Raw genomic sequence first — 115,343 nt, forward strand, 5'->3', positions numbered from 1 at the left:
AGTTTGGTAATGCTTACCGTGTTACAACTTTCTATACTCATTTTGCTTTGATTTATAACCTAAATTATTAGGGAACGTTTATACTCTATCTGTAACGTGTTACGCTTGTGTTACACTTATTGTTACAGATAACTATTTGATTTTCAAACAAGTTACGGTTGTTACGGTTAAATTCAACTCATAATACAATATGAAATAAGTAACATTCTTTTTTATACTTACTTTTTAAAATCTGTCAGTACATTACTTTTAACCGTAACAACCGTAATATTCTAATAATGGCGTGGGTTTGAACCGTAACGGCAACCGTAACGCATTTGTAACAACCGTAACTAATTAGTGTTTTTTAATCCAATACTTTGTCCTTTTGCAATACTCAAAACCAAATTCCCTTTTTTCGGAATTAAATTTACCTATCCACGCATCAATAAAACGTTTTGCGTTCGTATGTGTAAACATTTTTTTAAATCTAAAAGGATTCTCTTTGTCATCGTAGATTCTTAAAAAGTCCGTTACATTGAAACTGTCAATCGGAATTAAATATTTAATAATCCGTTCAAATTCAGTAAAAATCACATCGTTATTAAAATACGCTTTGAAATTATCGCCCGCCTTATTGTACTCGGTTTTTATGATTCCCTTTTGTAAATACAACTCAACACATCGAAAAACAAAAGAGTAAAAACGATTCCATTCGTCGGCGTTCCAATCTTGAAAAAAGGCGCACTTAAATTCATCTTTCGGGGTGTTACTTGTATTATAGTAGTTCGTAAACTTGTATTCAATAAACCGCCCATTTGTCGAGGCGTTCCTCTCATCATAAGGAACAACCCAATTTGAAGTAATAGCGAATTTTGGCGCATCTCTAAACTTTATAGATTCAGCTTTTGACCCTTTTCTTTGACAAGATATATCGCCTAAAATATTTGTGTATAAATCATCATATTTAAAACCTGCTGGCACGTCGTCAATAATATAAACATTATGCTTTTTTTCAAGGTCTGCAAAAACAAAAGTATAACCGCTATCAAATTCTTTGCCCCCCTTAATAATTGACTCCTGTACTTCCTGTACTGCTTTTGAAATTAAAGTTTTCCCCCGCCGTCCGTTTCGGGTTTCGTCGTCTGCATCCATATCCGTAAGGACAATACAAGGGTTTTTTGTACTATCCTTATAGTTGTGGCACAAATAACCAAACATAGTCTTAAAACTCTCGACAATGTTCTTAGTGTCTTGGGTATTGGCTTCTTTTCGTCCTATCGAGGCTCTAATTAAAAACTGCTCAAACATCCCAACCTCATCGGTATAATCAAACTCTCGGCTTTGTATTTCGTGAGGTGCAAAAAATCCGTTTACATCGGCGTACTCTTTTCGTTTAAATATTCCTTTGTCATCCATATCGTAATAGTAGAAACCATTTTTAAAAGGCAGTCCGAAAGTATTTTTATCGTCTGAATAGTATTTTAACTCTACTGAGGGAATTAATAAAAAACTGTTTTTTATTGTACTAAAATTTTCCCGTGCTATTGTGTCGGCTACTGCATCAAATGAACTTCCCAACTCATTTATATTACTTTTCAAAAAAGAAACCGTGTCAGTATTATGATTGAAAAAATCAACAACGTTATTAGTATCTCTTAATAAAAATATTTTGTCGTCAGGTGTCGAAATTCTTATGAATTTTTCTTGAATAAAAAAATCGGCGTACATCGTTGGCGAAGTATAAACTTTGTCATTTTCGTCAATTGTATAAAAGTTTGCTATTTCATTTTCAATCGCTGGCTTTATACATTCCTTAATAGAGAACTCGACCCAATCAAAAACAAAAAAATTACAATCAGTTTCGGCAAGAACAAAAACGCTGTCGTGTAGTCGCACGTAATCAACTAAATCATTTTCGCTTACAAATCTGTGGATGTATTCCTTTTCGTACCTTGAGAAGTCTAAAAACGCACCTCCTTTGGTGTTGAACCTCTCAAGGGTACAAACTTTGTCCGCATCTTTGCCGTAAACCTTTGATAACTCTTTTAAAATTTCGTTTCGATCTGTTCCATTATTAGTAACATTTGAATTAAGCAAATAAGCAAAAGTTTTTTTGTCGAGAATATCATAAACGATTTGTCTATATTCTGCTTTTAATTCAATATCAATAAACGTGGGGAACGCTCTTTTAATGTCGTACTCTTTTACTTTAAAAGGCAATTCCCCACGCAATACAGACGGTATATTTGTTAAGGGGTTGTATTCTCTATGCACAACGGTTTGAACTCCAAATCCCTCGTCTAAATCGCTTGTGTATTCCCCGCTAAACTTCAATGCCATAAACAAAACATATCTTTTGTATACTTTTAAACTAAACGGGCTGAATGTTTCGCCTTTTGCTTTTGCTTCATCTACTTTTTTATAATACTCGCTTAACTTGTTGAGGTTGTTTTTAAAGTATTTAGCATCGAGTTTTATACCCGTATTAATGTAACACGAAACAAATTTTACATAGTCGTTATTCCTTAACGGCTCACTTCTTAAAAAAGAAACAACCGACAAAAAAACTTCATCCCTTTTGGTGTGATAATGCTCTCTTTTACACGCATCATAAAAAGTGAATGATTCTTTACGGCATTTGCTTTCCGTTTGGATTCTCTTTGTAAATTCCTCTATCCAGTCGCTCATTACGTCGACGTTTTGTTTGTCTTGTAATAATTTATAACTCATCGAATAAAGATAATTGGTTTGATTTCGGGAATAACTCGGGGTTTGTGGTGTATGCTCCTGCAAGGCTTCCCGTTGCTCGGCATTTTCTGTCGTGTAAAAAAGAGATTCTATTCTCTTTTAAGAATGTAGCGACGTAACGGCAAATATACGCCCTGTCAATATTCGTATCGAGTTCGACTTCTTTCATAGTTTTAGGCTCATCAAAAAACGCTTTAAAAACTATTGGCACTTGGTTTTTTACGCTTTGATATTCACTATATTTGTTGTGATTTACGGAGCGGTGGTTAGTGTTGGTACTTTCCATCGCTTATTTTTTTTTAAGATATTGTTCCGCTTTCAAAGAAGATTCTGCAACTGTCATTTTTTTACCTTGCATCAACCAATTATCAATTTCTGATTTTAGAAACCGTAATTTTTTCCCTCCTTTATGTACGGGAATAATACCAAGGTTAACCCATCCATAAACGGTATGCTTACTCGGTTTGTCTGGGTGGTAAATACAAAGTTCATTTAAATCAAACCAACAATCAGTTTTAGTTGGTTGTTCGTTACTCTTTTCAAGTAATAGCCTTTTTATTTCGCTTACTTCATTGGTAAGAATTGCAAAGGCTTTCGGTAATGTTTCAAGGGTTAAACCTTGTGTTAAATTTTCCATTTTTACAACAGTTTTAAATTATTTTCTGATGTAAAATTATGGTGTTTTATTAGCTTAACTCATTGATATTCAGTTGTATTAACTTGTATAAAAGTAAATACAAGTTTGTACAAGTGGTTTAATTTGTTTTGATTAATGTTTCAAGGTATTGTTTCATACTCGTAAACTCAACACTATCAGTAACCTCATTGAATTTATGCCCATTCATTGCGGTATAAGATGCAATTTCCCAGTCAAATTCCTTTTCGCAACATTTATGAAATTTATTCGCAATCCTTTCTTTTGGTAATAGGTTTAAATCCTGAAAAGCCAACAATAATAATTTTAGCCGTTTGCCTTTAATGTTTTTATATTGAACTTTTACCCTTTCCACTATCTCAACGCTATTTGCGTGTGTAATTACATCGCTTAATGTTATAGGTGTTTCCTGTTCCGTTATCGGTGTTTCCTGTTCTGATATTGGTGTTTCTTGTTCCGTTATCGTTTCTATATCTCGAATAGGCAAGACTTGTTCAGCTTCAATGAATTTTAAAATTTCGGATAAAAGAGTTTTAAAATAAATTTCAAGCTGGATTTCATTTTTGTCTGAAATAAGTAGTGTGTATGATTTTGTGTCTAAGTGCAATTTGAACCAATGGAAATAATCACCTTTTCTTTCAGTCCAGATTTTTGTCTTACCTTTTTTTATATTATCAAGGTATTCATTTAATTCGAAAACTAAAAAATCAAGGTTATTCCTTTTGAAAATATCTAAATCAAAGATTTTATTTTCTTTGATAAATTCTAATTTATAATAATCTAATTGGTTTTTTACCCATTCGGTATCGTAACTATTTACTACTATAATAGGCCAGAAATTTTCCTTAATAAAAAAGCTTTCACTTTCTGAAAAAGAATATTCTTCTGAAATTTTTAACCAATTTTTTCCAATTTCAAATAATTTTTCCCTCATATCTATTTTAATTTTTGCAGAATGTTGTGCCATAGATTTTAATACATACATATCAAAATCAATATTATTTATTAGTTGAATTATTTTTGATGCGTATAGAGAAAAAAATAAATTCCCATTTCTTAAATAATCCAAATTATTTCCTTTTTAAAAATCAAGTTTAATTCTATTTGATGCCGTCCTCTTTGTTTCGTCAATAATCTTAGCGTAAATCTGTGTAGTATTTAAGTCTTTATGTCCTAACATTTTCGAAACGGTATAAATATCCGTTCCCATTGATAACTGCAAAGTGGCGAACGTGTGGCGGAAGCAGTGAAACGTTATTTTCTTGCTAATTCCAGCATCCAAAACCCACTGAGTTAAATATCTGTTATCCCTTTGGTTTGTTTTTTCTATTAGGCTAAAAACCTTTTCAAAGGATTGTTTCCTTTCTCCCAACAAACCAAAAGCCTGTTCAGTTATTGGCAACGTTTCTGAACCTCCTGTTTTCTTCTGTTTAAATCTAATTAAATAACCACTATTCTCTACGTGTTGCACTTCTTCCCATATCAGTTTTTGAATATCAGAACGCCTTAAGCCTGTGAGGGCTGAAAACAAAGCCTGTATTTTAATCTCAGGGCTTTTACAGTTCGTTTTAACCAGTTTATTAAGTTCTTCAAGTGTTAAGTAGTTTCTATGAGTTTCAGCTTGTTTAACAGCATTGGTTTTATCTGCTATATTTTCAGATAGGTAACCATCTTTGTATGCTTGTTTTAATGCTGAACGAAATTTGTCATAGTACGTCTTAATCGAATTTTCAGACAATTGCATCTTATCACTCTTTTTGCTTTTGGTAGTTTCTAAAAAAAATTTAAATCCATCGCATAACTCAGGGTCAATATCTGAAAACTTCAAAGTGTTTCCTTTGTGTAATTTTAGAAAATCACAACTTCCTAACCAAATAAAACGATTAGATGAATTTTTCTTTTCAGCTAGTTTTTTGAAATATGTGATAAAATCCCCATCCTGTTTTTTATTCTTTCTAATCTGTTCCTGTTCCAGCGTACTGTATATTTCAGGCTTATTAAACTCACTTTCTTTCTTTTGCCTTATCTGTTCCGCTATATTTAAAGTATTAGTATTATGCACCTTGTCAAGCGGATTCCTTGTATTGTCAAAGACATACAAACCTAAAAATTCCCTACGTGTTTTCTCTCCACTTTCAGAATTTATAACTGCTGGATAAAAGTCGAGGTACAAGCTATGTCTTTTGCCTGAAATTGGTTTTTTGCGAAGCGTTACTTTTACTGCCATTGCCAAATATTTTTTGAGGTACAAATGAGGTACAGATGAGGTACAAATATAAACAAAACAAACAAATAACAACCATTAACAAACAAAACATAAAACAACAAAAAACCCTTGAAAAGCAATAACTTACAAGGGTTTATTATGTGTTTAACAACAGTTTATTTTGCTGTATTATTTTTCTCTGATATAAATATCGATAGGCACTCCTGAAAAGTCCCAATTTTCTCTAATTTTATTTTCAAGGTAACGCTTGTAAGGTTCCTTAACATATTGTGGCATATTAGCAAAAAACACAAATTGTGGCGTTTGCGTTGGTAATTGCATACAATATTTAATTTTCACGTACTTCCCTTTAGTTGCTGGCGGTGGGTATGCTTCAATCACTTTCAACATAAATTCGTTGAATTTTGAAGTAGCGATACGTTGTTGTCTATTTTCATAAACTTTAACCGTAGCTTCCAGTGCTTTCAATAAACGTTGTTTTGTCAAAGCAGAAACAAACAAGATAGGCACATCAGTAAATGGCATTAATTCTTCACGAATTTTATCTTCGTAATCTCTGGTAGACATCGTTTCTTTCTCAACTAAATCCCATTTGTTTACTAAAATAACAACTCCTTTTCTGTTCTTTTCGGCTAACCAAAAAATACTTTGATCCTGACCTTCAAATCCACGAGTGGCATCAATAATCAAGATACAAATATCAGAATGCTCGATTGCACGAACTGAACGCATAACAGAGTAAAACTCTAAATCTTCCTTCACTTTAGCTTTACGACGAATTCCGGCAGTATCCACCAAATTGAATTCGAATCCAAAACGGTCAAATTTAGTATCAATAGAATCTCTGGTTGTACCAGCAATATCAGTAACGATATAACGATCTTTACCAATCAATGCGTTTATAAAACTTGATTTACCTGCATTAGGACGTCCTACAACAGCAAAACGAGGTAATACTACTTCTTCTTGTGTTGGTTCAGGCTTTATAGGGAATGATTCAATTAAAGCATCCAATAAATCTCCTGTTCCACTTCCTGAAATACTAGCAAAAGTATAATACTCACCTAAACCAAGGTTGTAAAATTCTATAGCATCTTTTTCACGCATAGCGTTGTCAACCTTATTTACTGCAAGTAAAACGGGTTTCGTCACCTTACGTAATAGTCTTGCAACAGCATCGTCCATAGGAGTAATACCCTCTTCAACATCTACTACAAATATAATTACATCAGCCTCATCAATAGCTAACTCTACTTGTTTACGAATTTCGCCTTCAAAAACGTCATCCGATCCACGTACGTATCCTCCCGTATCAATTACTGAAAATTCTTTTCCATTCCACTCGCTCTTACCATAGTTTCTATCACGGGTAACTCCCGAAACTGAATCTACAATGGCTTCTCTTCTTTGTATCAGCCTATTAAAAAGGGTTGATTTCCCCACATTAGGTCTTCCTACTATCGCAACAATATTGTTCATAATATAAATTCAAATATTTTGCAAAGGTAGTGTAAAAAGAGCGAATATCAATTATTTTACTATATTAGCTCAAACCTTAGTTATAAAATTCCAAATTTTATTATATGAACCCCGAAAATGAGATAACACTTCGACTGCGTTTTTACAAAGATATTTCGGAAAACATAGAACATACCAGACAAAAATTTGATTGCTATTCCAATGAAAAAAAGGGTGATTTCATCATAAAAAAAGCGGATAATCACATCTGGATAAACATCGCCACTCCCAAGAAAAGATATTGGACACCTCATTTGCATCTAGAATTAGTGCCAAAAGGGGATTCTGAAACTCATATTAGAGGACTGTATGGACCTGACCCAACTCTTTGGACTTTTTTTATGTTTCTCCATTTCATCATTGCAGGAATGTTTTTAATTTTTAGTGGTATCGCTTATTCTCATTATGTATTAAAAAATTCTACAACATTAGATTTAACAATAATGACACTGATGGTTGCCTTTTGGTTTTCGTTATATTATCTGGCTAAATTCATTAGAAAAAAAGGACACCAGCAGATGAATGAACTGGAAGCCTGTTTTAATACAATTCTAAAAGAATATATTAACTGAAAGCAAAAAAAAGTCCCAATGCAATCTTCTATAGAATGTATTGGGACTTTTAAATTTACATTGTAACTTCAAAATGAAAATTACAATATTGAAAAACTATTGATTGTATCCAAATCGTTTTAGCATATTTGCGTTGCTTCTCCAGTTTTTATTGACCTTAACGTACAACTCAATATGGATTTGTTTTCCAAAGAATTTTTCTAAATCAGCACGAGATTCCATACCTACCTTTTTCAAGGCAGCACCTTTATGGCCAATAATAATTCCTTTTTGGGTATCACGTTCCACCATAATCAACGAACGAATTCTAATGATATCGTCAGTTTCAACAAATTCTTCAGTTACGATTTCTACCGCATAAGGAATTTCTTTACTGTAATTCAATAAAATTTTCTCACGAATCGTTTCGTTAACGAAGAAACGTTCGGGCTTATCTGTTAATTGATCTTTTGGATAATAGGCTGGTGATTCTGGCAATAATTGAATTATTCTACCAAAAACTTCAGGTACATTAAAATTCTTTAGTGCTGAAATTGGAAAAATTTCGGCATTTGGAACTTTCTCAGTCCAGAAAGCCACTTGCTCTTCTAGTTGCTCTTGATTTGAATTATCAATCTTATTCAACAATAAAAGAACTGGAATTTTAGCGTGAATAATTTTATTAAAAAAGGCTTCATCTTTTAAATCCTGCTCCCCTATCTCCACCATGTAAATCAAAATATCAGCATCTTCAAAAGCTGACTTTACAAAGTTCATCATCGAAGCCTGCATTTCGTATGCTGGTTTGATGATTCCTGGGGTATCAGAAAGGATAAGCTGAAAATCTTCTCCATTTACAATACCTAATATTCTATGACGAGTTGTTTGCGCTTTAGACGTAATGATAGACAACCTTTCCCCTACAAATGCGTTCATTAACGTTGATTTCCCAACGTTTGGATTCCCTATAATGTTTACAAAACCTGCTTTATGTGACATTTAATATATTATTTATTTTGCAAAGGTAGTTATATCAAGTCAATAGACGAAATAAAACATTTTTTTTATAAATTATGTTGGATATAACAAATATCGTTGTACCTTTGCCTCCGAAACAACGCGGGATAGAGCAGTAGGCAGCTCGTCGGGCTCATAACCCGAAGGTCACAGGTTCGAGTCCTGTTCCCGCTACTAAGTAGCCTTATTGAGATTACAAAACGCACATCGCGGGATAGAGCAGTAGGCAGCTCGTCGGGCTCATAACCCGAAGGTCACAGGTTCGAGTCCTGTTCCCGCTACTAGAAAAGCTTCATAGAAATATGAGGCTTTTTTTTATGCAGTATACTTAAAATATTTCAAACCTCTTCCCTTTCATAACAATTCAATACACTCTTTATCAGCATATCATCTTAACTGATAATAAGTCAAATAGTAAAGCAAGTTTAGGGATCTACCTATTTCTTTGCCTTTAATTGCATAGACTTTAAAATTCGACACCCATACACCCTTTAAAAAAAACGAAAAAACCTGTGAAGAATAAACTCCACAGGTTTTTTGGACTAACTAAATCATTAAAAACAACTATCTTAAAAACAGTAAATAAACTGCTGTAATTACATTATAAACATCCATTTAATCTTCAGACACAAAAGGACGGGAGTTATCAAGTGATACATTCAATAAGACCATTGCTCCTTTTTCATTTACCATTGTCATATTTAAGGTGTCCAAAATCGCCAGTTTTTTTGAAGTCAAACCACTAAACTTATTATAAGAAATATTCATTTCTTTAAGATTAACTAGATTTTCTAAATCAAAAGGAATTTGACCATCCATATTGTTTTCAAACAAACTAAAATTCTCTAACATTTTTAAATTTGAAACTTCATTACTCAACTTCCCGCTTAACTTATTACTATTTAACAGTAACACTTTTAATGTTTTAACTTTATAAAGAGAACTTGGTATTTGACCTTCTATCTCATTATTAAAAACTGCCAATGTTACTAATTGCTGTAAATTCCCAATTTGCTCAGGAAGTGCACCAGTAATGCTGTTCATATAAAGAGCAAGATTCTGCAAATTTTTCATTTCACAAATTGACGCAGGTATTACACCAGTAATTTTATTAAATGAAAGATCCAAAACTTTTAAATCTTTTAAGTTTTCTAATGACATTGGAATAGTACCCGTAATACTATTTTTATGAAAATTAATTTCTTGCAGATCTACAAGATTAGAAATTTCAGAAGGTATTTCTCCCACTAAATTATTATCGGATAAATCCAAAGAAATAACTTTATCTCCATTTAATTTCACTCCATACCAAGTTGAAATTGGCGTAGATAAATCCCACTTCTTAGTCCAGTTTTCACCATTAGTAGACTTATACAATTTTAAAAGAGTTGCCTTGTCTGAAATTGAAACATCAGCCATCATAGAAAATGAAGCAAAAACAGTTAACAGTAGGGTAAGTAGATTTTTCATAACTTATGGGGTATTACTTATTTTGAATATTTAAAAGTAGCTACTAAATAGCCTATGAGCAAAAATAATCGACGAACTACACTTTTTGTTACTTTAAAAAGGTATTATTCTTACAAAATATTAACTAGCATATTTAAAAAAAAGAATTATATTTGAATTTCAAACCTAAATCATAACCTTATGGAAATTAACTTCTTAGCACTTTTAGTAGCTGCAGTATCAACATTATTAGTAGGATTTGTATGGTATCACCCAAAAGTTTTTGGAACGCTCTGGATGAAAGAATCTGGAATGACTGAAGACAAAATGAAAGGCGGCAATATGTTCTTAATTTTTGGAATGGCGGTAATTTACGCCTTCCTTATGGGAATAATTCTTCAATCTCTAGCCATACATCAATGGGGAGCCTTTAGTATGGTTGGTGGAGATGCAGCATCTGCAAAACCATCTTATGAAGCTTTTATGGCCGATTATGGAACTGCATTCCGAACATTCAAACACGGAGCGCTTCATGGCTTCCTAACAGGTTTATTTCTTGCACTACCAATTATAGGTACAAATGCCCTTTTTGAAAAAAGAAGCTGGAAATACACATTAGTAAGCGGAGGTTTTTGGATTGTTTGCTTTACTATAATGGGCGGTATTATTTGTGCTTGGACTTAAAAAATCATACCCATATAAAATCTCGTCTTCTAATATTTAAGGAGACGAGTTTTTTTTACAACAATTTTTCTATTGCAGTAGCCAATTCAATATCTTTATCCGTGAGTCCATTTGCATCGTGAGTCGACAAACGAATATCTACTTTATTATAAACATTAAAAAGTTCTGGATGATGGTTTTGTTTTTCGGCTAAGAGTCCCACTTGAACTATAAACCCAAGTGCTTGACTGAAATTCTTGAAAGTAAACTTCTTTTCAATTCCGCTATTATTATAGCTCCAGTCCTTTAAACTTAGCAAAACCGGCTTTGCCGTTATTTCGTTATATACATTCATAATGGTTACTTTTTAATAAAATTAGTTAAAATTACCTCAATTACTTTCTCTTTTAACTTTATATATTAATTTCGTAAAATATAATAAAACGATACCTTGGATTCTAATTTTTCATTTCAAATATATTCTTCCGTACACAACCTCCCTTCTAATTGGGACACTTTAGCTATAAACAATATATTTCTATCTAAGGATTATTTAAACTTATTAGAGATTTCTGCTCCAAAAAATATGACTTGCCATTTCATTGGGTTATTCATTGATTCAGAACTAGTAGGTATCGCATTATCTCAATTTATAAATTTAAGTGATGTAAGTTCATTTGGAGAAAGGGACAATTGCATAAAAACAAAAATCAGGAATATTGCTTTTAAAAATTTAAGTTCTAATGTATTAGTGATTGGAAACAATATGCTGACTGGTCAAAACGGGTATAGTTTTAGCAAAAAACTTCCTTATCAAGAAGGTCTCCTATTATTAAACAAGGTAGCTATTGAATTAGGAAACGAATTCAATAAAAAAAAATCAAAGGTTCATCTAACTATTTTTAAAGACATTTCAGAAACGGAAATTCAACATTATAACATTCCCGAATTCAAATCTTACTTTCAGTTCACCACACAGCCTAATATGATTTTCCATATTAGAGATTCCTGGAACACCTTTGACAATTACATTGAAAGTATTAGTAAAAAATATAGAGATCAATATAAAAGAGCCAGAAAAAAGGCGGACGGGATTTCAAAAAGGAAATTGTCACTCGAAGAAATCAAACTCTACAATACAAGAATACACGAATTATATATGGATGTTGCTAAAAATGCTCCGTTCAACACTTTCTATTTACCAGAAAATCATTTTACTTTTTTTAAAAAATCGTTGAAAGACAAATTCCTTTTTTACGGGTATTTTATAGATGACCATTTAATAGGCTTTAATACATTGATAAAAAACGGCGATGACATTGATACCTATTTTCTAGGCTATGATGAAAAGTGCCAAAGGGAGAAAATGCTCTACTTGAATATGTTGTATGATATGATAGGTTATTCTATAAATAAAGGGTTCAGCCAAATTATTTTCGCAAGAACCGCCTTGGAAATCAAAAGCTCTGTAGGGGCCAAGGCTGTTACTATGTACGGACTAATGAAACACAGCAATCCTTTTATCAATTTCTTCATATCGAAAGCTTTTAACTATTTCGAACCTAAATTAGAATGGCAGGAGCGAAATCCGTTTAAATAATTTGAAAAATCAAGGAATCGCTATTTTAGTTTTTTTTGATAATATTTCAATATTCAGTTCGGTTTCAGCACCGCAAAATTCTCCGTCTATTTGAAAACTAACGGGAATATTAGTTTTAATCGTGGCTTTATCAGTTGAAATAATAAGAACCTCTTTTGGATCTAAAGGCATATTACCCGAAACGATTTTTCCAAAAACCATTAAGTCCAAATTTTTTAAAATAATCAATTCAAACTTACCGTCATCCAGCACACCGTGAGGATTGATGACAACTCCTGTGCCATATTTTTGGGCATTTGCAATAACAATCATATGAGCCTCGCATTCAATAACCGCATTATTAGCAGAAATTATAGCTTCAAATAATTCTTCTTTACCAATTAAAGTATTAAAAACCTGTAAAGCGTAGCCCCATCTTCCATGTATAGCACTATTTTCATAGTTTTTAATAAGTTCCGCGTTTAATCCTATATCACTAAGATGCAAACTTCTTTTACCGTTAATGACTACCATATCCACTTCCATAAAATTATTATGAAAAGCAATAATGAGGTTTTCATCTAAAGTTTTAATTAAATTCAATTCGACTGCCAGGCCGTTTGCAGAACCCGCCGGTAGGATTCCAAGAATTACATCCTCCTCTTCCATTGCTTCACTTGCCATTTTAATAGTTCCATCTCCACCTGCAACAATAATTCGTTCCGGTTTAAAGGCAGCGTACAATTCCTGTATTTTTAAAATATCATTGGTTCCCGAAGTTTCATAAAGAATAAAATTTAGATTTTCTTTGGCAGCAAAAAGTGCTGTGGCCTCGATAAATTCCGATTTATCAATACCGCCAGACACAGGATTAGAAATCATTATAACATTCTTTTTCAACACAATACTTCTTTAATTCCTTAAATTTAATTAAATTTAAACACACTTCAAAAGTATTCGATCAAATGAAGCCAATTTTAAAGTTATATCGCGGATATGCTAATGAGCAGGAATTGATTGTGATGGGGCATGTCTTTAAACCAACTAATAGGAAAGATTATGATTTCCTCTCGAAGAATTTCAAGAATGCGAGCTCTATCATTAGTATGTTTCGAATAAAAACGCAGTTAAATGCCGATGTCTATTTGACTCACAACAACATTAAAATACACACCAAGACATTAATAGACGGTTATTTTAAATTTTGCATTCCGTTAAATCAGGACCAATATGGCTGGGTTGATTATGAGGTGAGCATTATACACGATAACAAAGAAATCGTAAGCAAGGAGAGTTATGTGCGTCCTCAAAAAGGGGAATTAGGAATCATTTCAGATATTGATGATACTTTTCTAGTTTCGTACACGGTAAATCCCTTAAAAAAATTATACAATCTTTTATTTTTGAATGTTAATTCCAGAAAAATATATAAAGATGTTGTTCCTCATTATCAAGCTTTAAGTACAGCTGGAAGAAGCAACAAAGGGGAGCAAAATGCCTTTTTTTATGTTTCCAGTAGCGAATGGAATTTATACCGATTTATCGTGAGATTCACTGAAATCCACGAACTCCCAAAAGCCGTTTTATTGTTAAAAGACATTAAAACAAGTTTGACTAATTTTATTTGGACAGGACGAGGGGGACACAATCATAAATTTGAAAAAATAAAACACATATTAGAATTCTACCCAAATCTAAAATATGTTTTGATAGGTGATGATTCTCAAAAAGATCCTTTTTTATATGAATCGATAAGTAAAATTTTTCCTTTAACAGTAAAAGCAATTTACATCCGGCAGGCAGGAAAGCATAAAAAAGAAAAAGTCACCCTAGCACTGGAAAATCTAGAGAGTTTGAATATTGCCGTTTGTTATTTTAAAAATAGTTCAGAGGCCCTCGCTCATTCTAAGGAAATAGGATTGATTCTTTAAAAACACAATATTGAATCCTTAAACTCATAGCCCAGATAGAAATGAAAACCCTTTACATAAAAAAAATCCTTTTTTACCACTAGGGCAGAGCGACCAAAGGAAGCTCCTGCAATAGTGTGGCAAAAAAAGATTTTTTGTGGAAAGGTTGAAATGTATAGCTGGAATGGCTACAAATTATCAATTTCTTCTTGAACATTTTCCCAGTCGGACAAAAATTTATCTAACTCGGCTTTCTTTTTATTGTAAGCGGTGAAAAATTTAGCGTCCTCGATATGTTTATCATAATTAGAAGTTAACATTTTATCATCGTTTTGAATGTCTTTTTCTAATTGCTTTATTTGGCTTTCTATTTTGCTTAGACGGTTTTGCAATGATTTCCCCTTCTTTTGATCTTCATAAGAGGCTTTGTTACTGTCTTTTGGAGCCGCAGCTTTCAATGCATCTTTCTTCTCGACTTCACGCATATTCTCTAAATTACGCTGCTCTAAGAAGTAGTTTACATCTCCCAAGTATTCTTTTATTTTTTGATCACGGAATTCATAAACGATATTTGACATTCCCTGAAGGAAATCCCTATCGTGAGAAACTAAAAGCAAGGTTCCCTCATATTTTTGCAAAGCGGCTTTCAGTACATTTTTGGATTTTATATCCAAGTGATTCGTAGGCTCATCCATTACCAAAACATTGATAGGCTGTAAAAGTAATTTACATAGCGCCAGACGGTTTCTTTCACCCCCTGAAAGGACTTTTACCTTTTTCTCGACATCATCACCACGAAACAGGAATGAACCCAGCATATCACGTACTTTTGCACGATTAGTGTCTGTTGCTGCGTCTTCCATAGTTTGAAGCAAGGTTATCTCTCCATCTAAGTATTCAGCTTGGTTTTGAGCAAAATAACCCACTTGTACATTATGTCCTAATTTTATTTCTCCTTCATATTCAAACTCATTTACTATGGCTTTGATAAAAGTTGATTTCCCTTGTCCATTTTGACCCACAAAAGCAATCTTGCTTCCGCGTTCCACTAATAATGAAATGTCTTTCAATATGGTTTTATCGCCATAACTTTTAGTTACTTTTTCAGCTTCTATTACCACTCTACCCGGAACTTTAGAAAGTGGGAAAGAGATATTCATTACTGAATTATCATCCTCGTCTACTTCTATACGTTCTATTTTGTCCAGTTTTTTAATCATCGACTGCGCCATAGAAGCTTTGGAAGCTTTGGCACGAAATTTCTCGATTAGCTTTTCAGTTTCTTCGATTTTCTTGGCTTGATTTTTTTGTGTAGCCAATTGCTTTTCACGAATTTCATGACGCAATTCTAAATATTGAGAATACGGTTTATTAAAATCGTAAGCTTTACCCAAGGAAATTTCGATAGTTCTATTCGTCACATTGTCCAAGAACATTTTATCGTGCGAAACAATTACCACTACACCAGGGTAATTACGCAAGAAACTCTCTAACCATATGATACTCTCAATATCCAAGTGATTCGTAGGCTCATCCAGTAGCAAAACATCATTAGCCTGTAATAACAATTTAGCTAATTCAATACGCATTCTCCAACCTCCAGAGAAAGTTTCTGTTTGGTTATTGAACACATCTCTTTTAAAACCTAGACCCAAAAGAATCTTTTCAGTATCACCTACATAATTATAACCTCCCAATAAATCAAATCGATGGGTATAATCAGATAAGTCTTCAATTATTTTTGAATACTCTTCACTTTCATAATCAGTACGAGTGACCAATTGATGATTGATTTCTTCTAATTTTTTTTCTACAATCTTAATTTCAGTAAATGCTTCGTAAGCCTCTTCAAGAACAGTTCGTCCTTGCTCAAAATCAATGTCTTGACGCAAAAAACCCATTCTAACGTCTTTTTCCTGAGAAATCACACCTGTATCAGGAAGGAAATCTCCAGCTAACATTTTGAGCATCGTAGATTTTCCTGCACCGTTTTTTCCAACAAGACCTACACGGTCTCCAGCACCTAGACGAAATGTTACTTCTTCAAATAAATAAGTACCACCAAACGAAACAGATAAATTGTGTATATTAAGCATGTATTGTTATTTTATTCCTTTTTGAATTTGTAAATTCGCATTTATAAATAAGGAAAAATTAAATTTTTTGCAAATGTTAAAAAAAGGATCCAAATTATATAGCATTTTAACAGGAACTTGTCCTAAATGTCAGAATGAGAGTATGTATTTGGATAAAAATCCGCTGCATTTGAGTAAAGTTTTGAAAATGCACGAAAATTGCAGTCATTGTGGTTTAAAATATCAAATTGAACCATCCTTCTTTTATGGGGCAATGTATGTTAGTTATGGATTAAATGTCGCAATAGGAATTGCAGTATTTATAATATCATATGTGCTCCTTAATTATGATATAAAAGTTTCCTTTATTTCGATAGTCGCTTCGCTTATTGTATTATTCCCATTTGTATTAAGATGGTCAAGAAACATATACATCAATATGTTTATTTCATACGATCCAACATCAAAGAAATAAAAACTTAGCGCTCATTTTTAGGGAGAAACCTTCTAATATCAATTTCCTTGTCTAAAGGCACTCCGCTTTCTACAAAATCATACAATGCTTTTGCCATTGATGGCCCCAGCATTACTCCTCTTGTTCCAAGTCCGTTTAAAATATGAACCGATTTACGGATAATATGTGTCCCAACCAAAGGTCTTCTGTCTTTTACGGTAGGACGAACACCGGCAAAATGTTCTACTATTTCAAAGTCACAGCTTATAATCTCTTTTATCCTATCAACTAGTTCCGTTTTTCCTTCTTCTGTGGGTAAATCGGTTTTGTCTTTCCAATTGTAAGTAGCACCAACTTTAAACAAATCATTTCCTAGAGGAAGGATAAAAACACTCGTATTAACAATTATATCCAAATTTAATTCGGGAGCTTTAATGATAAACAACTCGCCTTTGGTCCCATCTAATGGTAAATGATTAAAAAACGGATTAGAGTGTAATCCAAAACCCTCGGCAAAAATAATATGCCTTGCCTCAATGTCTTTGTAACGAATACCATTTGACGAAAATTGCAAAGCATCATAATCAAATGACTCTTCTCTATAAAGTGTATTTTGAGTAAGATATTCTTTGTACTTAGATAGCAATATTGCAGTATCCACATATCCGGTTTTAAGCACTTCACCGTATCCATAAGGAGATTCTATACCAGGATATTTATTATATAATAATTTAGTAGAGAGAAAAGGAGCTAAATTAATTTTATCTGAAGCTGTGAACCAGTTGTTTTGTTCTTCAACAGAAAAAAATTTCCTCAGAATGGGTTTCTTAAAATCAAATTTGGTTTCTAGTTTTTTTTCTAAAACTGCATAAAAATCATTCATTAAAAGCAACTGCTCTTGGGCCTTCCATACTTCGCTAAATCTTTTTAAAATAACAGGATTATATAAACCTCCCGCAATTTTAGACGAATTTTGAGAATTATTATCCAAAACCAAAATAGACTTATTATCATTCAAAGCCATTTCAGAAAATGAAATACCTGCAAGACCAGAACCTATAATTAAATAATCAATCATTCGTATAAAATAACTTTAAAATAATGTACAAAGTAAGTAAATTAAAACCAAACTGAAAACAAAAAACTCTTACTATGACAGTAAGAGTTTTTGTTATTTATGTAATAATGAAATTAATAGTTCCACATATCTGATTCGAAATTTCGAATTTTTTCTTTCACCCTTTCAGATTCAAGCAATTGATTTTGTGAATTATCTTTCATGTAATCTTTAATCTCTCTGTCTCCGTAAACATTTTCTTCTTTATATATAATACTGTTGAAACGTCTTGAATTCAATATATGATCAAAAGAAACAGGCATTGCAGAATTTTTATCATTGAAAGCCTTAGCTTCATGTAAAGCTTCTCTTGCATCAGGGAAAAACACCCAGAACAATTCTATATAATCTTTTTCATCACTATTCATAGTGTAAACATCAGGAGTTACCGGACAAATACCCAATAAACGATATTTCAATTCACTTTGACGTTTGTCAAAATACCAATACCCTTTAATTTTATACTGTGTAACGTCCTGTGCGGTAAGTTCAGACCTCATGATATATTGTTCAGAAACTTTCATACCAGCATTAACCTGCTCTCTTCCAGCATCTGTTGTATCCACACGTGACAATGAAGATTCAATATCCTTTAAAGATTTCTTTGTATTAAAATAACTATCAGTATATACTTCAGTAATTTTACCATTTTTCATGGCTGTAGTCAATACATTATATAAAGATTTCCTGTTAGAACCTAGATTCTCATCAATAGGAAAATATAAAGGAAAATTAATTTTTTCGCTTAAGTCAATTTTTTCCCAAGTCGTTTTACCCATCAATACATCCCTATCATGAACATAACCATAAGCTAATGGCTTATCATTATCTGAAATGAGTTGAGCAGCAGTCTTAAGTCCAATTTGGCTAGGCGTTTTCGCATTTAGCAAATTAGATTGCGCATAAGAAGCGGTTCCAAAAATAGAAACGGTTACTATTAAAAATTTTCTTAGATTCATCATGGTATCAATATAGATATTTAAGTAGTTATAAATAACCTACTTCTTATTGTATTTCAAAAATTACTGGTGCAGTTCTAGGTAATAAATAACTACCAGCACCTACAAGTTTCGTTTTAATATCAGAAATGGTAACTTGATCACCTCTTCCTGCTTTAGCAATAATTGCTTTACATCTTGCATCTAATCTGTCCCCTTGAACAACCACTGTAGGTTGACCAGTTACTTTCAAATTAAACCCAACTACATCCAAACCAACTTCAAAATCAAAATCTTCTAATTTAGCACCAATAGTAGCAACTTCAAGATTTGATTTAGGTCCTTTTACAACACCTGTTTCTCCTCTAATTGTACCTGTAGGTCCAGGAATCCCTTTAATTCTGAAAGTTTTCTTATCCGTAACTTTATCACCATTTGGTAAAGTTCCAGTAACTACAATTGTAGCTTCTGTTCCCGCACCAGGAGACATATTAAATCTTCCTTTTCCTCCAGCTGGGCTCAAACCAGGACCAGATGCTGAAACTTTATCAGCAGCAATACCTGCAAAAGAGATTGAAATTGGATTCACAACCCCTCTATAAACCACATTCATTTTATCAGCTGAAATTGTAGCGGAATTAGGTTTAGGAACTACTACGTATTTTCCTTGAAATTTTAAAGGAACGTTTTTTCCATCTTCCATAAATGAAAACTGTCCATTAATACTTTGATCTCCAATACCTCCTGCGATCATAGAAATCATCGCTTGACCATTTACAATTTTTCCAGGACCAGCAAATGAAGTAGGCTTAGTATTTGCATCATACCTACCTAATACCACTTTACCTGTTACCGTTTCACCTTGAAAATAAGCATTCTTATCGAGAACAACAATTGCTTGATAGTTACTGTAAGATGCTGCAGCCACAGCGGCTTTACCTAAAGCTGAACCGTATACGTCAGACTCCGATTTTTTAATATCATTTTGCCAAGCTGAAAGTTTAGCAACTGATGCAACAGCGGGAAAACTTTTAAAATGATATGCCAAATACTTATCAGCTAATCCTTCTTTATTTTTAACATCTGTTATATCAAATTTTTTATCAATCTCAGATAAAATAGAAGCGTACTTTTTATCAGATCCAAGAGCTGATTTCATATCACCTTTATACTTTTCTATTTTTGCAATAATTTCATTACCTCTTGGAGAATAACCTTCTCCAACAAACCAACTATCGATATTATCACCTTTATCCATTTCTTCATAAGGTAATTTCCCTGTTTCAGAATCTACTTCAAAACCATTTAAAACTTCTGTTTTTAAAGTTGAAATAAACTCATAAAAATCCTTTGTAGACGACTCTACTTTATGAGCAGTTACAGCCGCTAAAGCAAATTCACCTTTAGCTTCACTAGCTTTTGCATCTAAAGCCATCAACAAACCAGCATTACTTAATTGAGAAGATGTATTTGAACTTTCAAACTTTTCATTCATTAATCCGAAAGCAGATAAAACTTCTTTCGACATATTCATTGCTAACATTGCGATAAAAACCAAGTACATCAGGTTTATCATCTTCTGCCTAGGGGTTAGTTTTCCTCCTGCCATATTTTCTACTAATTAGTTTATTAATATTTATTTAAATTAAAGTATAAACTAATTATCCTTTATTATGCATTGCAGAAAGCATTCCGCCATAAACGTTGTTTAATGAAGACAAATTCGTAGTCAAAGACTGCATTTGATCTTTTAATTTGATATTGTTCTCTACAACTTCTTCATTAATTTGAGCGTTTCTTGAAGCACTTTGCAACTGTATTTTATACAAACTATTTAAAGATTCCATTTGAGCAGCAGCCAATGTTAATTCTTCGCTGTACTTTTTAGTAGAAGCCATCGAGTCTACAGTAGGTGCAATTCCTTTAGCAGCTGATTCAAAGTTTTTAATGCTATTTCCTAAACTCGACATTAATTCACCGTCAATTTTAGCATCTTTCAACATAGCATCTAATTTTTGAGACAACAATCCTTGAGCATCAGCTGGAGATTCCACTTTTGCTTTTTTATTTCCAACCGCTGAACCATTAGCCAATTCTGGATAAACTAATGTCCAGTCTAGATCATTATCAACCGGCTCAAAAGCAGAAAGAGCAAAAATTAAAGCTTCAGTCAGTAAACCTATAGATAACATCAGAGTACCCGTCAAAGGTCCTATTTCAAAGTGTGTAATTTTGAATAAAGCTCCTATAATTACTACTGCAGCACCCATTCCATATGCGAAATTCATTGCTTTTTTACTTAATATTGCCATATTTTATTTTTTTTTAAGGTTTAATAGATTTGGATTGTTTTTTATTTTATTTTCTTCTTTTCCCAGTAATTTTACCGGTTGTCTGTATTCCCATATAATCCTGAACGGTTCTAAAACCGATGAAACTTCTAGCAGAATCTGCGTATTCAAAATCTCTCGTACCTACTTGTAGGAAATAGGCAACGTCTTTCCAAGAACCTCCACGAACCACCTTACGTTTATTAGAATTATCCATTACATTTGGATTCATAGACGATACATATTCATATGCATTTGGGTCATATGATGAATCAGTCCATTCAGCAACATTCCCTGCCATATTATACAGGTTATAGCCATTAGGATCGTATGATTTTGCTTCTACTGTATACAATGCCTGATCAGCAGCATAGTCACCTCTACTTGGCTTGAAATTAGCAAGGAAACAGCCTCTGTCATTTTTAGTATAAGGTCCACCCCAAGGATATGTAGCCGACTCCAGACCACCTCTAGCTGAATATTCCCATTCTGCTTCTGTAGGTAATCTAAATGAATTCACATCATCAGTATGATTCTTTTTAGATCTTATATAACTGTTTTTATACAAAGTTCTCCACGCACAAAAAGCTTTTGCTTGAGTCCAAGTAACTCCTACAACCGGATAATCCCCGTATGCCTGATGCCAGAAATAATCATTATGCATAGGTTCGTTATAAGAATAAGCAAAATCTTTAATCCAAGTTGTTGTGTCAGGATATACTTTTACTTGTTCAATCTTAATGAAATCTTTTCTTTTACTTGTTTTAGATTTTGCAGCAGCCTGAATATCCATCCATGAGTAACGAAACTTCAATTGATTCACATCTATAGTTCTCAAACCATTATATGACTCGGCTATAGGGATGTACATAGAGTCCATTACCTCAACATAATATTCATCTGGATACAACTTAGGATCTTTTATTAATTTCACTTTTTTATTCAGCTTTCTCCCTGCATATGGATCATCATCAGTACCAAAACTGTAATAATTATTATACATATACTTATCATACGCAGTCATTTTTTCAGGATCAGAATCATTAAAAGCGAAATCACCAATACTTCCAGCGTTTTTACCTTTGCCGCTTGTTGATCCTGCCTTAATTCCTGACATATCCGCATAAATAGCTAATTTCACTCTCATAGTAGAGTCTTTTACCCATTCTACAAATTTACGATATTCACTATTTGTAATTTCGGTCTCGTCCATATAAAATGAACGTACAGTAACCGTTTTAGTTGGCGCATCTTGAACTTCAGCTAAATCAGCGTCTGATTTACCCATAATAAAAGAACCACCTGGCACTAAAGTCATACCATAAGGCTTTTCAGGATGCCATTTCGCTCCCTTTACACCTACTAATTCGCCTTTGTCTCCTGATTTACCACAGCTAGTTAGTAGTGCTAAAATTGCCATAAATGCAATGAACTTCTTCATATAAATTCGGGTTATAAATTCATTAATTTTTAAGGATGTAAACCTATTTATTATTTTTTAAAAAAACAATTATTTTACACTAAACAAAATTCTTTTTTATAAGAAAAAATTGAATAGGTAATTTCACTTTAAACGATGTTTTTTCGTTGTGCTTTCCACCATCTCTCTGGCAACTCTTGATTACATGCTGCCAAATACTCTTCGTAGGAACAAGGTAATAACGTATTTCTTTTTAATTTATTATTACCATTCGAAATAAAAGGTATCTCAATCCACCATCTATCGGTTTTGTCACTTTTATAAAAAACAAGCACTTCTTCCTCAAGAGGTACTATATATTTTAAATAATTTTCCCTGCTCCCAAATGGATATTCGAAAGAACGATAATGATAACCTTCAATAAAATACCATATTATCTGTGCAATTAAAACGGATTCTTGCAAAGAATTATTGTGATTAAACACCCCAAAAGAGGAAACCTTATCACTAATTCCTGCATATCTTGACAAAGAACAAATCTCTTTCCCGTTAAAACCGTTTGGCGCAAAACTGGCAATATTCCCCGAATCAGCTGATTTCACTGAGTTCAGATCAACACTTACCAAATCTGCATCTCTAAATACCGGTTCTGCCAAAGAAATATTATTCGAAATTTCTCCTAATCTATATCCATCGAAAAATAATTTTTCCACTAAATCTATCTCCTCTTGCGAATTATAATAGGTTTGATACCCAATATTGCAATAATTAAAAAGATTATTTGGCTCATCAATAATTATTTTAGTCAAATAAGATGTAGCCGGAACCCCTTCATTTTCTTTTCCGAAATCAAATTTACTATCAATCGAAACCAAATTCACCATTTGCTCTAAATCATCGTAAGCCCTATACATTGCATAAGTCAAATCTTGAGAACCTCCTATCACTATAGGAATGATTTTTTTCTTTATTAGACCTGAAGCCACTTTTCGCAAAGCAAAATATGTATCATTAATCGAATCCCCAGCGAGAATATCTCCTAAATCAGCAATAGATGCATCCCAATTACCAGGAAACATACTGTATAATTCTTTACGAATTGCTGTCAAATCTACCTCAGCTTCTCTTTTATTATTCCCTCGATTATCTAAAACACCTATAACAGCTATTTTAATTTGATTCAAATCCGGGAATTGTTCTTTGGTATGAAAAACAATTTTACTTCCCAATTCCTGTGAAGAAAAAGCATTTATCAATTCAAGGATTTCATTATCTATAGGTTTTAGAAAATCAAATTCCATTATTCTATTTTTATTTCCTTTCTCTATTCTTTCCAAAGGAGAGAACAGGATCTGGAATATGATTATTTACTCTTTCTTTTTTGCAGGTGCTTTCTTCACGGCAGCTTTTTTAACCGCGGGCTTCTTTAGCGCTGCTTTTTTAGCTGGAGTTTTTTTAGCTGGTGTCTTTTTAGCAATCATTTCCTGAACTTCTTCTAGAGTCAACTTTGTAGCATCAACTTCTTTCCCTAATTCAATCTTGATTTTCCCTTTTGTAATAACCGAACGTCCCCAACGAGCCTTCTCCACCAGAATCCCTTCTTCTTCCCAGTTGTGAAGTACTTTATCAATGTTTTTCTGCAATTTATCCTCAATCAACGCTTCTATATCTTCTTGAGATAGATTATCGAAATTGTATTTCTTGCTCACATTGATAAAAAGTCCATTCCATTTAATAAAAGGACCAAATCGACCAACACCTTTTTGAACACCTTCTTCTTTATAAACAGCTATTGGCGCATCGGCTATGGCTTTTTCATCAATCAGTTCTTTTGCTCTTTCCGCATCAACTTCAAGAGGATTTTCGCCTTTTGGCAAAGAAATAAAAACACTTCCGTGACGTACATAAGGACCAAAACGACCATTACTTACCTCAACTTCTTCTCCTTTATATTCTCCTAAATTTTTAGGCAACAAAAACAAATCCAATGCTTCTTCCAAAGTAATGTTTCCAATGTTTTGCTCCTTCATCAAGCTAGCGAACTTCTTCTCTTCATCATCTGCTTCACCAATTTGAGCCATTGGGCCAAACTTCCCTAAACGAACACTCACTTGCTTTCCAGTTTTTGGGTCTTTACCCAAAATTCTTTCTCCGCTTTCTCTTTCTGCATTCGCCTCTACTTCTTTCACATTTGGGTGAAATTTATCGTAGAACTCCTGCATCATTTGAGTCCAGTTAACATTTCCCTCGGCTATTTCGTCAAAGTCATGTTCCACTTTTGCAGTGAAATTATAATCCAGTATTGCTTCAAAATTCTTAACTAAAAAGTCAGTTACAATTGTCCCAATATCTGTTGGCACTAACTTTCCTTTATCAGAACCTGTGTTTTCTTTTAATAACTTCTCCCCTACTTTACCGGATTGTAGTGTTAATTGAGTGTAATTTCTTTCTTGACCGTCAAGATTTCCTTTTTCAACATAATTTCTGTTGATAATAGTAGAAATTGTAGGTGCGTAAGTAGATGGACGACCTATTCCTAATTCTTCCAGCTTCTTTACTAAAGAGGCCTCAGTATATCTTGCAGCTGCTCGCGAATATCTTTCGGTTGCATTAATATAGTTGTTTTGTAACTTTTCGTTAACCTTCATACTCGGCAACATACCTTCTTGCTCTTCTTCATCGTCATCATGACCCTCAAGATACACCTTCAAGAATCCTTCAAAAAGCAATACTTCACCTGACGCAGTAAATATTTCGCCGTGATTATTAGCTTCAACTTTTACATTAGTACGTTCTAATTGCGCATCACTCATTTGAGAAGCCAATGTTCTTTTCCAAATCAAATCATACAAACGAGCCTGATCTCTATCAATATTTACTGTATGTCTTGACATATCAGTTGGACGGATAGCTTCGTGAGCTTCTTGTGCCCCTTTGCTCTTATTAGTAAATGTTCTTGGCTTAGAAAACTCCTTTCCATACGATTTGATGATTTCAGCTTCAGCGGCATTCATCGCGTCATTAGATAGATTCACACTATCAGTTCTCATATACGTTATCAATCCAGCCTCATACAAACGTTGAGCTAATTGCATAGTAATTCCAACCGGTAAATACAATTTACGAGCTGCTTCCTGTTGTAAGGTCGAAGTGGTAAAGGGTGCAGTTGGTGATTTTTTAGTCGGTTTAGTTTCTAAATCCGCTACCTTATATATAGAACCTATATTTTTATTTAAAAAATCTTCGGCTTCTTTTTTTGTATTGAAATTTTTAGGAAGTTTTGCTTTGAATGATTTTCCTGCTTCATTAGTAAACTCAGCAACAACAGAATAAGTTGCAATTGCATTAAAGTTTTGAATTTCACGCTCACGCTCCACAATCAAACGAACTGAAACTGATTGCACACGACCCGCAGACAAACCTCCTTTAATCTTTCTCCATAAAACAGGAGATAATTCGTAACCAACTAATCGGTCTAATACACGACGTGCTTGTTGTGCATTAACTAAATTATAATCAATTTCACGTGGATTCTCAATAGCTTTTAGAATTGCTGTTTTCGTAATCTCGTGAAATACAATACGTTTTGTTTTTGACTTGTCTAAATTCAATTCTTCGGCTAAATGCCAAGAAATAGCTTCTCCCTCTCGATCCTCATCACTTGCCAACCAAACCATTTCAGCTTTCTTTGCCAAGCCTTTCAACTTAGCTACTAACGCTTTTTTATCAGCAGAAACTTCGTATTTTGGTTTAAAACCATTTTCAACATCAACTCCTATTTCCTTAGAAGGCAAGTCGGCAATATGCCCATAACTCGACTCTACTTGAAAATCAGTTCCTAGAAATTTCTCGATTGTTTTTGCCTTTGCAGGTGACTCAACTATTACTAAATTCTTTGCCATTGCTCTATTTTTCTAGGACAAAAGTATATTTTTTTTTTAGATATTGAGATTTTGAACTGATTTAAAAAAATTAATTCAACAATAAAGCAGGCTCACTCCTATATAAAAGATACAGTTTTCAAATCCACACAGCCTATAAAATAAAAAACAAAAAGCTAAAAATAATCCAAAAACATTGTTAATTCTTCGTCTGACATCTTGTCACATTCATTCAAATAATTGTACCTTTGCGACCTTATTAAATTACACTTTTGAAAGTGACTTATGGAAAAGATTATTGAAGAAAGCAAACAAGGCGAAAGTCTTGTTCTAGAGAATAAACCCGAAAACACAAAAAAGCTATTCATAGAAAGCTATGGATGTGCAATGAATTTTTCAGACAGTGAAATAGTAGCTTCTATTTTGTCTGATAATGGATTCAATACCACCCAGATTCTAGAGGAAGCCGACTTGGTTTTAGTAAATACTTGTTCCATAAGGGATAAAGCAGAACAAACCATTCGAAAAAGATTAGAAAAATACAATGCGGTAAAACGCATTAACCCAAAAATGAAGGTGGGCGTTTTAGGCTGTATGGCTGAGCGTTTGAAAAGCCAATTTTTAGAGGAAGAAAAAATTGTAGACCTAGTAGTAGGCCCTGATGCCTATAAAGATTTACCTAGTTTACTTCAAGAAGTTGAAGAAGGACGTGATGCAATAAATGTGATTTTGTCGAAAGATGAAACTTATGGCGACATCTCCCCTGTTCGATTAATGAGTAACGGAATAACTGCTCTTGTTTCAATCACTCGTGGCTGTGATAATATGTGTACTTTTTGCGTAGTTCCCTTTACAAGAGGACGCGAACGCAGTAGAGAACCACAAAGTATCATGAAAGAGATACAAGATTTGTGGGACAAAGGTTTTAAAGAAATCACTCTTTTAGGCCAGAATGTAGATAGCTATTTATGGTATGGAGGTGGCTTGAAAAAAGATTTTGTATCAGCTTCAGAAATGCAAAAAGCAACTGCAGTGGATTTTGACCAGTTATTAGAAATGGTAGCTGTAGGTTTTCCAAAAATGCGAATTCGTTTTTCAACTTCGAATCCGCAAGACATGCACGAAAGTGTATTACACGTGATTGCTAAATATCCAAACATTTGCAAGCACATTCACTTGCCTGTTCAATCTGGAAGCAATAGAATTCTAAAAGAAATGAATCGTTTGCATACCCGTGAGGAATACATGACGTTGATAGATAAAATCAAAACTATTATTCCAAATGGTTCTATTTCACAAGATATGATTACAGGATTCCCTACTGAAACCGAAGAAGACCACAAGGACACTTTGAGTTTAATGGAATATGTGAAATATAATTTTGGTTATATGTACTCTTATTCTGAACGCCCAGGAACATTAGCTGGCCGTAAAATGGAAGATGATGTTACCGAAGAAACAAAAGCCCGAAGATTACAGGAAATTGTTGATTTACAACAAAAACACGCTTGGTTACGTTCAGAAGAATATATTGGACAAACCGTAGAAGTATTAGTTGAGAAACTTTCGAAAAAATCAAAAGAAGAGTTTTCAGGTAGAAATTCACAAAGCATAACCGTAGTTTTCCCAAAGGAGCATTATAAAATTGGTGACTTTGTTAATGTAAAAATAACAAATTGCACCAGCGGAACTTTAAAAGGAGAAGCTGTTGGTTTAAGCGAAATGAATTAACATACTATATAATGACAAAGAAAAATATAATAGTTGCTTTGATTACTTTTATTGTAGGTTTTGGCTCAACGTTTTACATTATTAGAACATTCTTCCCTAAAAAAGAAGTAGTGAAAACGGTTACCATAAACGATACGATTTCTACAACCAAGGAAGAGAATGTTGACAAATAAAAAAGTCTAAAGTTTAGGTTTTTAGATTTTCGAAAGAAAGCTAAACTTAAACAAAGAAAACTTTAAACAATACATAAATGGAGTCCGTACAAGCCATAAAACAGCGATTTGAGATTATCGGAAATGATCCGAAATTGAATCGCGCCATAGAAAAAGCAATTCAGGTTGCCCCTACTGACATTTCAGTGTTAGTTGTAGGGGAAAGCGGTGTAGGGAAAGAAAGTGTCCCAAAAATCATACATTCGCTTTCACATAGAAAACACGGTAAATACATTGCCGTAAACTGTGGCGCAATTCCAGAAGGGACAATTGACAGTGAATTATTCGGACACGAAAAAGGGGCGTTTACAGGTGCGACAAGCACTCGTGAAGGTTATTTTGAAGTGGCTGATGGCGGGACAATATTTCTTGATGAAGTAGGCGAATTACCTCTTACCACCCAAGTTAGATTACTTCGTGTGCTAGAAAACGGTGAATTCATCAAAGTAGGTTCCTCACAGGTTCAAAAAACTGATGTCCGAATTGTAGCCGCTACAAACGTCAATTTATTCGACGCTATCGAAAAAGGAAAGTTTCGAGAAGATCTATACTACAGATTGAGTACAGTGGACATTCTACTTCCTCCTTTACGCGACCGAAAGGATGATATTCATTTATTGTTCAGGAAATTCTCGTCTGATTTTGCACATAAATATAAAATGCCTCCACTTAAACTGGATGACAATGCCGTTCAGGTTTTACAAAAATTTCGTTGGAGCGGAAATATTCGCCAGTTGCGAAATGTAGCCGAACAAATTTCGGTTTTGGAAACCAATCGAGACATAACTGGAATGACGCTGCAATCTTACCTTCCGCATGAAGGAAGTAACCTGCCATCGGTAATCAAGAATAAAAAAGCGGAAAGTGATTTTAGTACGGAAAGAGATATTTTATACAAAGTCCTTTTTGACATGAAAAGTGATTTGAACGATTTGAAGAAACTGACATTGGAATTGATGAAAAACGGCGCATCTAAAGCCAAGGACATCAATCCTAATTTAATTCAGAAAATATATGGCTCAAATGAAACTGACAGTGAAATCGATTTTGAAGAAGAGCCTCGAACTGCGGTAATGACTACTCAAAACAATTCGGAAAGTTACGACGAGCAGGAAGACAATTATCTTTTTGCCGAAACAATCGAAGAGGAAGAGATATTAAAACTAGAGCAGAAAGAGATTGAAATGATTAAAAAATCATTAGAAAAAAACAAAGGAAAAAGAAAAGCTGCCGCAGATGAATTAGGAATATCTGAAAGAACTTTATATCGAAAAATAAAGCAGTTTGATTTGTAAATCAAATAAAAAACAAAACCCAAATTCCAAAATTCATATATTTGAAAAATGGAATTTCAATAATTAGAATTTCTAATCCCAATTATGAAAAAAGCGTATTCCCTTTTATTATTGATTAGTTTATCAATCTTTGCAAGTTGTTCCGTATATAATTTTACGGGAACTGGAAAAATTGACGCCAAAACATTTCAGGTTAATTTTTTCAACAACAATGCAGAACTGATAGAACCCGGAATTGACAGAACCTTTACACTAACATTACAAGATTTAATACAGAATCAAACTAATTTAAATCTAGTAAAAAGCGGCGGGGATCTTACCTATGAAGGTGAAATCACATCCTATAGAATAAGCCCTATGACTGCTACTGCAGATCAACGAGCAGCACAAAACCGATTGAGCATTAGAGTTAATGTTCGTTTTAGTAACAGAAAGAAAGAGACTGATAATTTTGAAAAAACATTCGATTTCTTTTATGACTATCCTGCTGAACAACAATTAACAGGAGCTACACTAAATAACGCGGTTAAAGTGATTTTTGAAAGAATAACACAAGACATATTTAACGAGTCCCTTGCAAAATGGTAACAAAGTAGTACTCAGTTGGAAATTATACAAACTGAAAATACTGATTACTGAACTCTGATTACTGAACACTGAACACTATATAATAAATGAACGTAACCGATTATACTCACTTAATAAACAAACCAAACACTATCAGTGAAAATCAAACTGTAGCATTGGAGAAAGTACTGGATGAGTTTCCTTTTTTTCAAAGTGCCAGAGCTCTTCGATTAAAAGGGCTTTATAATCAAAATAGTTTCAGGTATAATTTTGCTTTAAAAGTTACAGCTGCACACACAACAGACAGAACAGTTTTATTTAACTTCATCACTTCGGATTCATTTATTGCTATCCAAAAAGATTTATACGATAGAAAATCGCTTGAACTTCTAGACATTGATGTAATCGACAGTGAAATAGTTGTTACCGAAGTAAAGCCGCAAATAAAGCCAAACACAATAGAGCAATCTATACTAACTTCAATTAAAGAAGCATCAACTCCTGAAAGTCTTGAAAACACAAAAGTAGTTGAGAAAAAATTAGCCATAGGAACTCCATTAGACTTCTCAGTAAATGAAAAACATTCATTTCAGGAATGGTTACAACTTTCTCGTTTACAACCTATAGAAAGGGAAGTTGAAACTAAAAAAATCCCTGAACCACTGATAATCGATGAAGACAAAAAGAAAAAAGCGGAGCTAATCGATAGATTCATCGAGACAAGTCCGAAAATTTCTCCTGTAAAAGGAGTCTCGCCAGTTGTACATATTGACATCAATAAAGACGACAATACTAATTTAATGACCGAAACCCTGGCTAGAGTTTACTTAGAACAAAAAAAATATCAAAAAGCGATTCAAGCTTATGAAATATTAATTTTGAAATATCCAGAAAAAAGTAGTTTCTTTGTGGACCGTATATCGGATATTAAGATTTTACAACAAAATAATAATTAATCAATGAGCACATTTTCAATTTTTTTAGTTTTAATTACAGTAGTTTGCTTTCTATTAATCGTAGTTATAATGGTTCAAAACCCTAAAGGTGGTGGATTATCTTCTACATTAGGAGGACCTCAAATGTTAGGTGGTGTACAAAAAACAACGGACTTTTTAGATAAAAGTACTTGGACATTAGCCACTATATTAATCGGACTTATATTACTTTCAAGCTTAAGCTTTACTGGAGCATTAAGTGATACTGATTCAAAAATAATTGACAATACTGAAGCAGCGGCTCCAAGTACGGTAGCTCCAGTTGCTCCTGCACAAGATGCACCAGCAGCTACTAATCCAGCAAAATAATTTTTTTTCAAAATATTCTAAATGCCAGCCTGTCAAAGCTGGCATTTTTTATAGGAAATAATGTCAGTTTTATAAGGATGGCACAATTTCTGAATTCGAATATACATTCTAAATAAAAAACAATAAAAATATATAATCATGGCTTTAAACATTAAACCGCTTTCAGACCGCGTTCTAATTGAACCAATCGCTGCAGAAACTAAAACAGCTTCAGGAATTTTCATTCCAGACACAGCTAAAGAAAAGCCGCAAAAAGGAACTGTCGTTGCAGTAGGAAATGGTACAAAGGAACACGAAATGACTGTGAAAATTGGTGATAGCGTACTTTACGGAAAATATGCTGGAACTGAGTTAAAACTAGAAGGAAAAGATTATTTGATTATGCGTGAGGAAGATATCCTTGCCATTATCTAAAATCCCCTCCCGACCTCCCCGAAGGGAAGGAGACTAAACGAAAAAGAACTATACACAAACAATATCCATCCCGGCTCCCTCCCCTTTGGGGAGGGCGGGGTGGGGAAAATAAATAAGATAAAATGGCAAAAGATATAAAATTTGATATTGAAGCACGTGACGGATTAAAACGTGGTGTTGATGCATTAGCAAATGCAGTAAAAGTAACCCTAGGACCAAAAGGTCGTAACGTAATCATTGGGAAATCATTTGGTGGACCAACGGTAACAAAAGATGGTGTTTCTGTTGCAAAAGAAATTGAATTAAAAGACCCGTTAGAAAACATGGGAGCTCAAATGGTTAAAGAAGTTGCTTCTAAAACGAATGACTTAGCCGGAGACGGAACAACTACTGCAACAGTACTTGCTCAAGCCATCGTAAAAGAAGGATTGAAAAACGTTGCTGCAGGAGCAAATCCAATGGATTTAAAAAGAGGAATCGACAAGGCTGTTGAAGCTATTGTTGCTGACTTAGCAAAACAAGCAAAAGTTGTAGGGAGTGATTCAGACAAAATCAAACAAATTGCTTCAATTTCAGCTAACAACGACGAAGTTATTGGTGAATTAATCGCTAATGCTTTCGCAAAAGTTGGAAAAGAAGGAGTAATCACTGTAGAAGAAGCTAAAGGGACAGATACTTATGTAGATGTTGTGGAAGGAATGCAATTTGACAGAGGATATTTATCTCCTTATTTTGTTACTAATCCAGAGAAAATGGAAGTAGAACTTGAAAGTCCTTACATCCTTTTATACGACAAAAAAGTTTCATCATTAAAAGAATTATTACCAGTTCTTGAGCCAGTTGCTCAATCTGGAAAACCTTTATTGATTATTGCTGAAGATGTAGATGGTGAAGCATTATCAACATTAGTTGTAAACAAACTTCGTGGAGCTTTAAAAATCGCTGCTGTAAAAGCACCTGGTTTTGGAGACAGAAGAAAGGCTATGCTAGAAGATATTGCTATCTTAACTGGTGGAACCGTAATTTCTGAAGAAAGAGGATATACTCTAGAAAATACGACTATTGAAATGTTAGGTACTGCTAAAAGAGTAACTATCGATAAAGACAATACAACTGTAGTAAGCGGTGCTGGTGAGGCTGATATGATTAAAAATCGTGTAAACCAAATCAAAGGTCAAATGGAAGCTTCAACTTCTGATTATGACAAAGAAAAATTACAAGAGCGTTTAGCTAAATTAGCTGGTGGTGTTGCTGTACTTTATGTAGGAGCTGCATCTGAAGTTGAAATGAAAGAGAAAAAAGACAGAGTTGACGATGCTTTACACGCAACTCGTGCTGCTGTTGAAGAAGGAATTGTTGCTGGTGGTGGTGTTGCTTTATTAAGAGCAAAAAATGCATTAAGCACTATCAAAGCGGATAACGCTGACGAAGCTACTGGAATTCAAATTGTTTCCCGTGCAGTTGAATCTCCATTAAGAACAATTGTTGAAAACGCAGGTCTTGAAGGATCTGTAGTAGTTGCTAAAGTAGCCGAAGGTTCTGGTGATTATGGATACAACGCAAAAACAGATGAATATGTCGATATGTTAAAAGCGGGAATCATTGACCCTAAAAAAGTAACACGTGTAGCACTAGAAAATGCAGCTTCAGTAGCTGGTATGATCTTAACTACTGAATGTGCTTTAATTGACATCAAAGAAGAAAATGCAGGTGGAAACCCAATGGGTGGCGGTATGCCAGGTATGATGTAATATCAATCCATCATATACATAAAAAAATCCGTTCACCAAAAGTGAACGGATTTTTTTATGTATTATTATAACAAAGATTAGATAAACACCTTTTTAACACTAATCTTATTTGCAGTTTAAATTACTTGGGTTCAAATAATAAATGCGAATTCCTATACTATTATTCCTCCGAAGCAGGAAGTTTTTTGGCGAATTTAAGAAGCACCGGAGAAAGCGTTATGACTACAAGTCCGATAACAATTAACTCAATATGTTCCTTTAGGTTTATTTGATAATTATCAAGCAAGAAGCCATATAAATAATGACCTGCAAATATTAAAGAGAATGACCATAGAAAAGAACTTACCACATTATAGAACATAAATTTCTTTTTTTCCATAGTAACAATTCCAGCAACAATAGGAGCAAAAGTTCTAAATATTGGAAGGAATCTCGCGAAAATAATCGCTCTACCACCGTGTCTTTCAAAGAAATCTTTAGATTGAATCAGGTATTTTTTCTTGAACCAAAATGAATCTTCTTTATTATATAAATAATAACCACTTTTAGAACCAAACCAATAACCTACCATATTTCCTAATATACCAGCCAAAGCAACTCCTGTAGATAATAAAACTACATTAATAAAATCGCTCTCAATAAAAAGCACATTTTCTATTAATTCTCGGTTATAAATACCCGCAAGAAACAACAAACTATCACCTGGTAAAAAGAACCCGGCAAACAATCCTGTTTCAGCAAATACAATAAACAACACTATATAAATCCCTAATTTTATACCATTAATATCAAAATGAATATAAAAAAGGGGGTCTATTAAATTTTTCCAATCAAAACTGCTCATTCAAAGGGGGATTTATGCTAAATTAATTCGGGCGTGAAAGTAATGATAAATAACTTTAACCCACAATTTATTGCAAAGTTTTAAAGTTTTATTAACTGTTAAAACTTTTTTTTAAAGCATTCCCCACATTTAACATTAGTATAAAATCCCTCGATAGAACTATTCTTTAAAAACATCATACTAACCACGACCTCATATCTTAAAGAACCAAATCCCTCCGAATGTTTTAGAATTCAAACTCTTGCCCCATTAAAGCAACAGTACAATCAAAGCCATACTGTTCATTTATCTTTATTCTAAGTTCATCTGCCGGTATGTTTTCACCATGGACTAAAAACACTTTTTCGGGTTTGTTTTCAAGAGCGGAAAGCCAATTAAGTAAATCTTTTTGGTCTCCGTGTGCTGAGAGTCCTTGAATTTCAAGAATCTGTGCCAATACAGGATAATACTTACCGTGAATTTTAACTTCTTTAGCTCCTTCTAATAATTTTCTTCCTCGAGTACCTTCTGCCTGAAAACCAACGATAATAACTGTAGTTTCGGCTAGTTCAATATAACGCTCTAAATAACTCAGTACTCTCCCGCCAGTAACCATTCCACTAGCTGCGATTACCACTTTTGGTTGCTTATTATAAATTGCTTCGATTGTATCTTTATAATCAGTAATCATGGTAAACATTTTACTCATTGCGATACATTCATCTAGTGATAACTTATGCCATTTTATATTATTAAAAAATATTTCAAACGCATGAACACCCATAGGAGAATCGATAATATATGGGATATCGGGTATTTTACCTTCTTCTTTCAATTGCCATAATAAATACATAATACTTTGAGCTCGCTCTACGGCAAAACTTGGAATTATAACTGTTCCTCCCTTTTCGACTGTATTATTTATATATAGTTCCAGTTCTGACTTAGCATCAGTGTCAGGATGAAGACGGTCTCCATAGGTACTTTCGAGAAATATAATATCTCCTTTTTTTGGTTTGACAGGCGGAAACATCAAAACATCATTATCACGGCCAATATCTCCCGAAAAAACTAAGGTTTTATTTTCGAGCATCAATTCTATACTACATGCACCAATAATATGTCCAGCACCAATAAAATTAGCCGAAATTTCGGCATCTAAAGGAACAGGTTCATTACTATTTATTACTCTAAATAAAGGAAAAACTTTCTCAGCTTGTTCAACTGTATAAAGGGGCTCAGCAACTTTATGCTTAGAATAATGCTCTTTATTTGCTCTTTCAGCTTCTTCTTCCTGAATCTTAGCACTGTCCAATAAAATAAGTTTTGCAATATCTTTTGTAGGGCTATTGCAATAAATTTTTCCTTTAAATCCTTGATTGACAAATCTGGGTAACCAACCACAATGGTCTAAATGCCCATGAGTCAATAAAACAAAATCAATAGTAGAAGACAATACAGGCAAAGGTTCCCAATTAAGCTCCCTCAACGGCTTTATACCCTGAAAAAGTCCGCAATCAATCAAAATTCTAATACCATTACTTTCGATTAATGTTTTTGAACCTGTAACGGTTCCAGCTCCACCAATAAATGTAATTTTCATGTTATTATTTATTAAATTAATAAATCGACTTCACCTTATTTAAACTATCCAAAACACTTACACAATTCTGAAACTTCTTTCATCACATTTTTTATTCTTTTAGAACTCAGTCCAATTTTCTCCAAACTTTCAGAGTTATTTATCAGTTCTTTCGCCAAAATAATGTCTAAAATTAATAATTTCCCTTTTTCGGCAATAGTCATAGTCGTCAAACAAGTAACTGGGTAAAGACATTCAATATCACTCTTGGTTTTCAAATTATTACCCTTAGGATAATCCCAGCTTAACAGGTTTATTCCAGAACATTTCGCAAAATCTATAGCATCCGAAGTGAATCTATTATTAGTAACTATCCAACAATCAGAAACTGTGTCCTCATTAGAAAAAATTTGGTGTTTATTCTCTTTTACATCATTAAATCTTGATAGAACATACATTGGAATTTTTACATTTGAAGAAGCGTCTCTTTTAGAATGAAACTTACATTCGATCATACAAATAACATTGGATTTTTTCACGAACACATCTATTTCATGAGTCACACATTTCCCTTGTAAAATTAAATTGAGTTTAGTTTGATAATCTTCTGCTGCAAAAAGTTTTGCAATATATTTTTCGAAAAAAAATCCCTCAGGACCTAACTGCTGAAGTCCAGTTCTAAGATTGTACCTGGCCGCATGAGAATTGGCCTCTTTTTTTAAAAGACTAAAAGCCTTCTTATAAATATGTTTTGTTGAAATACCATCATAGACTTCCTTACCTATTTGGCGCAAAATATCATTTACCACAGCGATAGTAGCCCCAGATTTAATTAGAGATTTCTTTAGCTTTTCGGGCTCAAAATCAACAATGTCACCCGAATATTTAACTACTTTCATATCCTTATCTTTCTGATTATCAACTAATCCATTAAAGATAAAGAAAAAAAAACTATTTCTTTTTCATTTGGTAATAAAAAGCAGGAATAAACAACAATACAAAAATAGGCTGTATTAGAAAACGCCTGATATAAAAAAGCATCATATTATTCTCATTTCCGTAAAAATATATGATCAAAAAGAAAGAAATTATCAAAAAAACAAAAAACAAAGTGTACAAAATTGACACAAATTTAATCATGTTGATTTCATTAAAAACCGAATAAATAATCCCCAAAGAAAGCAAACTATTAAGTCCGTAACGAAAAGCCAAACCTATTACCAAATAAAATGAATTGTATTGCGGCAGAGGCAAATTATTAAAATCCTTTTTAAAATACTCCAAGAAAGGATCATAGAACAAGCTGTTTTCGTAAGTCCTTACTAAAACTAGCATCAAAATAAAAAACAGTATCGAAACAACTCTCAACTTATGTGCGAACAGTATTTTTAGCATACAAAGAAAATTTATTTACCCATATAACCCACAATATAAAAACAACACCATATATAAAAAGCGGAAAAAGAACACCATGTAGTATAGCCTCATGTTGCGGAAAAAAATATAAGGATACACATAGGGCTGCTATTCGTATTACATTTAAAACATAAATAATCAGAATTCCTCCAAAAATAAAAAGAAGGGTCTGTTTCAACTTTCCGGAAAAAGAAACCACAAAGGAGATAAACAATATAATTATACTTATAGCATTACAGCCCTCTATCATACGGGCAACATATTTTTTATGATAAATCAACTTAATATAAGCGTCAGAAACATTTTCTTCAATAGCGACATCCTGACCAAACAATTCCAAAACTTGCTTAGTATTATTAGCAACTAATATAGTTACTGAATCGACTTTTCCCTCATCTACACTATTTAAATACCCTTGGTAAATTAATGTAAGAACAATGTAAGTCAAAAAAAACTTCGCCAGGAAAAATAAAAAGGGTTTATATCGAATAAAATATTGTTTCAAAATCTATTTTTTACCAAATTTATACTTTTTTTTAACAGCCATTAAATACTTTTGTAAAATAAAAAAAACAATTATGACATTCCAGGAAATAAAACCAAAAGTTACAGATATCACATTAGATACAAACCTTTCAAGAGACGAAAAACTATTAGCAGTGTGCAAGCTATTGAATGAATCGATTGACTATTATAACTGGGTAGGATTTTATTTTGCAAATCACGAAACCAGAACCTTACACCTTGGTCCTTACATAGGAGCCGAAACAGATCATACCATAATTCCTTTTGGAAAAGGGATTTGTGGTCAAGTTGCAGTATCTAATGACAACTTTGTTGTTCCAGACGTAGCAGCCCAAGACAATTACATTGCTTGCAGCTTTACAGTAAAATCAGAAATCGTAGTGCCTTTATTTGTAAACGGAGAAAACATTGGGCAAATAGACATTGATAGTCATGTTATTAATCCATTCACGGATGCTGATGAGCGCTTTTTAGAATTTGTAAATGAAGAGATTGCAAAGCTGTACTAATAGTATTACATTTGTTTTATTATTAAAACTCTATGAAATTTAATCTACACTTAGCTTTATTCTTTTTAATTCCTTTTTTATCAATCTCCCAAACACCTGTTAGTAAAATTACTTATATGGATTCTTTATGGAAAGAAACCACCGAAGAAAACTATAAATATTACAGGATAGTAAAAGAATATTATTCTGACAAGAAAATATATAACGTGATTGATCATTACAAATCAGGAGCTATATATATGGTAGGGAAATCCAATAATAAAGACTATCTTAATAAAGATGGCCAGTTTATATATTATTACGAAAATGGAAATAAAAAAACAATTTCTAATTTCGATAAAGGGAAACAAACAGGGAAACAATATAATTGGTATGAAAACGGAAAGCCAAAATCTGAGATTGAATACATAGAAATTAAAAACGAAACGACACCAGAGTTAAACATCAATCAATATTGGGATGCAAATAACAATCAGAAAGTCATTGATGGAAATGGAGATTATGAAGATTTAAGCGAGACATTATTTGAAAGCGGAAAAACAAAAAATGGATTACATGAAGGAGTCTGGAAAGGATATGGCATCAAACCTAAATACACTTATACAGAAAACTATGAAAACGGCAAATTAATATCAGGGACAAGTATTGATTCTTCTAACATTGAACATAGCTATAAAAAAGTGAACCAGTACCCTGTACCCAAAAGAGGTATGAATAATTTTTATAGTTACATAGGTAAATCAATGAGTATACCAATAGCAGCTCGAAATACTGTTTCTGGAAAAATATATCTGACATTTGTAATTGAGACAGATGGTAGTGTAGTAGATATTAAAATAATAAAAGGGATTGGTTACGGAATAGATGAAGAAGCGATTAGAGTAATAAAGGATTACAAATATTGGAATCCAGGAATATTAAGAGGCATACCTATAAGAGTACTATACTCCATTCCAATCACGATAGTATTGTAACTAAATAATTATACAAAAATTATTTAAGTTATTCCAAAATAAATAATATCTTTGCACCCGTCTAACAATAGATGCTAGACATACATAAAAATCATTAAACAAATATTGGAATGTATTTAACTAAAGAGATTAAAGAAGAAATCTTCGCACAACACGGAGAAAAAACAAACACTGGGAAATCTGAAGCGCAAATCGCTTTATTCACTTTCAGAATTAGCCACTTAACTGAGCACTTGAAAAAAAATCGCCATGATTATAACACAGAGCGTTCATTAGTACTACTAGTAGGTAAAAGAAGATCTTTGTTGGATTACTTGAAAAAGAAAGAAATCAACAGATATCGTGAGATTATCAAAGTATTGAGTATCAGAAAATAATCAATATAAAAAAGAGGTGCGTAAGTGCCTCTTTTTGTTTTTAAATAGATTGCATAAAAAAGTTTGGTTTTTCATTGGGTTTTAGGCATTAACTACGCAAACAACAACTACAACACAACTAAAACCCATGTTTAACTAATATAATTAAATTTATGATTCCACAATTATTTGTAGAAAGTATCGATTTAGGTGATGGCAGAAACATCACAATCGAGACAGGTCGTTTAGCGAAACAAGCTGATGGATCTGTAGTAATTAGAATAGGAAAAACTGTTATTTTAGGAACAGTAGTATCTTCAAGAAAAGCAAGTCCAGGTATCGACTTTTTACCACTAACGGTAGATTATCGTGAAAAATTTGCTGCAGCAGGACGTTTTCCTGGTGGTTTCTTCAAAAGAGAAGCAAGACCAAGTGACAACGAAGTGTTAACAATGCGTTTAGTAGACCGTGTTTTACGTCCACTTTTCCCAGATGATTACCATGCTGAAGTTCAAGTTATGATTCAATTAATGTCTCATGACGATGACGTAATGCCAGACGCATTAGCAGGTTTAGCAGCATCAGCAGCTTTAGCTTTGTCTGACATTCCTTTCGAAACTTTAATCTCTGAGGCTAGAGTAGGAAGAATCGATGGTAAATTCATCATCAACCCAAGTCGTGCACAATTAGAATTATCAGATATTGATATGATGATTGGAGCTTCTATGGATTCTATCGCAATGGTAGAAGGTGAAATGAAAGAGATCTCGGAAGCTGAAATGCTTGAAGCAATTAAATTTGCTCACGAACATATCAAAAATCAAATCTCTGCTCAATTGCGTTTACAAGCTGCTTTTGGTAAAAAAGAAGTTCGTACATACGAAGGAGAAAGAGAAGACGAAGCTATTTACGCTAAAGTAAAAGCAGCATCTTACGATAAAATTTACGCTATTGCTAGCAAAGGTTCTTCTAAACAAGAACGTACAGCTGCATTTGACGAAGTTAAAGAAGAAGTTAAAGCGTTATTCACTGAAGAAGAATTGGCAGAAAATGGAGATTTAGTTTCTAAATATTTCAAAAAAACCAACAAAGAAGCTGTTCGTAACGTAACCCTAGATTTAGGAACACGTCTTGACGGAAGAAAAACAACTGAAATTAGAGATATCTGGTGTGAAGTAGATTACTTACCATCTGTACACGGTTCAGCATTGTTTACACGTGGAGAAACTCAAGCATTGGCAACAGCAACTTTAGGGACATCTAGAGAAGCTAACCAAATTGATTCACCATCTCAACAAGGTGAAGAAAAATTCTACTTACACTATAATTTCCCTCCTTTCTCAACTGGTGAAGCTCGTCCTCTAAGAGGAACTTCAAGAAGAGAAGTAGGTCACGGAAACTTGGCTCAAAGAGCATTAAAAAATATGATTCCTGCTGATTGTCCTTATACAATTCGTGTTGTATCTGAAGTATTAGAATCTAACGGTTCATCTTCTATGGCAACAGTTTGTGCTGGAACATTATCTTTAATGGATGCAGGTATCCAGTTGATTCGTCCAGTTTCAGGAATTGCAATGGGATTAATTACTGATGGAGATCGTTTTGCAGTATTGTCTGATATTCTTGGTGACGAAGATCACTTAGGAGATATGGACTTTAAAGTAACTGGAACTTCTGAAGGAATTACAGCTTGCCAAATGGACATCAAAATTGATGGATTGAAATACGAAATTATGGAAGCTGCACTAGCACAAGCTCGTGACGGTCGTTTACATATTCTTGGAAAATTAATCGAAACTTTAGCATCTCCAAAAGAAGACGTTAAAGCTTACGCTCCAAAAATTATTACAAGAAGAATCCCTAATGCTTTCATTGGAGCATTGATCGGACCTGGAGGAAAAGTGATTCAAGAATTACAAAAAACTACAGGAACAACAATTGTTATCAATGAAGATCCAGCTACTGAAGAAGGGGTTATTGAAATTTTAGGAACTGATCCTGCTGGAATTGAAGCAGTATTGGCTAAAATTAAATCAATCACTTTCAAGCCTCAAATGAATGAGTCTTACGAAGTAAAAGTAATCAAAATGCTAGATTTTGGTGCAGTTGTAGAATACACATCAGCTCCAGGAAACGAAGTTTTATTACACGTATCTGAGTTGGCTTGGGAACGCACAGAAAATGTTTCTGATGTAGTCAACATGGGTGATGTTTTTGAAGTGAAATACTTAGGTATGGATCCAAAAACCAGAAAAGAAAAAGTGTCAAGAAAAGCACTTATGGCAAGACCTCCACGTGAGGAAAGAAAAGAGTAATCAGATCTTAGTTTACTAAAGGTTTATTTATAGATAACCCCAATTCATTTATTTGAATTGGGGTTTTTCGATTCTAGATACTTTTATAAAGCAAGGATAGTAAACTCTCCACTCTTCATTAATTTCAATATATAAATTTTTCAATTACTGTTTATCTCAAAAATCAAAACGATAACCTAATGCAAACTGATTGTATTTAAAAAAATTCCTGGCTGTAAAGTCTGCAAATAGTCTTCCTTTGCCAAATTTCAAGTTAGTCCCAATAATTATGTTATGCGCTGCTTTTACATCATCATTAATTTTGATAAGACCAGCTCCAATACCTGCATAAGGCGTCATAAATTCAGAAAATTTAAGAGCATTAAATGGGTAAATAAAATTCCCTGAAAGACCAAAAGAACTTGGGTTCGCAATGCCATAATAAAACTCCGGCATCAACTCTATTTTAGTATTTCGTAGTCCGTAATTAATTCTTGCACCTATATTAAATGTTGTTTGCCCTCCTACATTGGCTCCTAAATACCCACTTGCCCCTCGATAAGTCATTCCGTTAGAAGATGTTCTTTCCTTTTTTAGAAATCTTCCTGGCACAAGCACATTCTCTCTCACCTCCACATAATCATCCTCCCTAGTTACGACATTTGTTTTTTGGTCGCCACTTACAATTGGATTCACAACAACAACTCTATCTCTTTCTACAGGAGTTGAGCTTAACATATCAATCTTTTTTGAATTTAACTCTGATTGCATTTTTAAAGCGTCAAGCTTCGCAATCAACTCTTTATTTGGATCTAAATCTTCATTAATACCTTTAGCTTTTTTATCCAATGAAGAAGACCCATTATTCTGTAAAATTAATTTTTCAAGAAAATCGATTCTTTTATTGAGTTGCTCGACTTCTATAGCCTGACTCTCTCCTTTTTTTGACGGATAGGTTTCTTCCAGAATTTTATCAATCAGCAGTTCCAGCTCAGCAGGAGTCATTTTTACTAATTCCTTGCTCTGAACAAAGCCTTCTTTTTTCTCTATAACCACTACTTCTTTAGTTACAACTTTTTCCTGACTAGATACAGCAGTGGTTCCGTCAGATTTTTTCCTTACTGTCTCAACCTCATTTAAAGCTTTTTTAGTTTCACTTTTTTGTTCCAATACTTGAACTGCTTTCTCTACATCATTTTCACGATTTGCCTTCTCTAATTCGACCTGTAAAGAATCAAGTTGTAATTGATATTTTTCTTTCAAACTTGTTAATTTCTGATTGTTATTCGCTTTTTGCATATCTAATTTCTTCTGATATTCTTCTTGTGAGATTTTATCTTGGGTAACTAAAGCATCATCTAATTGAGATTGATATACTGCAGAAGGGCTTTTAGATTTTGCCCCAAAAGTCAACTTCATTCCAGCATTATACATCATATGAGTTTGCAATTGATCAGTCCCTGCTAAATCTTCAACATCCTGGCTCGATGTAACCATTCCTCTCGCGCCACCCGTTATCAAAAAGTTTTTACTCAATGGAATGTTTAACCCTAAACCAGCCGAAGCAAATTCCTCTCCATCAACTGAAACATCATTCACACCTAAATAATTGCTTGACGGATTTAAGTAACCTCCACCCAACACTAGATAAGGGGACACTCCGTTACCATCATTTAAACGAGCTCTAAATTCAACGCCGTACATCGCCATTTTGTCAAAATTTGTTGACAGTTGATCGTTTTCAGTCGCTTGAAGATAGAACAATCTTATCCCAGTGTAAGCATCAAAATCAAAACCCACATATCCTCCCAGCAACCAGGTATTCCTAAAAGAAGAATCATTATCAAATTCAATGTAATTCATACTTGGTTCCACTACCCAGCGCAATCCTTTAAAACCACCTTTAAACTTTTGTAGATAAGCCCTATCAAGTTCCGATAACGTTCCTGGACGTCTTCCTCCTAAATAAAACTGTAATGACCCCTGTACTGACCAATTAGAAAGTAAACTACTCTGAAAGTCAGCATTAGTAACACCAAAAGTCGTTTTATCGCCATCAGTTAATAAATTCTTACCTGCATCAAAATTATACTGGGTGTTTTTCCCTTCAATTGAAAACACAATCCTATCAGTTAGTTTGGTTTTTATCCCTAAACCAAAACTGGCATATATTTGATCGAAATCTTTACCACCATCAATTTCAATATTTTGAACTCCTGTTCCTAAAGTGACATAAGGATTGAGATTCCCCACACCTATATTTGCTTTAAATTCACCTCCCCATCGAGTTAAAGTTATATCTTGTGGATTAAACATACTGCTGGAAAATCCATTAATACCAAAGTTATCAAAATTCGTTTTCAAATCTATCGACTGTAGATAGATAGCACGTAATTCCACATATTCACCAAAACTAAAACCCAACTTACCTCCCAATAAAATACCGTCCTCTAAACCAGATTGATTGTCCCACCAAGTATATTCAGCAAATGGGGAAAGTGTAAAACTAATGTCCTTTACTTGCGCAAAACCAAAATTGACAGAAAGCAAAAACAGGGTTATGTATCTAATGTTTTTCATGATATTTTATTTTAAAGTTCCTAATATTGATAAAACTATAGCATTACTTATATTATTAATTTTCAAACTAACTAATCCGGCAATATTTCTACAACAGCTTCATACAGTCACTTACTATTTCTCAAAATGCCTGTTATTCACAATTACATTTTAAAACCAATAGAAAATAGCTCATACTACTTTTAGACACAACTAATCGCATAAAGTCACAAAACCACCAATTGTGACTTTTATTAATTGTCTGTGTCTTACTTAAAAAGGATTGCATTATGAAAACCAAAATATTCTTTATAGTAATTTATTTTTTATTTTCTTCCGCTGCTCAGTCTCAAGAGACTGCCGAGAGTGTTATAATAATTTCAGAAGAAAATCTTATTTCATTGATTAAAAAAATTAAAGAAAAAAGAGATACCGTTATATTTGAGAATGAGAAAAACATCAATCGGTTTTCTAATTCTGATTTAAAAGGAACCAACTTCGAGTTTCCTGAATCCAGTTCTAAACAACAATCTCAGTTAAATGCTATTTATGCCAAACTACAAACATTAGAATATGATATTAAATTACTGAACGCTTCATTGAATAGCAACCAAAAAAAAACATCGGGAAAAGGGTCTTTAACTGTGGTGACAACTCCCAGAAATGCCACAACAACATATTCGACAATAGCTGAAGGAAAAAACAAAACAAACACCTTACATTCTGAAGAAGTAGCTGAGCTAGAGAAGAAAATAATTACTTTAAAAAAAGAAGCTTATGAACAGTTACTTACAAGAGAAAAGCAAGAGAATCTTAATCGTTCAAAAAACGACTACGATGAAATAATACGGCTTTTGAATTCAAAAAACACATCCAAAGACACTTTGATAATCGAAAAAAGAGAAATATCAGACTACCCAGAACTAATGAAAAAATTCGACAGCTTTCATAGTGAGGTGCATTTTGATAATAACTCAAAAGCAATAAAAGAAAGTCAAACAAAACAATTAGATGAAATTGTCAGTATTCTAAAATCTACCGATAAAATTGATGTGTATTTAAAAGGATTCGCCAGTAACAAAGGCAACCCAATTTACAATCAAAATTTATCGACACAAAGAACTGAAAATGTAAAAAAATATTTGGTTAAAAACGGGATTCATCCCAGTAGAATCCTAACGCAATACCATGGCATTGATTATGCTGCAAACAAAGAAGAATATGCACGTAGAGTTGAATTGTCCTTTATTATCCGAAAATAACTTCGCCTAACTAAACAAATCTCAATTTAAAATTTAAAAATAGACTTTCATAAATTGGAATTTATTGAAATTCATATGTATTATACACTGCTATAATTTTTGACTTCGCTCTTAGAATCCTCATTTTTACGGCACTTTCAGACAATCCCAGTAGCTCTTGCAATGTTTTTAAAGACAAATCATCTTGGTATTTCAATTTAAGAATCATACTTTCCTCTGGTTTAATTTTTGTCAATGCCAATTCTAATCGATCGATCTGCAATTGACTTAAGTTACAATCATTTAACTCAGCGGCTAAGTTATATTCTTCTTTTAATGGTTTAGAGTTCGAGGTTATTTTCCGCTCCTTATTTCTATTAAGATAATTAATTCCATAATTTGAAGTTACCGAATACAACCAGGTGGAAAATTGCGATTCCCCATTAAAACTGTGGAGTTTTACAAAAACATGTAAAAAAACATCGTGTGTTAAATCCTTTGCTTCATCCCTGGAACGTACAAAACTAAAGCATTTACTGAATACCAAAGGTTCGTACTTGTCATATAAAACTCCAAATAAAACTATATCATTAGATTTACATATCTGCGACACCAATTCTTCGTCTGTTACTTTGTAGTTTTTTTCCATAATATATTTAATATTTAAACTATTAAACACCATAACTTGCTAGTAATCCCATTAAATATACAAAAAATAATCACCGATAAACCACAATTTACTGTATTTCAAGCGTTTGTGAATATTTTTTTTATTTTTGTTATCTCTTTTGTAACTTTTTCGACACTCCATACGTATAACTATTTGTACACTTATAAAATTAGGGAGACAAAAACATGAGACAACTTAAAATTACCAAGCAGGTTACCAATCGTGAAACTGCTTCATTAGACAAATACTTACAAGAAATAGGTAAAGTTGACCTTATTACCGCTGACGAAGAAGTAGAATTAGCTCAAAAGATTAAAGCTGGGGATCAAAAAGCCCTAGAAAAATTAACGAAAGCTAATTTACGTTTTGTTGTTTCGGTAGCAAAACAATACCAAAATCAAGGACTTACACTTCCTGATTTAATTAACGAAGGAAACTTAGGTCTTATTAAAGCGGCTCAACGTTTTGATGAAACACGTGGTTTCAAATTCATTTCATACGCTGTATGGTGGATTCGTCAATCGATACTACAAGCATTGGCTGAACAATCTCGTATCGTTCGTTTGCCATTAAATAAAATTGGTTCTATCAATAAAATCAACAAAATGTACGCCTTATTAGAGCAATCTAACGAGCGTCCACCATCTGCTGAGGAAATTGCAAAAGAACTAGACATGACAGTAAATGACGTAAAAGAGTCTATGAAAAACTCTGGTCGTCACTTATCTATGGATGCCCCTCTTGTTGAAGGAGAAGATTCTAACCTTTACGATGTATTGCGTTCTGGTGAATCTCCAAATCCTGACAGAGAATTAATCCACGAATCATTGCGTACTGAAATCGAGCGTTCACTAGAAACATTGACTCCTAGAGAGGCTGATGTGGTTCGTTTGTACTTTGGTCTTGGTGATCAACACCCAATGACTCTTGAGGAAATAGGAGAAACTTTCGACCTGACTCGTGAGCGTGTACGTCAAATCAAGGAAAAAGCAATCCGAAGATTGAAACACACTTCAAGAAGTAAAATACTAAAAACCTACTTAGGTTAATTTACAATATCCCCCAATTAAAATTTTTAAATCAATTTAATTATTTAAATATTAAAACTTTTAATTCAAAATGAACAACAGTTTGATTGACTGTTCGTTTTTTGATTGATGATTGAAACTCCGGCTGATTACCGGAGTTTTATTTTTTTCAATAAAACTCTCGGTCTGTTCGAGCAAAGCTCTCGGGTTTCCGGAGTTTTATTTTTATAATCTGAATTCATTTTAGATACTTCTCACTTTTCACTTTTCACTTTTCACTTTTCACTTTTCACTTTTCACTTTTCACTTTTCACTTTTCACTTTTCACTCTTCACTCTTCACTTTTCACTTTTCACTTTTCACTTTTCACTTCTCATTTTAAACTTTAAACTTTAAACTTTCTCATTATAATGGCGTAACCCTTCGTAAAAACTCCGGGTCGGGCTTTCCATTTCAATCTTTTACTTTTAAAAGAAAAAGTAAAAGGATTTCCATTGCAATCCCTTACGCTAAAAAAACAATTGAGAAACACTAGTTGATTTCCTCTAAAATAAACAACTACAAAAACAAACCTGCAAAAACTTTGAGGACTTTACGAAAAACTTTGTGAACTTTACGGTTAAAAAACTAATTTTGCAGACACAACAACTTAAGAACCTGAAATAAATTCAGGTTAAACAACTACACAATGAAGAATACACTTATTGCACCATCAGTATTAGCAGCAGATTTTGGAAATCTACAACGAGACATCGAAATGATTAACGCAAGTGAAGCCGACTGGTTTCACATTGACATTATGGATGGTGTTTTTGTACCCAATATCTCTTACGGAATGCCTGTTTTAGAAGCGATCAACAAACACGCTAAAAAAACAATCGACGTTCACTTGATGATTGTAGATCCAGATCGTTATATTAAAACCTTTGCTGAATTAGGAGCAAATATACTTAGTGTGCATTACGAAGCTTGTACACACCTTCACAGAACCCTTCAGGCCATCAAAGCCGAAGGAATGAAAGCTGGAGTCGCCATAAATCCTCATACTAATATTGACTTACTGGAAGACGTTATCAATGATATTGATTTAGTTTGTATCATGAGCGTAAATCCTGGATTTGGTGGTCAGTCATTTATTGAGAATACTTATGCTAAAGTCAAAAAATTAAAAGAATTAATTATTAGAAAAGGAGCTGCAACTTTGATCGAAGTTGACGGTGGAGTTACTAATAAAAATGCAAAACAACTTGCGGAAGCAGGAGCTGATGTTCTTGTAGCGGGGAGTTATGTCTTTAAAGCCGAAAACCCAATCACTACAATTGCAGATTTAAAAAAGCTGACAACAATATAAAGATAAAACGTCCCATTCTCTTCAGAATGGGACGCTTTTTTTTAGCACTAATTGTATTGCTCCAGTAAGTATTTTAATAAATCGGTGGTTGTTACAATCCCCACTAATGTTTCCCCATCACAAACAGGCAGGGCGTGAAATTCATTTTTTGATAATATCTCAGCCGTTTCCCTTATAGTTGTTTCCGGACTTATTGTAATGAGATTTTTAGCCATTACCTGATCAATTGTAAACATATCATAAACAGTGGTATCCACATCTTCAGCATCATCATCAACTGCGTCCACAAACGATATTCTCAATAGATCTGTATAACTCAACATTCCCTTTATAGTTTTTCCGCTTACAACTGGAATGTGTCGGATTTTATGTTTTTTAAAAAGCACTTCTGCTTTTGTAAGATCATCAGTACTGTTTAATTTAACTATTTTTTTTGTCATTATTGCTGACACTGGTACTCTATTTTTCATGATAATCAGGTTTTAAATTATACTTAAATGTACAACCCTAAAACCATAATAAATATGATATATATCAGCACAAAAAGAATATAAGCGAATTGAAACAACTCACTAATTATATGCATTCATCGTATTGATTTAAAAAATATTTAATTAAATCAGTAGTGGTAATAATACCTACCAACACATCCTCCACACATATAGGCAAAGAATGAAATTCGCTTTTAGTTAATATTTCAGCGGCTTCTTTTATGGTAGTTTCAGGGGTAATAGTGATTACGTTTTTAACCATAACTTGTTCTATCGAGAATGCATTAAACACAGTAGCCTCGACCTTTTCTTCTTCATCTTCGACTGCTTCAACAAAAGAAACCCTCAACAAATCAGTATAACTTAGAATACCAATTATTTTAAATTCGTTCACAACAGGTATATGTCCAATTTTATGTTTCTTGAACAAGGCTTCCGCCTTTACTAAATTATCAGAAAGATTCAATTTGATTATATTCTCAGTCATAATAGACGATACTGGCACACTTTGTTTCATGACGCTTATAGTTATAAATCCTATCTAAATTTACAACTAAAAAAGCATTTTCAAACAATTATTACGTATTCTCTCGTTCGTAATAATTTATCATGATCTTAACATTGTTATATAGCTCCGGAAATTCTTTTTTAAAATTTTGAGGAGTTTCAAAGAAATGCTCCAAAACAACGGCCAAAAATTCTGCCTGATTGGTGTAGGCATAAATCCTAAAATATTTGGATGTTACGAGTTGATTCAGAACATTCGGCTGCACTAAATATTCTTGCATATTGACATAGGCATCCGAAAAAACTATACTGCTTTGATCCCTGCTCTTCAGCCCATGAAAGTGTAAAGCATGTCCAAATTCATGCAAGCCTAGATTTAGATTGTCATTTTCAAAATAAAATCCTTCCTGAAAATCTTTCCAGGAAAAAACCAAAGCTTTCACTCTAGGATTAAACTCTCCTTTATGAAATTCTTGATTCACGGTAGAAAAATAGAGTTCAGGATAAATAATAATTTTATCAAAAACATTAATCAGATAGTGTCTCATTCCAAAAGTAAGCATTACAAACGTCGCAGAAACCAATACTTTGGCTTGATCCGTAACGACAAAACCTCCTTTACCGATGAATTGATATTTAACAATAAATGCAGCCGCACGATGCTCAAAATATTCTTTTCTTTTATCGGACAACTTTTGATAAAAGGGGAATTCCCGTTCGAGAATGTTTTTTTGCGCAGGGGTTAATTTTCGTGTAAAAGGATACCAATGAATGTAAAGTGGTTTATTAAAAACAAGAACATACAGAGGCTCCACAAATACACCAAAAAAATACAACAATACAAGAATCCCCAAAAAAGCAATTATTAAAATTTGAAATACATCCATTTATTATTTGATCATAACGTGATTGATTACACCTAAACAACAAAACTCTAGTCTGAAAACAAAAAAACCACAAAACGCAAATTTCAATTAGCTGTTTTGTGATTGTTAATAACTATTTGTGACCGCGGCAGGGTTCGAACCTGCAACCCTCAGAGCCGAAATCTGATATTCTATCCAGTTGAACTACGCAGTCAATTTGATATTCGATAACGAATGTAATAAAATTCATTAATCGAATATCAATATTATTTTAAACTAATAATTTTTTTACAATTGTAGAAATGGTTTTCCCTTCAGCAGTTCCTCCTAATTGTGCTGATGCCAACCCCATAACCTTACCCATTGAGGCAATTCCTGACGCTCCTGTTTCAGCAATGATTTTAGCAATCACAGCTTCTACTTCAGCTTCACTCAATTGCGCAGGTAAAAACTGTTCAATTACAGCGATTTGTGCTAATTCTGGCTCAGCCAAATCCAAACGATTTTGTTCAGTAAAGATTTTTGCACTATCCTTACGCATTTTCACTAATTTTTGAAGTAATTTAATTTCCTCATCAGCAGTGATTTCTTCTTTTGATCCTGTAGCCGTTTGTGCTAAAAGCATTTCTGATTTGATAGCTCTTAATGCTTCTAATGCAACAGTGTCTTTGGCTCTCATGGCAATCTTAATTTGATCCATGATTTGTATTGATAAACTCATACTTTCTATATTAATTTGTTTTCCGATTAATGATTTCAATCGAATATTATATTCTAATTTTAACGAAGATTCTAATTGCCCCAGATGATAGTGAAAAGCATTTTGAGAGAAAATAACTTTTTTCTTGAACTTAAAAAGCGACCAAAGGAAGCTCTTTTAAGGACTTAGAAAAAAATATTTTACGACAAAATCTTGTAACGACAGCTGGAATAAGGCACAAAAGAAAAATCATCCCAAAATTAGTTCTGCGAAGATAAAAAAAATAACCCGAAAATTAAATTGAATTTTCGGGCTAGTTCTTTTTAGATTTTTGTTAATTAATCTACATTGTCATGCAAATAGGAATTATTAGAACGCAACTGTAAGTCGTTGTTGCTATCTATTCCAACAGAAATTCTAGAATTTGTATTATTAGATTGTGCGTTAGAAATATCTATACCTAATCTTTTATAAGCTGGTTCTTTTTCATACTCGTCAATTTTAGAAACATTATTATGAAACTTATAATTGAACTCTTTCAGTTTTTTTCTTCTTTCGTCAGCTCTTAAACGTATTGTTTCTTCAATAGTCATCTCCATTGGAGAAATTGAATTGAAATTTACAGGAGCTTCCTCAGTTCTTTCGACCTGTTTCATTGTGATATTTAATTCCGCTGGAATCACATCTTCAACAACTTTAGCAACTGGTTTTTGAATTCCAAAATCACTTTCGTCTTCCATATACTCCTCAAGAGAATGTTTAATAATACCTCTATCAGTTAATTCAGTTACAGGAACAAATTGAACTGGTTGATGCACTTTTATCTCACGAGTTTCATTAGTTAATTCAAACAAAACTTCGTTTTCATTAACAACTGCAACAGGTTCTGGTTTATGAACAGGCAAATCAAAAGAAAAAGCAGTTTGTTCTTGCTTTTCAACCATCCTTGGCTGTGCTACTTGTTCTTGTCTCACTTGATTAACTTGTGGAGTCGAAAAAGTAAAATCGATATCTTTAATAGGAGATACGATTTCAAAAGTAACATCTAAATTTTTAATAAATTCAGACATAACCACTAGATCATCATTACTGTTTATTGGCGCAACTGGAGCAACAGGAGCAACAACGGCAATAGGTTGTGGTTTAACTTCATCCTCAATTAATTCAAAAACGATTCTGTCATCAGATTTAGCTGTAGGTGTTTCACTATTTAAATCGAATGCTGTAACCGTATTATTTGAAAGATTATGAACACTTCTTTGTTCGTCTTCAAGTGTATGTATTATTTTTTTAGGTTCTGTATTTACGATCCCATTTTGTTGTTCAATATCAAATCCAGTAGCTATAATCGTTACTGCGATTGCATCACCTAGAGTTTCGTCTTCACCAACACCCATAATAATATTGGCATTGTGACCAGCTTCCATTTGAATATGATCATTGATTTCTCCTATTTCATCTAAAGTGATTTCATTAGAACCAGAAACGATGAGCAACAATACGTTTTTAGCACCAGTGATTTTATTATCATTTAATAAAGGAGAGTCTAAAGCAGAAACGATTGCGTCCTTTGCTCTATTCTCACCAGAAGAAACAGATGATCCCATTATTGCTGTACCGCTATTTGCCAATACAGTTTTAGCATCTCTTAAATCGATGTTTTGTGTATAGTGATGCGTAATCACTTCAGCAATTCCTCGAGAGGCAGTAGCTAAAACTTCATCCGCTTTAGAAAATCCGGCTTTGAATCCAAGATTTCCGTATACTTCTCTTAATTTATTATTATTGATAACAATTAAAGAGTCTACTTGTTTTCTTAATTTTTCAATCCCAAGTAATGCTTGCTCTTGACGCACTTTTCCTTCGAATAAAAAAGGAAGAGTAACGATACCTACAGTAAGGATTTCTCTTTCTTTGGCTAATTGAGCAATTACCGGAGCAGCACCCGTTCCAGTACCTCCACCCATTCCTGCGGTGATAAATACCATCTTAGTATTGCGATCCAACATTTTTTCAATCTCAGCAATGCTTTCAATAGCTGATTGCTGTCCTACATCAGGATTAGCTCCAGCACCAAGTCCTTCAGTTAGGTGTACACCTAATTGAATTTTGTTTGGCACAGAACTGCTTTCTAATGCTTGTGAATCTGTGTTACACACGATAAAATCCACTCCTTTAATTCCTTGTTTAAACATGTGGTTTATAGCGTTACTACCACCTCCACCTACACCAATAACTTTGATTACATTTGATTGGTTTTTTGGTAAATCAAATGAAATACTTCCAAATTCTGAGTTGCTCGTCATAATATTTGGTTTTTGATATTTATTATTAATTATTGTCTTTTTATGGGACTAGCCCTATTCTGCGTTATCTAAGAAATCTTTTATTTTATCGACATATCGATCAAAAAAAGATCTCTTTATTTTATCTCCTGTGGATTCTTCTTTTCTTGTATCCTCAAGAGTTTCAACCTCTTCACGTTCTCTTTCATAACTTTCCACAACTGGAGTACGGTAAACAGGCACTTTTGGCGCGACTATCTCTTCCATTCTCACAGCACTTTGAGTCTTATTCTCAATACTATTCATTACTAGACCAACAGCTGTAGCATATAATGGACTTGAAAATTCTTCATCAGAATCACCAGCTAAATGCTCATTTGGATACCCAATTCTCGTATCCATCCCAGTGATATATTCCACTAATTGTTTGATGTGTTTTAACTGAGCGCCTCCACCTGTTAATACAATTCCAGCAATTAATTTTTTACGAGGATCTTCATGCCCGTATGCTTTTATTTCTGTAAAAACCTGTTCTACTATTTCTACAACACGTGCGTGAATAATTTTAGAAAGATTTTTCAAAGAAATTTCTTTAGGTTCTCTTCCTCTTAATCCAGGGATAGAAACAATTTCATTATCTCTATTTTCACCTGGCCATGCTGATCCAAATTTTACTTTTAATAATTCAGCTTGTTTTTCAATTATAGAACAACCTTCTTTAATATCATCGGAAATTACGTTTCCTCCGAAAGGGATTACCGCAGTATGACGAATTATCCCATCTTTAAAAATGGCCAAATCTGTCGTTCCTCCTCCTATATCAATCAGGGCTACACCCGCTTCTTTTTCTTCCTGACTTAATACGGCATCAGAAGAAGCTAAAGGCTCAAGTGTCAATCCTGACAATTCAATACCTGAACTTTGAATACATCTACCTACGTTACGTATAGACGAGGCTTGACCTACCACAACATGAAAGCTAGACTCTAATCTACCACCATACATTCCTATAGGCTCTTTAATTTCAGACTGACCATCAATTTTAAATTCTTGAGGTAAGACATGAATAATTTCTTCACCAGGCAACATAGCCAGTTTATTAACTTGGTCAATCAAAAGCTGAATATCACTCCCTCCGATAACTTCCTCAGGATTATTTCTACTTATGTAATCAGTATGCTGAATACTACGTATGTGTTGTCCAGCAATACCCACAACGACATCTTTTATTTTATAACCTGAATTATTTTCAGCTTCCAGAATTGCTTGCTGAATAGACTGAATTGTTTGTGTAATATTATTTACAACTCCTCTAGCCACACCTAAGCTTTTAGATTTCCCTACGCCCAGAATTTCTAATTTTCCGTACTCATTTTTCTTGCCTATCATAGCTACGATTTTGGTAGTACCAATATCTAAACCGACTGCAATGTTCTCTTTTTCCATTATCTATTATTTAGTGCAAACTACTTGTTGTGTAAACCTGAGGTCAATTTTACTATAATTGTACAACGAACTATCTAAAACGGCCTTCTGAAAAAAAGCTTTGTAATTTTTAAATTTTCGTTCTACATTTATGATTCCACCAAAATCAATTTGGTAATTAAAATTCCTATTGAACATTTTTAAGCTACCATTAGGCATAATTTGAATCCCAATGATGTTTTTTTTCAAAAACGGATCGTTATGAATTACTCGAAATAACTCAGCTAAATCGTCGTGATTTTTTTCATCAATCACTCCGGAAACAAGCGGAACTCTAGCTGTAAAGTTGTCTGACAACGGCATTTTATCCCCCTCACTATCAACATAAAAAGAACCCCGTGTATCAAAAACCCTGGCCACTGGAGTTTTTTGTTTTACTACAGCTTTTAGTATACCATCAACACTGACAAACACATCTGATTTTTCAATCATATCATTTGAATCTAGTATACTTTCTAGCTTATTCAAATCTAATTTATCTTTTTGAATACTAGAAGCATTTACTTTATTTTCTATTAACAATTTATTAACCGTTTCGCGCTTCAAAAATAAGGTATTATTTCCTACAAACAAAACTGTGGATTTAATTAATTTTCTGTTTCCGTTTCTATGTGAACTAAACGAAAAAAGAAAAATAACCAACCCAAACATGAGTAACAATCTAATATTTGTCCAATTAAATACTTTCATTTAATGCATGTTTAATAGGATTTACTAATTCACCAATATCTCCAGCTCCAATTGTGACAATTACTGAGGCATTAGATTCTAATATTGAAGAAACTATTTCCGTTTTCGGAACTAACTTTTTATTATCATTATTTATTTTACCCAATAACCATTCTGATGTGATTCCTTCCATAGGCAATTCCCGAGCTGGATAAATATCCATAAGTATCACTTCATCAAATGCAGCTAAACTTGTAGCAAAATCATCAGCAAAATCTTTAGTTCTGCTAAACAAATGAGGTTGAAAAACAGCTAATACTTTTTGATTAGGATATAATTCCCGTACAGCCTGGTTTACCGCATTTATTTCGGTAGGATGATGCGCATAATCGTCTATATAAACTAAATTATCCGTTTTTATTTGATATGAAAATCTTCTTTTAATTCCTTTGAATGAAGCTAAGGCCGCTGCGATGTTTTCGGTTGGGGTGCCGTAGGTTTTTGCCATTGCAACAGCCATTAAAGCATTCATTAAATTGTGTTTTCCGGGTAACCCGAAATGTAAATCTTTTATAACCTCTGTTGGTGTCTGAACATCAAACACATAACTTGCGTCTTCAATTCTGACATTAAATGCATTATAAACCGCTTCTTCATTTACAGCAACTGTAATTCCTTTAAGCGGTAGGTCTTTAGTAATAAATAATTTATTTGTGTCTTCAACTTTGGCAGCAAATTCAATAAAAGATTCCTCTATTGCATCACTTGTACCATAAATATCCAGATGATCTGCATCCATTGATGTTATACAAGCAATATCCGGATGTAAATGCAAAAACGAACGATCAAATTCATCAGCCTCTACTACTGTCACCGTTTTACCAGTCCCTATTAAGTTCGAATTATAATTTTCAACTATACCACCTATAAAAGCGGTTACATCAGCGCCTGATTCATACAATATATGACCTAAAATACTGGAAGTAGTTGTCTTTCCATGTGTACCTGCAACTGCAAAACAAAAAGTGTCTTTAGTAATTATACCCAGAACTTCAGCTCTCTTTTTAACATGATACTCTCTTTCTATAAAATAATTCCATTCCGAATGTGTTTTAGGAACAGCTGGTGTTATTATAACCAATGTGTTTTCTATGTAATACTCTTTTGGTATTAAATCAATACTATCCTCAAAATGAATAGAAATTCCGCTCTCGATTAATTCACTAGTTAAAGCAGTCGGTGTTTTATCGTAACCAGAAACTTGTTTCCCAATAGTTTTGAAATAACGAGCCAAAGCACTCATACCAATACCACCAATACCGATGAAATAGACGTTATGTATTTGATTTAAATTCATATTCTTCTTTTATAGTTCAAGGCTGGAAACCTAATTTGTAATGTATTATTTTATTAATTCAATAATTGTATCAACAATTATTTTGGTTGCTTTAGGTCTTGCTAATTTTTTTATGTTATCACTCAACTGACTCTGTTTTCCTTGATCTTTTATTAAAGCCTCAAAAACAAGACTAAATTGGGAATCTAAATCAGCTTCTTTTAATAATAAAGCTCCTTTTTTAGCTACAATTGCATTAGCGTTTTTTGTCTGATGATCTTCGGCAACATTAGGAGAAGGAATAAATATTACCGGTTTTCCCACAATACACAACTCCGAAACAGATGATGCGCCCGCTCTTGAAATAACAACATCTGCAGCTGCATAAACTAAATCCATTCTTTCAATAAAAGCGACAACCTGTACATTTTCATTAGAATATTTTTTATAATCTTCCAAATACAATTTTCCACATTGCCATATTATCTGAACATTTTGAGAAATTATATTATTAAGTTCCTTTTCGATCAACTGATTAATTCTTCTAGCCCCAAGGCTGCCTCCAAGAACTAATAGTGTTTTTTTATTCGGGTTTAATTTAAAAAACTGTATTGCTTCTTCTCTTTTACCTTCAACATCAATTAAATCTTGACGTACCGGATTACCCGTTAAGATCATTTTTTCTTTAGGAAAAAATCGTTCCAAATTTTCATAAGCAACACAAATTGCATTTGCTTTTTTACTTAATAATTTATTAGTTATTCCAGGATAAGAATTTTGCTCTTGAATAACTGTTGGTATATTCATTATACTGGCCATTTTTAAAAGCGGACCACTTGCAAAACCTCCAGTACCAATAACTACATCAGGATTGAAATCTTTAATTATCCTTCTTGATTCCCATAAACTATTCATTAATTTGAAAGGGAACATAGCATTTTGCAAACTTAGTTTTCGCTGTAACCCTGCAATCCAAAGGCCCTTGATTTCATAACCCGCCTGAGGTACTTTTTGCATTTCCATTTTATCCTTGGCACCTACAAATAAGAATTCGGCATCTGGGAAACGAAACTTAAGTTCATTTGCAATAGCAATAGCAGGATAGATATGTCCTCCAGTTCCACCACCACTTAATATGAATTTATATTTTGCCATTTATGTTAAGTTAAAATAGTAATCAGTTTCGATAGTAACAGTACTAATGTTTTTTTGAATTCCTTTTATGTTTATTATATGTTAACTAAACCAAGTTACTTTCTTAAGCAAACTTTAATTTATTTATTCATAACAGCATTCATTGGATTGGTCACTTTATCTTCTATAGAATAACTTTCTTCTTCTTCATTTTCAGAAGCAATCTGGGCGTCTATTAATTTTTGAAGTGCTTCTTCTCTTATAGCAGATTCTTTAAGCTCCTCAGCAATTTCTTCCTCTTTCTTGGTTACACTTATAATAATCCCTAGTGAAAAACAAGTCATCCAGATAGAACTTCCTCCACTACTTATTAAGGGAAGGGTTTGGCCGGTCACAGGTAATAACTCAACGGCAACACACATATTAATCATCGCCTGAAAAATCATTGGAAACCCGAGCCCTATGACTACTAGTTTGCCAAATAGCGTATTGGCTTTATGGGAAGCAATTACGAAACGGAATAGTAACAACAAATAAAGAATCGGAACTCCTATCCCTCCAATAAGACCGTATTCTTCTACAATAATTGCATAAATAAAATCTGAGGAGGACTGAGGTAAGAAATTCTTCTGAACACTTTTCCCTGGTCCCAGCCCATATATTTTTCCAGATGCAATAGCAATTTTTGCTTTTTCTATTTGGTAATCATCCTCATCTGGCTTATCAGTTGTGAAATTTTCAATTCTGTTTCCCCAAGTACCTACCCTGCTAAAGAATTTAGAATCAGGAAAAGCTTTAGATAAAAGAATAAAAAAAGCAAGTAGAAGTAATCCGGAACCAACAATTATAGCGATGTATTTCATTGGGTATTTACCCACAAATACCAACATCAATATCATTGAAAAAATAAGTGCCGTGGTAGAAAAATTAGCTGGTAATATTAAACCCAATGTTAAAAACACAGGCAACCAAAGTTCTATAAATGAAGCCTTAAAAGTAACAGGCTCCTCTCTTGTCTTAGACAAATAACGGGCAACAAAAATATACAATACTATTGCTGCCAAAGTAGATGTTTGAAAAGATATCCCAATAAAAGGAAGCTGTATCCACCTACTGGCATTAGCCCCAGCTATTACTGTTCCTTTAATCAAAGTGTACCCCAGTAAAATCCATACTATAGGTAAACCAACTTTGGAAATCGCCCTGAAATAATGGTAAGGAACTCTGTGAACTAGATAAATAATTAAAAAACCAATACATATATGAGCAAAATGCTTTACAAGATACCCTAAAGTGTTTCCTGTTCCATGACCTAAATAAGCCAAATTACTACTAGCACTAAAAACAGGCATAAACGAAAACAAGGCTAATAAAGCCACGAATGACCATATCCCTTTATCTCCTTTTAAATTACCTATTAGTTTTTTCATTTTAGTTTTTGTTTAAAGTTTCATTTTGTTCAAAGTTTAAAATTGATCAACATTAAACTTTTCTATAAACTTTTCTATAAATTCTTTACTGCATGCTTAAATTGGTTTCCTCTGTCTTCATAACTTTCAAACAAATCAAAACTTGCACAAGCTGGTGATAATAAAACCATATCTCCTTTTTCAGACAAACGCTGAGCCATTTTCACGGCGTCATTCATATTGTTAACTTCCACCATTATATCAACCACATTCCCGAAAACGTCAATTATTTTTCTGTTATCCACACCTAAGCAGATAATAGCTTTTACTTTTTCACGAACCAAAGACATTAATTCATTGTAATCATTCCCTTTATCAACACCACCAACAATCCAAACTGTAGGTGCATTCATGCTATCTAAAGCAAAAAAAGTTGCATTTACATTAGTCGCTTTAGAATCATTGATATATTGTACGTTTTGAATTTTCAATACGTTTTCTAATCGATGTTCAACACCTTGAAAATTTGATAAACTCTCACGAATTGTTGCGTTTCTTATTTGCATCAATTTTGCCACAGAGGTTGCTGCCATTGCGTTTTTTAAATTATGTTTCCCTTCTAAAGCAATGTGTTCCGTTTCCATTACAAACTCTTCGTGGTTAATCTTTACTTCCATACTGTTATTTTTTAAAAATGCTCCTTCGTTGAATGTTTTTGTCAATGAAAAAGGGATTAGTTTCGCTTTCGTTGTGTTTTTTGTCAACCATTCAGAAATGGCCTCATCATCAGCATCATAAATAAGGAAATCGTCCTCGGTTTGGTTCATTGTAATTCTAAACTTGGCATCAATATAATTTTGATAATTATAATCATAACGATCTAAATGATCAGGGCTTATATTAGTGATTATAGCTATATGTGGCTTGTAATCTACAATACCGTCCAGCTGAAAACTACTTAATTCAAGCACATAAGAATCAAACTTGTCATCAGCGACCTGTAAGGCAAAACTTTTTCCGATGTTTCCACCAAGTCCAATATTCAAACCCGCAGATTTCAGCAAGTGATAAGCTAACATTGTGGTAGTGGTTTTACCATTACTTCCTGTTATTCCTATCGTAATGGCTTTTGTAAAAGGAGAAGCAAATTCAATTTCTGAAATCACTTTTATCCCTTTCTCAACCAGTTTTTTTACCATTGGTGCCTTCTCTGGAATTCCGGGACTTTTCATCACCACATCAGCATTTAAAACTAGATGTTCCGTATGCCCTTCTTCTTCCCAAGCTATTCCGTTACTAGTAAGAACTTCTTTATAATTGTCTTTTATTTTTCCGAAATCTGATACAAATACATCATATCCTTTTCTTAAACCCAGAATCGCAGTACCTACACCGCTTTCTCCTCCACCTAAAACTACTAGTCTCATCTTATCTAAGTTTTAATGTAACAATTGACAATATGGCTAGCATGATAGCAACAATCCAAAATCGGGTTACAATTTTACTTTCATGGTATCCCTTTTTCTGATAATGGTGATGCAATGGCGACATCAAGAATATTCTTCGGCCTTCGCCAAAGCGTTTTTTGGTATATTTAAAATAACTGACCTGTAAGACAACTGATAAGTTTTCGACAAGAAAAATTCCGCATAATAAAGGAATCAACATCTCTTTTCTAACTGCAATGGCAAGCACAGCAATAATTCCTCCAATAGTTAAACTTCCTGTATCTCCCATAAATACGGATGCCGGATAGGAGTTATACCAAAGAAATCCAATTAAAGCCCCTACAAATGCCGCAATGAAAACGGTCATTTCCCCTGAATTAGGGATATACATTATATTGAGGTAATTAGAGAATATAATGTTTCCTGAAACAAAAGTGAATATACCCAATGCCAAAACCGATATTGCAGAAGTTCCTGCGGCCAGACCATCAATTCCATCTGTAAGGTTAGCACCATTAGAAACCGCCGTAATAATAAATATCACAACCGGAATAAAAATTAACCAGGCCCATTTCTCATATCCTTCACCTGTCCAAGCCAATAATTCAGCGTAGTCAAACTCGTTATTCTTAAAAAAAGGTATTGTAGTCGCTGTAGATTTTTCTTCAATTGGCGCTTGAACTAATACCGTTGAATTAGCAACTTTAAAAACATCTCCTTTTCCAGTGTCAGTACGAACCGTTACTCCAGCGTGAAAATAAAGCACTACACCAACAATCAGACCTAAACCAACCTGTCCAAAAACTTTAAATATTCCTTTTAAGCCTTCTTTATCCTTCTTGAAAATTTTAATATAATCATCAACAAAACCAATAGTACCCATCCATAGTGTAGTTACAATCAGTAATACTATATATATGTTATGCAATTTCGCAAACAATAAAACAGGAACCAATGTGGCAAAAATGATAATCAAACCTCCCATAGTTGGCGTGCCAGCTTTTTCATTTTGTCCAGCTAAACCTAACTCACGAACTGTTTCCCCAACCTGTTGTCTTCGAAGAAAATTAATGATCATTTTACCATAAATCGTAGATAGCAGTAATGATAGCATTAAAGCCAAAGCAGATCTAAAAGTAATATATTGAAAGACTCCCGTTCCAGGAACATCTAATGTTTTGTCTAAATATTCAAATAAATAATACAGCATATGTTTGTCGTTTATTTGGTGATTTGGTTATCTTTTGTTATTGTAATTCTTCGAAATGCATCCGAACTATTTCCCAAGTTGTTCTAACATTTCTTTAATAATTTTCATGTCGTCAAAATCATGACGAACTCCATTTACTTCCTGATAAGTCTCGTGTCCTTTTCCAGCTATCAAAATAATATCATTTGGCTGAGCCAATTGACAAGCCGTTTTTATAGCCTGCTTCCTATCTGTTATAGACAATGCTTTTTTAAGATTTTGAGAAGCAATCCCTTGTTCCATTTCACCGATTATTACATCCGGGTCTTCATTTCTTGGATTATCCGAAGTAAGGATAACTTTATCACTCAGTTCAGTGGCAATTGCAGCCATAATTGGGCGTTTGGTTTTATCTCTATTTCCTCCGCAACCTACAACTGTGATTAGTTGTTCGTTATTAGTTCGAATATCAGCAATGGTTTTTAATACATTTTCTAATGCATCCGGAGTATGTGCATAATCCACGATGGCAGTAACACCTGTATTAGAAACAATATATTGGAAACGTCCCGAAACACTTTCCAACTCAGATAATAATCGTAAGGCTTCCAAGCTGTCAATACCAAGTTCTACAGCAGTTCCGTAAATTGCTAATAGGTTGTAAGCATTAAAAGTCCCCATTAACTTTACCCAAACTTCATTCCCGTTTATTTTCAATAATAAACCAGATAATTGATTTTCTAAAATTTGTGCTTTATAATCAGCATATGATTTTAAAGCATATGTTAGTTTTCTAGCAACAGTATTTTGCAACATGATCTGACCGTTTTTATCGTCAGAATTTGTTATGGCAAATGCCGTTTTAGGTAAATTATCAAAAAACGCTTTTTTCACATCTCTGTATTCTGCAAAAGTGGGATGGTAGTCTAAATGATCATGAGATAAATTAGTGAAAATCCCTGCAGTAAAATGTAAAGCTTCTGTTCTTTTCTGATGAATTCCATGAGAACTTACTTCCATAAAACAGAATTCAACACCTGCCTCAATCATCTCGTTTAAATAATGATTAATTGAAATTGAATCTGGAGTGGTATGCGTCGCTTTATATTCAATATCGTCAACTAAATTTTTCACTGTAGATAACAATCCTACTTTAAATCCTGCTTTTTTAAACAGTTGATACAATAAAGAAGCAATGGTTGTTTTACCATTTGTTCCCGTAATACCTATTAATTTAAGTTTAGCTGATGGATTCCCAAAATAATTTGCAGCCATAAAGGCAAGTGCTTTATTAGTGTCATCCACTTTTATGTATGTAATCCCTTCTGACAATGTTTCAGGTAAAACATCACAAACAATTGTATTTGCACCTAATTGGATCGCCTTTTCAATAAAACTGTGTCCATCAGATATTGAACCACGAATGGCTACAAAAACATCATTTGATTCTACTTTTCTAGAATCAAATTCAATTTTATTAACTGAAATTTCCGTCGATCCTTTTACAGCATCGATGGCTACTTTATATAATATGTCTTTTAGTATAATCACAATAATTCTAATGTTATAGTTGTGTTTTTTATTATATTCTGACCTGCCTGAAGCGATTGTTCTTTAACCTTCCCAACCCCAACAGATTTTACTTTTAATCCTAAATTTTCCAGCAAAGCAATTGCATCCATTCCTGGCATCCCTTTAACATTTGGGACTGAATGCTGTTGTTTTTGTAACTTTGCAAAATAGTTATTATAATTATTTTCCTGCTTAGGAATTTTTCTTTCTAAATTTTTAATCTCGTTTGTCGAGGGCACATCTGTAAAAATCTTTTGAGCTATTCTTTTAAAAACAGGCCCCGCAACATCAGCACCATAATAATTATTATTTACTGTACTAGGCTTATGCACCACTACGATACAAGAATACTTAGGATTGTCAGCAGGGAAATAACCCACAAATGAAGAAGCATAATATTTACCCGCACCTCCATCTTTAGCATAATTAACTTGCGCTGTCCCCGTTTTTCCAGCCATTGAAAAATCTTTCGAAAATAATTTTGAACCTGTTCCTTTTTTTACAACGTTTAATAAAACTGCTTTCAATTTTAATATTGTTTCCTGAGAACAAATTCTAGGATTCAAAACTTCTTTATCGTATTTCTTAATCGTCCTGTTCCATTCTTTTATTTCAGAAACAAACTGTGGTTTAAGCAACTCTCCGTTATTCGCAACAGCGTTATAAAAAGCTAATGTTTGCATTGGGGTAATCGAAACTCCGTACCCAAAAGCCATCCATGGAAGTGAAATATTCGACCAGTTTTTATCACTTGGTTGTGGAATAAAAGGTCGGCCTTCCCCTTTAATCGAAAGCCCTAATGGTTTATTTAATCCAAAATTATTAAGATGGTTTACAAATTTTGACGGATTGTCTTTATAAGCATTGTAAACTGCCTGAACCAAAACCGTATTAGAAGAAAGCTCAAAACCTCTTGCTAATGTAATTTTCCCATAACCTCCTTCATGAGAATCACGAACTTTTCTTCCTGAATAAACAATTACTCCACCTTTGCTATCATAAACTGTGCTAGTATCCGCTTTTTTATCTTCCAGAAGCGCCATTAAATCAGCTAATTTAAATGTAGAACCCGGTTCATGAGATTCAGCTACAGCATAATTAGTAGTTTCGTAATAGCTACCGTCCTTTGCTCTTCCTAAATTTGAAATTGCTTTTACTTGACCTGTATGCGTCTCCATAACAACTACACATCCATGATCGGCCTGATAATCTTCTAATTGTTTTAATAAAGCATGATGTGCTATATCCTGAATGAAAACATCAATAGTCGAAATAACATCATAGCCATCTTGTGGATCCACTTCATTTACATCACGAATAGGCTTCCACTGTCCTTTAGCTATTTTTTGTTTGAGAATTTTACCGTCTTTTCCATTCAAATATTCTTTAAAAGCCCATTCTATACCTTTCCCATTATGTGAACCACCAGCTCCTTTTCGTTCGTATCCAATTGTTCTTTCAGCAATTTTACCTATCGGATGTTCCCTTACTGTTCTTTGCTCAACAATTATTCCGCCTTTAAAAGCGCCTAATTTAAATAAAGGAAACCCTTTAATTTTCACATATTCAGTATAGCTTAAATCACGCGCAACTAAATAGTAACGATTATTGTTAGCCCTTGCTTTTCTTAGTTCATTTTGATAAAAACTACTTGACTTATCTAATACTGTAGCCAATGAATCCGATAATGCTTCTACATTTTTTTCGAAAACTTCAGTTTTAGGAGCAAGTGCGTCAAAACGTATTACATAATTAGGAATAGATGTCGCCAATAAACTTCCATCAGCCGAATAAATATTTCCTTTATTTGCAGGTATAACAAAGTTCCGTACTGTTCTTTCTTTGGCTAATTGTCTGTAATAATCACCCTCAACCCATTGAATGTTTGTTAATTTCACAGCTACTGCAATTGCTATCAAAAAAATAGCAAATGCAACGAGATAGATCCTGTACGATATGTATTTATCTTCTACTGCCATATTTTTTTAAAGAAACTTTTTTCTTCTTCTTTTATTACTTTTATTTTAACTGGAGGAACCGTTGAAGGGAATATTTGTTTTTCAAGCATTTTATCAGAAACAGTCGATTCCATTTTCAATTTCATCAATTGTGAACGACGATCTACAAATTCCGACCTCAACTCTTTTACTTGATTAGATAATTCTGCGATTTTAAATACCTTTTGTTCATATCGTTGTGTATTTGCAATCATAATTATTGCAAGAGCAATTACAAAAACGATAAAACGCCAATTCTTAACAGCATCATCATTTATTAGAAACCTCGCTTTCAACAAGCTATAAACTCCGTTTTTCATCTCTCTCTACATTACAGATTTAAGCTTTCAATTATAGGACGAAGAAAAGATTTCCTGATCCTTATAACTATCGTTTTTCGGCAATCCTTAGTTTTGCACTTCTTGCTCTATTGTTGATCTTAATCTCTTCATTATTGGGAACTATTAACTTTCCAACTGTTTTAAAAGGAACAGAGAAATTACCAAAAAAGTCACGCTCTGGTTCTCCCTCAAACATTCCGTTTTTCATAAAGCGCTTCACTAACCTATCTTCAAGCGAATGGTACGATATAACACTTAGTCTTCCTCCTGGATTCAAGATCTCTAATGACTGCTCAAGAAATTCTTTCAAAACATCCATTTCTTGATTCACTTCAATTCTAATAGCTTGATAGATTTGAGCTAATATTTTATTCCTAACTCTTTCTGGCAAATGTTTCGCCAAAACTTCTTTTAATTCATCCGTAGTTTTAATTGGCTGTACCTCACGCGCATCCACGATTGTTCGTGCTAAAACAGTAGCGTTTTTCAATTCTCCATAATCCAAAAACACTCTTTTTAAATCTGCTTCATCATACTCATTTACAACCTTGTTTGCATTCAGATCATTTTTCTGGCTCATTCTCATATCCAAGTCTGCATCAAAACGAGTAGAAAAACCACGTTCAGCTACATCGAACTGGTGAGAAGAAACACCAAGATCCCCTAGAATACCATCAACACTTTTTACACCGTAAAAACGTAAAAAACGTTTGATAAACCTGAAGTTTTCATTTATAAGAACAAATCTTTCATCAGGTAATGCATTTGCTAAAGCATCTTCATCCTGATCAAAAGCAAACAGCTTTCCATTAGGCCCTAATCTGCTTAATATTTCTTTTGAATGTCCTCCACCACCAAAGGTGACATCAACATAAATGCCATCAGGCTTAATATTTAAACCATCCACAGATTCGTGAAGCAAAACCGGATTATGATATTCCATTGTCGTCGTCATTTATATTACCCATTACTTCTTCAGCCAATTCTGCAAAATCTACATCTTGACCATTTATCGATTCCTCGTATAAATCTTTATCCCAAATCTCCACAATATTAACTGCAGAAGAAAAAACCACATCTTTAGTAATACTTGCAAAACCAACCAAATCCTTAGGCACTAACAAGCGTCCTAAAGAATCTATTTCTACTATCTTCACCCCGGCAGTAAACCTTCTGATGAAATCATTGTTCTTTTTAGAAAATCGATTTAGCTTGTTAATTCTTACCATCATTAAATCCCACTCCACCATTGGATACAATTCTAAACAAGGCTGAAACACGGAGCGCTTCAAAACGAAACCGTCCTGAAGAGATAACGTCAATTGCTTTTTTAAAGGCGCAGGCAATAACACCCTCCCTTTAGCATCGACTTTACACTCGTATGTCCCTACAATTGTATTCAAGTAAATTAGTTTAAAATGATTCAGAGCAAAAATATAAAATTTTTACCACTATTTACCACTATTTACCACTTTGTTAATAAGTTTAACCACTTTCAACCAAAAACCCTTAGTTTATAGACAATCAACACATTAAGGTATTTAAATTTTACTTGTAAGAATATTCTATTTGTAAAAAAGTGTAGGATCAATAGATGAAATTCCTTTTGAAAAACAATCGAAAATTAGTGCAATTAATAAAACTGAAATGTTGAAAAATAAATTGCAACCAAAACAAAAACTATAAAAAAAAAGAATTATAATACAAAAAACTATATCAAAAATTCTTTTTAATTTATTAAACCCTATATTTGTTGCAAATTGAAATTGGCATAAAAAGAAATGGAAAAATACTATAAAAAAGAAGGCATATACAGTTATTACGAAGCAGGTGAAGGAATTCCAATAGTTATATTACATGGTTTAATGGGAGGCCTTAGCAATTTTGATGCTGTTGCTAATTATTTTTCTAATAAAGGATATAAAATCATTATACCCGATTTACCTATTTACACTCAAAACATTTTGAAAACAAATGTTAAGAGCTTTGCTATTTACGTAAAAAACTTTATCACTTTCAAAAATTTAGATCGAGTAATTCTTCTAGGAAACTCTTTAGGAGGTCATATCGCTTTATACCATACTAAAATGTATCCAGAAAAAGTGTCTGGCCTTGTAATCACTGGAAGTTCTGGACTTTACGAAAGTGCAATGGGAGACAGTTACCCTAAAAGAGGTGACTACGAATACATTAAGAAAAAGGCAGAAGACGTTTTTTACGATCCTAAAACGGCTACACCTGAATTAATAGACGAAGTATACGCAACGGTTAACGACCGTATTAAATTGATCAAAACATTGACAATTGCCAAAAGTGCCATTCGTCACAATATGGCAAAAGATTTACCAAAAATGCATGTCCAAACTTGTATTATTTGGGGTAGAAACGACAAAGTAACGCCTCCTGATGTAGCCGAAGAATTTAATAAATTATTACCTAATTCTTCTCTTTACTGGATTGATAAATGTGGACACGCAGCTATGATGGAGCAGCCTGAAGAATTCAATCGAATACTAGAAGAATGGTTAAACAAAACTAATTTACAAGTACCTACATATAAAGAATAGGTTTTACACTATAGAAAGTATGAAAATTAATACTGCTGAATTTATCATTAGCAACTCTGAAGTAGAAAAATGTCCAAAAGACTTTTTACCAGAATACGCATTTATTGGAAGATCCAATGTTGGAAAGTCTTCTTTAATAAATATGCTTACCAATCATAAAAATCTAGCAAAAACTTCAGGAAGACCTGGAAAAACACAATTGATTAATCACTTTTTGATAAACAACAATTGGTTTCTTGTCGATTTACCTGGTTATGGATATGCTAAAGTTTCCAAAAAGACTAAATCTGTTTTTCAACAGTTTATTACTGATTATTTTGAAACAAGAGAACAATTAGTTTGCGCTTTTGTTTTAATTGATATACGTCATGAAGCACAGGCAATTGACATTGAATTTATGTCTTATATGGGAGAAAGTGAAATTCCTTTTTGCATCGTATTTACAAAGGCTGATAAAATCAGTAAAGTGAAAATCGATTCTCATATTGCAGCTTATAAAAAGAAAATGTTCGCTAATAACTGGGCCGAAATGCCTCAATATTTCGTTACTTCAGCAACCGAGTTCACTGGAAAAGAAGATGTTTTAAATTACATTGACGAAGTGAATCAGGAAGTTAACAAAAATGATACTGGTTTTTAATTCCAATATCATTCTAAACAAAAAAAATCCCAAAACATAAAATTTATGTTTTGGGATTTTTTTTCAGAAAAGGATTACTTCTTCAACTCGAGCTTTTCAGCAAAATATTCGCAGAAGTCCTTCATCGTATCAGCCATTTTCTCATCACCAGTAGCACGGTGAAAAGTATCAGACATGGCTACCAATGTTTGGTGGAAGAAAATCTTCATTTCGTCTACCGGCATGTCTTTTGTCCATAAATCGATACGCATACTTTCTTTAGCTTTACCGTCCCATATAGACAACATAATAGCTTTTGCTTCATCTAATTCAACACCGCCATCTTTAGCGGACCACATTAATTTTTCCGGAACACGGTTTTCATCTAATTCAACTAGGAACTTTATTTCTGATCTGTTTTTATCTGACATTATTTCTTAGGTTTATATTTTGATTTTTCGAAAATTTCTTTAGGACTTGTATCCAATAATTGCTGCAAAGATACTTCATTGTTATTCATATATGACCGAACAATTTGCCAACCAATCCATCCCCCAACTTGACCCGGGGAATCATTATCTATTTCCAAATAAAATTTAGAGAATGGAGCCGGATTAATAAAACGAGAGGCTAGTTTTTGATCATAACTATACAACAATTCTTTTTCAATAAAATAGCGCCAAATATACCCCTCATTTTCCTCACACCAAGCAATTTGTTCTGGACTATACCCTATTTTATTATTATCAGCGTAATCAGGCAGTAATTTATCCTTCATATACAATTTCTTCCCTGAATAAATCATTTGGGATAACAAACTCTTTTCGCTCGATGGTTTTATTTTCTGAACCGAAAAACTCGACACTACATCCGGAAGGATTTGATTAGGTTCAAAATTTTGTTTTATATAATTTGGAAACTGGTAAAATTTATGATCTTTCCCTAAATACATCTCAAGAGAAACAATCACCAGACTATCTGTATAAATAACCTTATTATTATAATCCATTTCTGAAATTACAGTAATCACTTTTGGCGTGGGAGTTTTAGGAAAATAATGTTTAATATTTACAAAAAGATCCTCTAGTTCCGACTCCTTATTTTCAAAATCAGGAAACTTCTTTTGAACTTCACCATACAATTCTCTCCAAAGAGGATTTTGCATTTTTTCTAACCAAACTTCGTCATTATTTCCTGGCGAAAAAAAAAAGGGAAATTCTTCTTTTACTTTATTTAAATCCTGAGGAGGAGTTTCGAAAAATATTTTATCAAAACGAACCACATTTATTGACATAGCTAATTCACTGTCAGCTTTTTCTGTCTTATTGTTCTTGCCACAGCATAAAAACAGCAAACATAATGCAAGAGAGCCTAGATATATTTTCATATCATGTTTTTTTAATTAAATTTGTAAAAAAAAAGAGATAATACCCTCTAAATTTATTTTACAAATATACATTGCTCCTTTTTAATACATGAATAAAATATGACTAAAATAAGTTCTTCTCAGCTTGAAAAAGTAAATACACATATTGTAAACTGGTTAAAGACTTATGCTGAAAATGCAAATGTCAACGGATTTGTAATAGGTATATCAGGAGGAATTGATTCAGCTGTAACTTCAACTTTATGTGCTCAAACCGGATTAAAGGTATTATGTGTAGAAATGCCAATTCACCAGCCTCAAAGCCATGTTAATAGAGGACGTGAGCATATAGAACAATTAAAAAAAAGATTCCCTAATGTAACCAACATTGAAACTGATTTAACATTATTATTCGAATCATTTAAAAAAGAAGTTCCTTTAGAATTTAAAAAAGACATCTTACATCTTACTCTTGCCAATACTCGAGCGAGATTACGCATGACCACATTGTATTATTATGCAGGGGTTCATAAATTGCTTGTTGCCGGTACAGGGAATAAAGTAGAGGATTTTGGCGTTGGTTTTTATACCAAATATGGCGATGGAGGAGTAGATTTAAGTCCGATAGCTGATTTGATGAAATCGGAAGTATTTGCTCTAGGAGCTTTACTACAAGTTCCGGAAACTATATTAAATGCGGTTCCTTCGGATGGATTATTTGGAGACGAAAGATCAGACGAGGAGCAACTTGGAGCAAGTTACGACGAACTAGAATGGGCTATGAAAGAAAATGAGTCAGGAAAAAGCGCTGATGATTTTACAGGAAGAAAGAAAACAGTTTTTGAAATATATAAATGCTTGAATAAAGCCAACCAACACAAAATGAACGCAATACCAGTTTGTGAAATAAATAAGATGTAAGATATTTTTTCCAAAAAAAATTGCATTCTAACTTATTTTTCACTAATTTTATTAAATCATTTTGACAAACAACCCTCAAAATTAAATACCATGATTAAAGTTTGTTTAGCAGATAACTACCCAGTAGTACACTTTGGCGTAAAATCTTTTTTTAAAGATCACGCTGAAATTTCAATTGTTGCCAATGTAGGTAGCTTTTTGATGATCCGGGATATACTCCTTACTAAAGATATAGATGTTTTAATCTTAGACTTAGAATTAGAAGGTCTTTCCAGTATTTTTGAAGTTAAAGCAATAATTAAAAATTTTCCGAAAACAAAAATCATTATCTACAGTGGTCTTTCGGAGCAAATATATGCGCCTAATGCTATCAAAGCTGGGGTTTCAGGATTTGTTCATAAAAAAGAGAAACTAGAAACATTAGGAATATCGATTATTAAGGTAAATCAAGGAAAGATAATTATCAATGAAACCGTTAAGAAAAACTTAGCTTTAATTGCAAAACAAAGCAAAAGCGAACGTTTGTACCGAAAACTTTCAAATCGTGAAGTAGAAGTTTTACGTTATTTAAGTGGTGGTAAGAAGAATCACGAAATTGCTGATATTCTTGGTTTAAACGAAAAAACGATAAGTACTTATAAATTAAGATTACTTACAAAACTTAACGTTACAAACTTAGTTGATTTAGTCAACAAGGCAAAAAAACTAGAAATAGTTTAATAACTTTTGGGGTTATCTAATTAAAAAATAGTCAAGCTATTGCATTCTTGATTTATAATAATACACTCCGCATTATCTTATCCAGATGATGTGGAGTTTTTTAGATACAATTAATCAATGGTAACGAACCACAACTCTACCTAATTTTTTCGAGAATTTCCCTCTTAATTCAATGTAGCTCATCACCATTGATAACGACTCAACATTATCTGAACCTGGCTCATTTGAGATAGCATTTTTTAAATTATCGATGATTTCACTTATCAAAAACCACCTTAGGGTAAACAAAGTATCTGACACACCTTGATTTAATGTTTCTTCTATTGTTTTTGGAATTATATTTTGTCCTATCCAGTCATGCAGAACATATTTTTCATCTTCCATCATAATAGTAGTTATTTCTTGCGGCACACCAGCTTGTAAATGGTTAATGTACTTTTCTACTCCAGAATTTTCATTTTGAAGATAATAATTTATCAAATCTTCGTAAATAACTTTAAAAACTGGACTAGCAAACTCTATTTCGTCTTCTTGTAAACTTAAAAATATTTTTTGGAAAACTTTTGACTCTTTGAATTCTGAAACCTCAATAATTTCACCTTCATCATTTGATTTCATAAAAATTTCTTCAAAATTTTCATTTCTATTACCATACAGTAAAAGGAATCTGATTATTTCGCGTTCTACGTTACCTAAAACATCTACTTTCCCAACTGTCTCTGGGTTTTCATTTTTTATTACTTCAAATGATTTTTGTTCTGATTTTTGCTTTTTTGCAACATCTGCAACATCTTTTTGAGTTAACTGCGCTAAAGTACTTACCAATACCTGTTCCGAAATATCCATTATTCGAGAACATTCCTGTATGTAAATTTCGCGTTGAATTCTATCCGGTATTTTAGAAATACTTACAACCATGTCCCGAATCAAATCGGCTTTCTTAATTGGGTCGTTCTTGGCTTCGTCCATTAAAAGGGATGCTTTGAACTGTATAAAATCTTTTGCGTTATTATCTAAATAAGCAATTAAATCATCATGCGAGGTTTTTTTAGCAAAACTATCAGGATCATCTCCATCAGGAAAAGTACACACTTTCACATTCATTCCTTCTTCAAGAATCAAATCGATTCCTCGAATGGAAGCACGAAGTCCAGCTGCATCACCATCAAAAAGAACAGTTATGTTTTTTGTCAACCTATTAACCAATCGTATTTGATCAGGAGTTAAAGCAGTTCCTGAAGAAGAAACAACATTTTCTATTCCTGCTTGATTGAATTGTATTACATCCGTGTATCCTTCAACTAAATAACAATTATTTAATTTGGCTATGGATTGTTTAGCCTGAAAAATACCATACAACACTTTGCTCTTATGGTAAATATCACTTTCAGGTGAATTGAGATACTTAGCTGCTTTTTTATCATTCGAAAGAATCCTTCCCCCAAAACCAAGAATCCTTCCCGACATACTTTGTATAGGAAACATTACACGTCCTTTGAAACGGTCAAAAGGCCTGTCGTCTTTTGGGATAGTCAAACCTGTACTTTCAAGAAATTCTAATTTATATCCTTTCCCTAAAGCTTCTTTTGTAAAAGAGTCCCAGGTTTCAGGTGAATACCCTAAACTAAATTTCTTAATGGTGTCATTAGTGAATCCTCTTTCTTTAAAATAAGAATATCCTATTGCCTTACCTTCTTCGGTGTTTAAAAGTGTATTGTGAAAATAATTCTTTGCAAATTCAGAAACCAGATACATACTTTCCCTTGTATCGGTATTTGCTTTCTCAGCATCAGACTGTTCCGTTTCTTCGATTTCAATATTGTACTTTTTAGCCAAATAGCGAATTGCTTCCGGATAAGTAAAATGTTCATGCTCCATCAAAAACGCAACAGAATTACCTCCTTTTCCCGTACTAAAATCTTTCCATATTTGCTTTACAGGTGAGACCATAAACGATGGAGAACGCTCATCAGAAAACGGACTCAAACCTTTAAAGTTACTTCCTGCCCGTTTAAGCTGAACAAAATCACCAATAACCTCCTCAACACGAGCGGTTTCGAAAACAGTATCTATTGTAGCTTTTGAAATCAAATTAATATAGTATCAAAGTTATAAAGGGCCAAAGTTACAAAGTTTTAAAGAAGCAAACCCTCTTAAAGTTTGAAACTCTAAAAGGGTTTTTAAAAATACAAAAAACTAACTCAAATAAATCTTAATTGAAATCAAATCGTACTCCTAAAGAAACATTATTTTGTTTAACAACATTGTTTTTAAACAACGGGTTCAAATCATATTTCACATACAAACTAGTAGATTTATACCCTATGTAAGTACTTAGCCCATAAACAAAATCCGTTGTATTGAAGTCTCCCCTAACAATTTCTCTTGTTTTATAGTCGGCAATATCATAATTTAAAATTTGTTTCGATTTTAAATTAGCTCCAACATACCCTCCAAAACCAACGCGAAATGCATCATGAGTTTTAAAATACGTTGTTCCGTCTCTTTCTTTAGATTTAGAAAAATCAAACTCTAAATGTAATGGAACAACTAGTGAAACTGTTCTAAACCTTGAATCTCCCTGAGAGACTAGATTCACTTCTAAATTTGTTTGAGCTCCATTCACTACAAAACTTCTATTATTTGTGGCACGAAGATTATTATACATAAGAGACAAGCCATATTTTGCATGTAATAAATTAGCATCCTTAAGTATTCTTGTATTATAAGTCAAACCCCATTCATAAAAATGAGATCCTAAATACCTGAAATCTGATTTTTGAATACTTTTATCAGCAACTAAATTATTTAAACCTGTCGCAAAAACAATTTGCGATGTGGTTCTTTTATAATGTCGTTTTAACTTATCATCTTGACCATTGTACACTTTCAATGAGGTTAAGTTAATTTCAGTCTTATTCTTTCCAATTGAGTCATTACTTGTGCCAATAATAAGCATTGTTCCTCCTCTTTTATTTGTACTTTCTTCTTCTATCTTTCCCTCAACTTGATCTTGAATCACTTGACTTAATTTCCCTTCTTCTATAGCTACTTGTGCATCAATCTTTGCAGCGCGTTCTTCTGCTTTTTTCATTTTAAGCTCTTCCCCCTTTTGCTTAGAAATCAATCCTTTTTCAACTTCCTTGTCTAATGCATCAATTTCAACTTTTAAAGCATTTTTCTGATTGTCAGTAATTTTTTTAATTTCATCACCAATTACTTTTGCTCTTTTCTCAAATGAAATTACTTTGTGAGCTCTTCCTTTGATACTTCCAGTCTCTGGGACTGTGTCATCAACTACTTCAACTACTACATCTTTAAACCAAACTTGTCCTGTTCCGTCTAATAAAACCCCATAAGAAATTGATGTTGCTTCTAAAGGAACAAACAAAACAACTTCATATTTAATCCAATCAGTTGTTCTTTTAATTCCTCTATTTTGCATATTATCAAAAGCTAGAACAACAGCATCATAATAATCAACACGCATCCAGAGTCCTGCCCAAGATTTTACATTTTCACTTTTTACATAACCAGTCATTTTAATCGTTTTCCCTAAGTACAAATCTGATTTTATGGTTTTCATAATATTCCCAAAACCACTAATTTTGCTTTTAATTGATTTAATGGTATAAATATTTTGATTGTTAAATTCAGGATTGTTCTCAGGCCCCAATTCGTAACTTCCAGGAAGAGGTTCTCTATAACTCCATTCTACAGAGCGTTCTAATTCTTGAGCATTTAATTTGGCTACCATAGTAACCAACATTATTAATGTAAATAAAATAATTTTTTGCATGATTTCGATTTTTGATTGATGATTATTTACTCTTCGTAATTCCTATTGGCCACAGCCGTTTTTAAAACATTAAACTTTTTACTGATTTTATCTAAAGCTGATTCTCTATACGATTGATTTAATTCTGTTTCAACACTTGACAACAAACTGCTTGGATCTACAGATGTACCTTTTCTGTTTTTCTCAATTGTTTTATCAGTAGTCTTTGAGTCAAGTTTAATATTACTAACTGCTGCTAATAAATTTTCTGCAGTAATGTATTTATTTTTGTTAGTTGATTGATAAACTTTGCTTTCAGAAGAACTAACTATAGTAGCATTTTCTTTTGACACATTACTAATTGAAACGACCTTTACTTTATCCTTAACTTGATTTGGCTGTCCCTTAGCATTAGTGTTTTCAGCAATAACTTGCCGAACCACAACACTCCTATTAGCATTATGGGAAGGCGTAACCGTTTCATTAATAGTCGAACTCTTATACTGTTTATTAATCGTTGGAGTTTCCTCTATTACCACTGATTTGTCACTATTTACAACATTGGGTTCTTTAAGATTTAAAAACACCGAACTTATGATTAATAACCCAACAAAACTGGCAGCAATATAAATCCATTTATAATTGTGCTTTTCATTCGTTTTATCTTTAGCATCTAGCATCGCTTCTAATTGACCCCAGGCTTGCGCCGATGGTTGTATCGTTCTGACCTCTAATTTTTGTTGTATTTCAAAATCCAATTTATTCGGTTCCATACTCGTAATTTTTTGTGGTATTGATCTGCTTTTGCAAAATTTTCCTGGCATGCGATAACTGCGATTTAGATGTTCCTTCATTAATCCCTAACATCTCAGCAATTTCCTTGTGCTTATATCCTTCTATCGCATATAAATTGAAAATCATTTTATAACCGTCAGGCAAACTGTCTATCAAAAACTGAATGTCTTCTATAGAAAACTGACTTTCAATGTTATTATAGCTTTCTTCGAAAAAAGTCTCATCGTCAGTAAACTTTATATTTTTTTGTACGCGAATAAAAGAAATACACTCATTCACCATAATCCTCCTTATCCAGCCTTCAAAGCTTCCAATATTCATGAAATTTTTCAGATTAGTAAAGACTTTCATAAAAGCGGTTAACATAACATCTTCTGCCTGATGTATGTCTTTTATATACTGCCTGCAAACACTTAACATTTTTGGAGAAAACAAAGTATAAATCCTTTGTTGCGCTTGTCGATTATTATCGACAGCCAGCAGAATGAGTTCTTGTTCTTCTTGATGTAAATTGATTACTTTCATAAATAATTGAAATGACTAAATTCAATTTTGATATTAATTATTGCTATTGCAAATGTTTTTTTGATATTGAATAAGACTTCTATTAACATAGACGAGTTCGATGGCATAAAGGTTGCATCGTCAATAAAAAAATATTGTAACTAGGTATTTAACCAACTCCGATTCAGCTTTAACTACCTGTGTTTAAATGAATTAAAACACTAAAGAATTTGAAAAATTATTTCGTTTTAAAGGCATATACTCTACTTCTTTCTTTCAATAACGTAATTCACCATCAAAATTAGGGCAACTTTGAACTCGGAATCCGGATAGTTATCCAGGAGTAATAATGCTTCTTGCTGAAATTCAATCATTTTACTTTCGGCGTAAACCAAACCATTATTGTCTTTTACAAAAGCAATCACTTCTTTTACTCTTTTCTTATCCTTGTTGTGATTTTTAATGGAATTGATAAGCCATGCTTTTTCTTTAGAGGTGCAAGTATTCAAAACATGAATCAAAGGCAAAGTCATTTTTTGTTCTTTAATATCAATCCCTGTTGGTTTTCCAATGGCTTCGTCAGTATAGTCGAATAAGTCATCTTTTATTTGAAAAGCCATTCCTATGAGTTCTCCAAATTTTCTCATATTCTCAACCTCACTTACATCTTCGATAACTGATTTAGCGCCAAGAGCACAACAGGCAGCTATAAGAGTAGCTGTTTTTTTTCGAATGATCTCGTAATATATATCTTCCGTGATATCTAGACGTCTGGCTTTTTCTATTTGAAGTAATTCGCCTTCACTCATCTCACGGACAGCAACTGAAATTATTTTAAGTAAATCAAAATCATCGTTATCTATGGAAAGTAACAATCCTTTTGACAATAAATAATCCCCAACTAAAACGGCAATTTTATTTTTCCATAATGCATTGATAGAAAAGAAACCACGGCGTCTATTACTGTCATCCACCACATCGTCATGCACTAAAGTTGCAGTATGAATAAGTTCAATTACACATGCTCCGCGATAAGTTCTTTCATTTACAGTTCCCCTGGAAACCATTTTAGCGGTTAAAAAAACAAACATGGGTCGCATTTGTTTTCCTTTTCGGTTTACAATATAATATGTAATCCTATTTAACAAAGCCACTTTTGAGGTCATGGATTCGTAGAACTTTTTTTCAAAAAGTTCCATTTCATTAAAAATAGGTTGTTTTATTTGAGAAGTTACATTCATATAGAATTCAAATATACTCTTTTATATAAAAAAAGTAAATAATTTTAACAAGTACATCCGTTAAGTTATGTATTAAGAGCAAAACAATAATTTATAAAACATATAAATTACAACGTACGTTTTTTCCGAATATAACAAACGATTTAATATATAATTGTGTATTTAGTCGACTTTTCACACTTTACATAGACTATTCGTTTATTTTTAATAATTAATCAAACCCCAATTAAACCTTTTTGTAATTTTATTATCAAAAAGAAATAACCTAAATACCATTTAATTATGAAAACAAAAAAATTATTTCTCGGAGCTATTATAGCTTTCACTTTTTTTATTAGTTGTGATACAAATGAAACAGCAGCAGACACTACTGCGGTAACAAGCGATGAAATTACTGTAGAGTCAAATTTGGATATTGCTATCGATGACGTTTCTCTTATTGTGGATGACCAGTATGCTATGCAACAAAGCACTACAAATAAATCAACAACTGTAATTAAGAGTATCTTACCTACTTGTGCAACTATTACCACCGTATTAACTACGGATACTTGGACTAGAACAATTGATTTTGGAACAGTTGGCTGTGAACTTAAAAACGGAAATTTTGTAAAAGGAAAGATCGTTATTAGCTTCTCTAAAAACTACACATCACCTTCAAGAACAATTTCTTATTCATTTGTAGACTTCTACCACAACAACAAGTTAATCAAAGGAAATAGAAGTATTACACATGAGAGTAAAAGCACTGAGTTATTAGCTACAGTTCATCCTGTATCTACACACTCAGTCGATATGACTGTCACTTTTGGAGATGGAAAAGTGTATACTAGAATAGGAACAAGAGTTAAAGAAATGACTGCTGGGTTTGAAACTCCATTCAACTGGGAAGATAATGTTTTCAAAGTATGGGGATATCATATTACTACTTTCCCTAATGGAACTAAAATCTCTAGCACTATTAAAACTCCATTACAATTCACTATGAGTTGCAAAATACCTTTCGCTACAAAAGGAAGCATTCTAATTGTTAAGAATAACAAAGAAGCCTTATTAGATTTTGGAAATGGAGATTGTGATAATTTAGCTACAATAACAGTAAATGGTGTCACTAAAGAAATTCAATTAAAGAAATAGATTTTTAATTCTTTAACAAAAAAAGGTTTAGCCATCTATGACGGCTAAACCTTTTTTAATTTATAATAAGTTCTTTTATGCTTCCTTATTAGCCAGTTGACCACAGGCAGCATCAATATCTTTCCCTCTACTTCTTCTTACTTTCACCACAATTCCCGAATTTTCAAGTGCTTTTATATAGGCATTGATTGATTCATCTGAAGCTTGTTGAAATTCTCCATCATCGATTGGATTATATTCAATCAGATTGACTTTACACGGAACGTATTTACAAAATTTAACCAAAGCATCGATTGAATCTTTATCGTCATTTATCCCTTTCCAAACTACATATTCATAAGAGATTTTACTTTTGGTCTTTCTATACCAATATTCTAATGATTCTCTTAAATCTGCTAGAGGAAAACTTGCACTAAAAGGCATAATTCTCGCTCTAATTTCATCAATTGCAGAATGCAGCGAAACAGCCAGTTTAAATTTTACATCGTCATCAGCTAGCTTCTTTATCATTTTAGGCACACCTGAAGTCGAAACCATAATACGTTTTGGAGACATTCCTAGACCTTCACTTGAAGTTATCATTTCGATAGCCTTTAAAACATTGTTGTAATTCATTAATGGCTCACCCATTCCCATGAAAACAATATTCGACAAAGGATGATTGTAATACAAACGGCTTTCTTTATCTATAGCCAGAACTTGATCATAAATTTCAGCAGGTTCAAGATTTCGCATTCTTTTTAATCGTGCTGTAGCACAAAAATTACAATCTAAACTACAACCCACCTGACTCGATACACAAGCAGTTGTTCTTGTATTTGTAGGTATTAAAACTGACTCTACAACTAGTCCATCGTGAAGTCTAACGGCATTCTTAACTGTACCATCAGTACTGCGTTGCATTGTATCAACCTTAATGTGATTGATAACAAAATTATCTTCCAGCATAACTCTTGTGGCTTTTGTCACATTAGTCATATCATCAAAATTATGCGCGCCTTTGCTCCACAACCATTCATAAACCTGATTCCCACGAAAGGACTTATCTCCATTAGCAACAAAAAAATCTCTTAATTGTTCTTTTGATAAGGCTCGTATGTCTTTTTTCTCAATTTGCATGCTGCAAAGTTAGTAACTATTTTGTAGTTTTCGTTATTTGTGAATTTGGTTATTTGTAATTTTGTGAAAAATTTAAAACAATGCACTTCATTTCCCAAGAACTAGAAGATTATATAGAGCAACATTCTCAAAAGGAACCTGAGTTATTAGCAGCCTTAAACAAGGAAACATATCAAAAAATACTTTTGCCTCGTATGTTAAGCGGTCATTTTCAGGGACGTGTATTAAGTATGTTATCTAAACTGATTCGGCCTTTAAACATTCTCGAAATAGGGACTTACACGGGTTATTCGGCTTTGTGCTTATGTGAAGGTATGCAGGAAGGCGGCCAACTCCATACAATAGACATTAAAGAAGAGCTGGTTGATTTTCAGCGCAAACACTTCGATAAATCCCCTTGGGGCAATCAAATCGTTCAGCACTTAGGAGAAGCGGTAGATATTATACCAACGCTTGAAGTAAAATTTGATTTGGTTTTCATCGATGCGGACAAAGAGAATTACATCAATTACTTTGAACAAATTCTTCCAAAAATGAATAAAGGAGGCATTATCCTTTCTGACAATGTATTATGGAGCGGAAAGGTATTAGAACCTTTACATCCTAATGACATAAGCACAAAAATACTGCTGGAATATAATGATTTATTGAGTAATGACCCAAGAGTGGAAACGGTTTTACTGCCTATTCGTGATGGACTAACGGTAAGCAGGGTTCTTTAATTTGCTATTACATCCTGAAAAAACCTGCTTTTTAGCCCAGATGAGAAAGGAAATCCTTCTGGTTTAAAATGAATTTTTTCTAAAAAAAAAGAGCGACCAACGGAAGCTCCTTTATTTTTAACAGAAAAAACCGTTTTAAACCAGAAGATTGAAATGTACAGCTGGAATAGCTTCTTGTAAAATTATTTTGAAAAATATTTGATTTGAATGTATTGGTATATTTTAAACATCGTACATCCTGATAACATCCCAAATACATACCCTGTTAAAATATCTATAGGGTAATGCAGTCCCAGATAAATACGGCTATAAGCAAAAATTAGTGGCCATAAAAACAGGAATATGGTATGCTTATAATATTTCTTTAAAATACAGTATAAAAATGTTGAAACCGCCATACTATTTGCAGCGTGACCGGAAAAGAAACTATACGAATTACTTGTTTTAACCAGTCGAATTATAGAATTAATCTCAGGATTATTACAAGGGCGTAGTCTTTGAAATCCATTTTTGAATAAATTAGTAACCTGGTCTGTAAATGCTATCAAAACCGCTACAAACAAGAGCAAATACAATGTTTGTTTCGTGCCTAATTTCTTAAAAAGAAGATACAGCAATACTAGAAACAAAGGAATCCAGTTAAGCTGCTTAGTGATCATAAGCCAAAGACCATCGTAAGTCTCCGAACCTAAACCATTTAAATAAACTAATAAACCAGTATCAAGAGATAGAATTTTATCTAGCATTACATTTGTCTTTTTACAGGTCCTGTAATGTTTTCTATGTCTTCTTTCACTTTTTCAACCTGAGTAACTGTATCTCCAAGAAGGCTTTCTTTGGCTTTATTAATCTCTGAATTGATCCCGCCTGTCATATCACTCAATGATTTAGCGTCTAAACCATTAGCTTCAGCACCTTTTTGAATTTCGCTTTTAATGTCGTTTGTCGCATTTTTTAATTGCGCCATTGCTTTCCCCATAGTCTTCGCTATTTCTGGTATTTTATCAGAACCAAAAAGCATGAGTACTATAAATAAAATGAAAACTAACTCTCCTCCTCCTATGCCAAACATATTTTTATTTTTAATTGCTGCAAAGATACCATATTTTGAAACTTTGTCTTTTAATTTTTTCATAAAAAAAAAGACTCATAAAGAGTCTTTTTTTAATTTTGCTAGCTTAGTCAAATTTTGATTTAAGCTCTTCTTTTGGCCAAGTGTTATTAGTCACATCAATATCTGCTGTTTCTAATTTTGGGTCAATTTGAATTTTTTTGATTGCTTTTTCGGTTGCAAAAACACGTTTAGCGGTATCATTATTCTTTCTCCAGATTTGAGCTGGATACTTGAAATTTTCTTTTGTTCCATCTTCGAATGTCAATTCAACTAATATAGGCATCAACATCCCTCCTGGTTTATTAAACTCTACCTCGTAAAAATACTTAGGCGATTTTAAATTAGACCTTTCTTCGGCTGTGAATTTTTGATTTACGTAATCAGATAATAATTTCACATCTTCTAACTTCAAAGCTTTCTTTTGACTTGATGACAACTCTTCGCTTTTTCCTGATATAAGATAAACAAACGGGCCTTTTTCTTCTCCAAAACGTCCTCTTCTAACTTTAGCGTCTTTCAATTCCTTTGTAGGAGTTTCAGAAACATAAAATTGTTTTACATCACTAATTCCGATATCTACATAATCAGTTGAATAAAACCAACCTCTCCAAAACCAATCTAAGTCTACTCCTGAAGCATCCTCCATTGTTCTAAAAAAATCTTCTGGTGTAGGGTGTTTGAATTTCCAACGGTTTGCATATACTTTGAAAGCATAATCAAACAATTCTCTTCCCATAATTGTTTCTCTAAGGATATTAAGTCCTGTTGCAGGTTTTCCGTATCCATTATTACCAAATTGGATAATATTTTCAGAATTTGACATTATAGGCTCTAAAAACTTTTGGTCTCCGCTCATATAAGGCACAATTTTATGCGCAGGTCCACGGCTTGAAGGGTAATTAGGATCTAATTCCTGCTCAGCCATATATTCCATAAAAGAGTTCAATCCTTCATCCATCCAAGTCCATTGACGTTCATCAGAATTCACAATCATAGGGAAATAATTATGTCCCACTTCATGGATAACTACACTTGTCATACCGTGTTTGATTCGGTCACTTGTAACCCCATTAGCATCAGGACGACCATAATTCCAGCAAATCATAGGATATTCCATTCCTTGGTCTTCAGCAGAAACTGAAATTGCTTTTGGATAAGGATAATCAAAAGTATGAGAAGAGTAACTTTTTAAAGTATGCGCTACTACTTTTGTAGATGTTTCTCCCCAAAGTGGATTAGCCTCTTTTGGATATAACGAAATTGCCATTACGGTTTTTTCGCTTAATTTAACTGCCATTGCATCATAAATAAACTTTCTAGAAGTAGCAATTCCAAAATCCCTAACGTTTTTAGCGCTAAATTTCCAGGTTTTCTTTTTATCAGAAAATCCTTTTTCACTTGCTTCTGCTTCTTGTTGTGTAACAACTACAACAGGGGTATCGTAAGTTTTTTGAGCTAATTCATATCTTTTAACTTGAGCTGGTGTAAACACCTCGCTTCTATTCATCAAATCACCCGTTGCCTCCATAACATGATCAGCAGGAACAGTAATATTTACATCAAAATCTCCAAAAGGCAAAGCAAATTCTCCACCTCCCCAAAATTGCATGTTTTGCCAACCTTCAACATCATTATAAACTGCCATTCTAGGGTAGAACTGAGCAATCACATACAATCTATTTCCTTCTTTTTCGAATAATTCATACCCTGAACGTCCTCCTTCTGTTCTATAATTATTGATGTTATACCACCATTTTATAGAAAAAGACATCACTTCTCCAGGCTTCATTGGAGTCACTAAATTGATTCGCATCATAGTTTGATTGATAGTATAAGACATAGGAGCTCCCTTAGCGTCTTTTACATATTCAATATTAAAGCCACGTTCTAGTTTATTTTTCAAGAACTTGTTAGTAAAAGTAGCCGCAGGAAATGTTTGATCCATTCTGTCACTTTCCGCTAAAGGGGATTGCGAATTAGGAGCTGCTTGATTCTGGTCTAATTGCACCCATAAATACTCCAAACTATCTGGGGAATTATTATGATAAGTAATGGTTTCAGAACCACTTAATTTTGCATTTTTGTCGTCTAATTCAATATCCATCTTATAATCAGCCTGTTGTTGATAATAAGCAGGACCCGGAGCACCTGAAGCTGTACGAAACATATTTGGCGTTGCCAATAAATCATACATTTGACTAAACTTATTTGTGTCATACTTCCCTGATTGTTTAGGAGCAGTCGTTTTCTCCTGTGCAAATAATACTACTGGAAGAATAAAAAATAATGTGATTTTTTTCATAGATAGAATTTCGAAATTATTTCAGCCCGTGAAAATAATAATTTTCCACAGCTTATTTCAAAAAATTTAATATTTTAACATCTCTTTTGTGGAAGATTCAGTAAAGAGGATACTTTTTTTAATTCCCAAAACATTTATATGAGTAATGTTTTGTTGCTCAGCATTCCAATCTAACAAGACAGAATTACTTATTTCAAGAGAATTGATTTTAGCTATTTCTTTAATGCTCCAATAGCAAATCAGCACATCATCGTCTATTTCCTTACTCAAGAAATTCATGGATTTTGACTGTCCGTTTACTTTAATCGAAAAATTTTCATTGATATACTTTTTCAACAGAATTAATTCTTCTGCTGATTCTTTATCTAGGCCTAAAAACAATTTTTTCTTGTATTTTTTCTCAAGCGCTTTATTCAAATCATCAATGAAAATCCTGGAAGTGATTTGTAACATTTTCTTTTGTGGAGCGTAATTTACCTGATAGATCGCCATATAAAATTTATGAGCGCTAAAGGAAACTAAAGACAAACTAAATATCGCAAGAAGTGTAATTATAAATGCTTTTTTCATTTGTCAAAAGTAGTCATTCTTTTGAATTCCTTGTTTTTAGTAACCAGAAATTCTATCAATTCAAATTCGTTTTGGTTTTTCAGTACCGTTTTTGCTTTTGGATCGTTTTCACTAAAAATTAGAAAAAGACCAATTTCATCGTCTTTAAGTTTCAATGTATTCGTAAAAAAATCATACCCAATTTTAGACATTGCAAAATCCGAGAAACCCTGTGAATAATCAATTTTATCAGGATTGTTTTTTCTAAAAATTGTCAAGACGTCTTTATAAATCCGGACAAAATCCGTTCCTTTATCAATACTCCCGTCCGGCGGCATCGCTATATTTTTTGGCGAAGATTTTTCATCATCAACGTATTGCATATCCACAATTTCCTGAGACTTTCCTTCGACAGGGTTTTTCCACTTTTTAGCAAAAATAAGAACTTCAGTCAGCTGATTTGTATGAACCTCCATTCGCACTCTCAAAAGAGGCGACTTAATATTAGTATCGGTAATAATTATTTTTCTAGACTTAAACCCTAAACTTGAAATTAGCAAAGTGTCATTTATTTTTACTGAAACCACAAAAAAACCATTTTCCTTAACAGCCGCTCCTGACTTTGAGTTTAAATTAAAAACCACACCGTTTTCAATCTTAACATTATCATTTACTACCTGACCATGCAATGGTTTCCTGGTCAATGTTTGAGCCATACAAAATTGACAAAACAAACTCAAAAGAAATATTCCTATTTTAGTTTTCATTTTGATTAATTTGGTTATAATTCTTTGCTAAACTGACAATTAAAAACATTGACAATGTTTTATTCCTGGTATTTAATGATTCTACAAATTCCCCGTTTTCCACACAATAATATTGAAATCCTTGAATGTAATCAACCGGAATTTTTAAAGATTCAATATAATACTTGTCTTCAAATAGGTAAGCTAATCGATTTAAAGCCTGTCCTTTTTTCTCTACTATTATATTCTTTTTAAGCATTGCTTTGCGGCCAGAAATAGCATTTAAAAGTCCGTCAATTCCTCCACCAGATGTAGCTGTATATAACTTCCTTTCGGCAGGAGTATACTTTTTTTGACCGTATGGGATAATCCCTAAATTTTCAGCAGTGATTTGAGGATATTCATTAATCACAACTTCATCGAGATCAATGCTTTTTGTAACCATCAGTATCGAAATGAATTCCTTTGTTAAATCCTGATTATTAATGGTCTTATGTAAAGTTACGAGATTTACAGCAGAAAATACCAAAACATCTCCTTCTTTTACCAAAATAGAAAACAATCCGTTTTTATCAGAAACAGCACTCAATTTACTTGATTGATTAACTATATTGATTGATTCAGCAGTTGCGTTCTCGACAACTATTACACCCTGAATCGTAATCTGTTTGGTTACTTGACCATAAAACAACTGAGTAATCAACAAAATCAGGATTACTAAAAAAGTATTTTTATTATTCATTAGCAATAATGCTTTTATATTTTACAGCGAGTTCCCCTAATAAAAACTCAATCACCGTTTTATTACCCAAATTTAGATTCTTAATAAAGTTTTCATTTTCTACAGCAAAATACTCAAACCCTTTCACATAGATAGCAGGAATACCTAACTTGTTTATAATATGATCTTCATCAAACATATTTTCCAATTTCTTTAAACAAAACTCTTTCCTTTCAACTTCCAAATCCTTTTTAAGCCTTTTTGTCCTACCATTTATCATATTAATCAACGGATCTAAAGGCATCGAACCTCCAATTAAACCTAACAACATGATAGGTTTAAAATCACCAGCTGTTTTCAATTTCCTTTCGGCTGAAGTATATTTTTTCATCCCGTTAGGAATAATACCCAAACTCTCTGCCGATATTTTCTGACGCTCTTTGACTACAACTTCTTTAAGCGCAATACTTGCTGGAGTCATAGTAATACGAATCACATCCAGGACCAAGTCATGTTTGATTATTATTTTATGTAAAGTATCCAGATTTACAGCAGAAAATACCAAAACATCTCCTTCTTTTGCCAAAATAGAAAACAATCCATTTTTATCAGAAACCGTACTCAATTTAAGTGATTGATTGACTACATTAATAGATTCACCAGTGATATTCTCTACAACTATTACTCCATAAATTATTTTCCTGCTGTCTATCTGACCAAATAAAAACGGAGTGATTAGCAAAAACAGAATTACTGAAAAAATATTTTTTTTATTCATTCGCAATAATGCTTTTATATTTCACAGCGAGCTCGCCTAATAAAAACTCAATTACTGTTTTATTACCTGAATTTAAAATCTTCGTGAATTTGTCATTTTCAACAGCAAAATACTCAAACCCTTTCACGTAGATAGCTGGAATTCCTAACTTGTTTATAAAATGATTTTTATCAAACATATATTCCAATTTTTGTATACACCTAATTTTACTTTCTACTTCAACTCCTTTCTTAAGCATCGCCGTTCGACCGGAAATCCAATTAAATAATGGATCTGCAGAAACAGAGCCACCAGCCATTCCACCCACACTGGCAGAGGCATCAAGAGAATTGGCAGTCTTCAATAATCGTTCAGCTTGTGTATATGATTTTTGACCTTTTGGGATAATTCCGAGTGAAACAGCGTTTATATTATCATACTTTCGAATAATAACTTCATTCAACAAATTCATTGCGGGTTCCACATTAACTATGATAAAATCTTTTTCAAAATGACCGCAAGTTAATACAAGTTTGAGTACCTTATACTGTATTGCCGAAAACAATAATGTATCACCCTCAACTGCAGTTATAGAAAAGAAACCTTCTTTATCAGTTGTTACAGCAGCCTCTGTATTCTTATTGATAACATAAACCCCTTCGATGTCAGAAATTCGAGCTCGTATTTTACCTTTTAATTTAGTTTGTTCAGGCGCTTGTGCCATCGTATTGGCAGCATATAAAATTAAAAAAAGCTTTAGATACCAACTCATTATTGCAACAATCAATCTATATATTGACTGAATACAAAAATATCCCAAGCTCCTCCAAATTAATTACTAACGTCTTGGTAAAAATATGTTAATAAAAAATGGGGAATAAAAAACACGTTTTTATACCTTTAGACCAAATTACAATCAAAAAATGAAAAACATTATCATAGCCAGTACATCCACCCTACACGGTGGTGACTATTTAGAATACCTGTTACCAGAGTTAAAAAACCATTTTAAAGAGTGCAAAACAGTATTATTCATTCCTTACTCAAGGCCAAGCGGTATTACACATGAGGAATACACTGCAAAGGTTTCTCAGGCTTTTGCCAAAATAGATATTGATGTAAAAGGAATACATGAATATATAGATGCCGGAATTGCAATAAAAAATGCCGAAGGAATATTTACGGGAGGCGGAAATACTTTTTTATTAGTTTACCAATTGTATAAAAATGAACTAATAACAACTCTTGCGGAAACTGTAAAAAACGGAACTCCTTATTTAGGGACTAGTGCGGGAAGTAACATATGTGGACTAAGTATGCAGAATACGAATGACATGCCTATTATTTATCCTCCAAGTTTTCAAACATTAGGCTTAATTCCTTTTAACATAAATGCCCATTACTTAGATCCCGACACACAGTCAAAACATATGGGAGAAACACGTGAAACCAGAATCAAAGAATTCCATGCATTTAATACTATTCCAGTATTAGGACTTAGAGAAGGAAGCTGGCTGGAAGTAAAAGGAGAAAAAACTTTCTTAAGAGGAACTTTGACTGCACGTCTTTTTAAACAAAATCAAACTGCAATAGAACTGGAATCAGGAAGTGACCTAAGTGGCTTAAAATAAAAAAGCCGAAACATAAATGTTTCGGCTTCAAAGAGCGAAAGACGAGGCTCGAACTCGCGACAACCAGCTTGGAAGGCTGGAGCTCTACCAACTGAGCTACTTTCGCATTAACAGGCTGCAAATATAAGTATTTAATTTACTTAAATGCAAATTTTATTTAAATTATTTTTTCTGATTCAAATTTATCAGATACGCAAATTAAAACTTCCGTATCCTCAACATACTTTACTAAAGAAAAATAAAATCCTCAAATTAAAATTTGAGGATTTAGAGCGAAAGACGAGGCTCGAACTCGCGACAACCAGCTTGGAAGGCTGGAGCTCTACCAACTGAGCTACTTTCGCATTACCGTGGTGCAAATATAGATAATAAAGTTACTTTAAAACAAATTTATTTTAGAAAAAAGATTTAAAAAACCTATTCCTGTTGGCTTAACCCTATTCTATATTACCCGTAAACATTTTATTTATAAATCCTTAACCCCTCATTTACTTCAAAAAATAATTTAAATAAAAAGCGAATGAATTAAATAATTTCTTACAATAAAAACAGTTCATATGCAGTAAACTCCAGAGTTCATGAAAATAAAATTGCCTGTATAACAACTACATTTCAAATATTACATCGGCTTAGTGCAATACGGTTTCGAAAATAAAAAAACAGACCATAAGCACAACCATTAAAATAGGTCTAAAGAATGCATCTAGAAAATTTACTGAGCCCTTACAAAGTAAAAAAAAGGTATACTTCATTAAAGAGGCATACCTTTTATTATGAGATCGTCTGGTTTAAAAAAACTAATCTTTATAGCAGATCACATTACTGCTTTATCTAAACAATTAAGAAACCAACTCAGAATCTGTTTTAACATCTCTCGATTGATGATAGATAAACAAACATGATTTACCCTTTATCGTATTGATAATTTCTTCTTTTAATTCTTCTGGAATTGCGGGACAACCTAAACTTCTCCCTAATCTTTTATTGTTTTTAATGAAAGACCCAGAAACATAATTAGCGGCATGCATTACAACACCTCTTGCCCTAGCATGATCATTTACCCCTTTCTCCAAGCCATCTAAACGCAATGACATACCATGTTTCCCGTTATAAGTCTCTCCAGTAACATAAAGTCCTAAGCTGCTTTTGAAAGACTCATTTGAATTAGAAAAACTATTTGCAAATTCCTCTCCGGTATTTCTACCATGAGCAACAAGTGAATTATATAAAATAGTATTAGTCGTTAAATCAATTACCCAAAGTCTTTTAGTATTCGAAGACAAACTAAAGTCAACTAATGTCAAAATATCTTTTGTAACCAATCCTTTTTCTTTTAGAGTATAAAAACTCTTCAAAGCCTGAGAAAAACTTTCCAATTTAGGTAAAGCATATTGATTAGAATGTAAGTCGTTATAAACGGCCTCAACTTCATCATCTATAGTTACAACAGTTTTTACAGCCAATTCTTTTGAACTGGTACTCTTTGTGTTATAAAAAGATGCTTTAGTTTGAGAAAGTGAAAATAACAAAAATAAAAAGGCGGGAAATAATTTATAATGCATTGATTTTGTATGTGTTACGTTGTTTAGTCGAATAGTCAAATATATAAAAAACAATAGGTTTATAAAAATCAAAATTGCGAAACAGAGACAAAATAGGCTATTTGTAATCCTATTACGACATTAAATGCCTTTAAAAATTTGCTTATACTATTAATTATATTATTTTTGCTCCATAACATTCTCAATTCATGCAAAAATTCTACTATTCTTTATTAATATTGTTTGTTTTCAACAATTTCAATGCATATAGTCAAAAAAAGAACCTTATAGCGAAATCTACTACACAGAATATAAGCATTGACGGGAAAATGAATGAGGCTGCCTGGAAAGAAAACACGGAAATCGCCACTGATTTCATCATGTTTGAACCGGATAATGGCAAACCTATTAGCAAAGATAAAAAAACAGAAGTAAAAGTATTATATGATAATGATGCCATCTATATAATGGCAATATTATACGACAATGAACCTGATAAAATTCAAAAAGAAATAACTAATCGTGATGTTTTTGGAGTATCTGATCATTTTTCGGTTTCTATAAATGGATTTAATGATGGTCAGCAAGATTTTAGATTTTATGTAAGTGCTGCTGGAGTTCAAATGGACTGTTTAGCGACAGAAGATAATGAAGATTTTGTATGGGATGCCATTTGGGACAGTGAAGTTTCCATAACTGATTTTGGATGGGTGGTAGAGATGAAAATCCCTTATGCCGCTTTGCGATTTTCTAATGCCCAAAAACAAACCTGGGGATTGAATTTTATGCGAGAAATAAAACGCGACGTTCAAAAATACACTTGGAATCATGTGGATACAAAAATTGGTGCCGTAATTACTCAAGCGGGGACACTTGAAGGAATTGAAAATATAAAAACATCAACCCGTCTTTTCTTCATTCCTTACACCTCTTTTTATTATCAAAAAAATGATAGCGACTCCGATAAAACATTCAAAGGAGGATTAGACATTAAATATGGGATTAACGACTCCTTTACTTTAGACGCAATACTGGTTCCTGATTTTGGCCAAACAAAATTTGACAATGCTATATTAAACCTAGAACCTTTCGAACAAAGGTTTGATGAAAACAGGCCTTTTTTTACAGAAGGAACTAATTTATTCAACATAGGGAATTTATTTTATTCCAGAAGAATTGGTGGCGCACCCAGTAGCGTCCCTGAAGTGTCTGATGATGAAGAAATAACTGAATATCCAAGTACTGTAGATTTGTTAAATGCAGTAAAAATATCGGGCAGAACTGAAAAAGGATTGGGAATTGGGTTTTTAAATGCAGTTACCGAGAGAACAAAAGCGACTATCCTAAATAACCTTACTAATGAAACCCGTGAAGAAGTAATAGAGCCCTTAACCAATTACAACGTAATGGTCTTTGATCAACGATTCAATCAAAACTCATCAGTATCTTTTGTAAATACTAACGTCACTCGTAACGGTAGTTTTAGAGACGCTAATGTTTCAGCTTTACTTTTTGATTTAAGCACTAAAGCAAACTCCTATAATTTATACGGGGATTTCAAATACAGCACAATAAATGACATTGAAGATTATAATGGTTTTAAAACATCGTTAAACTTTGCCAAAACAAGCGGTCAATACAGGTACGCCCTTTCTGGCAAATACATTTCCGAAAATTATGACGTCAATGACTTAGGAATTATTTTTTACACCAATTACCACAATGCTTACGCCAAAGGAAGCTACCGTATAGTGAACCCAACAAAATATTTCAACACTTTTAAATTCGAGCAAGAATTAAATTTTGAAATTCAAAACACTACAGGGAAATCCCAAGAAGCTTGGCATAAAACTACTTTAAAAGCAACAACATTAAACAATCATTATTTTGAATTTGCTTTAGTAATTACCCCTTTTGAAACTTTCGACTTTTACGAACCTCGAGTGGCTGGAAGGTATCTGCAGATTCCAAGAAAAATCTCCTCTTATTTTGGTACAGAATTTAACCGTAACAGCGCATTTACTTTTGATTTCACCCCAAGTTTCACATTGTTTGACCAAGACAAAAGAATTACTTACGGGATTGCATTAGGACCAAAATATAGGGTTAATGATAAATTGTCTTTGTTCTACGTGTTAGATTACACTCGTAAAAACAATGATATCGGATGGGTAGGTTTTGAAAATTCAGACATTATTATTGGAAAAAGAAACAGAGAGATTTTACAAAATGATTTTACCGGAAAATATGCTATAAACAATAAAATGACTTTAAATCTTACTGCTCGTTATTATTGGTCTTATTCTGATAATTTAGAATACTACAATTTACAGGACGATGGTTATCTAGTTGAAAACAATAGTTATTCTTTAAACAAAAACAGAAACTTCAACTCTTGGAATTTTGATTTATCCTATTCGTGGTGGTTTGCCCCTGGTAGTCAAATCTCTGTTTTGTACCGTAATTATGGGCTAGAAAGGTCTAACCAAGTCGAAAGAAACCTTTCTACAAATCTAAAAAACGTTTTCAACTCCGATCTTACCAGTATCTTTTCAATAAGTCTGCGTTACTTTATAGATTATAATACTGTGAAAAATAAATTCTAGCAATTCAAAATAGTATGAAAACACTTCTAATCAATAATAGTGATGAATCTGAAATGTTAATATTTTCCCATATTTAAGAAAAACCTGTAACATCTGTTTCAAATTGATGACTATTCATATACCCAAATGACTAAACTCTTTGGGGACATTAATTACGCATCAATCAAAACAATCAAATGAAAAGAATCCTTTTTATTAATGCACTTCTATTGTCTTTTTTTGGCTACAGCCAAAAAAAAACCTTACCCACTAAATTTATTTCTGACAACATCAACATTGACGGAAAATTAGATGAAGAAATATGGAAAACGGCACCAATCGCAACCGATTTTATTATGTTTCAACCTGACAATGGAAAGCCAATCCCAGAAAACAAAAGGACAGAAGTAAGAGTTTTATACGACAATGACGCGATATATATTGCCGCATTAATGTACGATAACGAACCCAGTAAAATCTTGAAAGAAATCACTAAACGAGATGATTTTGGTACATCTGATTTTTTCGGGGTTTTCATTAATGGTTATAATGATGGTCAACAAAACTTTCAATTTTTTGTTTCAGCATCAGACGGGCAAGCAGATTGCATCTCAACTGATTCTTCAGGAGAGGATTATTCCTGGGATGCAGTATGGAAAAGCAAAGCCATACTAACTGATTTTGGCTGGGCTCTCGAAATGCGAATTCCCTATGCCGCTTTGCGTTTTTCTGATGAAAAAAAGCAAACTTGGGGTTTAAACTTTTTTAGGGAAATAAGAAGAGACCGTCAAAAATATTCATGGAATTTCATTGATTCAAAAATCGGGACTTTTACTCAACAAAACGGAATTCTAGAAGGTATTGAAAACATCAAGACACCTACTCGACTATTCCTTTTGCCCTATTCCTCTTTCTATGTAAATTCAAATTCTAAACAAAAAACAACTGGAACTTTAAAGGGAGGATTAGATATTAAGTACGGTATTAACGATGCTTTTACCCTTGATGCCATTTTAATACCTGATTTTGGACAAACAAAATTTGATAATCAAATATTGAATCTGGGCCCGTTCGAGCAACAATTTAACGAAAACAGACCGTTTTTTACTGAAGGAATCGATCTATTCAGTAAAGGTAATTTACTGTATTCACGAAGAATTGGCGGAAGACCAAGTACATATCCTACTATAGGGAATGATGAAAAAGCTACAGATAATCCATCAAGTGTAAATCTACTGAATGCTTTAAAAATATCTGGAAGAACTAAAAATGGATTAGGAATAGGGATCCTTAATGCGGTTACCGAAAGAACTTTTGCAACCATTACAAACAACAATACTCAATCAACAAGAAGAGAAGAAGTCGAACCGTTATCAAATTATAATGTCTTGGTTTTGGATCAACGGTTTCGTAAAAACTCCTCCGTTAGTTTTGTAAACACTAATGTAACCAGAAACGGAAGTTTTCGTGATGGGAATGTATCAGCATTAGTCTGGGATTTAAATACTTTAAAGAACACTTATAATCTTTCAGGAAATTTAAAATACAGTTATATAAATGATATCGAAGATAAAAAAGGGACCTCATCTTCATTGAATTTTGCAGAAACTAGCGGAAAATATAGATATAGTCTTGGAGGTGAACTAGTAACCAAAGATTATGACAACAATGATTTGGGAATTAATTTTGAAACAAATTATTATAGCCTTTACGGGAATGCAAGCTATCGAATATTGAACCCTACAAAACACTTTAACAGTTTTAGGATTGGTTATAACATGTACACCCAATTTCAAAAAGAAACGGGAAAACTACAAGGAAACAATATCAATTTAAATGTAAATATAGGCAACAAAAAAAATCATAATTACGGGTTTGGAGTAAATACTAATTTCCTTGAATCGTATGACTATTATGAGCCTAGAGTTAACAATAGATTCGTTATTCTTCCTGAAAGAGTAAGTGCTTGGTTGTATATTTCTTCTAACTACAACAACAAATTTGCTTTTGATATAAATCCATCTATCGCTATATTTAACGAGAAAGACAGAAGCACTTTCGGTTTATCCATAGGACCTCGATACCGTTTTAACGACAAATTTTCCCTTAGTTACAATCTGGATATTGAAAGAAAAAATAACAATCGTGGATTTGTGGATTTATTCGATGAAGACCTAAATAGTGCTACACCAGCTACTATTATTTTTGGTAACCGTAATGTAGCTACTTATTCTAACTCCCTTTCAGGAAAATATTCTATTAGTAGCAAGATGAATTTTGACCTTTCTATACGCCATTATTGGTCGTATGCCGAAAACAAGAATTTCCTGTCTCTTGAACAAAATGGTAAACTAACTGATTTTACAGGATATAATCGAAATAAGAATCAAAATTTCAACTCTTGGAATCTGGATTTATCCTATTCCTGGTGGTTTGCTCCTGGTAGTCAAATTTCCATATTATATCGTAATAATGCAGCCAACTTTGAACGTGAAATCAATAAAGATTTTGGAAAGAAAGTCACTAATTTATTGAATAATGAAGCTTTAAGTCATGTTTTATCTGTCAGTGTACGTTATTATATTGATTATAATTCGATAAAAAATATTTTATAAATGCATTAATTTTAATAAAAACTACTCGTCAGTATTAAATCTTTACTTTTTATCCGTCTTATTTTTCGAATTTACAATAGTGTCTTACTCAAGAGTGAAGATTTTGAAAATGCTTTATCTTTGCATAAAATAAAAACTAATGACCAAAAAAGTAATACTAATGATTTTAGACGGTTGGGGAAAATCTCCTGACCCGAAGATATCAGCAATCGACAATGCAAACGTTCCGTTCATAAACAGTTTATATAAAAATTACCCTAGTGCCCAACTTCGTACTGATGGCTTACATGTAGGATTGCCTGAAGGACAAATGGGAAATTCCGAAGTGGGACATATGAATCTGGGTGCAGGAAGAATTGTGTATCAGGATTTAGCCAAAATTAATTTGGCTGTAGCCAATAAAACTTTGGCACAGGAACAAGTTCTTAAAGATGTTTTTCAATATGCTAAAGACAATCATAAAAAAGTTCATTTTTTAGGATTAGTTTCTGACGGTGGTGTTCACTCCCACACCTCTCATTTACGCGGATTAATTGATGCAACCCAAGATTATGGATTGCAAGATGTATTCGTGCACGCTTTCACAGATGGCCGAGACGTGGATCCCAAATCAGGTAAAAAATACATCCAGGATTTAGAAAATTACATCGAAAACACTTCAGTAAAAATCGCTTCAATAATAGGCCGTTATTACGCCATGGATCGTGATAAAAGATGGGAAAGGGTAAAACTAGCCTACGACTTATTGGTAAACGGACAAGGAACACATTCTAAAGATGCAGTTGCAACCATAAAAGAAAGTTATAAAGACCATGTGACTGACGAATTCATCAACCCTATTTTAATGGTTGACGAAAATGACAAACCTCTAGCCACAATACAAGACGATGATGTTGTTATTTTTTTCAATTTCAGAACTGACAGAGGACGAGAATTAACTGAAGCATTATCACAACAGGATTTTCACGAGCAAAACATGCACAAACTTAATTTGTATTATGTTACGCTGACCAATTATGACGAAACCTATAAAAATGTAAAAGTCGTTTATAACAAAGACAACATCACGGAAACGTTGGGTGAGGTTTTAGAAAAAGCGAACAAAAAACAAATCCGAATTGCAGAAACCGAAAAATACCCTCATGTTACTTTTTTCTTTTCAGGTGGAAGAGAAGAGCCTTTTATTGGCGAAAGCCGAATTCTAAAGAACTCTCCAAAAGTTGCAACTTATGATTTACAACCGGAGATGAGTGCCTTTGAACTAACAGCTGCTTTAATTCCAGAATTAGAAAAAGGAGATGTGGATTTTGTATGTCTAAATTTTGCCAATGGCGATATGGTAGGCCATACCGGAATTATGGAAGCTGCAATAAAAGCCTGCGAAGCGGTAGACAAATGTGTCGAAAAAGTGATTACAACTGCTTTAGCACACGACTATACCATTCTTGTAATTGCTGATCACGGTAACTGCGAAACAATGATTAATCCTGACGGAAGCCCAAATACAGCTCACACCACTAATCCCGTTCCTTTTATCTTAGTTGATAAAGAATTGAAAGAAGTGCACGACGGAGTTCTAGGCGACATTGCCCCTACTATATTAGAATTAATGGGGATTGAAAAACCCGCTGTAATGACACAACATTCTTTGTTGTAAGGCAAAAATTCACAATACAATTTCTAAAAGGCTATTCTAATCGAATAGTCTTTTTTTGTAATTAAAAGTTAAAAACTTTGTTTTTGATAGTATTACTATTATTTTTGCGCAAAATACAATTAAGAATGAAGGATATATTTTCAACCATCAAAATACAAGTAAACGAAAAGATCTATGTAAAAGATCCGGAAACCTCAGCATTAGGACGGAAAATTATCCAAGAAAGTATTCTTCTGATGGAGGAGATAGGATTTGACAATTTTACATTTAAAAAATTAGGAACAAAAATTAATTCAAACGAGAGTTCCATCTACCGCTATTTCGAAAACAAGCATAAATTATTATTGTATCTTTCTTCGTGGTATTGGAGTTGGATTGAATACAAATTGTTTTTTGCGACTACCAACGTTGATGATTCCTTCGAAAAATTAAAAAAAGCAATAACCGTTGTGACAGAAAAAATTGTAGATGACAAAGCCACGGCACACATTAACGAAGCGGTTTTAAATAAAATAATTATTTCAGAGTATACTAAAACGTTCCACACAAAAGAAGTAGATGAAGAAAACAAAGAAGGTTATTTTTTAATATACAAAAGAGTTATTAATAGAATTGTCAAATTGATAACCGAAGTAAACCCTGAATATCCATTTGCAAAAAGCCTTGCTTCCACTATTATTGAAGGATCACTTCATCAACATTTTTTAAGAGACCACTTGAAAACCATCACTAATTGTGACGAACACGTAAGTCCAACTGATTTTTACATCAATCTTATTATAACAGTTTTAAAAAAATAAACACACAATGACTCCATTAAAAAGATTTTACAATCTATTAGAACTTGATAAAAAAGATGTTACACAGCTTTTCTTTTATGCCATATTTGCTGGATTAGTCAGTTTGTCCCTTCCTTTAGGAATTCAAGCCATTATTAACTTCATTCAGTCTGGGAGAGTTAGTGTTTCTTGGATAGTCCTAATAATACTTGTTGTATTAGGAGTTGCGCTTGTAGGTATACTTTCGCTGATGCAATTGAGAATAACAGAGAATCTACAACAAAAAATCTTTGTTAGATCTTCATTTGAATTTGCAGCGAGATTGCCTAAAATTAAATTTGAGGAATTATATAATACGTATCCACCAGAATTAGCCAACCGTTTTTTTGACACGATGACCATTCAAAAAGGAACTTCAAAGTTATTGATTGATTTTTCGGCGGCATTACTTCAGATTATTTTTGGGGTTATCCTATTGTCGTTGTACCATCCTTATTTTATTGTGTTTGGTATTATGCTGATTATTCTGCTATATTTTATATTTAAACTTTCTTATAAAACGGGTTTAGAAACTAGTTTAAAAGAATCCAAATTTAAATACAAAGTGGCAAGATGGCTACAAGAAATGGCAAGAAATAATTTCAGTTTTAGAAGCCAAATCAACTTTGATTTTGGACTTCAAAAAAACGACCAAATTGTAAGCGATTATCTTATTTACAGAGAAAAACATTTCAATGTTATTAAAAGACAGTTTACACAGCTAATCATCTTTAAAGTAATTATCACTGCAAGTTTACTTTCTATAGGCGGATATCTTGTAGTATCACAACAAATGAATATTGGGCAGTTTGTCGCTGCCGAAATTATCATCTTATTAGTGATTAACTCAGTTGAAAAAATCATTCTTGGTCTGGAAACTTTTTATGACGTATTGACTGCTGTTGAAAAAATTGGTCAGGTTGCCGATTTGAGTTTAGAAGAAGAGTTTGACAGCGAAATCTCCACTTGTTACTCTGATATTACATTGGAAACTGACAACCTTAGATTCAAATTCCCTGATTCCAAAAACACTATTTTAAGTGCCGTTTCATTAAAAATAGAACAAGGAGAAAAAATTGTAATTAATGGTGAAAATGGCTCAGGAAAAACGACTCTAATTCGACTACTATCAGGACTATTAAAACCTACTTCAGGTACATTTTTCATTAATGATGACACTTTTAAAAAGATAGATTTAAAACAATACCGTTCTCAAATAGGGAGTATCATTTACGGAGAATCCCCTTTTGAGGGATCTTACCTTGAAAACATAACCTTTAATGATAAAAACATCAGCCAAGAAGATTTGAAATGGGCGATTGACGGGGTACAATTAACATCTGTAATTAAAACTTTACCTAAAAGTTTAGATACACATATATTCCCGGAAGGAAGACAATTGTCATCCTCAAATGCTCAAAAAATACTGTTAGCTCGAAGTATAATCCATAAACCAAAAATTCTTTTCTATGAAGACCCAACGGATACTATGGATGAAAAAGTGGCAAATGAAATTATTGATTTCATTACAGCTAAAGAAAATAATTGGACAATAATTGTGTCTTCAAAAAACCCCTATTGGAAAACTAAATGCAGCAGGGAAATCATTATGCATAATGGACTTATTACTCAAGACACAAAAAAATCATAAGAGATGCTAAACATATCTGACAATAACAAAACAAACATTCAGGATTTACAGAAGTTTGAAACAATTAGGAATTTGAGCCTACGTTCAAGTTCAAGAATGTTGAATAAAATCATAGTAACAGTTTGTGTTTTAGGAATTCTAGTTCTGTTCCTACCTTGGACACAAAACATTTCCGGTTCTGGTGCAGTGACTACCTTGAAACCTAATCAAAGACCACAGTCAATACAAAGCGTTATTTCTGGTCGAATAGAAAAATGGTATGTTCAGGAAGGGGATTTCGTGAATGAAGGGGACACTATTCTTTTCATTTCGGAAATTAAAGAGGATTATATGGATCCTAATTTAGTAGCCAATACTAAAAATCAGCTAAACGCTAAAAAATCATCCTTAGATTCCTACGGTTCAAAAGTGAATACGCTATCAAGTCAAATTCATTTTATAGAAAGCGAAAAAGGATTAAAATTAGAGCAAGCACAAAACAAGATACAACAGTCGCTTTTAAAAATAAAAAGTGATAGTATGGATCTAGTTGCTGTAAAAACACAGCTTAAGATTGCAAACACTCAATTTAATCGTTCAGTTCAATTGAACAATGAAGGGTTAAAACCGTTGACTGATGTAGAGGACAAAAGATTAAAGCTTCAAGAAGTTGATGCTAAAATCATCACTCAAGAGAATAAATTTCTATCCAGTAAAAATGAATATATCAATGCTAAAGTAGAAATCAATAGAATTACAGCGGAATATTCTGAAAAAGTATCCAAAGCACAAAGCGACCAATACACTGCTTTGAGCAATCAATTTGATACTGAAGCTCAGGTTAACAAACTAGAGAATCAATATGCAAATTACAGCATTCGAAACGGTATGTACTACATAAAAGCACCACAAAGCGGGTATGTAAATAGAGTTTTACAAGCAGGAATAGGCCAAACTGTAAAAGAAGGAACTCCTATAGTGAGCATTATGCCAGCACAATATGACATTGCAGTAGAAACCTATGTTGACCCAATCGATTTGCCTTTGATCAACAGAGGAGAAAAAGTACGTGTTTGGTTTGATGGATGGCCTACCATCGTATTCTCAGGATGGCCTGATATGTCTTATGGAACTTTTGGAGGTGAGATTGTTGCTATCGAAAATTTCATTAGTGACAACGGTAAATATCGAATACTAATTGCTCCTGATAAAACAGAGGCCGCTTGGCCAAAAAAGATTAGCATAGGGTCTGGAGCAGAAACAATCGCTCTGCTTGACACCGTGCCTATTTGGTTCGAAGTATGGAGAGTCTTAAATGGTTTTCCACCAAATTATTACAAATCGACATCAATAATTGATAAAGAGAAAAAATAATGAAACAGTTACTTTTTATTTTACTGCTGCTTGGGTATGCTGTTTTTGGACAAGAACCAAACAATAGTACACAAGTATTGCTAGATAACACATCCAAAGAGTTTACTTATAATGAGTATCTTGGTTATGTAAAAAAATACCATCCATTAGTTAAAAACGCCAATTTAGAAATCAATAAAGCACAAGCCAACTTGATGATGGCTCGTGGTGGGTTTGACCCAAAAATTGAAGTTGACTTTAAGGAAAAACAGTTTAAAAACAAAGAATACTATTCGATACTAAACAGCAGTTTTAAAATTCCTACTTGGTATGGAATCGAAATAAAAGCGGGTTTTGACAACAATGAAGGTGTTTATTTGAATCCTGAAAACACAGTGCCGAACCAAGGATTAACATCTTTAGGAATTAGCATTCCGTTAGGACAAGGTTTATTCATCAACCAAAGAATGGCTGATGTACGCAAGGCAAAAATTCAAATGCAACTGAGTCAGGCTGAACGAAAACTACAAGCAATTGCTGTTTTATATGATGCCTCTGTTGCTTATTTTAATTGGAAGAAAAACTTCAATGAAGTAAAACTATATGAAACTTATAGCAGCAATGCACAAATTCGTTTTAACGGAATAAGGTCCCTTATAAAAGCAGGAGACAAACCTGCAATTGATAGTATCGAAGCTGGGATTATTGTAAAAAATCGACTTCTAAGCTTGGAAGATTCACAACTAAAACTAACCAAATCAAAATTAGAATTATCTAATTTCCTTTGGCTGGATAACACAATCCCATTAGAGCTATCGGACGAAATTACTCCTGAATCACAATTAGAATTCACCATTCAAGAGACCTTAAAAACTAATGATTTATTAGATAATGAATTCTCAATAAACAATCACCCAAAAATTAATGCTTTAGAAAGTAAAATCGACATTTTGACTGTCGAGAAGAAACTAAAAGCTAATATGTTGTTGCCCAAAATTGATGTTGGTTATTCGTATTTAGCCGAACCAAGCTATATTGACAACTATCAATTTGAAGATTATAAAATAGGTTTGAATTTTTATTTCCCTTTATTTTTAAGGAAAGAACGGGGAAGTTTAAAATTAGCAAAATATAAAATTCAAGAAACAGAGTTTATATTGAGTCTGGAAAAAGTCCAACTTTCGAATAAAATAAATGCTCAAAAAATAGAAATTCAATCTCTGCAAAAACAAAAAAACATAATAAAAGGATTAGTAAAGGACAACGCGACGATGTTACTCTCTGAGGAACGCTTATTTTCTTTTGGCGAAAGTTCGTTGTTTTTAATTAACACTCGAGAGAATAATTTAGTCAGTGCTCAACTCGCTTCCATCGTTTTAGAAAACCGATTTTACATCTCAAATTCGGAGCTTTTTAAAATTATGGCCAATCCTGATTAAATAATTGAAAAATCGTACTTTAGCAATCCAAATAATATGTTTTGGGTTTAATGGGAATTTAAAAACCCTTGTTTACGAATCGATATTGGTTAATTCAGTAATTTTTAGAAGATGAAAAAAATAATAGCATTCTGTTTGACTTTGATGTTTATGAGTTGTAAAACAAATCAACAAATTCAAACCACAGTAATTTCACCAAATACAGAAATCGCTTCTGAACCTGATAAAAGTCCAGAAGTAAAACCAACAGAAAATATGTTAATAGGTAAAAAATCAATGAGCGACTTACAACAGACGCCATTTAATAGTTGGTTTACTCCAGGTTTTGAAAATTATTCCCCAAATTCAGAAACTATTGCCGCATTAAAAAACGCAACCGATGGTATTCAAATAAAAATTTTTATGGGGACTTGGTGTGAAGACAGTCAAAACCAAGTCCCTCATTTTTATCAAATACTAAAACAAATTAATTTTGATGAAGATAAAGTAACATTGGTTACCGTTGACCGGAATAAGACCACCACAGATCATCTGGAAGCAGGTTTAAACATTACCAATGTACCTACATTTATTTTTTACAAAAACGAAATTGAAATCAACCGAATCGTAGAACTTCCAAAAGAATCATTAGAAAAAGACCTTTTAAAGATTGTTTCTGGACAACCTTATAAACACTCTTACGAAAAGTAAAAATAAAAGCTCCAATTTGGAGCTTTTGTTTTATTTACAATTAATCATTTATCCTTTCATAATACGATTTCTCAATCATTTATTGATAATCGAGATGAATAAATTTACTCATCTTTAAGTTATGTAAACTAGACAAATCTCATTGTACTATTTCTATTAAAGAATTTCCAATAGAAAGTTGTATTTTTGCAGCTGAAATTAAATATCATGATTATTCCAAAAAACCGCGAGGAAATAGAATTAATGCGCGAAAGTGCATTAATAGTATCGAAAACATTAGGAATGATTGCTTCTGAAATAAAAGAAGGAGTCACCACTTTATATTTAGACAAACTAGCTGAAGAGTTCATTCGTGATCACGGGGCTGTTCCTAGTTTCCTAGGCTTGTATGATTTTCCAAACTCATTATGTATGAGTCCAAATTCACAAGTGGTACATGGAATACCAAATAACACTCCTCTTGAAAGTGGAGATGTAATTTCTGTTGACTGTGGTGCATTCAAAAATGGATATCATGGAGATCACGCGTATTCTTTCGAGATTGGCGAAGTAGCTCCTGAAACTAAAAAATTATTACAAATTACCAAAGAATCCCTTTACGTAGGAATCCGAGAATTCAAATTGGGAAACCGCGTGGAAGATGTTGGTAATGCCATTCAAAAATATACTGAATCTCATGGTTATGGTGTGGTACGTGAATTAGTAGGACACGGATTAGGTCAAAAAATGCACGAAGATCCAGAAATGCCAAATTACGGAAAACGTGGACGAGGAAAACTTTTTATCGAAGGAATGGTAGTTGCCATCGAACCGATGATTAACATGGGTACAAAAAACATTAAACAACATAAAGACGGTTGGACAATCACCACAGCTGATGGAAAACCAAGTGCACATTTCGAGCATGACGTAGCTATTATTGACGGAAAACCGGAAATTTTATCCACTTTTGCTTATGTATATCAAGCATTAGGAATAGTGAGTAATGAAGAAGATGAATTTAGAAAAATTCCTTTAGTATTGTAATGAAAAAACTTTTCAAACTCGTACTCAACACCATCCCTCGTCCAATTCTTATTCGTTTAAGTTATGTGGCTCGACCTGTTTTAGCTTTAGCTTTAAAAGGAGACAAATTTACTGACCCTATCGACGGGAAAAGTTTTAAAATGTTTTTGCCTTACGGTTACGGGACACAAAGAAATAACGTTTTATCTCCAAGTACCCTTTCTCTTGAAAGACACCGTTTGTTATGGTTGTACTTGAATGACAAAACCGATTTCTTTACAGCTCCAAAAAAAGTCTTGCATTTTGCACCAGAACAGGCTTTCTACAAATTGTTTGGAAACCAGAAGAATCTGGATTACACAACAACCGATTTGTTTTCACCTCTCGCCGATGTGAAAGCTGATATTTGTGATTTGCCTTTTGAGGATAATCAATACGACGTAATATTATGTAATCACGTATTAGAACATATTCCTGATGACACTAAAGCGATGCAAGAATTATATCGTGTGTTGAAACCAGGTGGAATGGCTATATTACAAATTCCGCAAGAATTATCAAGAGCAACAACTTTTGCTGATGATACAATTACAGATCAAAAAGAACGTGCCAAAATCTTTGGTCAATACGACCACGTACGTATTTATGGAAGGGATTATTTTGACAAATTAAGATCTATAGGATTTAAGGTTATCGAAGAGGACTATACTAATAAAATTGCTCCTGAATTAGTGGAGAAATATTGCCTAGCAAAAGGAGAAATTATTCCAGTTTGTTTTAAATAATATCTTACACTCTAAAATACAAAAGCCCGCTAAACAAAAGTTTAGCGGGCTTTCAATTTAATAAACCAACAATTTATTTTATATTCTCCGGCATCAACATTCCGATAACTTTATCTTTAGTAAGATATTTTTTCGCAATATTTTGAATATCCTTTGCTGTAATATTATTAATTTGTTCTTCGGTTTTAAGTACTTCTTCAGCATTAGAACCATTAACAAAAGATTTTGAAAAATTACTTAACCAATATCTATTCTCTTTAATATCTTTTTTATAGTCAAGTAACTCCCCTTCTTTAAATTTAACAACATCTTTTTCCTCAGGACCGTTGTCAATTATTTTCTGTAATTCTTTCATTGCAGAAGCAATTAACTTTTCAGCATTTTCTGGACCACAAGGGAAACCAATCGTGAAATTAAAAGCTCCGTTTGGCACTTTATTCATACTTCCTCTTGCACTTACACCATAAACACCACTTTCATTTTCTCTTAATTCTTCGATTAGTTTAATGGTTAAAACTTCTCCTAAAGCTTGCATTGAGAAAGCGTCTTTTGCTGAATAAGCAGCGTCACCATAATACATAATTGTTACATTACTTTTTGGATCTGTACCTTTATTAACTACTTTCTTAATATCTCCTTTCAACATTCTATAACCTAAATCAACCGCTTTTTCTCTCTTAGCTGAAGCTGGTAATGAAGCAAGGTATTTTACAGAAAAATCTTCGATTGCTTTGTCATCAACATTCCCTACAAAATAGAATTCAAAATCTCCTGCATTTGCAAAACGTTCTTTGTATTTAGAATATGCTAATTCATAATCAGTCGTTTCCCAACTTTTCTTATTTGGAAAAATCCCATTAAATCTTGGATTCTCTTTATTCAAATAAGTGTAAAATTCTTGTTGGAAGAAGTAATTTGGTTGTGACGCTAAATTATCAAAGAAAGCAGCTTGCTTTTGTTTATACCCTTCAAAAGCGTCTTTATCTAAATTCAAATCAGTAAAATAAGCGTGAACCGTTTGAAATAAATATTCTAAATCCTTAGGAGTACTATTCCCTCTAAATCCTTCAGTAGTTGTCCCAATATATGGACTTGCATTAGCAATTTTACCAGACATAAACTTATTGATGTCATTCAGTTTTAATCCTGAAAATCCAGCTTGAGTTAAAGCTCCATTAGCAAATTGAACTTTTTTAATATCGTCATTTGAATACATATTTGTACCTCCAAAACTGATTGCTTCCATAAGCACTTCATCATTTTTGAAATCTGTTTTCTTATAAGTAACCTTGACACCATTAGATAAAACTAATGTAGTTGTACCTAATTTAGCATTGTTTTCTTTCTTTATTACACTTCCAGATTTTATTTCATTTCGCAATAATCCTGTTACAGCTTCCGATTCTTTATAGGCAATAACATCATCTGAATTAACGTTTAAAGCATCTAAAACTTCCTGTTCTGTTACTTTTTTCAACCCTTCTTTTTCTGGGGCAGTGATAACCACAACTCTGTTGTCTTCTTTTACAAATCCTTTGATAAATTCATTAACTTCTTTTAATTCAATTTTCGGAAGTATTTGTTTTATCATTGCAAATTCCCATTCTATTCCAGGAGCAGGACTGTTCTTTAAGAAATTAGACTGGTATTCACCAACAAAATTATCGGAATTTGTTTTATCTCTATCGTTAAAAGCTTTTTCATACTGTGCAAAATATTCCGCTTTTGCTCTGTCTAACTCGCTTTGGGTAAAACCGAATTTCTTCGCTCTTTCGTTTTCAGTTACTAACACTTTCAAAGCAGAAATTTGTTTGTCTTCCTGAACCATTGCAAACGACTGATACGCTTCTTTAGTTCTTGCAAATGTTCCACCGTGATAAGAATATCCAAAAGTAAAAGGGGGTGTTGGTGAATTTGTCAATTCGCCTAATCTGTTATTAAGTACGGTTGTAAACAATCCTTCCACTAAATCCGCTTTGTAATCACCTATTGTGATTTTAGCCGTTGGTGTTCCATAATCTTTATACACTAACTGAATTCGTGTAGATGATGCCTCTTTATCACTCTCTATTGCGACAAAAGTTTCTTTATGGTTAGGCACTTCATATACCAAACGTGTTTTCTCATTTTTAGGATTTTGATATTTATCAAAATGCGCTATGATTTTTTGTTCCATTGCTGCAACATCAATATCCCCAACAACGATTACACTCATCAAGTTTGGACGATACCAATCTTTATAGTAACTAACTAGTTTATCGTGAGTGAAATTTTCTAAAATCTCTTTTTTACCAATTGGTAAACGATCCGCATAGTGTGAGTTATGCATCATTTTCGGCAAATATCTGCCCATCATTCTCTTATCGGCACCAAGACCAATACGGTACTCTTCAAGAACAACTCCTCTTTCTTTATCGATTTCTTGAGGCGTTAAATCAGCATTGAAAGCCCAGTCTTCAATAATATTGAAACCGTTTTCTAATTTCTCTGGACTGTCTGAAGGAATAGGTAAAAAATATACGGTCTCATCAAAACTGGTATAAGCGTTTAAATGCTGCCCGAATTTCACACCGATACTTTGTAGGTAATCAACTAATTTGTTTTTTGGGAAACGTTTAGTTCCATTAAAACACATATGCTCCATAAAGTGAGCTAATCCTTGTTGTTCATTACTCTCAAGGATAGATCCTGCGTTAACAACCAGTCGTAAAGTAACTTTATTCTCTGGTTTGGCATTTTTCTTGATGTAATAAGTTAATCCGTTTTTTAACTTTCCTGTTTTAACAGTCGAATCAAAAGGGATTGCTTTAGAATAATCAATTTCCTGTGCGAAAATTGAAACTGGAAATAATAATAGCCCTAAAGCTATTTTACTAAGTTGTTTCATAAAAATTGGTTTGTTTTTTGGGTAAATCTAAACAGATTACTTTAATTATTCCCTATTATTACAAAATAATTAACAGAATTTACTCACAAAGAATGATTCCAAATAATATTAAAAAAAGTAAACTTCTATAAATGAAGTGTAATCATTATCTTTACAAGGCCTTACAAAACAATGCGTAAATATGACATCTAAATCCTGTTTCAATATATTCCTCTTCTTTCTTTTTCTGCTTTCGGCTCATTTTTCTTATGCCCAAATAGAAAATGAAGTCGCTCCACCTTTTAACATCAAAACTATTTCTTTCGTTCAAAATAATCAAAACACCATTCCTATTTACCCTTTAGGAAGTGGTTTTCAATTACAGTTTGATGATTTGTATGGAAATGAAGCCGATTATTATTACGAAATTATTCATTGTGATTACAATTGGGTACATTCAGAAATACCCAAAAACGAATATCTTCTAGGTTTCGATAATCAAAGAATTCAGAATTACACCAATTCATTCAATACCTTACAGATTTATTCACACTATGTTTTGTCAATTCCTAATCAACAAACACAGTCCCTTCGCATCAGCGGGAATTATATACTGAAAGTTCTCAACAATGACAGAGAAATTGTTTTTACTAGGAAATTCATCCTTTATGAAGATTTAGCCACCGTCCCGTTACAAATTAAAAGGGCTAGAACGGTTAACAATCTCGAGTACAAACACAATCTCGAATTTTCCATAAAATCAAAAACAATCAATTTTCAAAACGCTTTGAAAAACGTCAAAGTGGTTTTACTTCAAAACGGACAATTTTATAATGCCATAAAAAACGTGGTTCCACAATACACTATAGGAAATGATTTAATTTACAAATACGACACTGAAACTCAATTTTGGGCCGGAAATGAGTATTTGTATTTTGAAAATAAAGACATCAGAGCCGCTAATAATAATATATCCCGTGTGGATTATAGTAGCGAAGTATACAATTCGCTTTTATACACTAATAATGCGAGAGCTAACTTTCCATATTCAATTACAGAAGATATTAACGGCAATTTTTTAATTCGTAATTTTAATTCTTCAAACAGTGAAACCGAAGCGGATTATGCTTGGGTTTACTTTAGCCTTTCCGCACCTACATTTAGGTTAAACAAAGACATTTATATAACGGGAATGTTTAACAACTATAGCCTTTTGCCTGAATATAAAATGGAGTTTAATGCAAAGAAAGGGATTTATGAAAAAGCCATATTAATTAAACAGGGCTTTACTAATTTTCAGTACCTGATTTCGGATAATAAAGGAAAAATCGACTATGAAAATGCAATAGACGGTAATTTTTATCAAACCGAAAATGACTATACCGTTCTGGTATATTATAGAGAAAACACAGGTCGGTATGACAGGGTTATTGGGAAAGGAAATTCCAATTCGCTAAATATCATAAATTAAAATATTAAGTTAAAAACAGCCAAACCCATTCAAAATTTTGTAGTTTTGTTGTAAATAAACACATATTTATCAATTTGATATGGTTTCACAAATAACAAGAGGCATAAAAATATCCGTTTTGACTAGTTTTGAAGGCACGTATTTCAAGAACTATAAGATTCATTTTGCCTTTAGTTATCAAATTACAATTGAAAACCATAGTAAAGATTCTGTTCAGTTAATCTCCCGTCATTGGGAAATTTTCGATTCTCTTAATGATATCGAAGTGGTTGACGGAGAAGGAGTCATAGGTAAAAAACCGGTTTTAAAACCTGGAGAACACCATACATACAGTTCAGGTTGTTTATTATCATCTCCTTACGGATCAATGAAAGGTCATTTCAATATGATTAATTTCACGAGCACTAAAAACTTTAAAGTCTTTGTGCCTACATTTAGGTTGTGCGCTCCTTTTGCATTGAATTAATTTACTAATATTCAACCACTATTTTAAATTTTCCATAAAATCTCCTAATCGAGTTAAATTTTCTTGTTTAAACTAATTACAACTACACTTTTGGGATTCACTTTGGCAAATGTGTTTCATTATTATCAAATATGACTAACGCATAGAGCGCTAACTACTTAAACATTAAATTGAAATTATAAACTCAAATAACAAAAACCAAACTATCATAGCTCCGTTTTTTTTTATAAAACACAAGCTAAATCATAATTATAACTTAAATGTTCTCGTTAAATAAAACATTTGACTTTAATTTAAGCTAAAAAAACAATAATTTTCAAGTTATCCTTTGTACTTTTGTTGAATAATAAATTATTAGCAACATTTAGTGCGACTATTTATTTTTGAATGTCTAATCTTATCTGTTTTCTAACAGATTAACAAATTACAATATTATGCTAAAAGGATTTTTTCATGTACCAAAAGCGGTAAACGAACCAGTAAAAGGGTATGCACCAAATTCACCTGAAAAAGCAGCCGTACAAGCAGCTTATACTAAAATGTGGAATTCTAAAATTGACGTTCCTTTATATATTGGAAGCGAAGAAATTAGAACTGGAAACACAAAAACAATGTCGGCTCCTCACGACCACAAACATATCGTAGGAACGTACCATCTTGCTGAAAAATCACATGTTGAGAAAGCAATTGCAAATGCATTAGAATCAAGAACTGCATGGGCTAACATGGCTTGGGAACAACGTGCGGCTATTTTCTTAAAAGCAGCTGAGCTTATAGCAGGACCATACAGAGCTAGAATTAATGCAGCAACAATGATTGCGCAATCTAAAAATATTCACCAAGCAGAAATTGATGCTTCTTGTGAACTAATTGACTTTTTACGTTTCAACGTAGAATTCATGACTCAAATATACGGAGACCAACCTACATCTACTTCAGATATGTGGAATCGTTTAGAATACAGACCTCTTGAAGGATTTGTATATGCGATTACCCCTTTTAACTTTACAGCGATTGCGGCTAATCTTCCAGCTAGTGCTGCAATGATGGGTAACGTTGTGATTTGGAAACCAAGTGACAGCCAAGTATTCTCGGCACAAATAATTATCGAAGTTTTCAAAGAAGCTGGAGTTCCTGATGGAGTTATCAATGTAGTTTTTGGAGATGCTTTAATGGTAACTGATACAGTACTTGCAAGCCGTGATTTTTCTGGATTGCATTTCACAGGTTCAACTCACGTTTTCAAAGACATCTGGGCAAAAATTGGAACTAACATTCACCATTACAAAACATACCCAAGAATCGTAGGAGAAACAGGTGGTAAAGATTTTATCATTGCACATCCTAGCGCTAACCCAAAACAAGTAGCAACAGGTATTGTTCGTGGAGCTTTCGAATTCCAAGGGCAAAAATGTTCGGCTGCATCTAGAGCTTATATCCCTCAAAGTTTATGGCCAGCGGTAAAAGAACAAGTAATCACTGATGTTAAATCTATGAAAATGGGTTCGCCAGAAGATTTTGGTAACTTTATCACTGCAGTAATACATGAAGGTTCATTTGACAAATTAGCAAGTTTTATTGACCAAGCTAAAAAAGACACTGATGCTGAAATTATTGTTGGTGGAAACTACGATAAATCAGTTGGATATTTTATTGAGCCTACAGTAATCGTTACTACAAACCCACATTATTCTACAATGGAAACCGAATTATTCGGACCTGTAATGACAATTTTCGTTTACGAAGATGCGAAATGGGAAGAAACATTAGAATTAGTTGACGCAACATCTGAATATGCATTAACAGGGGCTGTTTTCAGTACTGACCGTTATGCGATTGAAGTAGCTACAGTAAAATTACAAAACGCTGCAGGTAACTTCTATATCAATGATAAACCAACAGGAGCTGTTGTAGGACAACAACCTTTTGGAGGTGCTAGAGCTTCAGGAACTAATGACAAAGCAGGTTCACCATTGAACTTATTGCGTTGGGCTTCTCCTAGAACAATCAAAGAAACATTTGTTACTCCAGAAAATTACAGATACCCGTTTTTGGGAGAATAATTTTTTCTAAGATGCAAAGTATCTGAGTGCCAAAGTTGTAAAGCTTTGGCACTTATGAAACCATAAAAAAAGCCGAATCTAAAAATTTAGATTCGGCTTTTTACTTTATATTTTTATATGCTGTCCATCGTTCGACTTGAAGACTTTAGACTTTAAGACACTTTGACTATACCACAAACTTCAACGGCACATGCACCACTTTCTTCGTTTCAAAAAATTCATCTTCAAAGAAATCAGCTAGATCGTATTGAGTGGCTTTTGGGAAATCTGCCAGCTCTTCTGTTAGGTCTCCACCTTTTAAATATAGAATACCATTTTTCAATTCGTGTTTCTGTTGCTTTTTGATTTTATTTTTTATCCAAGAAACAAAATCAGGCATATTGGTCACGGCACGACTCACGATAAAATCGAAATCTCCTTTTACATTTTCAGCCCTTAATTGCTCTGCTTTAACATTTTTCAACTCTAATGCTTCGGCGACAGCCTGAACCACTTTTATTTTTTTAGCAATAACATCAATTAAAAAAAACCGAGTTTCCGGAAAAAGAATCGCTAATGGAATCCCTGGAAACCCACCACCAGTACCTACGTCCAAAACATAAGTTCCTGGTTCAAATTTTATAATTTTAGCTATACCCAAAGAATGTAAGATGTGCTTCGTGTACAAAGCATCAATGTCTTTTCTAGATATTACATTTATTTTTTCGTTCCATTCGTGATATAAAGAATCCAATTTTGCGAATTGCTCTTTTTGAATATCAGTTAAATTAGGAAAATACTTAAGAATCTCGTCCATCAATCTATTTTTTTAACAAAAGTACTCATTTTACATTTGAAATATTTAACTCAATTTTGCAAATTGAAAATTTATAATAATTATCTTTGGAACTTATTACAATTTTAGAATCTCTATGAACACGAATGCTCCTATTTTTCCAAGACACGACGCTGTAAAGTTTTTTAAAACATTAAACTCCCGTGTAAACGATTATTTCAAAGAAAACAATCTTAAAAAAACAGGAAACTGGAGATTGCATTTGAAAACCGCAATTATGTTTACGCTGTTCTTAGCACCGTATTTCTTTTTACTAATCTATACTGACATTCCTTTTTGGCTACACCTTGTTTTAAGCTTTGTTATTGGCGTTGGAATGGCTGGAGTGGGTATGAACGTGATGCACGATGGAAATCACGGTTCCTATTCTTCTAAACCTTGGTTAAACAAAATCATGGGTGGAAGCATCTATATTCTTGCAGGTAATGTTTACAACTGGCAAGTTCAACACAATGTATTACACCACACTTACACAAATATCCCAGGACATGATGAAGATCTTGATGCTGGAAGAATTATACGTTTTACAAAGCATGCTGAGTGGAGTAAATTTCATAAATTCCAACAGTATTACGCCATTTTTGCATATGGCTTATTAACCATCAACTGGTGCTTAACTACTGATTTCAAGCAAATGGGAGCGTATCTAAAAAGAAAACTTTCTTATGGAGGAACTCCAAATCCTACAAATCTATGGGTAGGTTTAGCAATTTCAAAAATTGTTTACTTTACTTTTTGGTTAGTTCTCCCTATGTTATTTATTACATGGTGGAAAGTATTGATTGGATTTTTTATAATGCATTACACAGCAGGACTAATTTTAAGTCTAGTATTTCAATTAGCTCACGTTGTTGAAGAAACCGAAAATCCTACACCAAATGAGTTAAACGAAATGGATAATACTTGGGCAATTCACCAATTATACACCACGACTAATTTCGCTCCAAAAAGCTGGTTGCTTAACTATTATACTGGTGGATTAAATCACCAAATCGAACACCATCTTTACCCAAACATAAGCCATATTCATTATGGAAAAATTGCAAATTTCGTTAAGCAAACTGCTAAAGAATGTGATTTACCTTATTTCGAATACAAAACAATGGCAAGTGCTTTAATTGCTCATATGAAGCATTTAAAAGATTTAGGAAAGAACCCTGCTTTATCAGCTTAATTCGCTTAAAACAAACTAGTGAAAAGAAATATTTCATTCATAAAATAGAACTAACTACAACCATAATAAAATGAATCCACTTTCTGACAGAATTAACAATCTTGCGACTTCACAAACATTAGCAATGGCTGCATTAGCCAGAGAATTAAAAGCACAAGGAAAAGATATTATTAGCTTAAGCTTAGGAGAACCAGACTTTAATACGCCTGACTTCATCAAAGAAGCAGCGAAACGTGCCATTGACGAAAACTACAGTACGTATTCTCCAGTAGAAGGATATCCTGAATTGAGAGAAGCCATTTGCCGCAAATTTAAAAGAGACAATGATCTTGATTACAAACCATCTCAAATTGTGGTTTCAACAGGAGCAAAACAATCCTTATACAACATTGCGCAAGTAATGCTAAACGATGGTGACGAAGTAATTTTACCAGCACCTTACTGGGTATCTTATTTTGAAATCGTAAAACTATCTGGAGGAGTTCCAGTAGAAGTT

At 33.1% G+C, this 115,343-nt stretch carries 104 protein-coding genes and 5 tRNA genes (2 of these 109 only partly in view); 44 read left to right on the forward strand and 65 right to left on the reverse strand.

All coding sequences use genetic code 11. The features are described 5' to 3' along the window. The 7 genes from FLAK523_RS00790 to der form a co-directional block, all read right to left on the reverse strand. Positions 1–41: the 5' portion of a hypothetical protein gene (locus FLAK523_RS00790; protein ID WP_248905357.1), read on the reverse strand. Its footprint begins 520 nt before the window's first position; 41 of the gene's 561 nt are visible here — the first part of the coding sequence; its start codon is at positions 39–41; its stop codon lies beyond the left edge, outside the window. A 295-nt stretch (positions 42–336) separates the two neighbouring features. After that, the gene (locus FLAK523_RS00795; RefSeq protein WP_248905359.1) at positions 337–2,670 is read right to left on the reverse strand and encodes a hypothetical protein; all 2,334 of its coding nucleotides are present in this window, start codon (positions 2,668–2,670) and stop codon (positions 337–339) included. Positions 2,671–2,701: 31 nt separating this feature from the next. Further along, positions 2,702–3,016, reverse strand: a complete 315-nt coding sequence (locus FLAK523_RS00800) for a hypothetical protein (protein ID WP_248905361.1) — start codon at positions 3,014–3,016, stop codon at positions 2,702–2,704. Between the two features lie 3 nt (positions 3,017–3,019). Then, a complete protein-coding gene (locus FLAK523_RS00805; protein ID WP_248905363.1) occupies positions 3,020–3,367 on the reverse strand; it encodes a helix-turn-helix domain-containing protein in 348 nt (115 codons plus the stop codon). A gap of 118 nt (positions 3,368–3,485) precedes the next feature. Beyond that, positions 3,486–4,352 carry a hypothetical protein gene (locus FLAK523_RS00810; protein ID WP_248905365.1) on the reverse strand — a complete coding sequence of 289 codons (867 nt, stop codon included), beginning with the start codon at positions 4,350–4,352 and terminating at the stop codon, positions 3,486–3,488. 114 nt (positions 4,353–4,466) lie between these two features. Beyond that, on the reverse strand, positions 4,467–5,612 hold the full coding sequence (locus FLAK523_RS00815) for a site-specific integrase (protein ID WP_248905367.1): 1,146 nt from the start codon (positions 5,610–5,612) through the stop codon (positions 4,467–4,469). 168 nt (positions 5,613–5,780) lie between these two features. After that, positions 5,781–7,091 (reverse strand): ribosome biogenesis GTPase Der, encoded by a 1,311-nt coding sequence (der, locus tag FLAK523_RS00820; protein ID WP_248905369.1) that lies wholly within the window; start codon positions 7,089–7,091, stop codon positions 5,781–5,783. 104 nt (positions 7,092–7,195) lie between these two features. Here der and FLAK523_RS00825 point away from each other — a divergent pair, with 104 nt between their 5' ends. Beyond that, positions 7,196–7,702, forward strand: coding sequence for a hypothetical protein (locus FLAK523_RS00825; protein WP_248905371.1), 507 nt, complete (start codon positions 7,196–7,198; stop codon positions 7,700–7,702). A gap of 96 nt (positions 7,703–7,798) precedes the next feature. On the opposite strand, the gene era is transcribed toward FLAK523_RS00825, so the two are convergent. After that, positions 7,799–8,680, reverse strand: coding sequence for a GTPase Era (era, locus tag FLAK523_RS00830; RefSeq protein WP_248905380.1), 882 nt, complete (start codon positions 8,678–8,680; stop codon positions 7,799–7,801). A 119-nt stretch (positions 8,681–8,799) separates the two neighbouring features. On the opposite strand from era, the gene FLAK523_RS00835 reads away from it, so the two are divergent. Together FLAK523_RS00835 and FLAK523_RS00840 are read left to right on the forward strand one after the other, a co-directional pair. Then, a tRNA-Met gene (locus tag FLAK523_RS00835) sits at positions 8,800–8,872 on the forward strand. Between the two features lie 34 nt (positions 8,873–8,906). Continuing rightward, a tRNA-Met gene (locus tag FLAK523_RS00840) sits at positions 8,907–8,979 on the forward strand. Between the two features lie 334 nt (positions 8,980–9,313). Here the strand turns inward: FLAK523_RS00840 and FLAK523_RS00845 are convergent. Next, complete coding sequence (locus FLAK523_RS00845; RefSeq protein WP_248905382.1) at positions 9,314–10,168, reverse strand: Two component regulator three Y domain protein; 855 nt, start codon at positions 10,166–10,168, stop codon at positions 9,314–9,316. Between the two features lie 180 nt (positions 10,169–10,348). On the opposite strand from FLAK523_RS00845, the gene FLAK523_RS00850 reads away from it, so the two are divergent. Beyond that, positions 10,349–10,831: a DUF1761 domain-containing protein gene (locus FLAK523_RS00850; RefSeq protein WP_248905405.1), complete on the forward strand. Its 483-nt coding sequence runs from the start codon at positions 10,349–10,351 to the stop codon at positions 10,829–10,831. A gap of 55 nt (positions 10,832–10,886) precedes the next feature. On the opposite strand, the gene FLAK523_RS00855 is transcribed toward FLAK523_RS00850, so the two are convergent. Continuing rightward, positions 10,887–11,165, reverse strand: a complete 279-nt coding sequence (locus FLAK523_RS00855) for a 4a-hydroxytetrahydrobiopterin dehydratase (protein WP_248905415.1) — start codon at positions 11,163–11,165, stop codon at positions 10,887–10,889. Between the two features lie 96 nt (positions 11,166–11,261). Between FLAK523_RS00855 and FLAK523_RS00860 the strand changes: the two genes are divergently transcribed. Next, positions 11,262–12,410, forward strand: a complete 1,149-nt coding sequence (locus FLAK523_RS00860; protein ID WP_248905417.1) for a peptidogalycan biosysnthesis protein — start codon at positions 11,262–11,264, stop codon at positions 12,408–12,410. A 9-nt stretch (positions 12,411–12,419) separates the two neighbouring features. Here FLAK523_RS00860 and FLAK523_RS00865 read toward each other — a convergent pair whose 3' ends face one another. Beyond that, positions 12,420–13,271, reverse strand: a complete 852-nt coding sequence (locus tag FLAK523_RS00865) for a diacylglycerol kinase family protein (RefSeq protein ID WP_248905419.1) — start codon at positions 13,269–13,271, stop codon at positions 12,420–12,422. 83 nt (positions 13,272–13,354) lie between these two features. Here FLAK523_RS00865 and FLAK523_RS00870 point away from each other — a divergent pair, with 83 nt between their 5' ends. Further along, on the forward strand, positions 13,355–14,320 hold the full coding sequence (locus FLAK523_RS00870; RefSeq protein WP_248905422.1) for an App1 family protein: 966 nt from the start codon (positions 13,355–13,357) through the stop codon (positions 14,318–14,320). A 167-nt stretch (positions 14,321–14,487) separates the two neighbouring features. Here the strand turns inward: FLAK523_RS00870 and FLAK523_RS00875 are convergent, their stop codons facing one another. Then, on the reverse strand, positions 14,488–16,395 hold the full coding sequence (locus FLAK523_RS00875; protein WP_248905424.1) for an ABC-F family ATP-binding cassette domain-containing protein: 1,908 nt from the start codon (positions 16,393–16,395) through the stop codon (positions 14,488–14,490). 73 nt (positions 16,396–16,468) lie between these two features. Between FLAK523_RS00875 and FLAK523_RS00880 the strand changes: the two genes are divergently transcribed. Beyond that, positions 16,469–16,849: a DUF983 domain-containing protein gene (locus FLAK523_RS00880; protein WP_248905426.1), complete on the forward strand. Its 381-nt coding sequence runs from the start codon at positions 16,469–16,471 to the stop codon at positions 16,847–16,849. A gap of 4 nt (positions 16,850–16,853) precedes the next feature. Here FLAK523_RS00880 and FLAK523_RS00885 read toward each other — a convergent pair whose 3' ends face one another. The 7 genes from FLAK523_RS00885 to topA all read right to left on the reverse strand — a co-directional run bounded on the left by FLAK523_RS00885 (position 16,854) and on the right by topA (position 26,535). Then, positions 16,854–17,906, reverse strand: coding sequence for an FAD-binding oxidoreductase (locus FLAK523_RS00885; RefSeq protein ID WP_248905428.1), 1,053 nt, complete (start codon positions 17,904–17,906; stop codon positions 16,854–16,856). 113 nt (positions 17,907–18,019) lie between these two features. After that, positions 18,020–18,904 (reverse strand): gliding motility protein GldN, encoded by an 885-nt coding sequence (gene gldN, locus FLAK523_RS00890; RefSeq protein ID WP_248908112.1) that lies wholly within the window; start codon positions 18,902–18,904, stop codon positions 18,020–18,022. 46 nt (positions 18,905–18,950) lie between these two features. Then, positions 18,951–20,492: a gliding motility protein GldM gene (gene gldM, locus FLAK523_RS00895; RefSeq protein WP_248905430.1), complete on the reverse strand. Its 1,542-nt coding sequence runs from the start codon at positions 20,490–20,492 to the stop codon at positions 18,951–18,953. A 52-nt stretch (positions 20,493–20,544) separates the two neighbouring features. Further along, on the reverse strand, positions 20,545–21,195 hold the full coding sequence (gene gldL / locus FLAK523_RS00900; protein ID WP_248905432.1) for a gliding motility protein GldL: 651 nt from the start codon (positions 21,193–21,195) through the stop codon (positions 20,545–20,547). Between the two features lie 46 nt (positions 21,196–21,241). Further along, positions 21,242–22,654, reverse strand: coding sequence for a gliding motility lipoprotein GldK (gene gldK / locus FLAK523_RS00905; protein WP_248905434.1), 1,413 nt, complete (start codon positions 22,652–22,654; stop codon positions 21,242–21,244). A gap of 128 nt (positions 22,655–22,782) precedes the next feature. Next, a complete protein-coding gene (locus FLAK523_RS00910) occupies positions 22,783–23,934 on the reverse strand; it encodes a formimidoylglutamase (RefSeq protein WP_248905436.1) in 1,152 nt (383 codons plus the stop codon). A 66-nt stretch (positions 23,935–24,000) separates the two neighbouring features. Continuing rightward, a complete protein-coding gene (gene topA, locus FLAK523_RS00915; RefSeq protein ID WP_248905439.1) occupies positions 24,001–26,535 on the reverse strand; it encodes a type I DNA topoisomerase in 2,535 nt (844 codons plus the stop codon). A 264-nt stretch (positions 26,536–26,799) separates the two neighbouring features. Here topA and miaB point away from each other — a divergent pair, with 264 nt between their 5' ends. The 8 genes from miaB to groL all read left to right on the forward strand — a co-directional run bounded on the left by miaB (position 26,800) and on the right by groL (position 33,788). Beyond that, positions 26,800–28,245, forward strand: a complete 1,446-nt coding sequence (gene miaB / locus FLAK523_RS00920) for a tRNA (N6-isopentenyl adenosine(37)-C2)-methylthiotransferase MiaB (RefSeq protein WP_248905448.1) — start codon at positions 26,800–26,802, stop codon at positions 28,243–28,245. Between the two features lie 11 nt (positions 28,246–28,256). Further along, complete coding sequence (locus FLAK523_RS00925; protein WP_248905450.1) at positions 28,257–28,418, forward strand: hypothetical protein; 162 nt, start codon at positions 28,257–28,259, stop codon at positions 28,416–28,418. A 77-nt stretch (positions 28,419–28,495) separates the two neighbouring features. Then, positions 28,496–29,752 (forward strand): sigma-54-dependent Fis family transcriptional regulator, encoded by a 1,257-nt coding sequence (locus FLAK523_RS00930; RefSeq protein ID WP_248905451.1) that lies wholly within the window; start codon positions 28,496–28,498, stop codon positions 29,750–29,752. A gap of 84 nt (positions 29,753–29,836) precedes the next feature. Continuing rightward, complete coding sequence (locus FLAK523_RS00935) at positions 29,837–30,340, forward strand: LptE family protein (RefSeq protein ID WP_248905453.1); 504 nt, start codon at positions 29,837–29,839, stop codon at positions 30,338–30,340. An 86-nt stretch (positions 30,341–30,426) separates the two neighbouring features. Beyond that, the gene (locus FLAK523_RS00940; protein WP_248905454.1) at positions 30,427–31,275 is read left to right on the forward strand and encodes a tetratricopeptide repeat protein; all 849 of its coding nucleotides are present in this window, start codon (positions 30,427–30,429) and stop codon (positions 31,273–31,275) included. Positions 31,276–31,278: 3 nt separating this feature from the next. After that, entirely contained in the window at positions 31,279–31,623 is a 345-nt protein-coding gene (gene secG, locus FLAK523_RS00945; protein ID WP_248905463.1) for a preprotein translocase subunit SecG, read from the forward strand. Positions 31,624–31,761: 138 nt separating this feature from the next. Further along, entirely contained in the window at positions 31,762–32,037 is a 276-nt protein-coding gene (gene groES / locus FLAK523_RS00950; protein ID WP_248905465.1) for a co-chaperone GroES, read from the forward strand. Between the two features lie 122 nt (positions 32,038–32,159). Further along, positions 32,160–33,788, forward strand: a complete 1,629-nt coding sequence (groL, locus tag FLAK523_RS00955) for a chaperonin GroEL (RefSeq protein ID WP_248905467.1) — start codon at positions 32,160–32,162, stop codon at positions 33,786–33,788. A 160-nt stretch (positions 33,789–33,948) separates the two neighbouring features. Here the strand turns inward: groL and FLAK523_RS00960 are convergent, their stop codons facing one another. The 5 genes from FLAK523_RS00960 to xrtF form a co-directional block, all read right to left on the reverse strand. Then, a complete protein-coding gene (locus tag FLAK523_RS00960; RefSeq protein WP_248905475.1) occupies positions 33,949–34,632 on the reverse strand; it encodes a DedA family protein in 684 nt (227 codons plus the stop codon). Positions 34,633–34,858: 226 nt separating this feature from the next. Then, positions 34,859–36,214, reverse strand: coding sequence for an MBL fold metallo-hydrolase RNA specificity domain-containing protein (locus tag FLAK523_RS00965; protein WP_248905476.1), 1,356 nt, complete (start codon positions 36,212–36,214; stop codon positions 34,859–34,861). 44 nt (positions 36,215–36,258) lie between these two features. Then, positions 36,259–37,092, reverse strand: coding sequence for a restriction endonuclease (locus FLAK523_RS00970; protein ID WP_248905478.1), 834 nt, complete (start codon positions 37,090–37,092; stop codon positions 36,259–36,261). A 52-nt stretch (positions 37,093–37,144) separates the two neighbouring features. After that, entirely contained in the window at positions 37,145–37,588 is a 444-nt protein-coding gene (locus tag FLAK523_RS00975; RefSeq protein WP_248905480.1) for an exosortase F system-associated protein, read from the reverse strand. Then, entirely contained in the window at positions 37,563–38,114 is a 552-nt protein-coding gene (xrtF, locus tag FLAK523_RS00980; protein ID WP_248905482.1) for an exosortase family protein XrtF, read from the reverse strand. Before xrtF ends, FLAK523_RS00975 begins: the two co-directional genes overlap by 26 nt. 73 nt (positions 38,115–38,187) lie before the next feature. On the opposite strand from xrtF, the gene FLAK523_RS00985 reads away from it, so the two are divergent. The 4 genes from FLAK523_RS00985 (at position 38,188) to FLAK523_RS01000 (ending at position 42,288) form a co-directional block, all read left to right on the forward strand. Next, a complete protein-coding gene (locus FLAK523_RS00985; RefSeq protein WP_248905484.1) occupies positions 38,188–38,643 on the forward strand; it encodes a GAF domain-containing protein in 456 nt (151 codons plus the stop codon). Positions 38,644–38,675: 32 nt separating this feature from the next. Beyond that, on the forward strand, positions 38,676–39,617 hold the full coding sequence (locus FLAK523_RS00990; RefSeq protein WP_248905486.1) for an energy transducer TonB: 942 nt from the start codon (positions 38,676–38,678) through the stop codon (positions 39,615–39,617). A 110-nt stretch (positions 39,618–39,727) separates the two neighbouring features. Then, positions 39,728–39,994 carry a 30S ribosomal protein S15 gene (gene rpsO, locus FLAK523_RS00995; protein WP_248905497.1) on the forward strand — a complete coding sequence of 89 codons (267 nt, stop codon included), beginning with the start codon at positions 39,728–39,730 and terminating at the stop codon, positions 39,992–39,994. Between the two features lie 152 nt (positions 39,995–40,146). Then, a complete protein-coding gene (locus FLAK523_RS01000) occupies positions 40,147–42,288 on the forward strand; it encodes a polyribonucleotide nucleotidyltransferase (protein WP_248905499.1) in 2,142 nt (713 codons plus the stop codon). Positions 42,289–42,444: 156 nt separating this feature from the next. Here the strand turns inward: FLAK523_RS01000 and FLAK523_RS01005 are convergent, their stop codons facing one another. Then, positions 42,445–44,847: a hypothetical protein gene (locus tag FLAK523_RS01005; RefSeq protein WP_248905502.1), complete on the reverse strand. Its 2,403-nt coding sequence runs from the start codon at positions 44,845–44,847 to the stop codon at positions 42,445–42,447. A 269-nt stretch (positions 44,848–45,116) separates the two neighbouring features. Here FLAK523_RS01005 and FLAK523_RS01010 point away from each other — a divergent pair, with 269 nt between their 5' ends. After that, positions 45,117–46,088, forward strand: a complete 972-nt coding sequence (locus FLAK523_RS01010; protein WP_248905504.1) for an OmpA family protein — start codon at positions 45,117–45,119, stop codon at positions 46,086–46,088. Between the two features lie 61 nt (positions 46,089–46,149). Here the strand turns inward: FLAK523_RS01010 and FLAK523_RS01015 are convergent, their stop codons facing one another. Continuing rightward, the gene (locus FLAK523_RS01015; protein WP_248905506.1) at positions 46,150–46,716 is read right to left on the reverse strand and encodes an RNA polymerase sigma factor; all 567 of its coding nucleotides are present in this window, start codon (positions 46,714–46,716) and stop codon (positions 46,150–46,152) included. A 206-nt stretch (positions 46,717–46,922) separates the two neighbouring features. On the opposite strand from FLAK523_RS01015, the gene FLAK523_RS01020 reads away from it, so the two are divergent. Both FLAK523_RS01020 and rpe read left to right on the forward strand, forming a co-directional pair. After that, positions 46,923–47,786, forward strand: a complete 864-nt coding sequence (locus FLAK523_RS01020) for an RNA polymerase sigma factor RpoD/SigA (protein WP_007137700.1) — start codon at positions 46,923–46,925, stop codon at positions 47,784–47,786. Positions 47,787–48,453: 667 nt separating this feature from the next. Continuing rightward, a complete protein-coding gene (rpe, locus tag FLAK523_RS01025) occupies positions 48,454–49,116 on the forward strand; it encodes a ribulose-phosphate 3-epimerase (RefSeq protein ID WP_248905508.1) in 663 nt (220 codons plus the stop codon). Positions 49,117–49,163: 47 nt separating this feature from the next. On the opposite strand, the gene FLAK523_RS01030 is transcribed toward rpe, so the two are convergent. The 18 genes from FLAK523_RS01030 to FLAK523_RS01115 all read right to left on the reverse strand — a co-directional run bounded on the left by FLAK523_RS01030 (position 49,164) and on the right by FLAK523_RS01115 (position 67,948). Continuing rightward, the gene (locus FLAK523_RS01030; RefSeq protein ID WP_248905523.1) at positions 49,164–49,586 is read right to left on the reverse strand and encodes a CBS domain-containing protein; all 423 of its coding nucleotides are present in this window, start codon (positions 49,584–49,586) and stop codon (positions 49,164–49,166) included. A 106-nt stretch (positions 49,587–49,692) separates the two neighbouring features. Continuing rightward, entirely contained in the window at positions 49,693–50,094 is a 402-nt protein-coding gene (locus FLAK523_RS01035) for an HPP family protein (RefSeq protein ID WP_368670292.1), read from the reverse strand. A gap of 91 nt (positions 50,095–50,185) precedes the next feature. Next, a complete protein-coding gene (locus FLAK523_RS01040; protein WP_248905549.1) occupies positions 50,186–50,806 on the reverse strand; it encodes a zinc-dependent peptidase in 621 nt (206 codons plus the stop codon). Between the two features lie 314 nt (positions 50,807–51,120). Continuing rightward, positions 51,121–51,194: transfer RNA gene (locus FLAK523_RS01045), tRNA-Arg, on the reverse strand. Positions 51,195–51,251: 57 nt separating this feature from the next. Continuing rightward, the gene (locus FLAK523_RS01050; protein ID WP_248905551.1) at positions 51,252–51,701 is read right to left on the reverse strand and encodes a GatB/YqeY domain-containing protein; all 450 of its coding nucleotides are present in this window, start codon (positions 51,699–51,701) and stop codon (positions 51,252–51,254) included. A gap of 317 nt (positions 51,702–52,018) precedes the next feature. Further along, a complete protein-coding gene (gene ftsZ, locus FLAK523_RS01055; protein WP_248905553.1) occupies positions 52,019–53,986 on the reverse strand; it encodes a cell division protein FtsZ in 1,968 nt (655 codons plus the stop codon). A gap of 54 nt (positions 53,987–54,040) precedes the next feature. Further along, a complete protein-coding gene (gene ftsA / locus FLAK523_RS01060) occupies positions 54,041–55,411 on the reverse strand; it encodes a cell division protein FtsA (RefSeq protein WP_248905555.1) in 1,371 nt (456 codons plus the stop codon). Positions 55,412–55,417: 6 nt separating this feature from the next. Next, a complete protein-coding gene (locus tag FLAK523_RS01065) occupies positions 55,418–56,140 on the reverse strand; it encodes a cell division protein FtsQ/DivIB (protein ID WP_248905557.1) in 723 nt (240 codons plus the stop codon). Further along, entirely contained in the window at positions 56,127–57,476 is a 1,350-nt protein-coding gene (gene murC, locus FLAK523_RS01070; protein WP_248905559.1) for a UDP-N-acetylmuramate--L-alanine ligase, read from the reverse strand. Before murC ends, FLAK523_RS01065 begins: the two co-directional genes overlap by 14 nt. A 45-nt stretch (positions 57,477–57,521) precedes the next feature. Next, the gene (gene murG, locus FLAK523_RS01075) at positions 57,522–58,610 is read right to left on the reverse strand and encodes an undecaprenyldiphospho-muramoylpentapeptide beta-N-acetylglucosaminyltransferase (protein ID WP_248905561.1); all 1,089 of its coding nucleotides are present in this window, start codon (positions 58,608–58,610) and stop codon (positions 57,522–57,524) included. Between the two features lie 119 nt (positions 58,611–58,729). Continuing rightward, positions 58,730–60,019 (reverse strand): FtsW/RodA/SpoVE family cell cycle protein, encoded by a 1,290-nt coding sequence (locus FLAK523_RS01080; RefSeq protein WP_248905562.1) that lies wholly within the window; start codon positions 60,017–60,019, stop codon positions 58,730–58,732. A gap of 74 nt (positions 60,020–60,093) precedes the next feature. Continuing rightward, positions 60,094–61,425 carry a UDP-N-acetylmuramoyl-L-alanine--D-glutamate ligase gene (gene murD, locus FLAK523_RS01085; protein WP_248905572.1) on the reverse strand — a complete coding sequence of 444 codons (1,332 nt, stop codon included), beginning with the start codon at positions 61,423–61,425 and terminating at the stop codon, positions 60,094–60,096. A 1-nt stretch (position 61,426) separates the two neighbouring features. Beyond that, positions 61,427–62,656 carry a phospho-N-acetylmuramoyl-pentapeptide-transferase gene (gene mraY / locus FLAK523_RS01090; protein ID WP_248905574.1) on the reverse strand — a complete coding sequence of 410 codons (1,230 nt, stop codon included), beginning with the start codon at positions 62,654–62,656 and terminating at the stop codon, positions 61,427–61,429. 66 nt (positions 62,657–62,722) lie between these two features. Further along, positions 62,723–64,186 (reverse strand): UDP-N-acetylmuramoyl-L-alanyl-D-glutamate--2,6-diaminopimelate ligase, encoded by a 1,464-nt coding sequence (locus tag FLAK523_RS01095; RefSeq protein ID WP_248905576.1) that lies wholly within the window; start codon positions 64,184–64,186, stop codon positions 62,723–62,725. Next, positions 64,183–66,186: a penicillin-binding protein gene (locus FLAK523_RS01100; RefSeq protein ID WP_248905578.1), complete on the reverse strand. Its 2,004-nt coding sequence runs from the start codon at positions 66,184–66,186 to the stop codon at positions 64,183–64,185. Before FLAK523_RS01100 ends, FLAK523_RS01095 begins: the two co-directional genes overlap by 4 nt. Beyond that, positions 66,177–66,524 carry an FtsL-like putative cell division protein gene (locus FLAK523_RS01105; protein ID WP_248905580.1) on the reverse strand — a complete coding sequence of 116 codons (348 nt, stop codon included), beginning with the start codon at positions 66,522–66,524 and terminating at the stop codon, positions 66,177–66,179. The genes FLAK523_RS01100 and FLAK523_RS01105 overlap by 10 nt, the downstream gene beginning before the upstream one ends. Before the next feature lie 67 nt (positions 66,525–66,591). After that, a complete protein-coding gene (rsmH, locus tag FLAK523_RS01110; RefSeq protein WP_248905591.1) occupies positions 66,592–67,500 on the reverse strand; it encodes a 16S rRNA (cytosine(1402)-N(4))-methyltransferase RsmH in 909 nt (302 codons plus the stop codon). Next, a complete protein-coding gene (locus FLAK523_RS01115) occupies positions 67,475–67,948 on the reverse strand; it encodes a division/cell wall cluster transcriptional repressor MraZ (RefSeq protein ID WP_248905593.1) in 474 nt (157 codons plus the stop codon). The genes rsmH and FLAK523_RS01115 overlap by 26 nt, the downstream gene beginning before the upstream one ends. Before the next feature lie 378 nt (positions 67,949–68,326). Between FLAK523_RS01115 and FLAK523_RS01120 the strand changes: the two genes are divergently transcribed. After that, the gene (locus tag FLAK523_RS01120) at positions 68,327–69,112 is read left to right on the forward strand and encodes an alpha/beta fold hydrolase (RefSeq protein WP_248905596.1); all 786 of its coding nucleotides are present in this window, start codon (positions 68,327–68,329) and stop codon (positions 69,110–69,112) included. Positions 69,113–69,131: 19 nt separating this feature from the next. Further along, a complete protein-coding gene (gene yihA / locus FLAK523_RS01125) occupies positions 69,132–69,752 on the forward strand; it encodes a ribosome biogenesis GTP-binding protein YihA/YsxC (protein WP_248905604.1) in 621 nt (206 codons plus the stop codon). A gap of 74 nt (positions 69,753–69,826) precedes the next feature. On the opposite strand, the gene gldC is transcribed toward yihA, so the two are convergent. Together gldC and gldB are read right to left on the reverse strand one after the other, a co-directional pair. Beyond that, on the reverse strand, positions 69,827–70,162 hold the full coding sequence (gldC, locus tag FLAK523_RS01130; RefSeq protein WP_248905607.1) for a gliding motility protein GldC: 336 nt from the start codon (positions 70,160–70,162) through the stop codon (positions 69,827–69,829). Beyond that, a complete protein-coding gene (gene gldB, locus FLAK523_RS01135; RefSeq protein ID WP_248905609.1) occupies positions 70,162–71,118 on the reverse strand; it encodes a gliding motility lipoprotein GldB in 957 nt (318 codons plus the stop codon). Before gldB ends, gldC begins: the two co-directional genes overlap by 1 nt. Before the next feature lie 99 nt (positions 71,119–71,217). Between gldB and nadE the strand changes: the two genes are divergently transcribed. Both nadE and FLAK523_RS01145 read left to right on the forward strand, forming a co-directional pair. Beyond that, positions 71,218–72,018, forward strand: coding sequence for an NAD(+) synthase (nadE, locus tag FLAK523_RS01140; RefSeq protein WP_248905610.1), 801 nt, complete (start codon positions 71,218–71,220; stop codon positions 72,016–72,018). 90 nt (positions 72,019–72,108) lie between these two features. Continuing rightward, positions 72,109–72,738, forward strand: a complete 630-nt coding sequence (locus tag FLAK523_RS01145) for a response regulator transcription factor (RefSeq protein ID WP_248905613.1) — start codon at positions 72,109–72,111, stop codon at positions 72,736–72,738. Between the two features lie 114 nt (positions 72,739–72,852). Here FLAK523_RS01145 and dnaG read toward each other — a convergent pair whose 3' ends face one another. From dnaG to FLAK523_RS01170, 5 genes are all read right to left on the reverse strand, one after another. Continuing rightward, a complete protein-coding gene (gene dnaG / locus FLAK523_RS01150) occupies positions 72,853–74,829 on the reverse strand; it encodes a DNA primase (RefSeq protein ID WP_248905620.1) in 1,977 nt (658 codons plus the stop codon). Positions 74,830–74,950: 121 nt separating this feature from the next. Continuing rightward, positions 74,951–76,537, reverse strand: a complete 1,587-nt coding sequence (locus tag FLAK523_RS01155; protein WP_248905622.1) for a hypothetical protein — start codon at positions 76,535–76,537, stop codon at positions 74,951–74,953. Between the two features lie 26 nt (positions 76,538–76,563). Next, positions 76,564–77,289, reverse strand: a complete 726-nt coding sequence (locus tag FLAK523_RS01160) for a hypothetical protein (protein WP_248905624.1) — start codon at positions 77,287–77,289, stop codon at positions 76,564–76,566. After that, a complete protein-coding gene (locus FLAK523_RS01165) occupies positions 77,276–77,836 on the reverse strand; it encodes an RNA polymerase sigma factor (protein ID WP_248905626.1) in 561 nt (186 codons plus the stop codon). The genes FLAK523_RS01160 and FLAK523_RS01165 overlap by 14 nt, the downstream gene beginning before the upstream one ends. A 242-nt stretch (positions 77,837–78,078) precedes the next feature. Then, positions 78,079–79,056 carry a polyprenyl synthetase family protein gene (locus FLAK523_RS01170; RefSeq protein ID WP_248905628.1) on the reverse strand — a complete coding sequence of 326 codons (978 nt, stop codon included), beginning with the start codon at positions 79,054–79,056 and terminating at the stop codon, positions 78,079–78,081. A 282-nt stretch (positions 79,057–79,338) separates the two neighbouring features. Between FLAK523_RS01170 and FLAK523_RS01175 the strand changes: the two genes are divergently transcribed. Next, positions 79,339–80,193 carry a hypothetical protein gene (locus tag FLAK523_RS01175; RefSeq protein WP_248905630.1) on the forward strand — a complete coding sequence of 285 codons (855 nt, stop codon included), beginning with the start codon at positions 79,339–79,341 and terminating at the stop codon, positions 80,191–80,193. A gap of 75 nt (positions 80,194–80,268) precedes the next feature. On the opposite strand, the gene rlmN is transcribed toward FLAK523_RS01175, so the two are convergent. Further along, entirely contained in the window at positions 80,269–81,312 is a 1,044-nt protein-coding gene (gene rlmN, locus FLAK523_RS01180; RefSeq protein WP_248905640.1) for a 23S rRNA (adenine(2503)-C(2))-methyltransferase RlmN, read from the reverse strand. An 80-nt stretch (positions 81,313–81,392) separates the two neighbouring features. Between rlmN and FLAK523_RS01185 the strand changes: the two genes are divergently transcribed. Next, complete coding sequence (locus FLAK523_RS01185) at positions 81,393–82,034, forward strand: O-methyltransferase (RefSeq protein WP_248905642.1); 642 nt, start codon at positions 81,393–81,395, stop codon at positions 82,032–82,034. A 182-nt stretch (positions 82,035–82,216) separates the two neighbouring features. Here FLAK523_RS01185 and FLAK523_RS01190 read toward each other — a convergent pair whose 3' ends face one another. The 8 genes from FLAK523_RS01190 to FLAK523_RS01225 form a co-directional block, all read right to left on the reverse strand. After that, positions 82,217–82,780, reverse strand: coding sequence for a phosphatase PAP2 family protein (locus FLAK523_RS01190; RefSeq protein WP_248905645.1), 564 nt, complete (start codon positions 82,778–82,780; stop codon positions 82,217–82,219). Next, positions 82,780–83,106 (reverse strand): twin-arginine translocase TatA/TatE family subunit, encoded by a 327-nt coding sequence (locus FLAK523_RS01195; protein ID WP_248908113.1) that lies wholly within the window; start codon positions 83,104–83,106, stop codon positions 82,780–82,782. Before FLAK523_RS01195 ends, FLAK523_RS01190 begins: the two co-directional genes overlap by 1 nt. 106 nt (positions 83,107–83,212) lie before the next feature. Then, on the reverse strand, positions 83,213–85,450 hold the full coding sequence (locus FLAK523_RS01200; RefSeq protein ID WP_248905647.1) for a M1 family metallopeptidase: 2,238 nt from the start codon (positions 85,448–85,450) through the stop codon (positions 83,213–83,215). A gap of 66 nt (positions 85,451–85,516) precedes the next feature. Further along, positions 85,517–86,020, reverse strand: a complete 504-nt coding sequence (locus FLAK523_RS01205) for a DUF6702 family protein (protein WP_248905649.1) — start codon at positions 86,018–86,020, stop codon at positions 85,517–85,519. Then, on the reverse strand, positions 86,017–86,766 hold the full coding sequence (locus FLAK523_RS01210) for a hypothetical protein (protein ID WP_248905651.1): 750 nt from the start codon (positions 86,764–86,766) through the stop codon (positions 86,017–86,019). The genes FLAK523_RS01205 and FLAK523_RS01210 overlap by 4 nt, the downstream gene beginning before the upstream one ends. Further along, on the reverse strand, positions 86,756–87,487 hold the full coding sequence (locus FLAK523_RS01215) for a carboxypeptidase-like regulatory domain-containing protein (protein ID WP_248905653.1): 732 nt from the start codon (positions 87,485–87,487) through the stop codon (positions 86,756–86,758). Before FLAK523_RS01215 ends, FLAK523_RS01210 begins: the two co-directional genes overlap by 11 nt. Then, positions 87,480–88,244, reverse strand: a complete 765-nt coding sequence (locus tag FLAK523_RS01220; protein WP_248905655.1) for a carboxypeptidase-like regulatory domain-containing protein — start codon at positions 88,242–88,244, stop codon at positions 87,480–87,482. The genes FLAK523_RS01215 and FLAK523_RS01220 overlap by 8 nt, the downstream gene beginning before the upstream one ends. Then, positions 88,237–88,995, reverse strand: a complete 759-nt coding sequence (locus tag FLAK523_RS01225; protein ID WP_248905657.1) for a carboxypeptidase-like regulatory domain-containing protein — start codon at positions 88,993–88,995, stop codon at positions 88,237–88,239. The genes FLAK523_RS01220 and FLAK523_RS01225 overlap by 8 nt, the downstream gene beginning before the upstream one ends. 151 nt (positions 88,996–89,146) lie before the next feature. Between FLAK523_RS01225 and pepE the strand changes: the two genes are divergently transcribed. After that, positions 89,147–89,854, forward strand: coding sequence for a dipeptidase PepE (gene pepE, locus FLAK523_RS01230; RefSeq protein WP_248905659.1), 708 nt, complete (start codon positions 89,147–89,149; stop codon positions 89,852–89,854). Positions 89,855–89,887: 33 nt separating this feature from the next. Here pepE and FLAK523_RS01235 read toward each other — a convergent pair. The 3 genes from FLAK523_RS01235 to FLAK523_RS01245 form a co-directional block, all read right to left on the reverse strand. Beyond that, positions 89,888–89,960 (reverse strand) — tRNA-Gly (locus FLAK523_RS01235). A 165-nt stretch (positions 89,961–90,125) separates the two neighbouring features. Beyond that, positions 90,126–90,198: transfer RNA gene (locus tag FLAK523_RS01240), tRNA-Gly, on the reverse strand. Between the two features lie 495 nt (positions 90,199–90,693). Next, positions 90,694–91,416, reverse strand: a complete 723-nt coding sequence (locus tag FLAK523_RS01245; protein ID WP_248905661.1) for a murein L,D-transpeptidase catalytic domain family protein — start codon at positions 91,414–91,416, stop codon at positions 90,694–90,696. Positions 91,417–91,604: 188 nt separating this feature from the next. On the opposite strand from FLAK523_RS01245, the gene FLAK523_RS01250 reads away from it, so the two are divergent. From FLAK523_RS01250 to FLAK523_RS01295, 10 genes are all read left to right on the forward strand, one after another. Then, positions 91,605–94,001, forward strand: coding sequence for a DUF5916 domain-containing protein (locus FLAK523_RS01250; protein WP_248905663.1), 2,397 nt, complete (start codon positions 91,605–91,607; stop codon positions 93,999–94,001). 176 nt (positions 94,002–94,177) lie between these two features. Continuing rightward, the gene (locus FLAK523_RS01255) at positions 94,178–96,595 is read left to right on the forward strand and encodes a DUF5916 domain-containing protein (protein ID WP_248905664.1); all 2,418 of its coding nucleotides are present in this window, start codon (positions 94,178–94,180) and stop codon (positions 96,593–96,595) included. A gap of 139 nt (positions 96,596–96,734) precedes the next feature. Continuing rightward, positions 96,735–98,252, forward strand: a complete 1,518-nt coding sequence (gene gpmI / locus FLAK523_RS01260; RefSeq protein WP_248905666.1) for a 2,3-bisphosphoglycerate-independent phosphoglycerate mutase — start codon at positions 96,735–96,737, stop codon at positions 98,250–98,252. A 125-nt stretch (positions 98,253–98,377) separates the two neighbouring features. Further along, positions 98,378–99,052, forward strand: a complete 675-nt coding sequence (locus FLAK523_RS01265) for a TetR/AcrR family transcriptional regulator (RefSeq protein ID WP_248905668.1) — start codon at positions 98,378–98,380, stop codon at positions 99,050–99,052. Positions 99,053–99,059: 7 nt separating this feature from the next. Beyond that, entirely contained in the window at positions 99,060–100,721 is a 1,662-nt protein-coding gene (locus tag FLAK523_RS01270; RefSeq protein ID WP_248905679.1) for a peptidase domain-containing ABC transporter, read from the forward strand. Positions 100,722–100,724: 3 nt separating this feature from the next. Then, positions 100,725–102,074, forward strand: coding sequence for an HlyD family secretion protein (locus FLAK523_RS01275; RefSeq protein WP_248905681.1), 1,350 nt, complete (start codon positions 100,725–100,727; stop codon positions 102,072–102,074). Next, positions 102,074–103,492, forward strand: coding sequence for a TolC family protein (locus FLAK523_RS01280; protein ID WP_248905683.1), 1,419 nt, complete (start codon positions 102,074–102,076; stop codon positions 103,490–103,492). The genes FLAK523_RS01275 and FLAK523_RS01280 overlap by 1 nt, the downstream gene beginning before the upstream one ends. Positions 103,493–103,603: 111 nt before the next feature. Further along, entirely contained in the window at positions 103,604–104,182 is a 579-nt protein-coding gene (locus FLAK523_RS01285) for a thioredoxin family protein (protein ID WP_248905691.1), read from the forward strand. Positions 104,183–104,389: 207 nt separating this feature from the next. Then, complete coding sequence (gene map / locus FLAK523_RS01290; RefSeq protein ID WP_248905693.1) at positions 104,390–105,208, forward strand: type I methionyl aminopeptidase; 819 nt, start codon at positions 104,390–104,392, stop codon at positions 105,206–105,208. Continuing rightward, entirely contained in the window at positions 105,208–105,972 is a 765-nt protein-coding gene (locus FLAK523_RS01295) for a class I SAM-dependent methyltransferase (protein WP_248905694.1), read from the forward strand. Before map ends, FLAK523_RS01295 begins: the two co-directional genes overlap by 1 nt. A gap of 73 nt (positions 105,973–106,045) precedes the next feature. Here FLAK523_RS01295 and FLAK523_RS01300 read toward each other — a convergent pair whose 3' ends face one another. Next, the gene (locus tag FLAK523_RS01300) at positions 106,046–108,859 is read right to left on the reverse strand and encodes a pitrilysin family protein (RefSeq protein WP_248905696.1); all 2,814 of its coding nucleotides are present in this window, start codon (positions 108,857–108,859) and stop codon (positions 106,046–106,048) included. Between the two features lie 181 nt (positions 108,860–109,040). Between FLAK523_RS01300 and FLAK523_RS01305 the strand changes: the two genes are divergently transcribed. The 3 genes from FLAK523_RS01305 (at position 109,041) to pruA (ending at position 112,838) form a co-directional block, all read left to right on the forward strand. After that, positions 109,041–110,309 carry a DUF5103 domain-containing protein gene (locus FLAK523_RS01305; RefSeq protein WP_248905698.1) on the forward strand — a complete coding sequence of 423 codons (1,269 nt, stop codon included), beginning with the start codon at positions 109,041–109,043 and terminating at the stop codon, positions 110,307–110,309. 79 nt (positions 110,310–110,388) lie between these two features. Beyond that, on the forward strand, positions 110,389–110,775 hold the full coding sequence (gene apaG, locus FLAK523_RS01310; protein WP_248905701.1) for a Co2+/Mg2+ efflux protein ApaG: 387 nt from the start codon (positions 110,389–110,391) through the stop codon (positions 110,773–110,775). 434 nt (positions 110,776–111,209) lie between these two features. Further along, positions 111,210–112,838 carry an L-glutamate gamma-semialdehyde dehydrogenase gene (pruA, locus tag FLAK523_RS01315; RefSeq protein WP_248905703.1) on the forward strand — a complete coding sequence of 543 codons (1,629 nt, stop codon included), beginning with the start codon at positions 111,210–111,212 and terminating at the stop codon, positions 112,836–112,838. Between the two features lie 166 nt (positions 112,839–113,004). On the opposite strand, the gene rsmG is transcribed toward pruA, so the two are convergent. Further along, positions 113,005–113,634, reverse strand: coding sequence for a 16S rRNA (guanine(527)-N(7))-methyltransferase RsmG (gene rsmG, locus FLAK523_RS01320; protein ID WP_248905705.1), 630 nt, complete (start codon positions 113,632–113,634; stop codon positions 113,005–113,007). A gap of 115 nt (positions 113,635–113,749) precedes the next feature. Between rsmG and FLAK523_RS01325 the strand changes: the two genes are divergently transcribed. Beyond that, the gene (locus FLAK523_RS01325) at positions 113,750–114,847 is read left to right on the forward strand and encodes an acyl-CoA desaturase (RefSeq protein ID WP_248905707.1); all 1,098 of its coding nucleotides are present in this window, start codon (positions 113,750–113,752) and stop codon (positions 114,845–114,847) included. 70 nt (positions 114,848–114,917) lie between these two features. Next, positions 114,918–115,343 carry the 5' end (the start) of a pyridoxal phosphate-dependent aminotransferase gene (locus FLAK523_RS01330; RefSeq protein ID WP_248905709.1) on the forward strand. It continues 762 nt past the right edge of the window, so the window shows 426 of its 1,188 coding nt (coding positions 1–426); its start codon is at positions 114,918–114,920; its stop codon lies beyond the right edge, outside the window.

This window comes from Flavobacterium sp. K5-23, assembly GCF_023278045.1.
Lineage (GTDB): Bacteria > Bacteroidota > Bacteroidia > Flavobacteriales > Flavobacteriaceae > Flavobacterium.

What these genes read in the sequence shown, in the direction of transcription:
- FLAK523_RS00795 (WP_248905359.1), bottom strand. Translation starts at nt 2,670, where the DNA reads ATGAGCGACTGGATAGAGGAATTTACAAAGAGAATCCAAACGGAAAGC.
- FLAK523_RS00800 (WP_248905361.1), bottom strand. Translation starts at nt 3,016, where the DNA reads ATGGAAAGTACCAACACTAACCACCGCTCCGTAAATCACAACAAATAT.
- FLAK523_RS00805 (WP_248905363.1), bottom strand. Translation starts at nt 3,367, where the DNA reads ATGGAAAATTTAACACAAGGTTTAACCCTTGAAACATTACCGAAAGCC.
- FLAK523_RS00810 (WP_248905365.1), bottom strand. Translation starts at nt 4,352, where the DNA reads ATGGCACAACATTCTGCAAAAATTAAAATAGATATGAGGGAAAAATTA.
- FLAK523_RS00815 (WP_248905367.1), bottom strand. Translation starts at nt 5,612, where the DNA reads ATGGCAGTAAAAGTAACGCTTCGCAAAAAACCAATTTCAGGCAAAAGA.
- der (WP_248905369.1), bottom strand. Translation starts at nt 7,091, where the DNA reads ATGAACAATATTGTTGCGATAGTAGGAAGACCTAATGTGGGGAAATCA.
- FLAK523_RS00825 (WP_248905371.1), top strand. Translation starts at nt 7,196, where the DNA reads ATGAACCCCGAAAATGAGATAACACTTCGACTGCGTTTTTACAAAGAT.
- era (WP_248905380.1), bottom strand. Translation starts at nt 8,680, where the DNA reads ATGTCACATAAAGCAGGTTTTGTAAACATTATAGGGAATCCAAACGTT.
- FLAK523_RS00845 (WP_248905382.1), bottom strand. Translation starts at nt 10,168, where the DNA reads ATGAAAAATCTACTTACCCTACTGTTAACTGTTTTTGCTTCATTTTCT.
- FLAK523_RS00850 (WP_248905405.1), top strand. Translation starts at nt 10,349, where the DNA reads ATGGAAATTAACTTCTTAGCACTTTTAGTAGCTGCAGTATCAACATTA.
- FLAK523_RS00855 (WP_248905415.1), bottom strand. Translation starts at nt 11,165, where the DNA reads ATGAATGTATATAACGAAATAACGGCAAAGCCGGTTTTGCTAAGTTTA.
- FLAK523_RS00865 (WP_248905419.1), bottom strand. Translation starts at nt 13,271, where the DNA reads ATGATTTCTAATCCTGTGTCTGGCGGTATTGATAAATCGGAATTTATC.
- FLAK523_RS00870 (WP_248905422.1), top strand. Translation starts at nt 13,355, where the DNA reads ATGAAGCCAATTTTAAAGTTATATCGCGGATATGCTAATGAGCAGGAA.
- FLAK523_RS00875 (WP_248905424.1), bottom strand. Translation starts at nt 16,395, where the DNA reads ATGCTTAATATACACAATTTATCTGTTTCGTTTGGTGGTACTTATTTA.
- FLAK523_RS00880 (WP_248905426.1), top strand. Translation starts at nt 16,469, where the DNA reads ATGTTAAAAAAAGGATCCAAATTATATAGCATTTTAACAGGAACTTGT.
- FLAK523_RS00885 (WP_248905428.1), bottom strand. Translation starts at nt 17,906, where the DNA reads ATGATTGATTATTTAATTATAGGTTCTGGTCTTGCAGGTATTTCATTT.
- gldN (WP_248908112.1), bottom strand. Translation starts at nt 18,904, where the DNA reads ATGAATCTAAGAAAATTTTTAATAGTAACCGTTTCTATTTTTGGAACC.
- gldM (WP_248905430.1), bottom strand. Translation starts at nt 20,492, where the DNA reads ATGGCAGGAGGAAAACTAACCCCTAGGCAGAAGATGATAAACCTGATG.
- gldL (WP_248905432.1), bottom strand. Translation starts at nt 21,195, where the DNA reads ATGGCAATATTAAGTAAAAAAGCAATGAATTTCGCATATGGAATGGGT.
- gldK (WP_248905434.1), bottom strand. Translation starts at nt 22,654, where the DNA reads ATGAAGAAGTTCATTGCATTTATGGCAATTTTAGCACTACTAACTAGC.
- FLAK523_RS00910 (WP_248905436.1), bottom strand. Translation starts at nt 23,934, where the DNA reads ATGGAATTTGATTTTCTAAAACCTATAGATAATGAAATCCTTGAATTG.
- topA (WP_248905439.1), bottom strand. Translation starts at nt 26,535, where the DNA reads ATGGCAAAGAATTTAGTAATAGTTGAGTCACCTGCAAAGGCAAAAACA.
- miaB (WP_248905448.1), top strand. Translation starts at nt 26,800, where the DNA reads ATGGAAAAGATTATTGAAGAAAGCAAACAAGGCGAAAGTCTTGTTCTA.
- FLAK523_RS00925 (WP_248905450.1), top strand. Translation starts at nt 28,257, where the DNA reads ATGACAAAGAAAAATATAATAGTTGCTTTGATTACTTTTATTGTAGGT.
- FLAK523_RS00930 (WP_248905451.1), top strand. Translation starts at nt 28,496, where the DNA reads ATGGAGTCCGTACAAGCCATAAAACAGCGATTTGAGATTATCGGAAAT.
- FLAK523_RS00935 (WP_248905453.1), top strand. Translation starts at nt 29,837, where the DNA reads ATGAAAAAAGCGTATTCCCTTTTATTATTGATTAGTTTATCAATCTTT.
- FLAK523_RS00940 (WP_248905454.1), top strand. Translation starts at nt 30,427, where the DNA reads ATGAACGTAACCGATTATACTCACTTAATAAACAAACCAAACACTATC.
- secG (WP_248905463.1), top strand. Translation starts at nt 31,279, where the DNA reads ATGAGCACATTTTCAATTTTTTTAGTTTTAATTACAGTAGTTTGCTTT.
- groES (WP_248905465.1), top strand. Translation starts at nt 31,762, where the DNA reads ATGGCTTTAAACATTAAACCGCTTTCAGACCGCGTTCTAATTGAACCA.
- groL (WP_248905467.1), top strand. Translation starts at nt 32,160, where the DNA reads ATGGCAAAAGATATAAAATTTGATATTGAAGCACGTGACGGATTAAAA.
- FLAK523_RS00960 (WP_248905475.1), bottom strand. Translation starts at nt 34,632, where the DNA reads ATGAGCAGTTTTGATTGGAAAAATTTAATAGACCCCCTTTTTTATATT.
- FLAK523_RS00965 (WP_248905476.1), bottom strand. Translation starts at nt 36,214, where the DNA reads ATGAAAATTACATTTATTGGTGGAGCTGGAACCGTTACAGGTTCAAAA.
- FLAK523_RS00970 (WP_248905478.1), bottom strand. Translation starts at nt 37,092, where the DNA reads ATGAAAGTAGTTAAATATTCGGGTGACATTGTTGATTTTGAGCCCGAA.
- FLAK523_RS00975 (WP_248905480.1), bottom strand. Translation starts at nt 37,588, where the DNA reads ATGCTAAAAATACTGTTCGCACATAAGTTGAGAGTTGTTTCGATACTG.
- FLAK523_RS00985 (WP_248905484.1), top strand. Translation starts at nt 38,188, where the DNA reads ATGACATTCCAGGAAATAAAACCAAAAGTTACAGATATCACATTAGAT.
- FLAK523_RS00990 (WP_248905486.1), top strand. Translation starts at nt 38,676, where the DNA reads ATGAAATTTAATCTACACTTAGCTTTATTCTTTTTAATTCCTTTTTTA.
- rpsO (WP_248905497.1), top strand. Translation starts at nt 39,728, where the DNA reads ATGTATTTAACTAAAGAGATTAAAGAAGAAATCTTCGCACAACACGGA.
- FLAK523_RS01000 (WP_248905499.1), top strand. Translation starts at nt 40,147, where the DNA reads ATGATTCCACAATTATTTGTAGAAAGTATCGATTTAGGTGATGGCAGA.
- FLAK523_RS01005 (WP_248905502.1), bottom strand. Translation starts at nt 44,847, where the DNA reads ATGAAAAACATTAGATACATAACCCTGTTTTTGCTTTCTGTCAATTTT.
- FLAK523_RS01010 (WP_248905504.1), top strand. Translation starts at nt 45,117, where the DNA reads ATGAAAACCAAAATATTCTTTATAGTAATTTATTTTTTATTTTCTTCC.
- FLAK523_RS01015 (WP_248905506.1), bottom strand. Translation starts at nt 46,716, where the DNA reads ATGGAAAAAAACTACAAAGTAACAGACGAAGAATTGGTGTCGCAGATA.
- FLAK523_RS01020 (WP_007137700.1), top strand. Translation starts at nt 46,923, where the DNA reads ATGAGACAACTTAAAATTACCAAGCAGGTTACCAATCGTGAAACTGCT.
- rpe (WP_248905508.1), top strand. Translation starts at nt 48,454, where the DNA reads ATGAAGAATACACTTATTGCACCATCAGTATTAGCAGCAGATTTTGGA.
- FLAK523_RS01030 (WP_248905523.1), bottom strand. Translation starts at nt 49,586, where the DNA reads ATGAAAAATAGAGTACCAGTGTCAGCAATAATGACAAAAAAAATAGTT.
- FLAK523_RS01035 (WP_368670292.1), bottom strand. Translation starts at nt 50,094, where the DNA reads ATGACTGAGAATATAATCAAATTGAATCTTTCTGATAATTTAGTAAAG.
- FLAK523_RS01050 (WP_248905551.1), bottom strand. Translation starts at nt 51,701, where the DNA reads ATGAGTTTATCAATACAAATCATGGATCAAATTAAGATTGCCATGAGA.
- ftsZ (WP_248905553.1), bottom strand. Translation starts at nt 53,986, where the DNA reads ATGACGAGCAACTCAGAATTTGGAAGTATTTCATTTGATTTACCAAAA.
- ftsA (WP_248905555.1), bottom strand. Translation starts at nt 55,411, where the DNA reads ATGGAAAAAGAGAACATTGCAGTCGGTTTAGATATTGGTACTACCAAA.
- FLAK523_RS01065 (WP_248905557.1), bottom strand. Translation starts at nt 56,140, where the DNA reads ATGAAAGTATTTAATTGGACAAATATTAGATTGTTACTCATGTTTGGG.
- murC (WP_248905559.1), bottom strand. Translation starts at nt 57,476, where the DNA reads ATGAATTTAAATCAAATACATAACGTCTATTTCATCGGTATTGGTGGT.
- murG (WP_248905561.1), bottom strand. Translation starts at nt 58,610, where the DNA reads ATGGCAAAATATAAATTCATATTAAGTGGTGGTGGAACTGGAGGACAT.
- FLAK523_RS01080 (WP_248905562.1), bottom strand. Translation starts at nt 60,019, where the DNA reads ATGAAAAAACTAATAGGTAATTTAAAAGGAGATAAAGGGATATGGTCA.
- murD (WP_248905572.1), bottom strand. Translation starts at nt 61,425, where the DNA reads ATGAGACTAGTAGTTTTAGGTGGAGGAGAAAGCGGTGTAGGTACTGCG.
- mraY (WP_248905574.1), bottom strand. Translation starts at nt 62,656, where the DNA reads ATGCTGTATTATTTATTTGAATATTTAGACAAAACATTAGATGTTCCT.
- FLAK523_RS01100 (WP_248905578.1), bottom strand. Translation starts at nt 66,186, where the DNA reads ATGGCAGTAGAAGATAAATACATATCGTACAGGATCTATCTCGTTGCA.
- FLAK523_RS01105 (WP_248905580.1), bottom strand. Translation starts at nt 66,524, where the DNA reads ATGAAAAACGGAGTTTATAGCTTGTTGAAAGCGAGGTTTCTAATAAAT.
- rsmH (WP_248905591.1), bottom strand. Translation starts at nt 67,500, where the DNA reads ATGACGACGACAATGGAATATCATAATCCGGTTTTGCTTCACGAATCT.
- FLAK523_RS01120 (WP_248905596.1), top strand. Translation starts at nt 68,327, where the DNA reads ATGGAAAAATACTATAAAAAAGAAGGCATATACAGTTATTACGAAGCA.
- yihA (WP_248905604.1), top strand. Translation starts at nt 69,132, where the DNA reads ATGAAAATTAATACTGCTGAATTTATCATTAGCAACTCTGAAGTAGAA.
- gldC (WP_248905607.1), bottom strand. Translation starts at nt 70,162, where the DNA reads ATGTCAGATAAAAACAGATCAGAAATAAAGTTCCTAGTTGAATTAGAT.
- gldB (WP_248905609.1), bottom strand. Translation starts at nt 71,118, where the DNA reads ATGAAAATATATCTAGGCTCTCTTGCATTATGTTTGCTGTTTTTATGC.
- nadE (WP_248905610.1), top strand. Translation starts at nt 71,218, where the DNA reads ATGACTAAAATAAGTTCTTCTCAGCTTGAAAAAGTAAATACACATATT.
- FLAK523_RS01145 (WP_248905613.1), top strand. Translation starts at nt 72,109, where the DNA reads ATGATTAAAGTTTGTTTAGCAGATAACTACCCAGTAGTACACTTTGGC.
- FLAK523_RS01155 (WP_248905622.1), bottom strand. Translation starts at nt 76,537, where the DNA reads ATGCAAAAAATTATTTTATTTACATTAATAATGTTGGTTACTATGGTA.
- FLAK523_RS01160 (WP_248905624.1), bottom strand. Translation starts at nt 77,289, where the DNA reads ATGGAACCGAATAAATTGGATTTTGAAATACAACAAAAATTAGAGGTC.
- FLAK523_RS01165 (WP_248905626.1), bottom strand. Translation starts at nt 77,836, where the DNA reads ATGAAAGTAATCAATTTACATCAAGAAGAACAAGAACTCATTCTGCTG.
- FLAK523_RS01170 (WP_248905628.1), bottom strand. Translation starts at nt 79,056, where the DNA reads ATGAATGTAACTTCTCAAATAAAACAACCTATTTTTAATGAAATGGAA.
- FLAK523_RS01175 (WP_248905630.1), top strand. Translation starts at nt 79,339, where the DNA reads ATGAAAACAAAAAAATTATTTCTCGGAGCTATTATAGCTTTCACTTTT.
- rlmN (WP_248905640.1), bottom strand. Translation starts at nt 81,312, where the DNA reads ATGCAAATTGAGAAAAAAGACATACGAGCCTTATCAAAAGAACAATTA.
- FLAK523_RS01185 (WP_248905642.1), top strand. Translation starts at nt 81,393, where the DNA reads ATGCACTTCATTTCCCAAGAACTAGAAGATTATATAGAGCAACATTCT.
- FLAK523_RS01190 (WP_248905645.1), bottom strand. Translation starts at nt 82,780, where the DNA reads ATGCTAGATAAAATTCTATCTCTTGATACTGGTTTATTAGTTTATTTA.
- FLAK523_RS01195 (WP_248908113.1), bottom strand. Translation starts at nt 83,106, where the DNA reads ATGTTTGGCATAGGAGGAGGAGAGTTAGTTTTCATTTTATTTATAGTA.
- FLAK523_RS01200 (WP_248905647.1), bottom strand. Translation starts at nt 85,450, where the DNA reads ATGAAAAAAATCACATTATTTTTTATTCTTCCAGTAGTATTATTTGCA.
- FLAK523_RS01205 (WP_248905649.1), bottom strand. Translation starts at nt 86,020, where the DNA reads ATGAAAAAAGCATTTATAATTACACTTCTTGCGATATTTAGTTTGTCT.
- FLAK523_RS01210 (WP_248905651.1), bottom strand. Translation starts at nt 86,766, where the DNA reads ATGAAAACTAAAATAGGAATATTTCTTTTGAGTTTGTTTTGTCAATTT.
- FLAK523_RS01215 (WP_248905653.1), bottom strand. Translation starts at nt 87,487, where the DNA reads ATGAATAATAAAAATACTTTTTTAGTAATCCTGATTTTGTTGATTACT.
- FLAK523_RS01220 (WP_248905655.1), bottom strand. Translation starts at nt 88,244, where the DNA reads ATGAATAAAAAAAATATTTTTTCAGTAATTCTGTTTTTGCTAATCACT.
- FLAK523_RS01225 (WP_248905657.1), bottom strand. Translation starts at nt 88,995, where the DNA reads ATGAGTTGGTATCTAAAGCTTTTTTTAATTTTATATGCTGCCAATACG.
- pepE (WP_248905659.1), top strand. Translation starts at nt 89,147, where the DNA reads ATGAAAAACATTATCATAGCCAGTACATCCACCCTACACGGTGGTGAC.
- FLAK523_RS01245 (WP_248905661.1), bottom strand. Translation starts at nt 91,416, where the DNA reads ATGCATTATAAATTATTTCCCGCCTTTTTATTTTTGTTATTTTCACTT.
- FLAK523_RS01250 (WP_248905663.1), top strand. Translation starts at nt 91,605, where the DNA reads ATGCAAAAATTCTACTATTCTTTATTAATATTGTTTGTTTTCAACAAT.
- FLAK523_RS01255 (WP_248905664.1), top strand. Translation starts at nt 94,178, where the DNA reads ATGAAAAGAATCCTTTTTATTAATGCACTTCTATTGTCTTTTTTTGGC.
- gpmI (WP_248905666.1), top strand. Translation starts at nt 96,735, where the DNA reads ATGACCAAAAAAGTAATACTAATGATTTTAGACGGTTGGGGAAAATCT.
- FLAK523_RS01265 (WP_248905668.1), top strand. Translation starts at nt 98,378, where the DNA reads ATGAAGGATATATTTTCAACCATCAAAATACAAGTAAACGAAAAGATC.
- FLAK523_RS01270 (WP_248905679.1), top strand. Translation starts at nt 99,060, where the DNA reads ATGACTCCATTAAAAAGATTTTACAATCTATTAGAACTTGATAAAAAA.
- FLAK523_RS01275 (WP_248905681.1), top strand. Translation starts at nt 100,725, where the DNA reads ATGCTAAACATATCTGACAATAACAAAACAAACATTCAGGATTTACAG.
- FLAK523_RS01280 (WP_248905683.1), top strand. Translation starts at nt 102,074, where the DNA reads ATGAAACAGTTACTTTTTATTTTACTGCTGCTTGGGTATGCTGTTTTT.
- FLAK523_RS01285 (WP_248905691.1), top strand. Translation starts at nt 103,604, where the DNA reads ATGAAAAAAATAATAGCATTCTGTTTGACTTTGATGTTTATGAGTTGT.
- map (WP_248905693.1), top strand. Translation starts at nt 104,390, where the DNA reads ATGATTATTCCAAAAAACCGCGAGGAAATAGAATTAATGCGCGAAAGT.
- FLAK523_RS01295 (WP_248905694.1), top strand. Translation starts at nt 105,208, where the DNA reads ATGAAAAAACTTTTCAAACTCGTACTCAACACCATCCCTCGTCCAATT.
- FLAK523_RS01300 (WP_248905696.1), bottom strand. Translation starts at nt 108,859, where the DNA reads ATGAAACAACTTAGTAAAATAGCTTTAGGGCTATTATTATTTCCAGTT.
- FLAK523_RS01305 (WP_248905698.1), top strand. Translation starts at nt 109,041, where the DNA reads ATGACATCTAAATCCTGTTTCAATATATTCCTCTTCTTTCTTTTTCTG.
- apaG (WP_248905701.1), top strand. Translation starts at nt 110,389, where the DNA reads ATGGTTTCACAAATAACAAGAGGCATAAAAATATCCGTTTTGACTAGT.
- pruA (WP_248905703.1), top strand. Translation starts at nt 111,210, where the DNA reads ATGCTAAAAGGATTTTTTCATGTACCAAAAGCGGTAAACGAACCAGTA.
- rsmG (WP_248905705.1), bottom strand. Translation starts at nt 113,634, where the DNA reads ATGGACGAGATTCTTAAGTATTTTCCTAATTTAACTGATATTCAAAAA.
- FLAK523_RS01325 (WP_248905707.1), top strand. Translation starts at nt 113,750, where the DNA reads ATGAACACGAATGCTCCTATTTTTCCAAGACACGACGCTGTAAAGTTT.